Source organism: Bacillus sp. NPDC060175, assembly GCF_042728695.1.
Lineage (GTDB): Bacteria > Bacillota > Bacilli > Bacillales > Bacillaceae_G > Bacillus_A.
The window spans coordinates 56,190-171,208 of sequence record NZ_JBHWYR010000001.1 but is presented as its reverse complement, the minus strand read 5'-3'; the positions used below and the strand labels follow the sequence as shown (position 1 = coordinate 171,208).

At 36.6% G+C, this 115,019-nt stretch carries 121 protein-coding genes, 1 tRNA gene, 2 pseudogenes and 3 other annotated features; of the genes and pseudogenes, 98 read left to right on the top strand and 26 right to left on the bottom strand.

Annotated elements, in window-relative coordinates; all coding sequences use genetic code 11:
* Window positions 1-44: 44 nt before the first annotated feature.
* On the top strand, window positions 45-812 hold the full coding sequence (locus ACFWDE_RS00955) for a tRNA threonylcarbamoyladenosine dehydratase (RefSeq protein ID WP_000903181.1): 768 nt from the start codon (window positions 45-47) through the stop codon (window positions 810-812).
* 158 nt (window positions 813-970) lie between these two features.
* On the opposite strand, the gene ACFWDE_RS00950 is transcribed toward ACFWDE_RS00955, so the two are convergent.
* Window positions 971-1,612: an RsfA family transcriptional regulator gene (locus ACFWDE_RS00950; RefSeq protein WP_016106217.1), complete on the bottom strand. Its 642-nt coding sequence runs from the start codon at window positions 1,610-1,612 to the stop codon at window positions 971-973.
* 37 nt (window positions 1,613-1,649) lie between these two features.
* The gene (locus ACFWDE_RS00945) at window positions 1,650-2,936 is read right to left on the bottom strand and encodes a replication-associated recombination protein A (protein ID WP_002111985.1); all 1,287 of its coding nucleotides are present in this window, start codon (window positions 2,934-2,936) and stop codon (window positions 1,650-1,652) included.
* 396 nt (window positions 2,937-3,332) lie between these two features.
* On the opposite strand from ACFWDE_RS00945, the gene cymR reads away from it, so the two are divergent.
* The 7 genes from cymR to ACFWDE_RS00910 all read left to right on the top strand — a co-directional run bounded on the left by cymR (window position 3,333) and on the right by ACFWDE_RS00910 (window position 9,739).
* Window positions 3,333-3,749 carry a cysteine metabolism transcriptional regulator CymR gene (gene cymR, locus ACFWDE_RS00940; protein ID WP_000704117.1) on the top strand — a complete coding sequence of 139 codons (417 nt, stop codon included), beginning with the start codon at window positions 3,333-3,335 and terminating at the stop codon, window positions 3,747-3,749.
* Window positions 3,750-3,784: 35 nt separating this feature from the next.
* Entirely contained in the window at window positions 3,785-4,930 is a 1,146-nt protein-coding gene (locus ACFWDE_RS00935; protein ID WP_002199286.1) for a cysteine desulfurase family protein, read from the top strand.
* A gap of 16 nt (window positions 4,931-4,946) precedes the next feature.
* Window positions 4,947-6,062, top strand: coding sequence for a tRNA 2-thiouridine(34) synthase MnmA (mnmA, locus tag ACFWDE_RS00930; RefSeq protein WP_002160392.1), 1,116 nt, complete (start codon window positions 4,947-4,949; stop codon window positions 6,060-6,062).
* Window positions 6,063-6,172: 110 nt separating this feature from the next.
* Complete coding sequence (locus tag ACFWDE_RS00925) at window positions 6,173-6,832, top strand: tetratricopeptide repeat protein (protein ID WP_002160393.1); 660 nt, start codon at window positions 6,173-6,175, stop codon at window positions 6,830-6,832.
* Between the two features lie 107 nt (window positions 6,833-6,939).
* On the top strand, window positions 6,940-9,276 hold the full coding sequence (recD2, locus tag ACFWDE_RS00920) for an SF1B family DNA helicase RecD2 (RefSeq protein ID WP_002111980.1): 2,337 nt from the start codon (window positions 6,940-6,942) through the stop codon (window positions 9,274-9,276).
* Window positions 9,277-9,403: 127 nt separating this feature from the next.
* Window positions 9,404-9,592, top strand: coding sequence for a hypothetical protein (locus ACFWDE_RS00915; protein ID WP_377889409.1), 189 nt, complete (start codon window positions 9,404-9,406; stop codon window positions 9,590-9,592).
* A gap of 18 nt (window positions 9,593-9,610) precedes the next feature.
* Complete coding sequence (locus tag ACFWDE_RS00910; RefSeq protein ID WP_002015286.1) at window positions 9,611-9,739, top strand: YrzQ family protein; 129 nt, start codon at window positions 9,611-9,613, stop codon at window positions 9,737-9,739.
* Window positions 9,740-9,775: 36 nt separating this feature from the next.
* On the opposite strand, the gene ACFWDE_RS00905 is transcribed toward ACFWDE_RS00910, so the two are convergent.
* Window positions 9,776-9,988 carry a hypothetical protein gene (locus tag ACFWDE_RS00905; RefSeq protein ID WP_002015285.1) on the bottom strand — a complete coding sequence of 71 codons (213 nt, stop codon included), beginning with the start codon at window positions 9,986-9,988 and terminating at the stop codon, window positions 9,776-9,778.
* Between the two features lie 176 nt (window positions 9,989-10,164).
* On the opposite strand from ACFWDE_RS00905, the gene ACFWDE_RS00900 reads away from it, so the two are divergent.
* Window positions 10,165-11,232, top strand: a complete 1,068-nt coding sequence (locus tag ACFWDE_RS00900) for an AI-2E family transporter (RefSeq protein WP_002138436.1) — start codon at window positions 10,165-10,167, stop codon at window positions 11,230-11,232.
* A 40-nt stretch (window positions 11,233-11,272) separates the two neighbouring features.
* Here the strand turns inward: ACFWDE_RS00900 and ACFWDE_RS00895 are convergent, their stop codons facing one another.
* Window positions 11,273-11,617, bottom strand: coding sequence for a PH domain-containing protein (locus tag ACFWDE_RS00895; RefSeq protein ID WP_377889406.1), 345 nt, complete (start codon window positions 11,615-11,617; stop codon window positions 11,273-11,275).
* Window positions 11,618-11,854: 237 nt separating this feature from the next.
* Window positions 11,855-12,073, top strand: a binding site (T-box leader).
* A gap of 41 nt (window positions 12,074-12,114) precedes the next feature.
* On the opposite strand from ACFWDE_RS00895, the gene alaS reads away from it, so the two are divergent.
* The 12 genes from alaS to ACFWDE_RS00835 all read left to right on the top strand — a co-directional run bounded on the left by alaS (window position 12,115) and on the right by ACFWDE_RS00835 (window position 24,233).
* The gene (gene alaS / locus ACFWDE_RS00890) at window positions 12,115-14,757 is read left to right on the top strand and encodes an alanine--tRNA ligase (RefSeq protein ID WP_002145639.1); all 2,643 of its coding nucleotides are present in this window, start codon (window positions 12,115-12,117) and stop codon (window positions 14,755-14,757) included.
* A gap of 78 nt (window positions 14,758-14,835) precedes the next feature.
* Window positions 14,836-15,102: an IreB family regulatory phosphoprotein gene (locus ACFWDE_RS00885; protein ID WP_377889404.1), complete on the top strand. Its 267-nt coding sequence runs from the start codon at window positions 14,836-14,838 to the stop codon at window positions 15,100-15,102.
* A gap of 3 nt (window positions 15,103-15,105) precedes the next feature.
* The gene (gene ruvX, locus ACFWDE_RS00880; protein ID WP_001221205.1) at window positions 15,106-15,519 is read left to right on the top strand and encodes a Holliday junction resolvase RuvX; all 414 of its coding nucleotides are present in this window, start codon (window positions 15,106-15,108) and stop codon (window positions 15,517-15,519) included.
* A 12-nt stretch (window positions 15,520-15,531) separates the two neighbouring features.
* Window positions 15,532-15,810 (top strand): DUF1292 domain-containing protein, encoded by a 279-nt coding sequence (locus tag ACFWDE_RS00875; RefSeq protein WP_002111975.1) that lies wholly within the window; start codon window positions 15,532-15,534, stop codon window positions 15,808-15,810.
* 241 nt (window positions 15,811-16,051) lie between these two features.
* Complete coding sequence (mltG, locus tag ACFWDE_RS00870; RefSeq protein WP_377889401.1) at window positions 16,052-17,122, top strand: endolytic transglycosylase MltG; 1,071 nt, start codon at window positions 16,052-16,054, stop codon at window positions 17,120-17,122.
* 215 nt (window positions 17,123-17,337) lie between these two features.
* The gene (locus ACFWDE_RS00865; protein WP_002122686.1) at window positions 17,338-17,979 is read left to right on the top strand and encodes an O-methyltransferase; all 642 of its coding nucleotides are present in this window, start codon (window positions 17,338-17,340) and stop codon (window positions 17,977-17,979) included.
* A gap of 7 nt (window positions 17,980-17,986) precedes the next feature.
* The gene (locus tag ACFWDE_RS00860; RefSeq protein ID WP_377889399.1) at window positions 17,987-18,916 is read left to right on the top strand and encodes a peptidase U32 family protein; all 930 of its coding nucleotides are present in this window, start codon (window positions 17,987-17,989) and stop codon (window positions 18,914-18,916) included.
* Between the two features lie 18 nt (window positions 18,917-18,934).
* Window positions 18,935-20,215 carry a peptidase U32 family protein gene (locus tag ACFWDE_RS00855; RefSeq protein ID WP_264539204.1) on the top strand — a complete coding sequence of 427 codons (1,281 nt, stop codon included), beginning with the start codon at window positions 18,935-18,937 and terminating at the stop codon, window positions 20,213-20,215.
* Between the two features lie 17 nt (window positions 20,216-20,232).
* Entirely contained in the window at window positions 20,233-20,871 is a 639-nt protein-coding gene (udk, locus tag ACFWDE_RS00850) for a uridine kinase (RefSeq protein WP_375369585.1), read from the top strand.
* A 278-nt stretch (window positions 20,872-21,149) separates the two neighbouring features.
* Window positions 21,150-21,626 carry a transcription elongation factor GreA gene (greA, locus tag ACFWDE_RS00845; RefSeq protein WP_131232081.1) on the top strand — a complete coding sequence of 159 codons (477 nt, stop codon included), beginning with the start codon at window positions 21,150-21,152 and terminating at the stop codon, window positions 21,624-21,626.
* Window positions 21,627-21,717: 91 nt separating this feature from the next.
* The gene (locus ACFWDE_RS00840) at window positions 21,718-23,469 is read left to right on the top strand and encodes a peptidoglycan D,D-transpeptidase FtsI family protein (protein WP_377889396.1); all 1,752 of its coding nucleotides are present in this window, start codon (window positions 21,718-21,720) and stop codon (window positions 23,467-23,469) included.
* 116 nt (window positions 23,470-23,585) lie between these two features.
* Window positions 23,586-24,233: a YrrS family protein gene (locus ACFWDE_RS00835; protein ID WP_377889394.1), complete on the top strand. Its 648-nt coding sequence runs from the start codon at window positions 23,586-23,588 to the stop codon at window positions 24,231-24,233.
* A 34-nt stretch (window positions 24,234-24,267) separates the two neighbouring features.
* On the opposite strand, the gene ACFWDE_RS00830 is transcribed toward ACFWDE_RS00835, so the two are convergent.
* The gene (locus ACFWDE_RS00830) at window positions 24,268-24,483 is read right to left on the bottom strand and encodes a YrzA family protein (protein WP_002145646.1); all 216 of its coding nucleotides are present in this window, start codon (window positions 24,481-24,483) and stop codon (window positions 24,268-24,270) included.
* A gap of 136 nt (window positions 24,484-24,619) precedes the next feature.
* Here ACFWDE_RS00830 and ACFWDE_RS00825 point away from each other — a divergent pair, with 136 nt between their 5' ends.
* The 13 genes from ACFWDE_RS00825 to ACFWDE_RS00765 all read left to right on the top strand — a co-directional run bounded on the left by ACFWDE_RS00825 (window position 24,620) and on the right by ACFWDE_RS00765 (window position 36,458).
* Window positions 24,620-25,258, top strand: coding sequence for a class I SAM-dependent methyltransferase (locus ACFWDE_RS00825; protein WP_002145647.1), 639 nt, complete (start codon window positions 24,620-24,622; stop codon window positions 25,256-25,258).
* A gap of 14 nt (window positions 25,259-25,272) precedes the next feature.
* A complete protein-coding gene (mtnN, locus tag ACFWDE_RS00820) occupies window positions 25,273-25,968 on the top strand; it encodes a 5'-methylthioadenosine/S-adenosylhomocysteine nucleosidase (RefSeq protein WP_002088741.1) in 696 nt (231 codons plus the stop codon).
* Between the two features lie 82 nt (window positions 25,969-26,050).
* Entirely contained in the window at window positions 26,051-26,974 is a 924-nt protein-coding gene (locus ACFWDE_RS00815; RefSeq protein ID WP_377889386.1) for an O-acetylserine dependent cystathionine beta-synthase, read from the top strand.
* A gap of 3 nt (window positions 26,975-26,977) precedes the next feature.
* The gene (locus tag ACFWDE_RS00810; protein ID WP_377889384.1) at window positions 26,978-28,111 is read left to right on the top strand and encodes a bifunctional cystathionine gamma-lyase/homocysteine desulfhydrase; all 1,134 of its coding nucleotides are present in this window, start codon (window positions 26,978-26,980) and stop codon (window positions 28,109-28,111) included.
* 260 nt (window positions 28,112-28,371) lie between these two features.
* A complete protein-coding gene (gene adhE, locus ACFWDE_RS00805; RefSeq protein ID WP_377889382.1) occupies window positions 28,372-30,975 on the top strand; it encodes a bifunctional acetaldehyde-CoA/alcohol dehydrogenase in 2,604 nt (867 codons plus the stop codon).
* 126 nt (window positions 30,976-31,101) lie between these two features.
* On the top strand, window positions 31,102-31,338 hold the full coding sequence (locus tag ACFWDE_RS00800; protein WP_002145652.1) for a YrhC family protein: 237 nt from the start codon (window positions 31,102-31,104) through the stop codon (window positions 31,336-31,338).
* A 147-nt stretch (window positions 31,339-31,485) separates the two neighbouring features.
* The gene (locus ACFWDE_RS00795) at window positions 31,486-32,433 is read left to right on the top strand and encodes an ABC transporter substrate-binding protein (RefSeq protein ID WP_002145654.1); all 948 of its coding nucleotides are present in this window, start codon (window positions 31,486-31,488) and stop codon (window positions 32,431-32,433) included.
* Between the two features lie 5 nt (window positions 32,434-32,438).
* Window positions 32,439-33,467, top strand: coding sequence for a FecCD family ABC transporter permease (locus ACFWDE_RS00790; RefSeq protein ID WP_377889379.1), 1,029 nt, complete (start codon window positions 32,439-32,441; stop codon window positions 33,465-33,467).
* Window positions 33,454-34,272 carry an ABC transporter ATP-binding protein gene (locus ACFWDE_RS00785; RefSeq protein WP_377889377.1) on the top strand — a complete coding sequence of 273 codons (819 nt, stop codon included), beginning with the start codon at window positions 33,454-33,456 and terminating at the stop codon, window positions 34,270-34,272. The genes ACFWDE_RS00790 and ACFWDE_RS00785 overlap by 14 nt, the downstream gene beginning before the upstream one ends.
* Entirely contained in the window at window positions 34,239-34,634 is a 396-nt protein-coding gene (locus tag ACFWDE_RS00780) for an ankyrin repeat domain-containing protein (protein ID WP_377889375.1), read from the top strand. Before ACFWDE_RS00785 ends, ACFWDE_RS00780 begins: the two co-directional genes overlap by 34 nt.
* Before the next feature lie 292 nt (window positions 34,635-34,926).
* Complete coding sequence (locus tag ACFWDE_RS00775; RefSeq protein WP_002015253.1) at window positions 34,927-35,454, top strand: GNAT family N-acetyltransferase; 528 nt, start codon at window positions 34,927-34,929, stop codon at window positions 35,452-35,454.
* Between the two features lie 57 nt (window positions 35,455-35,511).
* The gene (locus tag ACFWDE_RS00770) at window positions 35,512-35,970 is read left to right on the top strand and encodes a GNAT family N-acetyltransferase (protein WP_002160411.1); all 459 of its coding nucleotides are present in this window, start codon (window positions 35,512-35,514) and stop codon (window positions 35,968-35,970) included.
* Window positions 35,971-36,080: 110 nt separating this feature from the next.
* Entirely contained in the window at window positions 36,081-36,458 is a 378-nt protein-coding gene (locus ACFWDE_RS00765; protein ID WP_002160412.1) for a hotdog family protein, read from the top strand.
* Window positions 36,459-36,497: 39 nt separating this feature from the next.
* Here ACFWDE_RS00765 and ACFWDE_RS00760 read toward each other — a convergent pair whose 3' ends face one another.
* On the bottom strand, window positions 36,498-37,043 hold the full coding sequence (locus tag ACFWDE_RS00760; protein WP_088099534.1) for a helix-turn-helix domain-containing protein: 546 nt from the start codon (window positions 37,041-37,043) through the stop codon (window positions 36,498-36,500).
* Between the two features lie 156 nt (window positions 37,044-37,199).
* Here ACFWDE_RS00760 and ACFWDE_RS00755 point away from each other — a divergent pair, with 156 nt between their 5' ends.
* Both ACFWDE_RS00755 and ACFWDE_RS00750 read left to right on the top strand, forming a co-directional pair.
* On the top strand, window positions 37,200-37,604 hold the full coding sequence (locus ACFWDE_RS00755; RefSeq protein ID WP_377889372.1) for a DoxX family protein: 405 nt from the start codon (window positions 37,200-37,202) through the stop codon (window positions 37,602-37,604).
* Between the two features lie 21 nt (window positions 37,605-37,625).
* Window positions 37,626-38,483: a VOC family protein gene (locus ACFWDE_RS00750; RefSeq protein WP_377889370.1), complete on the top strand. Its 858-nt coding sequence runs from the start codon at window positions 37,626-37,628 to the stop codon at window positions 38,481-38,483.
* 15 nt (window positions 38,484-38,498) lie between these two features.
* Here ACFWDE_RS00750 and ACFWDE_RS00745 read toward each other — a convergent pair whose 3' ends face one another.
* The 3 genes and pseudogenes from ACFWDE_RS00745 to ACFWDE_RS00735 all read right to left on the bottom strand — a co-directional run bounded on the left by ACFWDE_RS00745 (window position 38,499) and on the right by ACFWDE_RS00735 (window position 44,039).
* Window positions 38,499-38,813, bottom strand: coding sequence for a 4a-hydroxytetrahydrobiopterin dehydratase (locus ACFWDE_RS00745; protein ID WP_002167644.1), 315 nt, complete (start codon window positions 38,811-38,813; stop codon window positions 38,499-38,501).
* Window positions 38,794-40,548, bottom strand: a complete 1,755-nt coding sequence (locus ACFWDE_RS00740; RefSeq protein ID WP_016096088.1) for an aromatic amino acid hydroxylase — start codon at window positions 40,546-40,548, stop codon at window positions 38,794-38,796. Before ACFWDE_RS00740 ends, ACFWDE_RS00745 begins: the two co-directional genes overlap by 20 nt.
* Window positions 40,549-40,710: 162 nt before the next feature.
* Window positions 40,711-40,939 (bottom strand) — a binding site (T-box leader).
* A 52-nt stretch (window positions 40,940-40,991) separates the two neighbouring features.
* Window positions 40,992-41,221 (bottom strand) — a binding site (T-box leader).
* A 70-nt stretch (window positions 41,222-41,291) separates the two neighbouring features.
* Window positions 41,292-44,039: pseudogene (locus ACFWDE_RS00735) on the bottom strand (S8 family serine peptidase).
* A 228-nt stretch (window positions 44,040-44,267) separates the two neighbouring features.
* Between ACFWDE_RS00735 and ACFWDE_RS00730 the strand changes: the two are divergent.
* The gene (locus tag ACFWDE_RS00730) at window positions 44,268-45,506 is read left to right on the top strand and encodes a TolB family protein (RefSeq protein WP_377889367.1); all 1,239 of its coding nucleotides are present in this window, start codon (window positions 44,268-44,270) and stop codon (window positions 45,504-45,506) included.
* 43 nt (window positions 45,507-45,549) lie between these two features.
* Here ACFWDE_RS00730 and ACFWDE_RS00725 read toward each other — a convergent pair whose 3' ends face one another.
* The 3 genes from ACFWDE_RS00725 to ACFWDE_RS00715 all read right to left on the bottom strand — a co-directional run bounded on the left by ACFWDE_RS00725 (window position 45,550) and on the right by ACFWDE_RS00715 (window position 47,649).
* Window positions 45,550-45,672, bottom strand: coding sequence for a DUF4023 domain-containing protein (locus tag ACFWDE_RS00725; protein WP_000071861.1), 123 nt, complete (start codon window positions 45,670-45,672; stop codon window positions 45,550-45,552).
* A gap of 273 nt (window positions 45,673-45,945) precedes the next feature.
* Entirely contained in the window at window positions 45,946-47,025 is a 1,080-nt protein-coding gene (locus ACFWDE_RS00720) for an RNA-guided endonuclease TnpB family protein (protein WP_377889365.1), read from the bottom strand.
* A gap of 285 nt (window positions 47,026-47,310) precedes the next feature.
* Window positions 47,311-47,649 carry a phosphoglycerate mutase gene (locus ACFWDE_RS00715; RefSeq protein ID WP_377889363.1) on the bottom strand — a complete coding sequence of 113 codons (339 nt, stop codon included), beginning with the start codon at window positions 47,647-47,649 and terminating at the stop codon, window positions 47,311-47,313.
* 167 nt (window positions 47,650-47,816) lie between these two features.
* On the opposite strand from ACFWDE_RS00715, the gene ACFWDE_RS00710 reads away from it, so the two are divergent.
* The 3 genes and pseudogenes from ACFWDE_RS00710 to ACFWDE_RS00700 all read left to right on the top strand — a co-directional run bounded on the left by ACFWDE_RS00710 (window position 47,817) and on the right by ACFWDE_RS00700 (window position 49,500).
* Window positions 47,817-48,392 (top strand): histidine phosphatase family protein, encoded by a 576-nt coding sequence (locus ACFWDE_RS00710; RefSeq protein ID WP_377889361.1) that lies wholly within the window; start codon window positions 47,817-47,819, stop codon window positions 48,390-48,392.
* A gap of 8 nt (window positions 48,393-48,400) precedes the next feature.
* Window positions 48,401-48,735 (top strand): annotated as a pseudogene (locus tag ACFWDE_RS00705) (delta-aminolevulinic acid dehydratase); the annotation flags it as partial.
* A gap of 264 nt (window positions 48,736-48,999) precedes the next feature.
* Window positions 49,000-49,500, top strand: a complete 501-nt coding sequence (locus ACFWDE_RS00700) for a DoxX family protein (RefSeq protein WP_002145675.1) — start codon at window positions 49,000-49,002, stop codon at window positions 49,498-49,500.
* A 36-nt stretch (window positions 49,501-49,536) separates the two neighbouring features.
* On the opposite strand, the gene ACFWDE_RS00695 is transcribed toward ACFWDE_RS00700, so the two are convergent.
* Window positions 49,537-50,421, bottom strand: a complete 885-nt coding sequence (locus tag ACFWDE_RS00695) for an alpha/beta fold hydrolase (RefSeq protein WP_377889359.1) — start codon at window positions 50,419-50,421, stop codon at window positions 49,537-49,539.
* Window positions 50,422-50,436: 15 nt separating this feature from the next.
* Window positions 50,437-51,276, bottom strand: coding sequence for a GNAT family N-acetyltransferase (locus ACFWDE_RS00690; protein ID WP_016096092.1), 840 nt, complete (start codon window positions 51,274-51,276; stop codon window positions 50,437-50,439).
* A 269-nt stretch (window positions 51,277-51,545) separates the two neighbouring features.
* Here ACFWDE_RS00690 and ACFWDE_RS00685 point away from each other — a divergent pair, with 269 nt between their 5' ends.
* Complete coding sequence (locus ACFWDE_RS00685) at window positions 51,546-52,931, top strand: alkaline phosphatase (protein WP_002067306.1); 1,386 nt, start codon at window positions 51,546-51,548, stop codon at window positions 52,929-52,931.
* 54 nt (window positions 52,932-52,985) lie between these two features.
* Window positions 52,986-53,450: a hypothetical protein gene (locus tag ACFWDE_RS00680; RefSeq protein WP_016096093.1), complete on the top strand. Its 465-nt coding sequence runs from the start codon at window positions 52,986-52,988 to the stop codon at window positions 53,448-53,450.
* A gap of 28 nt (window positions 53,451-53,478) precedes the next feature.
* Here the strand turns inward: ACFWDE_RS00680 and ACFWDE_RS00675 are convergent, their stop codons facing one another.
* Window positions 53,479-54,129 (bottom strand): GTP pyrophosphokinase, encoded by a 651-nt coding sequence (locus ACFWDE_RS00675; RefSeq protein ID WP_002067312.1) that lies wholly within the window; start codon window positions 54,127-54,129, stop codon window positions 53,479-53,481.
* Window positions 54,130-54,433: 304 nt separating this feature from the next.
* Here ACFWDE_RS00675 and ACFWDE_RS00670 point away from each other — a divergent pair, with 304 nt between their 5' ends.
* On the top strand, window positions 54,434-55,930 hold the full coding sequence (locus ACFWDE_RS00670; RefSeq protein WP_377889356.1) for a YcdB/YcdC domain-containing protein: 1,497 nt from the start codon (window positions 54,434-54,436) through the stop codon (window positions 55,928-55,930).
* 54 nt (window positions 55,931-55,984) lie between these two features.
* On the opposite strand, the gene ACFWDE_RS00665 is transcribed toward ACFWDE_RS00670, so the two are convergent.
* Complete coding sequence (locus ACFWDE_RS00665; RefSeq protein WP_377889354.1) at window positions 55,985-56,215, bottom strand: hypothetical protein; 231 nt, start codon at window positions 56,213-56,215, stop codon at window positions 55,985-55,987.
* 258 nt (window positions 56,216-56,473) lie between these two features.
* Here ACFWDE_RS00665 and sigK point away from each other — a divergent pair, with 258 nt between their 5' ends.
* Both sigK and ACFWDE_RS00655 read left to right on the top strand, forming a co-directional pair.
* The gene (sigK, locus tag ACFWDE_RS00660) at window positions 56,474-57,187 is read left to right on the top strand and encodes an RNA polymerase sporulation sigma factor SigK (RefSeq protein WP_000051382.1); all 714 of its coding nucleotides are present in this window, start codon (window positions 56,474-56,476) and stop codon (window positions 57,185-57,187) included.
* 291 nt (window positions 57,188-57,478) lie between these two features.
* Window positions 57,479-58,267 (top strand): phosphatidylserine decarboxylase, encoded by a 789-nt coding sequence (locus ACFWDE_RS00655; RefSeq protein ID WP_002145683.1) that lies wholly within the window; start codon window positions 57,479-57,481, stop codon window positions 58,265-58,267.
* Between the two features lie 152 nt (window positions 58,268-58,419).
* Here ACFWDE_RS00655 and sda read toward each other — a convergent pair whose 3' ends face one another.
* Window positions 58,420-58,575, bottom strand: coding sequence for a sporulation histidine kinase inhibitor Sda (gene sda, locus ACFWDE_RS00650; RefSeq protein ID WP_002015226.1), 156 nt, complete (start codon window positions 58,573-58,575; stop codon window positions 58,420-58,422).
* Between the two features lie 246 nt (window positions 58,576-58,821).
* Here sda and ACFWDE_RS00645 point away from each other — a divergent pair, with 246 nt between their 5' ends.
* The 8 genes from ACFWDE_RS00645 (at window position 58,822) to ACFWDE_RS00610 (ending at window position 63,954) form a co-directional block, all read left to right on the top strand.
* Entirely contained in the window at window positions 58,822-59,334 is a 513-nt protein-coding gene (locus tag ACFWDE_RS00645) for a YqeG family HAD IIIA-type phosphatase (protein ID WP_002145684.1), read from the top strand.
* A 3-nt stretch (window positions 59,335-59,337) separates the two neighbouring features.
* Window positions 59,338-60,444: a ribosome biogenesis GTPase YqeH gene (yqeH, locus tag ACFWDE_RS00640; protein WP_377889351.1), complete on the top strand. Its 1,107-nt coding sequence runs from the start codon at window positions 59,338-59,340 to the stop codon at window positions 60,442-60,444.
* A gap of 15 nt (window positions 60,445-60,459) precedes the next feature.
* Window positions 60,460-61,293 (top strand): shikimate dehydrogenase, encoded by an 834-nt coding sequence (gene aroE, locus ACFWDE_RS00635; protein WP_377889349.1) that lies wholly within the window; start codon window positions 60,460-60,462, stop codon window positions 61,291-61,293.
* Window positions 61,294-61,297: 4 nt separating this feature from the next.
* Entirely contained in the window at window positions 61,298-61,591 is a 294-nt protein-coding gene (gene yhbY, locus ACFWDE_RS00630) for a ribosome assembly RNA-binding protein YhbY (RefSeq protein WP_002145686.1), read from the top strand.
* Between the two features lie 135 nt (window positions 61,592-61,726).
* The gene (locus ACFWDE_RS00625; protein WP_002145687.1) at window positions 61,727-62,296 is read left to right on the top strand and encodes a nicotinate-nucleotide adenylyltransferase; all 570 of its coding nucleotides are present in this window, start codon (window positions 61,727-61,729) and stop codon (window positions 62,294-62,296) included.
* Window positions 62,286-62,855, top strand: coding sequence for a bis(5'-nucleosyl)-tetraphosphatase (symmetrical) YqeK (yqeK, locus tag ACFWDE_RS00620; RefSeq protein ID WP_002145688.1), 570 nt, complete (start codon window positions 62,286-62,288; stop codon window positions 62,853-62,855). The genes ACFWDE_RS00625 and yqeK overlap by 11 nt, the downstream gene beginning before the upstream one ends.
* Window positions 62,852-63,208, top strand: coding sequence for a ribosome silencing factor (gene rsfS, locus ACFWDE_RS00615; protein ID WP_000653209.1), 357 nt, complete (start codon window positions 62,852-62,854; stop codon window positions 63,206-63,208). Before yqeK ends, rsfS begins: the two co-directional genes overlap by 4 nt.
* A complete protein-coding gene (locus ACFWDE_RS00610) occupies window positions 63,205-63,954 on the top strand; it encodes a class I SAM-dependent DNA methyltransferase (protein WP_002111917.1) in 750 nt (249 codons plus the stop codon). Before rsfS ends, ACFWDE_RS00610 begins: the two co-directional genes overlap by 4 nt.
* A gap of 172 nt (window positions 63,955-64,126) precedes the next feature.
* Here the strand turns inward: ACFWDE_RS00610 and comER are convergent, their stop codons facing one another.
* The gene (gene comER / locus ACFWDE_RS00605) at window positions 64,127-64,954 is read right to left on the bottom strand and encodes a late competence protein ComER (protein ID WP_002160436.1); all 828 of its coding nucleotides are present in this window, start codon (window positions 64,952-64,954) and stop codon (window positions 64,127-64,129) included.
* Window positions 64,955-65,031: 77 nt separating this feature from the next.
* Here comER and ACFWDE_RS00600 point away from each other — a divergent pair, with 77 nt between their 5' ends.
* From ACFWDE_RS00600 to ACFWDE_RS00590, 3 genes are all read left to right on the top strand, one after another.
* A complete protein-coding gene (locus tag ACFWDE_RS00600) occupies window positions 65,032-65,631 on the top strand; it encodes a helix-hairpin-helix domain-containing protein (RefSeq protein ID WP_377889345.1) in 600 nt (199 codons plus the stop codon).
* 63 nt (window positions 65,632-65,694) lie between these two features.
* On the top strand, window positions 65,695-66,252 hold the full coding sequence (locus ACFWDE_RS00595) for a ComE operon protein 2 (protein WP_002145691.1): 558 nt from the start codon (window positions 65,695-65,697) through the stop codon (window positions 66,250-66,252).
* A gap of 14 nt (window positions 66,253-66,266) precedes the next feature.
* Window positions 66,267-68,588, top strand: a complete 2,322-nt coding sequence (locus tag ACFWDE_RS00590) for a DNA internalization-related competence protein ComEC/Rec2 (RefSeq protein ID WP_377889343.1) — start codon at window positions 66,267-66,269, stop codon at window positions 68,586-68,588.
* A 31-nt stretch (window positions 68,589-68,619) separates the two neighbouring features.
* On the opposite strand, the gene ACFWDE_RS00585 is transcribed toward ACFWDE_RS00590, so the two are convergent.
* Window positions 68,620-68,754: a YqzM family protein gene (locus tag ACFWDE_RS00585; RefSeq protein ID WP_000997609.1), complete on the bottom strand. Its 135-nt coding sequence runs from the start codon at window positions 68,752-68,754 to the stop codon at window positions 68,620-68,622.
* Between the two features lie 348 nt (window positions 68,755-69,102).
* Between ACFWDE_RS00585 and holA the strand changes: the two genes are divergently transcribed.
* On the top strand, window positions 69,103-70,113 hold the full coding sequence (holA, locus tag ACFWDE_RS00580; protein ID WP_002034073.1) for a DNA polymerase III subunit delta: 1,011 nt from the start codon (window positions 69,103-69,105) through the stop codon (window positions 70,111-70,113).
* Between the two features lie 84 nt (window positions 70,114-70,197).
* On the opposite strand, the gene rpsT is transcribed toward holA, so the two are convergent.
* Window positions 70,198-70,455, bottom strand: coding sequence for a 30S ribosomal protein S20 (gene rpsT / locus ACFWDE_RS00575; RefSeq protein ID WP_002088694.1), 258 nt, complete (start codon window positions 70,453-70,455; stop codon window positions 70,198-70,200).
* 180 nt (window positions 70,456-70,635) lie between these two features.
* On the opposite strand from rpsT, the gene gpr reads away from it, so the two are divergent.
* From gpr to ACFWDE_RS00415, 32 genes are all read left to right on the top strand, one after another.
* Window positions 70,636-71,739 (top strand): GPR endopeptidase, encoded by a 1,104-nt coding sequence (gpr, locus tag ACFWDE_RS00570; protein ID WP_377889339.1) that lies wholly within the window; start codon window positions 70,636-70,638, stop codon window positions 71,737-71,739.
* Window positions 71,739-72,101, top strand: coding sequence for a YqxA family protein (locus tag ACFWDE_RS00565; protein WP_377889337.1), 363 nt, complete (start codon window positions 71,739-71,741; stop codon window positions 72,099-72,101). The genes gpr and ACFWDE_RS00565 overlap by 1 nt, the downstream gene beginning before the upstream one ends.
* Before the next feature lie 210 nt (window positions 72,102-72,311).
* Entirely contained in the window at window positions 72,312-74,135 is a 1,824-nt protein-coding gene (lepA, locus tag ACFWDE_RS00560) for an elongation factor 4 (protein ID WP_002145694.1), read from the top strand.
* Between the two features lie 189 nt (window positions 74,136-74,324).
* Window positions 74,325-74,699, top strand: a complete 375-nt coding sequence (locus ACFWDE_RS00555; protein WP_002015203.1) for a winged helix-turn-helix transcriptional regulator — start codon at window positions 74,325-74,327, stop codon at window positions 74,697-74,699.
* 51 nt (window positions 74,700-74,750) lie between these two features.
* Window positions 74,751-75,890: a radical SAM family heme chaperone HemW gene (gene hemW / locus ACFWDE_RS00550; RefSeq protein ID WP_377889334.1), complete on the top strand. Its 1,140-nt coding sequence runs from the start codon at window positions 74,751-74,753 to the stop codon at window positions 75,888-75,890.
* A 133-nt stretch (window positions 75,891-76,023) separates the two neighbouring features.
* Window positions 76,024-77,040 (top strand): heat-inducible transcriptional repressor HrcA, encoded by a 1,017-nt coding sequence (gene hrcA, locus ACFWDE_RS00545; protein WP_002067157.1) that lies wholly within the window; start codon window positions 76,024-76,026, stop codon window positions 77,038-77,040.
* A 114-nt stretch (window positions 77,041-77,154) separates the two neighbouring features.
* Entirely contained in the window at window positions 77,155-77,721 is a 567-nt protein-coding gene (gene grpE, locus ACFWDE_RS00540; protein ID WP_377889332.1) for a nucleotide exchange factor GrpE, read from the top strand.
* Window positions 77,722-77,747: 26 nt separating this feature from the next.
* The gene (gene dnaK / locus ACFWDE_RS00535; RefSeq protein ID WP_377889330.1) at window positions 77,748-79,583 is read left to right on the top strand and encodes a chaperone protein DnaK; all 1,836 of its coding nucleotides are present in this window, start codon (window positions 77,748-77,750) and stop codon (window positions 79,581-79,583) included.
* A gap of 202 nt (window positions 79,584-79,785) precedes the next feature.
* On the top strand, window positions 79,786-80,889 hold the full coding sequence (dnaJ, locus tag ACFWDE_RS00530) for a chaperone protein DnaJ (protein WP_002145699.1): 1,104 nt from the start codon (window positions 79,786-79,788) through the stop codon (window positions 80,887-80,889).
* A gap of 28 nt (window positions 80,890-80,917) precedes the next feature.
* Window positions 80,918-81,856 carry a 50S ribosomal protein L11 methyltransferase gene (prmA, locus tag ACFWDE_RS00525; RefSeq protein WP_002145700.1) on the top strand — a complete coding sequence of 313 codons (939 nt, stop codon included), beginning with the start codon at window positions 80,918-80,920 and terminating at the stop codon, window positions 81,854-81,856.
* Between the two features lie 145 nt (window positions 81,857-82,001).
* Complete coding sequence (locus ACFWDE_RS00520) at window positions 82,002-82,751, top strand: 16S rRNA (uracil(1498)-N(3))-methyltransferase (RefSeq protein ID WP_002111902.1); 750 nt, start codon at window positions 82,002-82,004, stop codon at window positions 82,749-82,751.
* Window positions 82,752-82,757: 6 nt separating this feature from the next.
* Window positions 82,758-84,110, top strand: coding sequence for a tRNA (N(6)-L-threonylcarbamoyladenosine(37)-C(2))-methylthiotransferase MtaB (gene mtaB, locus ACFWDE_RS00515; RefSeq protein ID WP_377889327.1), 1,353 nt, complete (start codon window positions 82,758-82,760; stop codon window positions 84,108-84,110).
* Between the two features lie 502 nt (window positions 84,111-84,612).
* Window positions 84,613-84,786 (top strand): 30S ribosomal protein S21, encoded by a 174-nt coding sequence (gene rpsU / locus ACFWDE_RS00510; protein ID WP_002088683.1) that lies wholly within the window; start codon window positions 84,613-84,615, stop codon window positions 84,784-84,786.
* A gap of 15 nt (window positions 84,787-84,801) precedes the next feature.
* Window positions 84,802-85,245 (top strand): GatB/YqeY domain-containing protein, encoded by a 444-nt coding sequence (locus ACFWDE_RS00505; protein WP_377889325.1) that lies wholly within the window; start codon window positions 84,802-84,804, stop codon window positions 85,243-85,245.
* 107 nt (window positions 85,246-85,352) lie between these two features.
* On the top strand, window positions 85,353-85,646 hold the full coding sequence (yqfC, locus tag ACFWDE_RS00500) for a sporulation protein YqfC (protein ID WP_002088680.1): 294 nt from the start codon (window positions 85,353-85,355) through the stop codon (window positions 85,644-85,646).
* A 243-nt stretch (window positions 85,647-85,889) separates the two neighbouring features.
* Window positions 85,890-87,089 (top strand): sporulation protein YqfD, encoded by a 1,200-nt coding sequence (gene yqfD / locus ACFWDE_RS00495; RefSeq protein ID WP_377889323.1) that lies wholly within the window; start codon window positions 85,890-85,892, stop codon window positions 87,087-87,089.
* A gap of 3 nt (window positions 87,090-87,092) precedes the next feature.
* A complete protein-coding gene (locus tag ACFWDE_RS00490) occupies window positions 87,093-88,052 on the top strand; it encodes a PhoH family protein (RefSeq protein ID WP_002160446.1) in 960 nt (319 codons plus the stop codon).
* A 188-nt stretch (window positions 88,053-88,240) separates the two neighbouring features.
* A complete protein-coding gene (locus ACFWDE_RS00485) occupies window positions 88,241-90,385 on the top strand; it encodes an HD family phosphohydrolase (protein ID WP_377889320.1) in 2,145 nt (714 codons plus the stop codon).
* On the top strand, window positions 90,382-90,852 hold the full coding sequence (ybeY, locus tag ACFWDE_RS00480; RefSeq protein WP_002088675.1) for an rRNA maturation RNase YbeY: 471 nt from the start codon (window positions 90,382-90,384) through the stop codon (window positions 90,850-90,852). Before ACFWDE_RS00485 ends, ybeY begins: the two co-directional genes overlap by 4 nt.
* The gene (locus ACFWDE_RS00475; RefSeq protein ID WP_377889318.1) at window positions 90,849-91,202 is read left to right on the top strand and encodes a diacylglycerol kinase family protein; all 354 of its coding nucleotides are present in this window, start codon (window positions 90,849-90,851) and stop codon (window positions 91,200-91,202) included. The genes ybeY and ACFWDE_RS00475 overlap by 4 nt, the downstream gene beginning before the upstream one ends.
* A 99-nt stretch (window positions 91,203-91,301) precedes the next feature.
* Window positions 91,302-91,700 (top strand): cytidine deaminase, encoded by a 399-nt coding sequence (locus ACFWDE_RS00470; protein WP_002111886.1) that lies wholly within the window; start codon window positions 91,302-91,304, stop codon window positions 91,698-91,700.
* Entirely contained in the window at window positions 91,693-92,598 is a 906-nt protein-coding gene (era, locus tag ACFWDE_RS00465) for a GTPase Era (protein WP_002160449.1), read from the top strand. Before ACFWDE_RS00470 ends, era begins: the two co-directional genes overlap by 8 nt.
* Before the next feature lie 176 nt (window positions 92,599-92,774).
* A complete protein-coding gene (locus tag ACFWDE_RS00460; RefSeq protein ID WP_000883924.1) occupies window positions 92,775-92,918 on the top strand; it encodes a YqzL family protein in 144 nt (47 codons plus the stop codon).
* Between the two features lie 33 nt (window positions 92,919-92,951).
* The gene (gene recO, locus ACFWDE_RS00455) at window positions 92,952-93,698 is read left to right on the top strand and encodes a DNA repair protein RecO (protein WP_377889315.1); all 747 of its coding nucleotides are present in this window, start codon (window positions 92,952-92,954) and stop codon (window positions 93,696-93,698) included.
* 106 nt (window positions 93,699-93,804) lie between these two features.
* Complete coding sequence (gene ccpN, locus ACFWDE_RS00450) at window positions 93,805-94,437, top strand: transcriptional regulator CcpN (protein WP_002015181.1); 633 nt, start codon at window positions 93,805-93,807, stop codon at window positions 94,435-94,437.
* A gap of 29 nt (window positions 94,438-94,466) precedes the next feature.
* Window positions 94,467-95,279, top strand: a complete 813-nt coding sequence (locus ACFWDE_RS00445; RefSeq protein ID WP_070144890.1) for a pyruvate, water dikinase regulatory protein — start codon at window positions 94,467-94,469, stop codon at window positions 95,277-95,279.
* 664 nt (window positions 95,280-95,943) lie between these two features.
* Entirely contained in the window at window positions 95,944-96,087 is a 144-nt protein-coding gene (locus ACFWDE_RS00440; RefSeq protein ID WP_377889313.1) for a hypothetical protein, read from the top strand.
* An 81-nt stretch (window positions 96,088-96,168) separates the two neighbouring features.
* The gene (gene dnaG, locus ACFWDE_RS00435; protein ID WP_098777165.1) at window positions 96,169-97,971 is read left to right on the top strand and encodes a DNA primase; all 1,803 of its coding nucleotides are present in this window, start codon (window positions 96,169-96,171) and stop codon (window positions 97,969-97,971) included.
* 59 nt (window positions 97,972-98,030) lie between these two features.
* Window positions 98,031-99,158 (top strand): RNA polymerase sigma factor RpoD, encoded by a 1,128-nt coding sequence (gene rpoD, locus ACFWDE_RS00430; protein WP_000764062.1) that lies wholly within the window; start codon window positions 98,031-98,033, stop codon window positions 99,156-99,158.
* A gap of 385 nt (window positions 99,159-99,543) precedes the next feature.
* Window positions 99,544-99,900, top strand: coding sequence for a cytochrome c550 (cccA, locus tag ACFWDE_RS00425; protein WP_002015178.1), 357 nt, complete (start codon window positions 99,544-99,546; stop codon window positions 99,898-99,900).
* 167 nt (window positions 99,901-100,067) lie between these two features.
* Window positions 100,068-100,775: a tRNA (adenine(22)-N(1))-methyltransferase gene (locus ACFWDE_RS00420; protein ID WP_002145708.1), complete on the top strand. Its 708-nt coding sequence runs from the start codon at window positions 100,068-100,070 to the stop codon at window positions 100,773-100,775.
* Window positions 100,772-101,893 carry a Nif3-like dinuclear metal center hexameric protein gene (locus ACFWDE_RS00415; RefSeq protein WP_377889310.1) on the top strand — a complete coding sequence of 374 codons (1,122 nt, stop codon included), beginning with the start codon at window positions 100,772-100,774 and terminating at the stop codon, window positions 101,891-101,893. The genes ACFWDE_RS00420 and ACFWDE_RS00415 overlap by 4 nt, the downstream gene beginning before the upstream one ends.
* Before the next feature lie 40 nt (window positions 101,894-101,933).
* On the opposite strand, the gene ACFWDE_RS00410 is transcribed toward ACFWDE_RS00415, so the two are convergent.
* Both ACFWDE_RS00410 and vrrA read right to left on the bottom strand, forming a co-directional pair.
* Window positions 101,934-102,884 carry a 4-hydroxy-3-methylbut-2-enyl diphosphate reductase gene (locus ACFWDE_RS00410; protein WP_128280925.1) on the bottom strand — a complete coding sequence of 317 codons (951 nt, stop codon included), beginning with the start codon at window positions 102,882-102,884 and terminating at the stop codon, window positions 101,934-101,936.
* Between the two features lie 89 nt (window positions 102,885-102,973).
* Window positions 102,974-103,717, bottom strand: a complete 744-nt coding sequence (vrrA, locus tag ACFWDE_RS00405; protein WP_377889308.1) for a VrrA/YqfQ family protein — start codon at window positions 103,715-103,717, stop codon at window positions 102,974-102,976.
* Window positions 103,718-103,896: 179 nt separating this feature from the next.
* Between vrrA and ACFWDE_RS00400 the strand changes: the two genes are divergently transcribed.
* Together ACFWDE_RS00400 and ACFWDE_RS00395 are read left to right on the top strand one after the other, a co-directional pair.
* A complete protein-coding gene (locus tag ACFWDE_RS00400; RefSeq protein WP_377889306.1) occupies window positions 103,897-105,207 on the top strand; it encodes a DEAD/DEAH box helicase in 1,311 nt (436 codons plus the stop codon).
* 250 nt (window positions 105,208-105,457) lie between these two features.
* A complete protein-coding gene (locus ACFWDE_RS00395) occupies window positions 105,458-106,354 on the top strand; it encodes a deoxyribonuclease IV (RefSeq protein WP_377889304.1) in 897 nt (298 codons plus the stop codon).
* Between the two features lie 19 nt (window positions 106,355-106,373).
* On the opposite strand, the gene ACFWDE_RS00390 is transcribed toward ACFWDE_RS00395, so the two are convergent.
* Window positions 106,374-106,628: a DUF2624 domain-containing protein gene (locus ACFWDE_RS00390; protein WP_377889302.1), complete on the bottom strand. Its 255-nt coding sequence runs from the start codon at window positions 106,626-106,628 to the stop codon at window positions 106,374-106,376.
* A gap of 151 nt (window positions 106,629-106,779) precedes the next feature.
* On the opposite strand from ACFWDE_RS00390, the gene ACFWDE_RS00385 reads away from it, so the two are divergent.
* The 4 genes from ACFWDE_RS00385 (at window position 106,780) to ACFWDE_RS00370 (ending at window position 109,869) form a co-directional block, all read left to right on the top strand.
* A complete protein-coding gene (locus tag ACFWDE_RS00385) occupies window positions 106,780-107,658 on the top strand; it encodes a YitT family protein (RefSeq protein WP_219920251.1) in 879 nt (292 codons plus the stop codon).
* 180 nt (window positions 107,659-107,838) lie between these two features.
* Window positions 107,839-108,609 (top strand): metal ABC transporter ATP-binding protein, encoded by a 771-nt coding sequence (locus ACFWDE_RS00380; protein ID WP_377889300.1) that lies wholly within the window; start codon window positions 107,839-107,841, stop codon window positions 108,607-108,609.
* Window positions 108,609-109,442: a metal ABC transporter permease gene (locus ACFWDE_RS00375; RefSeq protein ID WP_002160460.1), complete on the top strand. Its 834-nt coding sequence runs from the start codon at window positions 108,609-108,611 to the stop codon at window positions 109,440-109,442. Before ACFWDE_RS00380 ends, ACFWDE_RS00375 begins: the two co-directional genes overlap by 1 nt.
* Before the next feature lie 13 nt (window positions 109,443-109,455).
* The gene (locus ACFWDE_RS00370; protein WP_002067192.1) at window positions 109,456-109,869 is read left to right on the top strand and encodes a Fur family transcriptional regulator; all 414 of its coding nucleotides are present in this window, start codon (window positions 109,456-109,458) and stop codon (window positions 109,867-109,869) included.
* A gap of 83 nt (window positions 109,870-109,952) precedes the next feature.
* Here the strand turns inward: ACFWDE_RS00370 and ispG are convergent, their stop codons facing one another.
* The 3 genes from ispG to yqgB all read right to left on the bottom strand — a co-directional run bounded on the left by ispG (window position 109,953) and on the right by yqgB (window position 112,420).
* Window positions 109,953-111,056, bottom strand: coding sequence for a flavodoxin-dependent (E)-4-hydroxy-3-methylbut-2-enyl-diphosphate synthase (gene ispG, locus ACFWDE_RS00365; RefSeq protein ID WP_161793976.1), 1,104 nt, complete (start codon window positions 111,054-111,056; stop codon window positions 109,953-109,955).
* A gap of 165 nt (window positions 111,057-111,221) precedes the next feature.
* The gene (locus ACFWDE_RS00360; protein WP_340778319.1) at window positions 111,222-111,587 is read right to left on the bottom strand and encodes a hypothetical protein; all 366 of its coding nucleotides are present in this window, start codon (window positions 111,585-111,587) and stop codon (window positions 111,222-111,224) included.
* 65 nt (window positions 111,588-111,652) lie between these two features.
* On the bottom strand, window positions 111,653-112,420 hold the full coding sequence (gene yqgB / locus ACFWDE_RS00355) for a protein YqgB (RefSeq protein WP_002034056.1): 768 nt from the start codon (window positions 112,418-112,420) through the stop codon (window positions 111,653-111,655).
* Window positions 112,421-112,659: 239 nt separating this feature from the next.
* Between yqgB and ACFWDE_RS00350 the strand changes: the two genes are divergently transcribed.
* The 3 genes from ACFWDE_RS00350 (at window position 112,660) to ACFWDE_RS00340 (ending at window position 114,967) form a co-directional block, all read left to right on the top strand.
* Window positions 112,660-112,733: transfer RNA gene (locus ACFWDE_RS00350), tRNA-Ile, on the top strand.
* Window positions 112,734-112,957: 224 nt separating this feature from the next.
* Window positions 112,958-113,569 (top strand): superoxide dismutase [Mn], encoded by a 612-nt coding sequence (gene sodA / locus ACFWDE_RS00345; protein WP_377889296.1) that lies wholly within the window; start codon window positions 112,958-112,960, stop codon window positions 113,567-113,569.
* Window positions 113,570-113,689: 120 nt separating this feature from the next.
* Window positions 113,690-114,967 carry an MFS transporter gene (locus ACFWDE_RS00340; RefSeq protein WP_377889294.1) on the top strand — a complete coding sequence of 426 codons (1,278 nt, stop codon included), beginning with the start codon at window positions 113,690-113,692 and terminating at the stop codon, window positions 114,965-114,967.
* Window positions 114,968-115,019 lie beyond the last annotated feature (52 nt).

Below are 115,019 nucleotides of genomic sequence, written 5' to 3'. Positions count from 1 at the left end.
AGAATACATGGTAGACCATTTTTGTAATAGGAGTGTAGAGCTGAATGTTACATCAATTTTCACGTAATGAATTAGCCTTCGGAAAAGAAGGCCTTGAAATATTAAAAAATAGTACAGTCGGTATTTTAGGAATTGGCGGCGTAGGGTCATTTTCGGCAGAAGCGCTAGCACGTTCTGGCGTAGGACGTCTTGTATTAGTTGATAAAGACGTTGTAGATATTACAAACGTAAACCGTCAAATTCACGCGTTAGTATCTACTGTAGGACGTTCAAAAGTAGAATTAATGAAAGAGCGTATTGCGGACATTAATCCGGAATGTGAAGTAATTGGACTAGAGATGTTTTATACAGATGAAACATATGAAGAGTTCTTTAAACACGGTTTAGATTTCGTAGTAGATGCATCTGATACGATTACGTTCAAAATTCATTTAATTAAACAATGTTTACGTCGTAAAATTAAAATTATCTCATGTATGGGTGCGGCAAATAAAATGGACCCAACTCGTTTCCGTATTGCGGACATTTCAAAAACACATACAGATCCAATTGCGAAAGTAATTCGTACGAAGCTTCGTAAAGATGGTATTAAAAAAGGTGTAAAAGTTGTCTTCTCTGACGAAAACCCAATCGTAATTCGTGAGGAAGTACGTAAAGAAATCGTACCAGACGAAAATGCAAAAATTCGTAAAGCGAAATTACCACCTTCTTCAAATGCATTCGTACCATCTGTGGCAGGCTTAATTATGGCAAGTCACGTTGTACGTGAACGTATTAAAAACGTAGAAGTGAAGCGTGTAGGGCAAGAATAAAAAGGAAGCATATATCCGCCTAGGGTATATGCTTTTTGTATGTTTTAAAGAAATATTGATGTCGAATTGTTAATATAATTTCATTTACTGTGGTGCTGTTTCACCAAGGGGAAAATAAACAGGGATGTCACTAAGTTGAAAAAGTGACATCCCTGTTTTTAGTTTTCTGCAGAATATATAATATCTAAATTTCCATTTTGGTCGGTTTTGAAAATCGGAGCAATTTGCTCTTCTTGTTCTTCGACCGAAACAAGTTTTCGAGCACGATCCATAATTCTAACAAGCATTGCATAATCTTCTTCGATTGCTTGTTGTTTTTTTGTGAGAACAGCTAATTTTGCTTCAAGTTCATTATTCGTTTTTTGCAGGGAAGTGAGCTGATCTTGTAATACGTCATTTTCAGTTTGTAACTTTGCGAGTGAAGGGTTATTGTGCTCCAAGTTTTGCAAAAATGAGATGACATTTTGCATTGTAAGATCTTGTTTATTTGGGGCAATATCTTCTGAAAACTCGGCATCGATTACGAGCTGCCGAGTTTGTGTGAACTGCTCTTTTTCTATTTTAGCTTCCGAACGCTTTAATTCTTTACGTTGTTTTTTTGCAATTTGCACCGCATCTTCATAATATGGTCTTACTTCAGCATTCCATCTAAAGCCACAAGCTGCTGAAGTTCGGTTTAATGTATCACCAACTTCATCGAATGCTTTTATTTGTGTACTTCCGCTGCGAATATGTCGTAAAACAGTTTCTGCTAAAAGGAGATCGTCTTCTTTTGTCCATGCATCTTGACGTGTTTTCATAAGCGAAGCCTCCGTAATGGTGACGTTTTCGCTTATATTACCCTTTATTCTTCATTTTATGCGAACTTTGTAATCTTTCATAAACAGTAGAAAGTGCTTGTTCAAATTTCCCTGTCGTTTTCGGTTTGTAATATTGCTTGTTTTTAATTTTATCAGGTAAGTATTGTTGTTGTACCCACCCGTTTGGATGATCGTGTGGATATAAGTATCCGATGCCTCTTCCTAACGATTCGGCTCCTTTATAATGACTATCTTTTAAATGACTTGGAATATCGCCTGTTTGGCCATTACGTAAATCGTGTAGTGCGGCATCGAGTGCTTTATAGGCCGAATTTGATTTCGGTGATAGACAAAGTTCAATAACAGCATTTGCAAGTGGTATGCGTGCCTCTGGGAAGCCGACCCGTTCAGCTGATTCAATCGCTGCAAGTGTACGTTGTCCAGCTTGTGGGCTAGCAAGTCCGATATCTTCATATGCCATAATAAGCAGACGTCTACCGATGCTTTGTAAGTCACCAGCTTCAATAAGACGTGCTAAATAATGAAGTGCGGCGTTCACATCACTTCCACGTACTGATTTTTGAAAAGCAGATAAAACGTCATAGTGAGCATCGCCACCTTTGTCGTGAACGAAACTCTTTTTCTGTAAGCATTCTTCTGCGATTTCAAGTGTAATTTCCGCGGCTTTGTCGTCAGTTGTAAAGCTAGATAAAACAGCTAGTTCAAGTGCATTATAAGCTGAGCGCATATCTCCGCCTGACGCATTTGCAAAGTGATGTAATGCTTCATCCGTAACAGTTACATCATATTCCCCAAGCCCTTTTTCTTTATCTTCAAGCGCTCGTTTTAAGCCAATTAAAATATCATCTTCTGTTAATGCGTGTAATTCGAAGATTTGACAACGACTTCGAATAGCAGAATTGATAGCATGGAACGGATTGCTTGTCGTTGCACCAATTAAAGTAAGAAGTCCGCTTTCTAAATGGGGTAATAGAAAGTCTTGCTTTGCTTTGTCTAGCCTATGAACTTCATCCAAAATTAAAACGAGGTGCCGATGCATCTTCGCTTCTTGTACGACAACTTCCATATCTTTTTTATTATGAGTAACAGCGTTTAAGAGGCGAAACGGGGTTCCAGTGCTTCCTGCAATTGCGCTAGCGATTGATGTTTTTCCTGTGCCTGGAGGACCATATAAAATCATTGATTGAAAATGATTTGCTTGGACCATTCGCCATAAAATCTTGCCTTCACCAACTAAATGCTGTTGTCCGATAATTTCTTGAATATTTGTAGGGCGCATTCGATGTGCGAGTGGTTGTTTCATTTGACCCTCTCCCTTAATGTATAATCTCATTCTATCGTATCATTTTTTTTTTTATGAAATTTGAAATAGGATGCTGTTTTGTGGGAAAAATGAATATTAATATTTTCATTTTTCTTTCAATTGTAATAATTTCCGAGTTTTTCAATGTGATTTTATGTTATCATTTTGATACACAAGTTGAAATTTCTTATAATACTATATTATGCTATAATTTCATAGGATTTTAAATTGTGTTTTTTTATAAAGTGAAACTTTAATCAGTGGGGGTTTTGTTCATCCCCCACCTAACTTCTTTGCTCCAGCCGAATTTTGAGGTGGGAGTTTTACTGCCCGCAAATAGCGGGATAAATAAGATATAACCAATAGAAGTGAAAATTTGAAATGAGGTGCAAATAGATGAAGATTTCAACGAAAGGCCGCTACGGCTTAACAATTATGATCGACCTTGCAAAAAAGTTTGGTGAAGGCCCAATTTCATTAAAATCAATTGCGCAGGCACATGACCTATCTGAGCATTATTTAGAGCAATTAATTTCACCACTTCGTAACGCTCGTCTTGTAAAGAGTACGCGCGGGGCATATGGCGGATATGTATTATCTGATCAGCCAGTCAACATTACAGCTGGAGATGTAATCCGTGTACTAGAGGGTCCAATTAGTGTTGTAGAAATGATAGAAGAAGAAGAACCAGCACAACGCCAATTATGGATGCGTGTTCGTGATGCGGTGCAAGAAGTATTAGATAGTACAACTTTAGAAGATTTAGTACGTTATGAGGAAGAAAATCACGGGGGCTATATGTTTTACATTTAATTCCTTGTGAAACGATTTGGAAAGAAGGAGATTTAATGGAACGCATTTACTTAGATCATGCTGCGACATCTCCGACTCACCCAGAAGTGGTCGAAAAGATGATTCCATATATGACAGAAACATTTGGAAACCCGTCTAGTATTCACTTTTATGGGCGTCAAACGCGCCATGCGGTAGATGAGGCGAGACGTGTGTGTGCACGTAGCATTCACGCGAGTCCAAATGAAATTATATTCACGAGCGGTGGTACAGAAGCTGATAATTTAGCACTTATAGGTGTAGCGCGCGCGAATCGTCACAAAGGCAACCACATTATTACAACGCAAATTGAACATCATGCGATTTTGCATACGTGTGAATTGTTAGAGCGTGAAGGATTTGAAGTGACGTATTTACCTGTTGATGAAACAGGGCGTGTTCAAGTTTCTGACATACAAAAGGCACTAACGGAAGAGACGATTCTTGTATCTATTATGTTCGGGAATAATGAAGTAGGGACAATGCAACCAATTGCGGAAATAGGTAAGCTGTTAAAAGAACATCAAGCTTATTTCCACACAGATGCTGTACAAGCCTACGGTTTATTATCGATTGATGTGAAAGAATTTGGAATTGATTTATTATCAATTTCAGCTCACAAAATTAACGGACCAAAAGGTGTCGGGTTCCTATATGCTGGTGCAAATGTGAAGTTTGAACCGTTATTAATAGGCGGAGAGCAAGAAAGAAAACGCCGTGCTGGTACTGAAAATGTACCTAGTATTGCCGGACTTCAGCAAGCAATTTTGCTAGCTGAACAAACTCGTGAGCAAAAAAATGCCCAATATGAAGAGTTTAAAGATATAATGGTATCTGTCTTCAAAAATGAAGACATTACTTTCGAGGTAAACGGAAACTTGGAATATCGCTTACCACATGTGTTGAATGTAAGTTTTACAGGAATGAATATTGAACCATTTCTTGTAAACTTAGACTTAGCTGGCATTGCAGTATCAAGTGGTTCTGCTTGTACAGCTGGTTCGATTGATCCATCACATGTATTAGTGGCGATGTTCGGAAAAGACTCCGATCAAATACGTTCATCCGTACGCTTTAGTTTCGGTCTTGGAAATACGAAAGAGCAAATTGAAAAAGCGGCGTACGAAACAGTGAAAATCGTGAAGCGATTAACACAAAATTAGCATGGGAGGTGACATGATGAACAAACTACCTCACGAAACACGCGTTGTCATCGGGATGTCCGGTGGCGTCGATTCATCTGTAGCAGCTCTTTTATTAAAAGAGCAAGGTTATGATGTAATCGGAATTTTTATGAAAAACTGGGATGATACAGATGCAAATGGTGTCTGCACAGCAACAGAAGATTACAATGATGTAATTGAAGTGTGTAACCAAATCGGCATTCCGTATTATGCAGTAAACTTTGAAAAACAATACTGGGATAAAGTATTTACGTACTTTTTAGATGAGTACCGAGCTGGTCGTACACCAAACCCAGATGTAATGTGTAACAAAGAAATTAAATTTAAAGCATTTTTAGAGCATGCAATTGCACTTGGTGCTGATTATGTAGCAACAGGTCATTATGCACGCGTTGCTTATATGGACGGCGAATATAAAATGCTTCGCGGCGTTGATGACAATAAAGATCAAACATATTTCTTAAATCAATTAAGCCAAGAGCAACTATCAAAAACAATGTTCCCATTAGGTGAATTAAAGAAACCACAAATTCGCGAAATGGCGACAGAAGCTGGTTTAGCGACAGCGGCGAAGAAAGATAGTACTGGTATTTGCTTCATCGGTGAGCGTAACTTTAAAGATTTCTTAAGTAACTATTTACCGGCGCAACCAGGTGTGATGCAAACATTATCTGGTGAAGTGAAAGGGAAACATGATGGTTTAATGTACTATACAATTGGACAACGTCATGGCCTTGGTATTGGTGGTAATGGTGATCCATGGTTTGCTGTTGGGAAAAACTTGAAAGAAAACATTTTATATGTTGACCAAGGATTCCATAACGAACTTCTGTATGGTGATGAAGTTATTGCTACGAATGTAGGCTGGGTAAGTAATAAAGCGAAGGAAAAAGAATTTACGTGTACAGCGAAATTCCGTTATCGTCAAGCAGACAATAAAGTAACGGTTCAAATCGTTGATGAAAATACAGTTCGTATTCTTTGTGATGAGCCAATTCGTGCGATTACGCCAGGCCAAGCAGTTGTTTTCTATGATGGAGATGAGTGCTTAGGCGGCGCTACAATTGATGAAGTATATCACAGTGGTAAGAAATTAGATTATTTAGGATAACACGAGAAGCCTCTGCCGATTAGCGGTTAGAGGTTTCTTTTACATAAAGCGAATTTTTGTTCGCTTGGAAAATACATTCTTTGTTATAATTTGTTGTAGAGGTGAAGGATATGTCAAACAAACTTGAAACAGGTATTAAATATATGCAAGAAGGAAACTGGGAAGAAGCAGCTGAAAATTTCACAGAAGCAATCGAAGAAAATCCGAAAGATGCGCTTGGATACATTAACTTTGCGAATTTATTAGATGTATTAGGTGATAGTGAGCGAGCAATTTTATTTTATAAACGTGCAGTAGAATTAGATGGTAAATCTGCGGCTGCTTATTATGGATTAGGAAATGTATATTACGGTCAAGAGCAATTTGCAGAGGCAAAGGCTGTATTTGAACAAGCGATGCAAGCGGGATTACAATCAGCTGACGTAACATTTATGTTAGGTATCACACATGTACAACTTGGAAATGATCGTCTTGCACTTCCATTTTTACAAAGAGCAACTGAATTAGATGAAAATGATGTAGAAGCTGTTTTCCAATGCGGACTTTGCTTCGCGCGACTAGAACATATTCAAGAGGCAAAACCTTATTTTGAAAAGGTATTAGAAATGGATGAAGAGCATGCAGATGCGTATTATAATTTAGGTGTTGCGTACGTATTCGAAGAAAATAACGAGAAAGCTCTTACTTTATTTAAGAAAGCGACTGAAATTCAAGCAGACCACTTTTTAGCTGGTAATGGTATTCGTTTATTAGAGCAAGAGGCTGAATAAAGTGAAATTATAGTTTAATGCGCAGTTACCCCTCATCTAAAGATTGTGAAAGAGGTGGGGGATGTACTGCTCATTAAAGTGAAAAGAACTCGGAAAGGAGAGGAAATATGGGAAATCAACATGCAATGGATTTGTTTGAGGAAGAGAAAAAATTTATAAAAGCGCAAGTTCTTCATACCATTTTCCACAACGAAGAAAACCTCTATTCCGTTGTCAGTATGAAAGTCATTGAAACGAATGAAACATACGATGAAAAAAAAGTAATGATAAACGGTCATTTTCCCCGTATGCATGAAGATGAAGTGTTTACATTAACAGGTCACTTTAAAGACCACCCAAAGTATGGAAAACAATATTTAGTTGAAACGTTTAAAAAAGAACTGCCACAAACAAAAGCAGGTATGGTGCAATATTTAGCGAGCGATTTATTTAAAGGGATTGGAAAGCGTACAGCCGAAAAAATCGTGGACCATCTCGGTGAGCATGCGATTTCTAAAATTATGGATGATCCTGATGCGCTAAATGGTGTTGTAAACAAGCAAAAAGCGCAGGAAATATATGAGACGATTATTGAGCATCAAGGGCTCGAGAAAGTGATGAGTTTTTTAAATGGTTACGGTTTTGGAACAAAACTTTCTATTAAAATTTATCAGCAATATAAAGAGATGACATTAGAAGTGATTCGTAATAATCCGTATAAACTTATTGAAGAAGTGGACGGAATTGGATTTGGAAGAGCAGATGATATAGGGCGTGCAATCGGAATAACGGGCAATCACGACGACCGTGTACGTGCAGGGTGTTTTTATACGTTAGAGAATATTTCATTACAACTCGGTCACGTGTATATGGAAAAAGGTCAGCTTGTAAGAGAAACGATGTCACTTTTAAATAATCAAGAAGGCAGAGTGACTGAGGAAGATATTGTAGGCTGCGTTGAAATGATGCAAAGCGAAGGGAAAGTCATTATAGAAGAAGAGCGAGTGTATTTAGCTTCTTTATTCTATTCTGAGAAAGGCGTTGTAAAGTCAATTCGTCGTCTTATGAATCAAGAAGAAACCCCTGCATTCCCTGAAGCAGAAGTGTTAAAAACATTAGGAGAAATTGAAGAACAGCTAAAGGTGCAGTATGCGCCGCTTCAGCAAGAAGCAGTTCAAACTGCACTTCATAAGCCGATGATGCTATTAACAGGTGGACCAGGAACGGGGAAAACAACAGTTATTAAAGGGATTGTTGAAATGTATGCATCACTTCACGGAGTATCATTAAATCCGAATGAATATAGTGATGATAATCCATTTCCGATTTTATTAACGGCTCCAACTGGAAGAGCAGCGAAGCGAATGAGTGAATCGACGGGGCTTCCGGCGTGCACAATTCATCGTCTACTCGGTTGGACGCCAGAAGGGTCTTTCCAGCGTAATGAAACCGATCCAGTACAAGGAAAGTTACTCATTATTGATGAGTTTTCAATGGTTGACATTTGGCTTGCAAATCAGCTGTTTAAGTCGCTTCCGACAAATATTCAAGTTATCGTTGTAGGTGATGAAGATCAGTTGCCATCTGTAGGACCTGGACAAGTGCTAAAAGACTTATTGAATGCAGGTGCAGTTCCAACGGTCAAGCTTACAGAAATTTATCGTCAAGCGGAAGGGTCATCTGTTATTCAGCTTGCCCATGCGATAAAAGGTGGTGCGCTTCCGCCAGATTTAGCACAAAATAAAAAGGATCGTTCCTTTATTTCTTGTACAGGCGCTCAAATCGTTGAAGTTGTAAAAAAAGTATGTGAAAATGCCAAGACAAAAGGATTTAGCGCAAGAGATGTACAAGTGTTGGCACCTATGTACCGCGGACCAGCAGGTATTAATGTGTTAAATGAAGCTCTCCAAGAAGTGTTTAATCCGAAAAGGGAAAAAAGTAAAGAAATTGCCTACGGTGACGTTGTATACCGCAGAGGAGATAAAGTACTGCAACTCGTCAATCAGCCGGAAAGCCAAGTGTTTAATGGTGATATCGGAGAAATCGTTTCGGTGTTTTATGCGAAAGAAAACGTTGAGCAACAAGATATGATTATCGTTTCATTTGACGGGATTGAAGTAACGTATACAAAGCCAGATTTAAATCAAATTACACATGCATATTGCTGCTCGATTCATAAATCACAAGGTAGTGAATTTCCGATTGTTATTATGCCGATTGTAAAAAGCTATAACCGTATGTTACGTCGTAATTTAATTTACACGGGTATTACAAGGAGTAAGAAATTCCTTATTATTTGCGGGGAGGAAGCAGCTTTTCAATCCGGTGTAAATCGCCTTGATGATGCAATGCGTCAAACGACTTTAGCTGGTCGATTGCAAGAATCACAAGGCGAAGTGCAAATGGTGACGGTTAATGGTGAAGAAATGGATGTGGAAAACATTTCACCGTATGATTTCATGTAACAAGGTGAAATTATATAGTGAAACTTTCAAACGTATAACGTTGAAAGGCTCTAGCAATGTATAAATGAATGCAGTTTGGACATAATGGCGAATAGAATCTGGGAGACTGTAAGGAGATGAAAGCCATATGTTCAGTTGTCCAAATTGCAAAGGGAAAGACATCGGAAAAATAGGTGTCAACCAATTTTATTGCTGGAGTTGTTATATCGAATTATCGGTTTCAAAGGGGAAAATCCATACACATCAAGTAGAGGAAGATGGTTCATTAAGCTCTCTTGATGATTTATTTGATGATAATGAAAGAACGATCGGATAACGAAAAGGGGGATTTACTTTGAATCTACGCAATTCATTAATCGCATTAGGTGTTGGAGCTGCAGCATATCAATATGCTCGCAAACAAGATGTATTCTCAAAACGCAATGTAAAAAAAGCACGTAAGATGATTAAGTCTTATTTATAAGGCGTAAAAAACTCCCTTCATGATAAGGGAGTTTTTTTATGCGCTTGTATGCAAATATAAAAGTCCGATTTCAGAGAAGAGATAAGATAAACCGTAACATCCAACGCCAAGCATTCCATAATGCCATAAGTGCTTCGCTCTTTCTTTTCGCGAGGAACGAATAAAGAAGCCTTTCCAAATACCAAACCCGATACAAATCCATTCAAGAAGCATAAAAAGTGCGGATAATGCAAGCATAAATAAGATCATTATGAGCCCTCCTGATTATATTTTGACATTTTGTATTTTCAGGGGTGGTTGTCCTTATTATGTTAAATATATGTACGTCTTTAAAAAACAGTATGGTCTGTATAAAAAGATTTTAAAACTTTTGCACATAACCTAACCTATTTATTTTCAAAATAAAGGTGGAGGAGGTTTTTCGTGTGAAGAATCTTAAAATCATTTGGATATATCGTTTAGGATTATTGTTACTCGTTTTTCTTTGTTTGCTCGTCTTTTTGAAAATTAAGCCACTATGGGCACCGATTATTTTTGTATTTAAAGTGGCGATCACACCGTTCCTTATTGCTTGTTTTATTGCTTATTTATTACACCCTTTAATTGAAAAAATCCATAAGGAAGGAATGCCACGCACACTTGCTATTTTGCTCATTTATATTCTTTTCTTTGGCGGAATTGGCTATGGGATTTATAAAGGAACGCCAGTTGTTATTAAACAGTTACAAGAAATTAATGAACAATTTCCGCAGTTTACAAAAATGTACGATTCTTGGATGGATGGAGTTACAGAACAAACAGCGAATTTCCCATCATTTATTCATGAAAAGGTAAAGCAAATTTTTGTTGGTGTAGAAATGAAGATACAAACGCTTTTAAATAAAGTTATGAGCACAGCACGTGGTGTACTGGATTCATTGCTCATTATTTTCTTAATTCCGTTCATTGTATTTTACATATTAAAAGATTACGGTGAGTTTTATCATATTTTTTGGAAACTAGTTCCGAGTAAGTGGCGTAGTACGGGTCAAATGCTTGCGAAAGAAATTGATAAGTCACTCGGAAGTTATATTCGAGGACAGTTATTTGTTTGCTTAGTATTAGGGGGAGTATCTGTTCTTTCTTTTTGGTTTATCGGTATGAAATATCCGTTATTACTCGGTATTATTATTGGGGTAACGGATATAATCCCTTACTTTGGTCCTATTTTAGGGGCGATCCCGACGTTGATGATTGCGGCAACGGTATCAACGAGTTTACTCATTAAGGCGGGGATTACGATTGCTATTTTGCAATTTTTGGAAAGTAACATTTTATCGCCTTACATCGTTGGTAAGTCGCTTCGTATGCACCCTGTGATCATTATGTTTGCGTTACTAGTAGGGGGAGAAGTTGCGGGGATTGTAGGATTACTAATATCGGTTCCTATTTTAGCGGTCATTCGGACAGTGGTCGTTCATGTGAGGCCTCTTTGGAAAAGAGAAGATATTTAATATGAAGCCCTCTATTTATGATAGAGGGCTAATAATATGGTTATTTAGGGAGTTGTTCTTTTATTTGCTGAACAATCCCGCTCACATCATTTGTTTGAATATGTTTTATTCTTTTCCATTCCGTATCATACATGAATACAATTTGATTATTGAAAAGGCGTTTTTGTTCTTTGAGATTAGAAATTTTTGCGAAAGAGTACTCTTCAAATATTGGGTTTTTGCTTAAATCTGGCCCGAAAAAGAAGAGCCTTTTATTTGTTAAGATTAGCAGGCCTGGTCTTGCGACGGAACGATATATAAATATATCTAATGAACACGCTGTGTAAAACAATATAGTTTCGTCCGTAGTTAACATGCTTTTAGCTTCGTTCAATAAGGTTGTCATTGTGATCGCTCCTTTATTATTAATAATTTAATTATAACAAAAAATGTAATATTCAGAAACTTGTATAAGGTGTTTTTTATGAGGAGATTCCTATTTGGTAATAAATGCATAATATATGAAAAGGCTGTTAAGAATGAATAGTAGAATAACTATGATTAATAGGCAATTGATACAATATAAATGATTATCTACATTGACAAACTTAAGAGAATTCTATTATATTTAGTCATATAATACATTAAATCAATGACGGAATAAGTATGTTACAGTCCATTTATAGAGAGAAGCTTCCAATGGCTGAAAGAAGCTTTAAATGAAGGGTAACAGAAAGCTAATCCTGAGAGCAGCTAATCACTGCCGTCTTGCCACGTTACGGCACCATGAGGTGATGAATTGATTGTTATAATAATCAATTCATAATTAGGGTGGTATCGCGAGTTAACTCTCGTCCCTTTTATTAGGGGCGGGAGTTTTTTATATTTAAGGAGGAAAATACAATGAAACAACTAACAGGCGCACAAATTCGTCAAATGTTTTTAGACTTTTTCCAAGAAAAAGGACATGCAGTAGAACCAAGTGCATCACTAGTTCCGCACGAGGATCCATCTCTTCTATGGATTAATAGTGGTGTAGCGACATTAAAGAAATATTTTGACGGACGTGTAATCCCGCAAAACCCACGTATTACAAATGCACAAAAATCAATTCGTACAAACGATATTGAAAACGTTGGGAAAACGGCTCGTCACCATACATTCTTTGAAATGTTAGGGAACTTCTCAATCGGTGATTACTTCAAAGAAGAAGCAATTACTTGGGCTTGGGAATTTCTAACGAGTGACAAGTGGATCGGATTCGATAAAGAATTACTATCTGTTACAATTCATCCGGAAGATGAAGAAGCATTCACAATTTGGAATGAGAAAATGGGTGTTCCAAAAGAACGCATCATCCGTTTAGAAGAAAACTTCTGGGATATCGGTGAAGGACCAAGTGGACCGAATACAGAGATTTTCTATGACCGCGGTGAAGCTTACGGTAATGACTTTAGTGACCCAGAATTATATCCGGGCGGAGAAAACGAGCGTTACTTAGAAGTATGGAACCTTGTATTCTCTCAATTTAACCATAACCCAGACGGTTCATATACGCCGCTTCCTAAGAAAAACATCGATACAGGGATGGGTCTAGAGCGTATGACATCTATCGTTCAGGATGTACCTACGAATTTTGATACAGACCTATTCATGCCGATGATTGGGGCGACAGAATCAATTTCTGGCGAGAAGTATCGTAATGGTGACTTAGAAAAAGATATGGCATTTAAAGTAATTGCTGACCATATTCGCACAGTAACATTTGCGGTTGGTGATGGAGCACTTCCTTCTAACGAAGGCCGTGGTTATGTATTACGTCGTTTATTACGCCGCGCTGTTCGTTACTCGAAAAAATTAAATATCAACCGTCCATTCATGTTTGAATTAGTACCGGTTGTTGGAGAAGTAATGAAAGACTTCTATCCAGAAGTACTTGAAAAGAAAGATTTCATCGCAAAAGTTGTGAAGAATGAAGAAGAGCGTTTCCATGAAACACTTCATGATGGTGAATCAATTTTAGCTGAAGTAATTGCAAAAGCGAAAGAAGAAAAAATAACTGTTATTTCTGGCGTAGATGCTTTCCGTCTATACGACACGTACGGTTTCCCGATTGAATTAACAGAAGAATATGCAGAAGAAGCTGGTATGACAGTTGATCAAGCAGGCTTTGAGAATGAAATGGAGAAACAACGTGAGCGTGCACGTGCTGCTCGTCAAGACGTTGATTCTATGCAAGTTCAAGGCGGTGTACTTGGTGAAGTTAAAGTAGCGAGCGAATTCGTTGGTTACGGTACAGTTGCAACAGAAAGTAACGTTGTTGCACTTGTGAAAAATGGTGAGTACACAGATAGCCTACAAGCAGGTGAAGAAGGACAATTAATGCTTGATGTAACGCCATTCTACGCTGAGAGCGGTGGGCAAATTGCAGACCGTGGTTATCTTCTTGCTGACGGCGTGAAAGTTCTTGTAAAAGACGTACAAAAAGCACCAAATGGTCAAAACTTACACAAAGTTGTTGTTGAAGAAGGTACATTGACGAAAGAAGCGGCTGTAAAAGCTCTTATCGATACGAAAAACCGTAGTAGCGTTGTGAAAAACCATACAGCAACTCACTTACTGCACCAAGCATTAAAAGATGTACTTGGAACGCATGTTAACCAAGCGGGTTCTCTTGTAACATCTGAACGTTTACGTTTTGACTTCTCTCACTTCGGTCAAGTACAAGCTGACGAATTAGAAAAAATTGAGCGTATCGTAAACGAAAAAATTTGGCAAAGTATTGATGTTGCGATTTCTCAAAAAGCAATCGAAGAAGCGAAAGAAATGGGTGCAATGGCATTATTCGGTGAAAAATACGGTGATGTTGTACGCGTTGTACAAGTAGGCGATTACAGCTTAGAGCTTTGCGGTGGTTGTCACGTTGATAACACAGCTTCTATCGGTATTTTCAAAATCGTTGCTGAATCTGGTATCGGTGCAGGAACACGTCGTATTGAGGCGGTAACTGGTAAATCTGCATACGAATTAATGAACGATCAAGTAGGTTTATTAAAAGAAGCAGCAGGAAAAATGAAAACAAATCCGAAAGATATTTTAACAAGAGTTGATGGTTTATTTGCTGAAGTAAAACAACTTCAAAAAGAAAACGAATCTCTTGCTGCGAAATTAAGCAATATCGAAGCTGGAAACTTAACTGATTCAGTAATGACAGTTGATGGTGTGAACGTATTAGCGGCGAAAGTAAATGTTGCAGATATGAACAATTTACGTACAATGATGGATGACCTTAAAAATAAATTAGAGTCTGCAGTTGTTGTATTAGTGTCTGTAAATGACGATAAAGTAAATATTTTAGCTGGCGTAACGAAAGATTTAATTAGTCAAGGTTACCATGCGGGTAAACTTGTGAAAGAAGTAGCTTCTCGTTGTGGAGGCGGTGGTGGTGGCCGTCCTGACATGGCTCAAGCAGGTGGTAAAAACCCAGCGCAAGTTGAGGAAGCTTTAGCATTTGTACAAGAGTACGTTAAATCTGTTTCAAAATAAAGAGATAGTAGTGTACAATGGTAGGGAGAGGAGAAGTTCTTCTCCCTATACTTACTACTTACAAGTGAGGTGCTTGAAATGGACGGTTTTGATAAAACAATGAAGTTTAGCATTCAAGATGAAAAGCAGAGTGTCCATGTAAATGATGTACTTTTAACTGTGTATAATGCACTTCAAGAAAAAGGTTATAATCCGATTAACCAAATCGTCGGTTATTTATTAAGTGGAGATCCAGCATACATACCTCGCCATAAAGATGCACGAAGCGTCATTCGCAAGCTTGAACGTGATGAGTTAATTGAAGAACTTGTGAAGTCTTACTTGAAACATCATCGTGAGGAGTAGTTTATGCGGATATTAGGTTTAGATGTTGGTACTAAAACAGTCGGTGTTGCAATGAGCGATGAAATGGGCTGGACAGCACAAGGACTGGAAACAATCAGGATTAACGAAGAACGAGGCTACTTTGGTTTTGACCGTATTTCTGAGTTGGTAAAACAGTACAATGTGGACAAAATAGTAGTAGGTTTACCTAAAAATATGAATGGTACAATTGGCCCGCGTGGTGAAGCGTGCCAACAATTTGCAGAAAACCTGCGAAATCTGTTACAATTAGAAGTTGTAATGTGGGACGAGCGTTTGTCGACGATGGCAGCGGAACGTCTGCTCATTTCAGCTGATGTGAGCCGTAAGAAGCGAAAGCAAGTAATCGATAAGATGGCTGCAGTCGTAATCTTACAAGGATTTCTAGATAGTAAATAAGAGGTGACCAAAATGGAAGAAAATCAAATTACAATTGTAGACGAAAAAGGAAACGAACATTTATGTGAAATTATTTTCACTTTTGATGCTGAAAAATTCGGCAAAAAATCTTACGTAGTCTTCTCTCCAATCGGTGAAGTAGACGAAGATGGAGACCAAATCTTCGATGCAATGGCATACGAGCAAAGTGAAGAAGAGGGCGGAACATTACTTTCAATTGAATCTGAAGAAGAGTGGGAAATGGTACAAGAAATGTTTAACACTCTTGCTGATGAGCAAGACGAAGAGTAGTAATGTATAAAAAGGCGGACTGTGTACACAGTTCGCCTTTTTTGTATTCATATGCAAAATGACAGATTTTTTGTCGAAACTACTTAATTGTTTATAGTATAATAAGACGGGTTGTATGAAATGAGGCTTTAAATGAGTAGCTGTCACCAATTATTTAGAAATGGTTGGTTTTGCTTTATGTTTGTAGGGCATTGTATAGAGGAAGTGTATAGGGTCTACAATTAAATAAGGAGGAAGAATTTTGGTAGAGAATCAAGTGAAGAAGAAGCGTAGACGCATCTTTTTATTTTCGATTATCGCACTGCTTTTAGTTTGTGGATCAGTCTATGCGTATATTTCATCTGCATTAGGACCAGTTGATAGTGGAAATAAAAAAGAGATTGAAGTAGAGATTCCAAAGGGGTCATCTACAAGTAAAATCGGTGAGATTTTAGAAGAAAAAGGTGCTGTGAACAGCGGTACAGTTTTTAGTTTTTATACGAAAGTTAAATCGAAAAGCTTACAAGCAGGTACATATTTATTAAATCCTTCGATGAATGCTAACGATGTCATTGAACAAATGTCAACTGGCAACGTACATCGTCCGGCTCTTTATAAAGTGACGATTAAAGAAGGAGCGCAAGTAACTGAAATTGCTGAAGTGATTGCGACAGAATTAAAGTGGAATAAAGATGATGTTGTGCGTCAATTAAACGATAAAGCATTTATTCAAAAAATGCAGCAAAAGTATCCGAAGCTATTAACGGATAAAATTTTTGATAGTAATATTAAATATCCATTAGAAGGTTATTTATATCCTGCGACGTATTCGTTCTATAAGAAAGATACGACATTAGAAGAAATCGTAATTCCGATGCTTGAGAAAACGAATGCAATCATTGTTCAAAATGAGGCGAAAATGAAAGCGAAGAACTGGGATGTTCATCAACTTCTCACGTTGTCTTCACTTATTGAAGAAGAGGCCACTGGCTTTACAGATCGCCAGAAAATCTCTAGTGTTTTCTATAATCGTTTAGCGAAAGGTATGCCGCTTCAAACGGATCCGACGGTACTATACGCGCTTGGAAAGCATAAACAACGTGTATTATACGAAGACTTGAAAGTAAACTCACCGTACAATACGTATGTTGTGAAAGGGTTGCCAGTTGGACCGATTGCAAACTCTGGTAAACATTCAGTGGAAGCAGCGTTAGATCCTGCGCAAACAGATTATTATTATTTCTTAGCTGCACCAAGTGGTGAAGTGTATTATGCGAAAACATTAGAAGAACATAATGCATTAAAGCAAAAATACATTACGAAAAAACAATGAAATCGGGAGGGGTAGCGAAAAAGGTCGCACATCCCTCTTTTTTGTGGTAAAATGTATCGGGTTAAAAACTGGCAGAAGAATCGTTTTTAATATCAAAACGGGACGTACAAGCTAAGGGTGAAACTGGCTTGTATTTTTATTGCATTCTATGTGTGAAAAGACAAAGATTGGCGCGTCATAGAGGCACTTCTCCATGTAAATAAGGAGGACCAATTATGGAGGATGCAGTTAACGAGTACCTATTATCATTTATTGATCCAAAAGATAAATTAATTCTTGAAATGGAAGAGTATGCAACTGAAAACCATGTGCCGATTATGGATCGACTTGGAATGGAGTTTATGCTGCAATTTTTACGTTTAATTGGACCGGAAAGTATTTTAGAACTTGGAACAGCAATCGGTTATTCTAGTATTCGTATGATGCAAGCTATTCCGAACTCTCGTATTGTGACAGTAGAGCGCAATCGTGAACGATATGAAAAGGCACTTGAATATATAGAATGTTCCCCAGTAACAGACCGTATTTCTGTTATTTACGGTGATGCTTTAGAAACGGGCGAACAAGTGAAAGAACATGGAACATTTGATGTTATTTTTATTGATGCAGCGAAAGGGCAGTATCGTCGCTTTTTTGACTTATACGAACCGTTATTAAATCCTGGTGGCGTTATTATTTCAGATAACGTTATGTACCATGGTCTTGTGACGACAAAAGAGAAAATTGAAAATAGACGTACGCGTGGTTTGATTCGTCGTATTAAGACGTACAATGAATGGCTTATGAACCATGAAGGATATGATACAACGATTTTCCCAATTGGTGATGGAGTGGCTGTAAGTAAAAAGAGAGGGTGACAAAAGTATGAAGAAACCTGAATTGTTAGTAACGCCTAGAGCGGTGGCGGATATTGAACCTCTTGTGAAAGCAGGGGCAGATGCAGTAATGGTTGGTGAACAAAAGTTTGGTTTACGTTTGGCAGGAGAGTTTTCACGTGAAGATGTGAAACAAGCTGTAAACATTGCACATGAAAATGGTGTGAAAGTATACGTTGCAATGAATGCGATGTTCCACAATGATAAAGTGGAAGAATTAACGGACTACGTTGCCTTTTTAAATGAGGTAAATGTAGATGCGATTGTTTTCGGAGATCCAGCGGTATTAATGGCTGTTCGTGAAGTTGCACCAAACATGCAACTTCACTGGAATACAGAAACGACAGCGACAAACTGGTTTACTTGTAACTATTGGGGGCAAAGAGGCGCGAAACGCGCTGTATTAGCTCGTGAGCTTAGCTTAGATGAAATTGCTGAATTAAAAGAAAATGCTGAAGTGGAACTTGAAGTACAAATTCACGGTATGACTTGTATGTTCCAATCGAAGCGTTCACTAGTAGGAAACTACTTTGAGTATCAAGGGCGTAATCTCGACATCGAAAAGAAAAAGTATGAAGAGAATATGTTCTTATACGACCCAGAACGTAATAACAAATATCCAATTTATGAAGATGAAAACGGTACTCACATTATGAGTCCAAATGATATTTGTTTCATCGATGAGTTAGAGGAACTAATCGATGCTGAAGTCGATAGCTTAAAAATTGATGGTGTCCTAAAAAGTTCTGAATACATTATTGAGGTAACGAAGAAATATCGTAAAGCGATTGATTTATGTGTAGAAGATCGTGATGCGTATTATGACGTGAAAGATGATTTATTGAAAGAGATAGAAGAAATGCAACCAGTAAATCGTCCGTTAGATACAGGATTCTTCTTTAAAGAAACGGTTTACTAAACGAGGAGGGTGTAGGAAATGGCTGTACAAGAAATTTCACGAGTGATCGATGGCAAACGCGTTATTGTGAAAAAACCTGAACTGTTAATCCCCGCGGGTAACTTAGAAAAATTAAAAGTAGCTATCCATTATGGGGCAGATGCTGTATATTTAGGTGGACAAGAATTTGGTCTTCGTTCTAATGCAGGTAACTTTACGCTGGAAGACATGGCAGAAGGCGTTGAATTTGCAAAGAAATATGGAGCAAAAATATACGTAACAACAAATATTTTTGCACATAATGAAAATATGGATGGGCTAGAGGAATATTTAAAAGGGATTGAAAAAGCTGGCGTAACGGGAATTATCGTTGCCGATCCGCTTATTATTGAGACATGTAAACGTGTAGCGCCTTCTGTTGAGGTGCATTTAAGTACACAACAATCACTATCCAACTGGAAAGCAGCACAGTATTGGAAAGAAGAAGGTTTACATCGTCTTGTATTAGCTCGTGAAGCAAGCTATGAAGAAATGAAAGAAATTAAAGAAAAAGTTGATATTGAAATTGAAGCATTCGTCCATGGTGCAATGTGTATCGCGTATTCAGGGAGATGTACATTAAGTAACCATATGACAGCGCGTGACTCTAACCGTGGTGGTTGTTGTCAATCTTGCCGCTGGGATTATGATTTAGTTCAAACGGTATCACAACATAAAGATGCAAAAGAGCTTCCTCTATTCCAAGAAGAAGATGCTCACTTTGCGATGAGCCCAAAAGATTTAAATTTAATCTTATCAATTCCGAAAATGATTGAAATTGGAATTGATAGCTTAAAAGTTGAAGGACGTATGAAATCTATCCATTACGTAGCGACTGTAGCAACTGTATATCGTAAAGTAATTGATGCGTATTGTGCGGATCCGGATAACTTTGAGTTTAAACAAGAATGGTTAGATGAGCTTGATAAATGTGCAAATCGTGATACAGCTCCTGCATTCTTTGAAGGGGTTCCAGGACATCAAGAGCAAATGTTTGGAAATCATAGTAAGAAAACAACGTATGATTTTGCTGGTTTAGTGTTAGATTATAATGAAGAAACGGGCATTGTAACGCTTGAGCAACGTAATCACTTCAAACCAGGACATGAAGTGGAGTTCTTTGGACCAGAAATAGAAAACTTTACGCAAACGGTGGAGAAAATTTGGGATGAGGATGGAAACGAATTAGATGCAGCGAGACATCCGTTGCAAATCGTGAAATTCAAAGTGGATCAACCAGTGTATGTGAATAATATGATGCGCAAAAACATACTTCAATAAGAAAGAGTGGTAGTCGAATGGGGACGAATAAGCCTGTTGTAATTGGAATCGCTGGTGGTTCAGGATCAGGAAAAACAAGTGTAACGAAAGCGATTTTTGACCATTTTAAAGGTCATTCCATTTTAATCTTGGAGCAAGATTATTATTACAAAGATCAAAGCCATTTACCAATGGAAGAACGTTTAAAAACGAATTACGATCATCCGTTAGCGTTTGATAATGATTTGTTAATTGAACATTTGCATCAGTTACTTGCATATGAGCAAGTGGAAAAGCCTATATATGACTATACATTGCATACGCGCTCAGAAAAAATTATTCCAGTTGAGCCGAAAGATGTAATCATTTTAGAAGGAATTCTTATTTTAGAAGACCCGCGTCTTTGTGAGTTAATGGATATTAAGTTGTTTGTTGATACAGATGCAGACCTTCGTATTTTACGCCGCATGCAGCGCGATATTGAAGAGCGCGGTCGTACAATGGATTCAGTTATTGACCAATACGTAAACGTTGTACGTCCAATGCATAATCAATTTATTGAGCCTTCTAAGAAATTCGCGGATATTATTATCCCTGAAGGTGGACAAAATCATGTTGCAATTGATATTATGGTGACAAAAATTGCAACAATTCTTGAACAAAAAGTAAATTTGTAATAGCATAGTAAAAGATATACGATAGGAAGGGATTTTTTCCCTTCTTATCGAATACAATGAAACATGAAACCTCACCTACCAATAGGTGAGGGCATATTTATATCAACTTTCCATACATACCTTCTTTATATAAGGAAGAATTGGAGAATAAGGGGTTGTATGTGACAACTCCACTAGTGCCACGTGTGCTAGAAACCTCCGCTATATATAAGCGGAGGAGTTTTCATATGGAACTCCTCTTTTTTTCGGGGGATTGGTATATAAAAGGAGTGGAAAACATGGCAACAGAAAAAACATACCCTATGACGCAAGAGGGTAAGCAAAAACTAGAGAACGAAGTTGAACAGTTAAAAACAGTAAGACGTAAAGAAGTTGTAGAGCGTATTAAGATCGCACGTAGCTTCGGAGATCTTTCTGAGAACTCTGAGTATGATGCAGCGAAAGATGAGCAAGCATTCGTAGAAGGACGCATTACACAACTTGAAAACATGATCCGTAATGCGGTTATCATTCAAGACAATGGTGAAGAGTCTACAGTTGTAACATTAGGTAAAACAGTAACATTTAAAGAGTTACCAGGTGGAGACGAAGAAGCGTACACAATTGTAGGTAGCGCAGAAGCCGATCCATTTGAAGGAAGAATTTCTAACGATTCTCCAATCGCAAAAAGCTTATTAGGTAAGCAAATTGGTGAGAAGGTAGCAATCCAAACACCGGGCGGAGAAATGCAAGTAGAGATTATCTCTGTAAAATAACGTAAAAATCACTCGTGTTAAAACGAGTGATTTTTTATTTGTATAAAAGGTGAAACACCTCGTCTAAACTACAATAGACGAGGTGTTTTTTATGAAAATGAAACGGAGAATTATAATTGTTTTAATTTGTTTTATGGGTGTGATTTTTTTATTACTTTGTCGTTTAATCCAAATACAGATTATAGATACGGAATCATTTACTGATCGAAATATCAATTTGATTGAAAAAAGTGTTACGCAACGAACCCAATCACTTACAGTAGATAATGGAAGAGGGCATTTTACAGATCGAAATGGTAAGGAAATTGGAGAAGAGAAATATCCAGTCTTAATTGTTTTTCCATTTTTACAAATAAAAAATGACATGTTAGAGAAAATTGCGCATATCATTGGTGTGTCGAGACAAGAGATAAGACTGCAAATGAAAAATAAGAATCAAGCATTTATATTACGAAGGGGGAATATCCCATTTCAATTAACGCTCGAGCAAATGGAGAAGGTAAATCAATTAGATATTTTAGGTATTGTAGCAGCAGAAGTTCGACTGAAGCAAACGGGAGAGGCAAATCATTTAATTGGTGATGTGGGAGAGAATGAACAGGAATTTCAAAAGCGTTATGGAGAAATGAAAAAAACTTCGAAACAAACGCCAATTGGTATTTCGGGATTGCAACAATCATTTGATGAATTTTTACTGACTGATGGAGAAGCGAAAGTACTATATCAAGTGGATCGACAAGGAGAACCGATTTTCGGGAAACAGGCGAAATACACTTCACCAGGAAATCCATTTTATCCAGTTACTATTCAAACAACAATACATAAAACGTTGCAACGACGAGCAGAGAGGATTATAGATGAAAATGGAATAAAAAAAGGTGGGTTAGTATTACTAGACATAAAGAATAGTGAAGTTTTAGCAATGGTAAGTAAGCCTTCCTTACAGATGAATGATAAGAGGATATATAAAGCTACACTTGAAAATCAAATGTTAACTCCTCATTTTCCGGGGTCTGTTTTTAAAACAGTAGTTGCAGCAGCAGTAATTGATGAGAATTTGGTGCGGTTTAATCGTACATTTAACTGTAATACGGATTTATACGGTGAAAATCTTCCACAAGTTATGATGGGGTCATTAAACTTCAAGGAAAGCTTTGCTAGAAGCTGTAATCGAACGTTTGCCACATTAGGTGATGAACTAATGCAAAAGGATAGGGGAGTGTTAGAAACGTATTTAGAGGCCTTAGGGGCAAGTAAGAAGGTAGGGTGGAAAGGTTCGGTATTTCATACACCGGAATTTGAGCAATTGCCAGAAGAAAAGGGTGCTATTATTTGGGGGAGCGAAGAAAATAAAGATAGTAGAAAAGCGATTGCTCAAACGATGGTCGGACAAAAAGATGTACGTGTGTCACCTCTAGCTATAGCGAATATGATGGCGACAATTGCTAGAGGTGGAGAGAAGATGGAAGTGAAAGCTGTGAAAAAAATAGTGTATAAAAATGGAACCGACTTTTTTACATTTGAAAATCATAAATTAAATGGGAAACAGCTTTCTTATGAAACGATGAAAAAATTACAACAGTTGTTAAGAAGCGTTGTAACGATGGAAAAAGGAACGGGAACCGCATTCCGTTCGTTGCCACTAACTATCGCTGGAAAATCTGGGACGGCACAAACAGGAAAAGGAGAGAAGGTAAATCGCTGGTTTGCAGGTTATTTTCCATATGAAAACCCAAGATATGCTTTAGTTGTAGTTGATATAGAAACAGATAACGTAAATGTAGTTACACCAGCTTTTGCAGAAATGGTAGAAGCAATTCATCAATTAGAAGTTGAAAAGTAATCTTGCAATTATTTATGAAATGTTTTCATTTCGTGAAAATATTATTGTAAATGTTCAACCTTTCTAGATTTAATGTTACAATAGCAAGTATGAAAAACTGCATGGAGGTTTGAAGAATGGCAGGAGGATCTAGATTCCAACAGAAACAACAAAAACGTCGTCAAAACGGTGTTTTAAATATTGCAATTGCAATTGTATTAATATTAGTAGCTATTGTATCATATCAATTGTTTGTTCCTGAAAGAAAAGAGCAAGCGTCTTCTAGTGATAAAAAAGTAACTCAGCAACCAACAAAAGAGAATAAAGCTGAGAAAGCTAAAGGTAAAGAAGAGACGAAGAAGAACGAGCAAGAGAAAGCAGAGGCTAAGAAGAAGGAAGAAGAGAAGCTAAAGGCCGAAGAAGAAAAGAAAAAAGCTGAAGAGGAAGCGAAAGCTACCGAGAAAAAACCAGCTGAAAAAACACAGCCAAAGGCAACAGATGCGTATACGAAATCCTCTTGGAAGCCAGTAGGTACGCAGCAAGGTGCAACACCTGCGATGACGTTTAAAAAAGGTTCAGCAGATTGGAATGAAATGAATCAAGCGATTTCCACTGCAATTGACGTTCCAGTAGAGCAATTAGTTATTCATAGAATCGGAAATAACGGTAAAAATAAAGCGTACGGTAATGTCCAAGATAAGCAATCAGGTAAAAAATATTATGTAAATATTGATTGGGTAGACAATGAGGGCTGGAAACCAGTACTTGTTCAAACTCTAAACTAAAAAAGAGAGGCTCTTATGAGCTTCTCTTTTTTAGTTAGCGTAATTTCTTTAATTTAAAATGAACAACCGCACTATAATAAGGTCTTTTGCTTTCAGGATCCATAACCATTTGATGCGAGATGTGATGTACTTCGAGCATAAGTGCTTTATTATTGTCAATTTGCTCACTAATTTTTCTTTCTAAAGAAGCTAAGTCTGCCGCTTCAAAAAACTCTACTTTATCTTCTAACATTTCAAAGGTAAATGACACGAAGACGACCCCTCTCCTATGTAATCACCTATAGTGTAACAAAGAAAAGGAGGAAATACTACGTACATTTCAATTGACATTTTTAGAAAGAGGGAATATCATACTGATAAAACCGATAAGAAAAAGGGGAATTTTTATGGGAACAGAATTTAATGGTTTATTTGATGAATGGGCTCATACGTACGACTCATTTGTACAAGGCGAAGATATACAATATAAAGAAGTTTTCGCCCATTATGAGGACATTTTAGAGGATGTAGTTAACAAGTCATTTGGCAACGTATTAGAATTCGGTGTTGGTACTGGCAATTTAACAAATAAATTATTACTTGCCGGCCATACAGTTTACGGTATAGAACCGTCACGCGAAATGCGTACTATTGCAAAAGAGAAATTACCAAAAGAGTTTTCAATTACAGAGGGTGATTTTCTTTCATTTGAAGTCCCAAATTCAATCGATACTATTGTGAGCACTTACGCATTTCATCATTTAATAGATGAAGAAAAAGACGTAGCAATTGCGAAGTATAGTCAATTGCTAAACAAAGGTGGTAAAATAGTGTTTGCTGATACGATATTTGCAGATCAAGATGCATATGATAAAACTGTCGAAGTAGCAAAACAAAGAGGTTTTCATCAGTTAGCAAACGATTTGCAAACAGAATACTATACACGTATTCCGATCATGCAATCTATTTTTGAAAACAATGGCTTCCACGTAACGTTTACGAGATTAAATCATTTCGTTTGGGTAATGGAGGCAACTAAGCAATAGAAAGAGGGATTAGATTGAGAATTGCTGTAATTGGAGCAATGGAAGAAGAAGTACGTATTTTACGTGACAAACTAGAACAAGCAGAAACAGAAACTGTTGCAGGTTGTGAATTTACGAAAGGGCTATTGGCAGGGCATGAAGTAATCTTGCTAAAGTCTGGTATTGGTAAAGTAAATGCAGCGATGTCAACGACAATTTTATTAGAAAGATATAAACCTGAAAAAGTAATCAACACTGGTTCAGCTGGTGGATTCCATCATTCTTTAAATGTTGGAGATGTGGTTATTTCAACAGAAGTTCGTCACCATGACGTAGATGTAACAGCATTTAACTACGAATATGGTCAAGTGCCAGGAATGCCACCTGGATTTAAAGCTGATGAGGCATTAGTTGCATTAGCTGAGAAATGTATGCAGGCAGAAGAAAATATTCAAGTTGTAAAAGGTATGATTGCAACAGGCGATTCATTTATGAGTGATCCGAACCGTGTTGCAGCAATTCGTGATAAATTTGAAGATCTTTATGCAGTAGAAATGGAAGCAGCAGCTGTTGCACAAGTATGCCACCAATATGAAGTTCCGTTTGTTATTATTCGTGCACTTTCTGATATTGCTGGTAAAGAATCAAATGTTTCATTTGATCAATTTTTAGATCAAGCAGCTCTTCATTCTACAAACTTTATCGTAAAAGTACTAGAAGAGTTAAAGTAATGTAACAAAAAGGCAACTGTCTCATATAAAGAAAATACATACAGTTGCCTTTTCTTTATTGGCAAATAAGGGGGAGAACACGATGAATGTATATCGTGGCGTTCATGAATTGATTGGTCATACACCAATTATAGAAATTACTCGTTTTTCACTTCCAGAAGGAGTCCGTTTATTTGCAAAGCTTGAATTTTACAACCCAGGCGGAAGCGTTAAGGATCGTTTAGGAAGAGAATTAATCGAAGATGCGTTAGAAAAAGGGCTTGTTACCCAGGGCGGAACAATTATTGAACCGACGGCTGGAAATACTGGCATTGGACTGGCACTTGCAGCGTTACAACATGATTTACGCGTCATCGTTTGTGTACCAGAGAAATTTAGTATTGAAAAGCAAGAATTAATGAAAGCGCTAGGTGCAAAGGTCGTGCATACACCGACTGAGCAAGGAATGACCGGCGCAATTGCAAAAGCGAAAGAGTTAGTAAATGAAATACCGAATTCATACTCTCCAAGTCAGTTTGCGAATGAAGCAAACCCTCGCGCTTATTTTAAAACGCTAGGACCTGAACTTTGGTCGGCACTGAATGGAGAGATTAACATATTTGTTGCAGGGGCAGGAACTGGCGGTACGTTTATGGGAACTGCATCTTATTTGAAAGAGAAAAATATTGATATTAAAACGGTTATTGTAGAACCAGAAGGCTCTATTTTAAATGGTGGTAAAGCTGGTTCACATGAAACAGAAGGTATTGGTCTTGAATTCATTCCACCATTTTTGAAAACATCTTATTTTGATGAAATTCATACGATTTCTGATCGACATGCATTTTTACGAGTGAAAGAATTAGCGCAAAAAGAAGGACTTCTCGTTGGAAGCTCTTCAGGAGCGGCATTCCATGCAAGCTTGCTTGAGGCTGAGAAAGCAACACCAGGTACAAATATTGTAACGATTTTTCCTGATAGTAGTGAGCGCTATTTAAGCAAAGACATATACAAAGGATGGGAATAAAAAATGAGAGCAAAGACAAAGTTAATTCATGGTATTCGCATAGGAGAACCATCAACTGGATCTGTAAACGTGCCGATATATCAAACGAGTACGTACAAACAAGAAGCAGTTGGTAAGCACCAAGGATATGAATATTCTAGAACTGGTAATCCAACTCGTTCAGCTTTAGAAGAAATGATTGCAGTGTTAGAAAATGGCCATGCAGGATTTGCATTTGGTTCAGGGATGGCAGCTATTACAGCAACTATTATGCTATTCTCAAAAGGAGATCACGTCATTTTAACAGATGATGTTTATGGCGGGACGTATCGTATTATCACGAAAGTATTAAATCGTTTCGGTATTGAGCATACTTTTGTAGACACAACAAACTTGGAGGAAGTTGTAGAAGCAATTCGTCCAAATACGAAAGCGATTTATGTGGAAACACCAACGAATCCATTACTGAAAATTACTGATATTAAGAAAATATCCACTCTTGCTAAAGAAAACGATTTATTAACAATTATTGATAACACATTCATGACGCCATATTGGCAGTCGCCAATTTCTTTAGGAGCAGACATTGTACTTCATAGTGCAACGAAATATTTAGGTGGGCATAGTGATGTAGTTGCAGGCCTAGTAGTTGTAAATAGCCCGCAACTAGCAGAAGACCTTCATTTCGTACAAAACTCAACAGGAGGTATTCTTGGACCACAAGATAGCTTCTTACTACTTCGCGGTTTAAAAACATTAGGAATTCGTATGGAAGAGCATGAAATAAATTCACGCGCAATTGCTGAGTTTTTAAATAACCATCCAAAAGTAAATAAAGTATATTATCCAGGTCTTGAATCACATCAAAATCACGAATTAGCAACAGAACAAGCAAACGGGTTTGGTGCTATCATCTCATTTGATGTAGATAGTGAGGAAACGTTAAATAAAGTACTTGAGAAACTGCAATATTTTACACTTGCTGAAAGCTTAGGAGCAGTAGAAAGTTTAATTTCTATCCCATCTCAAATGACACATGCATCCATCCCAGCAGATCGCCGCAAAGAATTAGGAATTACAGATACATTAATTCGCATCTCTGTTGGTATTGAAGATGGTGAAGATTTAATTGAAGATTTAGCACAAGCGCTAGCATAATAAAAATGCACTGCTCTATATGAGCAGTGCATTTTTATTATATTAATTTGTGAAATGTTTCACAAATTAGACATACACAAACGAAATGATTTCATGTATATTGAATTCATGAAATATTATTCACGAATGAACTTGTGAAACGTTTCACAAATGATAGGATTCATGTAGGAAGGTAACTCTATTTTTTTACGCTAATCGGGACTTTTTATGACCTATAGGGACTTATAAAGTCCAAGATAGCAGAATAGGAGGAAATTTACATGGTAGTCAAAGAGAAAGTTGTAAATGAAATGCAAGAGGTAAAAGAGATGATTGATACGTTAGTAGATAACGGTCAAAAAGCTTTACAAGCATTAGAAGGTTTTACACAAGAGCAAATTGACAACATTGTTCATGAAATGGCGCTTGCAGGTGTTGATCAACATATGCCACTTGCGAAGTTGGCTGTTGAAGAAACGGGTCGTGGTGTATATGAAGATAAATGCATTAAAAATATTTTTGCCACTGAATATATTTGGCATAGTATAAAGAAAGACAAGACGGTAGGAATTATTCATGAAGATCCTCATGAAGAAGTAATAGAAATTGCGGAACCGGTTGGTGTAGTAGCTGGAGTAACGCCAGTAACCAACCCAACGTCGACAACGATGTTTAAAGCATTAATCGCGATAAAAACGAGAAATCCAATTATTTTCGCTTTCCATCCTTCTGCACAAAAATGTTCTATTGCAGCAGCGAAAACAGTATACGATGCTGCAGTGAAGGCTGGTGCACCAAAGCACTGCATTCAATGGATTGACAGACCTTCTGTTGAAGCAACGAAACAATTAATGAATCATGAAGGTGTTGCGCTCGTTCTAGCAACTGGAGGAGCTGGTATGGTGAAATCGGCGTATTCTACTGGCAAACCAGCGTTAGGTGTAGGTCCAGGTAATGTACCCTGTTATATAGAGAAATCGGCACATGTAAAACGTGCTGTTAATGATTTGATTTTATCGAAAACATTTGATAACGGTATGATTTGTGCGTCAGAACAAGCTATCATTGTAGATAAGGAAATTTATAATGATGTTAAAACAGAAATGATTGCAAATAATTGTTATTTTGTAACAGAAGAAGAGAGAAAAAACTTAGAAAAGCTTGTTATTAATGAAAATACATGTGCAGTAAATAGTGATATTGTTGGGAAATCAGCACAGTACATTGCCGAATTAGTAGGGATTACTGTACCTGAAGATACAAAAATGCTTGTAGCTGAAATTAAAGGGATTGGATCGGCGTATCCACTATCTCGTGAAAAACTGAGTCCAGTATTAGCTTGTGTAAAAGCAAATTCATTAGAAGAAGGATTTACATATTGCGAAGAAATGCTAGACCTTGGCGGTTTAGGGCATTCAGCAGTCATCCATTCTACAAATAAAGAATTACAAAAACAATTTGGAATGCGTATGAAAGCTTGCCGTCTCATTGTAAATGCGCCTTCATCACAAGGGGGAATTGGTGATATATATAACGGATTTATTCCATCCCTTACGCTTGGATGTGGTTCCTACGGAAAAAACTCAGTTTCCCAAAATGTAACAGCTACTCATTTACTAAATATAAAAAGGTTGGCAAATAGAAAAAAGAATATGCAGTGGTTCAAATTACCACCAAAAATTTATTTTGAAAAACATGCTACAGCATATTTAGCGAACATGCCTAATATTTCACGTGCATTTATTGTAACGGATCCAGGAATGGTTGAGCATGGATATGTAGATACGGTCACGCACTATTTACGTAAACATGCAAATGATGTGAAAGTCGAGGTTTTCTTCGAGGTCGAGCCAGATCCATCAGATGAAACTGTTTTTAAAGGTGCGGAAATGATGAGAAGCTTTAAGCCAGATGTAATCATCGCACTTGGTGGCGGTTCAGCTATGGATGCAGCAAAAGGGATGTGGCTTTTCTATGAGCACCCAGAAACGACATTCTATGGAATTAAACAGAAGTTTTTAGATATAAGAAAACGTACATGTAAGTATCCGAACTTGGGAAATAAAGCGCAATTTGTTGCCATTCCAACAACATCAGGGACGGGATCAGAAGTGACGCCATTTGCGGTTATTACAGATAAGAAAAATAATATAAAATATCCGCTTGCGGATTATGAATTAACACCAGATGTAGCAATTGTTGATCCACAATTTGTAATGACAGTACCACCTCATGTAACAGCAGATACCGGCATGGACGTATTAACGCATGCAATTGAGGCATATGTGTCTGTTATGGCAAATGACTATACGGACGGTTTAGCGTTAAAAGCAATTGATCTCGTATTTAAATATTTACCGAGAGCATATAAAGATGGAAATGATGAAGAGGCGCGAGAAAAAATGCATAACGCTTCTGCGATTGCAGGGATGGCATTTGCTAATGCTTTCCTTGGTATTAATCACAGTTTAGCACATAAACTTGGACCAGAATTCCATATTCCACATGGACGTGCAAATGCAATTCTTATGCCACATGTAGTTCGCTATAACGCTATTAAGCCAAGGAAACACGCATTGTTCCCAAAATATGAGCATTTTGTGGCAGATGAACGCTATGCACATATTGCGAGGATGCTCGGGCTTCCAGCGAGTTCAACAGAAGAGGGTGTGGAATCACTTATCAAATCAATTATTGCGCTTGGAAAAAAATTGAATATTAATATGAGTATCGCAGGACAAGGAGTCGCTAAAGAACAATTTGAGGCGGTTGTTGGAATATTAGCAGAAAGAGCGTTTGAAGATCAGTGTACAACAGCTAATCCAAAATTGCCGCTCATTTCAGAGCTAAAAGAAGTCTATATGGAAGCGTATAAAGGCGTATAATAGATAAAAAAGAGCTGCATTTAAGCGGCTCTTTTTTACTTTGGAAAACATCTCCCAGTTTGGTTCTATTTACTTGTCTTTAAGCTTAATAGAATGTGATAAAGTGAGGATGGGAGTGATAAAGAGATGAAAGAATTACAAGAAAAAATAGCAGATTATACCCGTTTCGGACAAGTGCTTCTCGCAGTAAGTACATTTTTGATGGTTGGTTTATTAATTCCGAATGGAGCAAAAGAGACGGTACAAACTTTTGTTATGATGGGGAGTGTCATTGTATTTTTATGTTTTTCTTTTTTCTTCTTTAAGCGTGTGAAAGCGATGCGTGATCAACTAGAGGAGAGCGAATATGAAGAAAATTGTTAAATAGGACGCTACGAAAAGAAGAAATCTTTTTGTAGCGTTTTTTCATTTTTGTAGAAAATGTATGCGTTTCATATTGACAATGATAATCCTTATCAATTAAAGTAGAATAGTAGTTAATGATTATCATTATCATCTAGGAGTGAAAGTATGAAAAAATCCATTACGCTGTTCACAGCGATCTTATCTATTTTTTTCTTATTAATAGGTTGCAGTGCAAAAGAAAACGAAAAAGCATCCGCAACAAAAACAGACAAAGGAACAGACAAAATCGAAATTACCGACTTCTCAGACAGAAAGGTAACATTTGATAAAGTTCCTGAAAGTTTTGCGACGCTAAGTATGGGGGATATGAATATTATCCATGCTTTAGGAGGGAAAATCGTCGGTCGTCCAGATGCAAAAATTCCCCTTCCAGAAGATTTGCAAAAAACACAGGTAATTGGAAATGCACATCAGCCAAACTTTGAACAAATTGCTAGTTTAAAGCCAGACGTACTTATTGCTAATAATGGGTTTCAAAAAAATATTCCAACGGTTGAAGGGCAAGGAACAAAAGTAATCATTTCTTCAGCAAACTCTGTAAAAGATATTCAAAAGAGTATTGAAATGTATGGAACAGTAATGAAGAAAGAAGATAAAGCAAAAGAGCTTAACCAAAAAATTAATGATCAAATGAAGAAATATGAGAAAAAGAGCGATATTAAAGCATTGCTAGTTTATGGAGCACCAGGCACTTATTTAGCAGCATTACCAACATCTCTATCAGGGGATATTTTAGAAAAAACGGGCGGGAAAAATATCGCAGCTGGTTTTCCAGAAATGAAAGAGTATCCGCAATATGCACAGCTAAGTGTAGAACGTATTATTGAAGCAAATCCAGATGTGATTTATTTAATTACACATGGAGATCCCAATAGTGTGAAAAAAGCATTTGAAGGCGAAATGATGAAAAATGAAGCATGGAAAAATTTAGATGCAGTAAAACGAAATCGTGTTGTTATTTTACCACCAGATTTATTTGGATCAAATCCTGGGACAAAAGTAACAGAAGCGATGGACTTTATGTATAAAAGTATACAAGATGTAAGGAAATGATAAGTATGGAGAGTAGTGAAATAGTAAGAGAAAAGGAACATCCTTTTGCGAGAAAAAGATGGATAATAGCAGTTACTTTAGTCGTATTAACATTTCTAAGCCTTTTTTACGGTCTTTTCGCAGGAAGTTTATCTTTTTCTTTACGAGACATTCTAACAGGGATACAAGATGAAAGTTCGACAGTTCATCGAATTGTATGGGATCTTCGCATACCGAGAGTGCTCGTTGGGTTTATAGTAGGAACGTGTTTAGCTACATCTGGAGCATTACTGCAAGGGGTTATGAGAAACCCTCTTGCAGACCCTGGAATTATCGGGGTTTCATCTGGAGCGGGTCTTGTAGCAATTGTAATTATGATTCTATTTCCTCAGCACATGGCTTTTTTACCGCTAGGAGCGTTTTTAGGAGCTTTCATAACAGCGATGGTCATTTATGCTTTATCATGGCAAAAAGGGGCACCGCCTTCAAGAATCGTCTTAGTAGGTGTGTCAATCAATGCATTAATTGGTGCAGCAACGTCAGCATTAATGTTATTACATAGTGACAAAGTACAATCCGTGTTACCATGGTTAGCTGGCGGTATTGGTGGTGTGAGCTGGGCACATTTAAATATGATTATTTACTATGCAATATTCGCTATTATATTAGCTTTCTTCGGTATTAAACACATTCGAGTATTAATGCTTGGGGATGAAATGGCGAAATTATTAGGGCATAACGTGGAAAGAAGTCGGTTTTATTTAATAGTAGTAAGTACAATGTTAGCTGGAATTGCGGTTAGTGTTGCTGGTCTAATTGGATTTGTAGGTCTTGTCGTACCGCATATGTTACGTTTATTAGTTGGAAATGACTATAAATATTTACTGCCATTATCATGCCTTGGCGGAGGGATATTACTTGTTTTCGCGGATGCGATAGCTCGAAGTTGGTTCGATCCAATCGAATTGCCTGTTGGTATTTTATTGTCCTTCTTAGGTGGTCCGTTCTTCTTATATTTAATTCATAGAGGAGGAAAACAACGTGATTTCCGTTAACAAAGTGTTTTACGCACATTCTGAAAGATTTCAAATGCAAAATATGAATGTACATATTAAAGCTGGAGAAATCGTTAGTTTAATCGGTCCGAATGGATCCGGGAAATCTACTTTGCTGCGTTTAATAGCACGGCTACTTAAACAAAGCGAAGGAAATATCATTTTAGATGGGACAAATATTCATACGATGAAGAGTGCGGATGTAGCGAAGCAATTAGCGATGTTACCACAAATGCATGATCATCAATTAGATTTAACAGTGAAAGAACTAATACAGTTCGGAAGAGGTCCCCATAAATCATGGAGTAGTCGCTCAAATAAAGAAGATGAAGAAATTGTTGATTGGGCATTGTCTGTTACAAATCTTGAAGGGTATGAATATCGTCTTTTACAGTCTTTGTCAGGAGGAGAAAGACAACGTGCTTGGATTGCGATGACGCTAGCACAACGTACAAATGTCTTATTATTAGATGAACCAACAACCTTTTTGGATATTGTTCACCAGTTGGAAGTAATGGAACTTGTGAAACGATTAAACGAGGAGTTTGGTATGACAATTATAATGGTCTTACATGACATTAACCAAGCGGCTCAATATAGTGATCGTTTACTCGTATTAAAGCGAGGAAAGATTCAGTATGACGGTGTACCAGAAGAAGTATTATGTCAACAAATGTTTCAACATGTATTTGGCATAGAAGTAGATATTTTTCAAGGAAGCGACAAGCCATTTTTTACACCGAAACGAATTTCTAAAAAAGGAGCAGAGCGATGCAAACAGAAGAGCGTATTACCACTGAATTAGTAAGAGAATTTGTTATGGCAGCTCACGGAGATTTAGAAAAAGTACAGGAACTATTGGCAGAATCGCCAAGCTTACTTCACGCTTCTTATAATTGGGGCGGCTCAGATTGGGAAAGTGCCTTAGGAGCAGCGGCCCATGTAGGACGTAAAGATATTGCTCTTTATTTACTGGAAAAGGGAGCTCGGATGGATATTTTTGCAGCAGCTATGCTTGGTGAACTTGAAGTCGTACAAGCCATTTTAGTAGCACAACCAGAAGCATTACGTGCATCTGGCCCACATGGCATCTCTCTTCTTCAACATGCACGAATGGGTGGAGAAAAAGCTCAGCGTGTATTTGAGTACTTAACAGTGCTTTCTTAATGACCGCAAAGTTCTTATGGGCGGTAAACTTTCCACTCAAAAGATTGGAAAGTTTACCGCCCGTTAGAACGGGATAAGTATCTAGTATATTTGAAAATCCTACACCCCCTCAATTGTAGTTTTCTTTATACTAGTAATGATATGGATGCAGTAGACACTCTTTTGTCTACTGCTTTTTTTTGATATAATACATTTTTGTAAGACTGAATTTTCTTTCTTTTTTAGCTTTCTTGATAAAAATTATTTAACACTTAAGTAGTTTGAAATATATAGTTATGTAATGATGTTCAAAATGATGGGAGTGAATAAAAGAGTGTTCCATACAGATCGCTTACAATTTCGCAAATATACAATGGATGATTTACCGTTTTATGCTTCTTTATGGGGGGATGAGAAGGTAATGCGCTATATTGGAAATGGAACGTTAAAAACATTTATGCAATGTAAAAAAAGTTTGGAGGAGAGGGTACTTCCAAATTATAAAAATGGTCTCGGTTTATTTGTAATGATTGAAAAGGAAACAGGGATACGAATTGGTCATGCAGGACTTGTCAAGCAGAAGGTAGATGGAAAAGAGGAAATTGAGATTGGCTATTGGCTACTTCCTAAGTATTGGGGGAAAGGGTATGCGAAAGAGGCTGCGGCAGCATTTCGAGACTATGGTTTTCAAGCATTACAAATGAATAAATTAATTTCACTTATTAATCCGAACCACCCAGCTTCAATATTTGTTGCTAGAAAAACAGGGCTTAGTTATGAGAAAACAACTTCATTTCATGAGATGGATGTTCTCGTTTATTCCATTAAGCGGGTTGGATGAAAAAAGGTGAATTGCGTCTTTTGGAGAATGGTATATAAAAAATAAAGGGGGGATTACATGTATATTTACCATAATGGACTTATTATTCGTGAGGGAACGAACGGTGTACCAGCATATGCAATTAAAACTTTATTCGAAGATGCCGGTTGGAGTAATGATAATATCCCTTCTTGGCAAATTGAAAAATTTACGATAGCATTTGAAAATTCCACATGGGCTTTCACAATTTGGGATGAAGAAGAAATGGTCGCGATGGTTAGAGTGATTTCTGATCAAATTATGGTTGCTAACATAGTAAATTTAGTTGTGAAGTGTGAGTATAGGGGAAAAGGGTTAGGTAAGAAACTTGTAGCTCTTTGTTTACAAAAGCTTCCGCATGGCGATTGGTTTGCGCATACATCCGCTAGTAATTTTGATTTTTATAGAAGTTGTGGTTTTGAAGTAAGAGAGTTATCAAGAAATGGAACATGTGCGTATTATGGGTATCAAGTGGCAAAAAAGGATGGACATCGATAAAATTATAAGGTAGTGAAGAAAAAAATCGCTATTTTAATAATATAAACTGAACTGAGACTTATTTTGTGATAAAATCAAAGAAAATTCAGTTTATTAAACGGAGGATAAAAATGAATGTAAAAGTTGGGGATGTATTTAAATACGAAAGAAGGTTTACTGAGGAAGAAGTTTTTGAATTTGCAAATATTACAGGCGATAAAGGTAGACATCATATGGAATATGATGAGAATGGACGATTAATGGTTCATGGTCTATTGACTGCTAGCATTGGTACGAAAGTAGGAGAAGAGTTACATTACATAGCGAGGGAATTAGTAAGTGAGTTCATTAGACCAGTTTTTACAGGTGATACGATTACTTGTGAATTAACATTAACAAATATTGAGCAAATGGAAGGATATAAAAAAGTTTCAATTGAGTCAGTTTATCGCAATCAACATGAAAAGACCGTACTAGTTGGGACAAGTTATGGAATTATAAGGGAATAAAAAAGAAGCCTGTTACGAAACAGGCTTCTTTTTTATCAATTAGTAAACTCGTTTTCGATTTTCCGCATGACTAGAGATAAGTAATAATGCAGATTCTTCACCTATATTACGAACAATATGGGGAACGCATGCATTCCAGGAGAAAGAATCACCTTCTTCTACAATTGCAATATCTTCACCATGTTGAACTTCCAGTTTTCCGCGTAATACAAGATGACACTCTTCGCCTTCATGAGCATTTGGCGAGTTTTCTTTCGGGAATCCGGCAGAAATTTCTACAAGATTTAGGCGAAGGCCACCTTGCTCCGCAACATGCTCAATTCTTTGTTCATCTTTTCCATACACACTGTATTTACGCTCTTCTTTTTTTATAATTTTCAAACGATCTTTTTGTTCTAACAATAAATATGGAAGGGGAACATTTAAAAAATTAGCAATCATTTCTAAAGTTGAGATAGATGGTGATGTTTTATTGTTTTCAACCTGACTCATAAAGCCTTTAGAAAGACCTGTTCCTTCACAAATTTGGGCAATCGTAATTCCTCTACGTTGACGAATTTCACGAATCGCAGAACCGATATTCATAAAATCATGCTCCTTTTTGTAAACAACTATTTGTATCATAGCAAAAAAAAAATATTTTTTCTCATGAAAAATGAATTGACGAATAAAAATAATTAGTGTATGTTTTGTAATGTAAATAAAAGTTTTGTATAAGAAAACTATAAAGGAGAGAAAGAAATGAATCAACATATTGGCAACTTAATTATTCGTATCGTGTTAGGGGTAACGTTCTTTATGCACGGTTTAACAAAATTCCAATCAGGAATTGACAATATTGCAGGGTGGTTTACAAGCATTGGTTTACCAGGAGGACTTGCATACGGTGTAGCAACATTTGAATTAGTTGGAGGTCTATTGTTAATTCTAGGTTTAGGTGTAAGATATATTGGCTTATTATTTGCACTTGTTATGGTTGGAGCGATTGTGAAAGTAAAATGGTCAGCTGGCTTGTTAGGAGACGGGAAAAATCCTGGGTTTGAGTTAGAACTTGCATTATTAGCGATGGGTGCATACTTATTTGTTGCGAAAGCTGATGGTTTTGTAGATAATTTCTTAAAAGAGAAAATGTTCAAGAAGAATTAATTAAAATGGGGGTATAACAAAATGGGCTTTCCACTTCATCCCGAAACAACACTTGAGGTTGTTCATTTATATGTATCAAATTTAAAGAAATCGCTAGAGTTTTATACAGAAGTATTGCGTATGAAGGTACTGGAAGAAAAAAGTACAATCGTTACGTTTGGTAATGAGGAAAATGAGCCACTTCTCATAATAGAAGAAAAGGAAGATGCTCTTCCGAAGCAAAGAGGTCGAACTGGTTTATATCACTATGCAATTTTATTACCAAACAGACAAGACTTAGCAAATATTCTTCGTCATTTTGTTGAGAGAGTACACCCATTACATGGTGGGGCTGACCATTTCTTTAGTGAAGCTCTTTATTTAGCTGATCCAGATGGAAACGGGATTGAAATTTATCATGATCGCCAAAAAGAAGTTTGGCATGATGAAAATGGAGAGCTACCATTTGTTAGTAACCCGTTAGACGGCGAAGGATTATTACAGCAAGGAAGTACATGGAATGGATTCCCGGCTGGTACTGTGATGGGGCATATTCATTTACATGTAGCTGACTTAGAAGAAGCGAAACGTTTCTATGTTGATGGTCTTGGTTTTGATGTAACAATTCCAGCTCGTAATGGAGCATTGTTCGTATCAGCAGGTGGTTATCATCATCATATCGGTTTAAATACATGGCAAGGTGAGGATATACCACCACAAATGCCAAATTCCGTCGGCTTGAAATATTTCACCATTGTACTAGCAGATGAAAAACAAAAAGAGCAAGTATGTGAAAGCTTAAAATATATTGGCGTGGTTGCTACGTATAAAGATGGAATATTACAGGCCAAGGATCCGTTTGGACATTGTATACATTTTAAAGTAAAAGGAGAAGCCTAAAAAAGGCTTCTCTTTTTACTTTCTTATAATAGCTTTTTCATTTTGTAAAAATAGTTCATCAAATTGCTTTGCAAGGTCAAAATCTAGTTTCGTTAAACCTTTTGCATTCCATGATGACAAAGTAATAATGACTGCTTTATACTGGATAAGGATAAATGGGTGGTGATTATGTTCTTCTGATAGTTTGGCGGCTTCAGAGACAAATTCGACTCCTTTTAAGTAGTCGGAAAACATATATTTTCTTTCAATCCATTTTTCATCTTTCACTGTCCATTTATCCAGCTTTGTTAATTCCTCTTGTACTTCTTCATTAGTTAATCGTAGCATCATTTTTCACATCCTTTACCTGCAGTAACGCAAGACCATTGTTAATAAGACGTGTTACAGATTCTTCAGTTGTGAAAGTAGAAAGTTGTTGTAATAATGCTGCTGATGCTTCGTGACCTTTGTTATGTTCTAAAAGCAATTCTAAAATTTCAAGACGAAGCAACCATTCTTTCGGATGAAATTTATTTAATACTTCTTGAATAGCTATTAATTGATCAGTATGAGTATCGTGTAAAATACTATCGTTACGTATATCTCGAACTGTTTGATACATACGTTCAAGCTCATTCAGTACAAGTGGATCAGGAGTTTCTTGTACTTCTTCATTCATCGGGAAAAATGCAGCCGCATCTGCCGCTCCTGGGAATACAGAAGTGATTTGTGAGCCGACAGCCATATCAAATGCTCCCCATGAAGGATCAAATAATAAGCGATCTTTATGAGTAACTGCACAATTTATAAAGGAGATAAGAGCAATTTTTTTATCATTTCTTACAATGTCTGTTACTGTTCCTTTTACATGAATGCCGCTTGCAAAAGTAAACTCTGCGCTATTTCCAATTGTAATGCCTAATGATTGTAATTGTTCTTCTGTACAATTTTCTAATGCAATATCACCATCTAGTAATCCGATTGGTGTCCCGAATCCATCGCTGTGCACAGATGTAGAATGATTTGCTAGTTGTTTATTATGAATTGCTAATGCAGTTGGTGAGCTTGTTCGTGTGTAAATAACTTCACCAGTATCATTTTTAATTGTCTCTGTAAATGTACCCGTAATTTGTAATCCACTACTTAGCTCAGTTGTAGCATGATTTTCGGAGCGGATTGCTTTTTCTAATCCTTCTGTGCCACCTGTTTTAAATGCCATCGTTGTAGAGAACTGCTCAAGTGCCTCAGTCAACTCTTCAAATGATTCACAAACAAATAGCTGTGGCTGCATTTTTGTTACGTCATAAGTTGTCCCGGTGCAAGCTTCAATTGAGAATGGAACTTTCTTTACAGCATCTGTTAAACAATGCTTACTTTCACCGACAGAGGAAAGGAGACCAGCACCGTAAATTTTGGGGTCATCTATATTACCGATTAGGCCGTATTCCACTGTCCACCAGAATAGACGTGAAATTTGTTCTGCTTCTGATAAACCAGAAACTAAGTTTTGTTTTTCGATTACCGCATTTTCAGCAGCTGCAACTTCATCAGGAGTAGAAGTCGGGCTTTCTTTTACAATCGTTAATGTACGAACAGCTTCAAAAGCCTCATGTTCTTCTTTTGTTGAGAAAGCTTTCGCTCCAATTTGTCCAAAGCGCTTCACATATTTTGCATATGTAGAATCAAGTAAAATCGGTGCGTGTCCTGCTGCTTCATGAACGATATCAGGAGCCGGTGTATACTCGATATTTTCTACTTTACGAATATCTGTTGCGATTGGTAGTAATCCGTGCCCCTGAAAATCGAAGAATGCTACGCCGGGAATAAGTCCGTCAATCGTTACAGCTCCCCAGCCGCTTGGTGCTAAGCATTCATTCATTTCTTCTACTTTTGGAATTGCATCTATATTAATACCAGATGATTGTAGTCCGTTAACATAGGATGGATGAGCAACATCTTTTAAAAAGCTATGGTTTTGTCTCATAATGTAACGCCAAACAGCGTGATTCACCGGTGTGTATTGATCATAATGCTGTGTAGATACGAATGGTTTTAAATGTGATGGAATTTCTGTTTTCTTTGTCATTTAGACATCCTCCTTTTTCTCTATAAAAATGAATACCTGTTTCGTATAGATTGCACCACCTCCTTTTATAATTGTAAGCGCTTATAAAATTTTATCATAAGATTCGGAATTATTTAATATTTGTTTGTGTGATAAATAGAAAAAGCCCCTATCGGAAAATCCGATAGGGGCGAAAAAATCGCGGTACCACCCTATTTGTAAGCGGAAAATATACTTACATCTCAAATACTGATAACGGAAAAAATCCGTCTTTTCCTTCATGCATAAAAGCACTACGAAAAAGAAGCTCCAGAATTGTAATTCGCACTTATATATGTGCTGATTCACACTCACCATCAGCTCTCTGTAACAGGGATATAAGATACTACTGCGATTCTTTCAACGCGTAATATATGAATTTATTTAAAAGGGAAAGGCGCAAAAAAGCCCCTATCGGAAAATCCGATAGGGACGATAAAAATCGCGGTACCACCCTATTTGTAAACAGAAAAATTGTTTACCACTCACTTTAAGATAACGGAAAGATCCGTCTTTCTCTTCATGCATAAAAAGCATTACGGGAAAGAAGCTCCAGAATTGTAATTCACGCTTGTATATGTACTGATTCACACCAACCATCAGTTCTCTGAGACAGGGATATAAGTCGCTACTAGTATTCCTTCAAAGCCGATATATAATTCGTTCAACTAAACTATGTTTTGTATTATAAAACTATATTTAAAAGCTTGTCAACAATAATTTTATTATTTCACTTCTAAATCAACGTTTAAATTAGTTGTATTTCCAGCTGCATCAGTTGCTACAATGTGGATTGTATTTTTCCCTTGTTGTAATTGATTACGATCGAAATAAATTTCAAAGTTTTTTTCCCAAGGGTTCAGGAATGCATTTTCCCATACGCCATTTTCATTAATTTCATACTGTATCGTTACGGGATGTCCTGGAGCAACCCAACCAGATTCTGTCATCCAATCTAATAGTATATCGTTTACTTTCCCTCTAATGACAAGATTTTCTTGATCAATTTCGTATGTTAACTGAGGCGCAGTACGGTCAATAAACACAGCTCCTGTTTGTTTCGTTTCTCCTCCAGAATTAGAAGCAACAGCTTCGATTTGGTATAAGCCATCAGGTAGAGGGGATCCATCAGTTTTTGTACCATTCCATTTGAAAGATTTATAACCAGGTGTTTCGTTTTTACCTTGATACACCATACCTTGATATGTTACTCGGTCTTTCGTAATTAAATTAGCATGAAACGTTACATCCTCAACTGGTGTAACTAAATAGTAATTGATAAGGTTGTCATCTAGTATTCGGTCATTATTTGGACTGAAAGTAGAATTAACAATTTCAAGGCCATCAATACGTTTGTATTCTTTCGGATCAATGCTAAATGTAAATGGAATACGCATTTCTTCAGTCTTCCCTTGCTCTTTTACATATAGATTTCCTGTATATACACCTTGTGGTAAGGAGCTATCTACAGTAATTGTAAAAGGCTTTTCGATGTTACTATTAGGTTTTACGCTAACAGAAGAAGAGAAAGAAGTTTGAACTTTCGTTTTTGTATCTAATAGTTCAATACGAGTTGAAAAGTTTTTCTTTTTGCTAGAAAGATTTTGCAATGTAATATTTTGTGTTAATTTTACTTTTCCGCTATTCGGTTTAATTAGACCGAAACTTACATTGTTTGGTGTAACTAATGCATCCGCTTTTACTGCTTTTGGAATATTAATTAAACCGGATCCTTGTGCCATCACAGGATATGTATTTTCATTTACGTCTTTTAATGTTTTTGCTGTATTGGCAAGAGATGATTTTAATTGTTCTGTCGTCCAATCAGGATGCATTTGACGTAATAGAGCAACTGCCCCCGTTACTTGCGGTGCAGCCATACTTGTCCCATTGTGAGATTCATAGCCACCTCTTGGTACTGTACTTGTAATTTGCACGCCAGGTGCAACAACATCAGGCTTTATAAGCCAACTTCCTTGCGATGGTCCCCTTGAACTAAAGTTCCCAATAAGTTCTGTTTGGTTTGGTTGTCCAATTTTTATATTTTTCTTGCGCTTTGTAATTAAATTTTTCAACTCTTCACCATTCGTATTGGATAGTTGCATAACTGGAAGAGCTACTTCTTCACGTCCAAAATATTCAGGCATAATATTAATTTCTTTTTCGTTAGAAATTAGTAGCACGCCGAGAGCGCCAGCTTGTTTTGCTTGTTCTGCTTTTACTAACGTGCTCGAAGTTCCTTGCAAGACAAGAGCGAACTTACCTTTGACATCTTGTTTAGCGTAATCACTTGGATTACCGTATCCAACATATACAAGTTGGGCATCGTTTCCTACTTGGAAATCCGATTTTGATAAAGGTAATCCTTGGTAAGATTTATTGGAACCAGCTACTTGGAATGTTGGAAACGGAATAGAAACTGTAGATGCTCCAACAGAGATGACACTACTTGCATTACCAGGAGCGTCAACAGACCAAGGTTTTGGTCCATCATTTCCATTTGAGACGACCGCAGTAACACCAAGTTTTGCTGCGCGTTCTAACGTCATTGTTACAGGTTGATTAGGTACATTCAAATCTTGACCAAGAGATAGATTTAAAACATCGGCACCATCTTAAATAGCGTGCTCAATACCTTGAATAATATCATCGGTCGTACCAGTACCACCATCATTCATGACACGGTAAGCGAGTATAGAAGCATTCGGAGCGATCCCCTTTATTTTTCCGTTACCAGCAATAATTCCAGCAACATGGGTACCGTGGACGTTTCCATCCATCGGATCATTATCTTCATCGACTGTATCATAGCCACCGATATAATTTGCTTGTAAATCAGGGTGGGTATAGTCTACACCTGAATCGATAATAGCGACTTTCATTCCTTTTCCATCAAGGGGTTTGCCAGTTGGATCTTTTAAATTCCAAGCTTCAGGTGCACCAACTGTAGGGCCCCCAACGTTTGGTGTTGCTTGATCTGCTGGGTTTTTTGATGTTTCATGTAACTTATATGTTAAGTTCGGATAAATTGCTTTTACTTCAGGTAAAGAAGCTAAAGCAGCAATTTGATCTCCTGGGATAGAAATAGAAAATCCAGAAAATAATGTACTATATGTTTCTTTTATCGTTGCCTTCGGTGCTTTTTCTTTAATTTTCTTTGTTGTATCCTCTTGTGCCTTTTTTAGTTGCGCATGGTATGATTGCACATTGCTATTTTTTAAATCTGGAGCATGCTGAATGTTACTTTGTGAAGCGAGTGGAGCATGTTGCAATTCTACAATGACTGAAATTTCTTTTGATGTTTTTGTTTCAACATTTTGCGCGATTTTATTTTCTCCCCATTGCTCAATATTCGCTTTTAACTGTGGACTAAATTGCTTCTCTTTTTGCAGTGACTCAGCATGGGCGCTTAAAGCTCCAAAACTCGAAAAGACGAGCGCCATACTTAATAGTGTAGATGTAGTTTTTTTCATTGAAATTCCCCCTAATAAAAAGTGCCAATATTCCGAAAAATTATCTTACATTTTTGTCGTTAAATATAAAAATGAATGTTGGATAAACTATAATTTCGACATAATTCATACCAATCCTCTTTGAATTGAAAATTTCTCGGGAAATTTTCGGAGACTATGTCGAATGGATATTTTTCACATATTGTAGGTGGAAAGTGAGGAATGCTATGAGGGAAATGGGGGTGCTATATGAAAAGGTTTATAGTAAGTGGAATCGTGATTCTGTGCCTTTTTTTCTGTTTAACTTCTATTACTAGCGCAGAAAATAATGGAGTGAAAGTTGCTTTTATTCGTAATCATAATCTATGGGTTAAAATCGGTGAGAAAGAAAAACAAATTACAAAAGGAGAGTACATAACAGGGCCGAAATGGTCACATAATGGAGAATGGCTTGCATATGCAAAAGGAAAGAAGCGAAATCATTTGGAACTGTATCGGCTGAAAGATGGAAAGAAAGTTACACCATCTCAATCAGAAGCATCGAATTATCAATGGTCACCAACAGAGAATATAATTGCCTTTGTATTTGCACGTACATTAAATATATTTGATGCTGAAAAAAAGAAAGCAGATTTTGAAAATGTAGCCAATGGTGTAGGTGACTATGCATGGTATCCTGATGGTAAGAAGTTTCTTGTATCATCAGAAGCGTACTTGCTTCCAACAGGATGGACAGGTGCTCAGTTATATGAAATACAAAAGGATGCAAATATGAATCCTCATAAGATGAAACATTTATATGCACTACCGAATGAGCATGATGACTTTTTAGCATTAGTTGGAAGTGGATTTAAGTGGTCGCCAGATCAAAAATGGATTTCGTTTTTGGCAGTACCAACAGCTTCTTTGTCAGCGGATAGTAATACACTTTGCTTAATTCGATCAGACGGCAATCGTTTTGAAACAGTAGATCAAATGTTATTAAACACACAATGGTTCAAATGGGCGCCATCAAAAAATACATTAGCCTATATTGAAGGCAGCGGGAGAGTTGCTTTAGAGAATAAGCATTTAAAAATAAAAGAATTGCCGGCTCTCCAGCAAAATACATTTACTCCAAAAGGCTATGTTGATTGGGATTTCACATGGAAGAACGATAATGTAATTATCGTTTCAAGGGCAAAGGAAGCAGAGCTATCGGTCCCTCTAGAAAAAAGACCACTACCATCTTTATATGCAGTAAATAGTATAAACGATGAACAAAATCAAATTACAAAGCCATCAAATAGCCAAGGCGATTATAACCCTATTTTTATTAAGAAGAGCAACCAATTAATGTGGCTCCGTTCAAATCGTAAGAAAGCTGATGTATGGCTTGCTCATAGCGATGGGAAATATGAAAAGAAGTGGATTGAAAATATAGATGTGCCAGAGTGGTATTATGAGAAATGGAATTGGGAAGATGTCGTTTCGGCTAAAGACGAGTAAAAAAACCTGCCTAAAATATAATTTTTAGGCAGGTTTTTCAATGTTATTTATGTGTTTTATTTGGCTTTTTTTTCGCGGGGTTCCCGTTTCCTTGGCGCTTTCTATTTTGTTCATCTTTTGCTTGTTTTTCATGTAATGTATCTAAAAAATCATTTGAGTTACTCATTTTTATATCTCTCCTTTTTTCATTGCGTCCTAGTTACTATAACCATTTAGGAGGAAAATCATGAGATAAAAGTTAAGCGCTTAGTTTTCTTCGGTAGTATAAGTAAAATAGTCCATACTTGAGACTCCCACGACTAAAGTCGCAAGCCCGAATCCTTACGGATTTACGGGTGGGATTCTTGAATGACTAAGCGTTCGCAATCCATTTCTGCTTTGAACAGCCTTCAAGATAAGGGCATCTCATTGCCCCTCCTAAACCAGACCATAAAGGTGCTTAGGCTGATTGACTGTTACCATCAATCACAGTTGCGCAGCGAATATTCATCGCTCCAACGATATCACGATGTGTCTTAAACCCACATGGACACTTATATTTTCTATCTTGAGCCTTATTCTTTTTAGCACATTTCGGACAACTTTGACTTGTATAAGCTGGATTCACATATTCAATCTGAATACCAGCTATCATTGCTTTATACGAAATAAATTGTGACAAACGATAGAATGACCAAGTGTGTAGGTTTTTTTCGTTTTTACGGCTTGTTCTTGCCGTCTGTCTTATATTCGTTAGTTGTTCTAATCGAATGACAGAAATATGATTTGCAATCGCAAAATTAATAATCTCACGACTTATTTTGTGATCTTTATCTTGCATCCATCTTTGCTCTTTATCATCCATTCGCCGAATGGCTTTCACCTTTTTGTCTTTTCCTAACTTCTTACGAACACTACGAAACTTACGCTTCTTATATTTATTGTGCCTACCACTCCCAAAGAAACGAACCTTATCATCATCTGTGATTGCTACCGCGGGGACCTTGAGACCTAAGTCTACGCCTAAAATTTTCGTTCCTGTCCTTTTATTGATAGGAAGTGTGACAGATATTTGGGCTATCCATTTATTCGATTTCTTTGTGATGCGAAGTGTACCTAATTTATGTTTTAACAGATTCAGATTACGATTGTTTTTATCACTTAATAAAGCCCGGATTTTTACACGAGTCGACTTTCCATTTACCTTAAATGGGATTGAAATATAAGTAGGTTCAAATGAATAATTTTGATTGTTCCATACACAAACAGGTCTCTTTAGAATTGGGATGATTTTATAATGGCTTTTCTTTACTTTTGTAGCAAACAAACTTTTCGCATCTTTAATCGCTTGATTTTTCACTGCACTTGGGATATTTGCTTCAATATTTTTTGTGCTTTTTTTCGTACTTTTCTTTGCTTCCACCATTTCCGATACAAGTGTATTTATAACTTTTATATATTCTTGACTGCTTTGTTCCAATAAACAGATTTGTCCTTTTGTTGGAATCAATTTCACTTTCACTGTTAGGGTCTGTGACATACGTTTCATCCCCTTGTTTTTTTGATTTTCAACATCGTGTTCATCTGATACATTTCTAGCAATCATAACAAAATCAGAACGTGTTTATAAACTTTACAACTGCATGAAACGAGGAGATCTTCCTCTCAAACACTTTGAAATATTCTTCTATCATCATTTATTCTAGTTATATCATTTATTTTCGAAAGATTCCAATAAAACTCCGAAGAAACCACCTATACTTTGGATACTTAAAGTACCACGAACCTTGCGATTTTTAGTGGTACTCCGTATCCAACCTCACTTTCATCCCATGCCTAAAGGCGATGGGCTTTCTTGTTCGGGAAAAGCTGTAATGAATAATATAAGTAAAACTTGTAACTCTACATTTTCTTTTAAAATAGTTGCGACAGAATATGGTAAGTAAGGTGATGTATCGCTCGTTCCTAAACCTAACCATTTGTTTAAGAGGTTAATGATACAAAATATGAAAACACCAGACCAGCTTGCGATAATTGCTTTTTGCTTAATTTTTGTTTCACGCTCATCATCTGTAATCCAAGGATTAGCAGTTTTATCACTATTAAGAAAGCCATTTATGTATCCCCATATGATCATGCCGATAAAGAGGATAATCCATTTCATATTTGTAATCCTCCTCTTCTTGTAAAAAGTATTTTATATATAATCGTAATGTTTTCCAAATATTGATGGCAAATACTTTTTACATCCTGCTTTTTAAAATAGCAGGAGTAAAGAAAAAAATAGGGAAGAAATATGTGAGACTATTTCCTAGTGAGAGGAAGAGGAGAATGAAACTTGTCTTTGTTCGGCATGGTGAAGGTGAGCATACGAAAGATGTACCATTAAGTTTACAAGCGGTGAATCCGCAATTGACGGGCGTGGGAAAGAAGCAGGCTAAATTGCTTCAGTGCGATATACCATTACAAGAAAAGGATATATTAATCGCTAGTCCTACACGTCGAACTTTACAAACTGCAACAATATGGGGTGCGGAAGTTGCTTGTCAAAAAATTGTTCACCCATATATATCCCCGCGTATTTTTCCTTATCGGGAATCCGCCAAAACATTGCCGTGCGATCAATTGTTAGATCGAAAGATAATAAAAAAATTATTTCCGCATTTTTTGTTAGAAGAAAGTACAAATGAATTGTTATGGAATGAGGGAGTCAATATCATCTCGGAGATGGAATTTCAACAAATAGTAGATGAATTTCTGCACTGGTGCTATCAGTTAAAAACAGAAAAAATTTGTATCGTTTCACATGATGGAACAATTACAGCGTATAGGCAATATTTACATAAAGTCGCTTTAACTAGAGCTGATTTTTTGAAAGAAACGGGTATATATGAAATGGACTTATAGGAGTAGGATTTGTAATGGAAGAGTTAGGAGAAGATGTGTATGACTTAAATGAGCAGAGAGTATACTTTAACGTAGCGAAAATTAAGTAATATGCAAAATTGCATATTACACATATTTTAAATGGTTGGTGTAAGTTTGGGGAGTTGAAACTAGTAGAATTCATTTTACATAATGATGCAAAATCGCATGTTAGATAGATAGATTATGTAGATGGAAATGTAGCACTTATATTTACAATACGCTTATTTTACGGGTTTATTAACCATAAAAAACGTTAGAAGAGGCTTTTCAAGAAGCAAGAGTAATCGATGAGGAGACGCATACATTTCGATTATATAAATAGCATGAAACACATTTGTTCTATATTCGAATAAATGTGTTTCACATTTAACTCACAGTTTTTTTACATTTTATTCAATGAAAATGATTATCACCTGTGGTATGATATGTTCAAGTTTTTACAGGTAATAAAAGTTACTATATAAACGTTAGTTTTTAATGTTTAATATGTATGTCACAAATTATTCATAATTAACGTTTGAAAAATAAGTTACTAATGTTATTATATTATCTGTAACTGACTTAATTACACCTTTAGGAGGAAGATATGGTTATTCAATTTTTAAGAGAAAACAAAGCAGTTTCTTTTGTATTAGCAGTAATTCGAGTATATCTTGGTTACACATGGTTAATGGCTGGAATCGGTAAACTACAAGGAAAAGGATTCGATGCAACGGGTTATTTACAAGGTGCAATTGAAAAATCTAAAGGAGCACAACCGGCTGTTCAATCTTGGTGGGCATCATTTTTACAAGAATTTGCAATTCCAAATGTAGATCTGTTTAATACACTTGTAACATGGGGAGAAATTTTAGTTGGAATTGGTTTAATTGTAGGCTGTTTAACAAAAACAGCGGTCTTTTTTGGTCTTTTAATGAACTTTTCTTATATGTTTAGTGGGTCAATTGGTGTGAACCCTGAGATGGTTATCTTATCTATGTTCGTTCTTGTTTCCGGTATGAATGCTGGGAAATTTGGAATGGATGGTTTCGTTATCCCGAAAGTATTGGGATCAAAAACTCAAAATCGTCAAAAGCAAGCTGCTTAATATATGAAAACGGGTATCTCAAAATGAGATACCCGTTTATTTTTCAGCATTTATAGGATTTTTCTCGAAGAAATCTTTTACATACCCTACAAATTCTTGTGGCTCTTGACGAAATGGAGCATGATAACCTTTTTCAATAATATGGAAAGTGCTATTTTTTAAGAATTGATGATAAGTTTCTCCCTCTTTCCAAGAAACGCTACTATCATTTTTTCCCCATATAATTAAAGTTGGTTGTTTTATTTCATTTGCATTGATTTGAAGACGTCTAGGCCACAACTTCATTTTATTATAATGTTCCTCATCATTGCGCTTGAATTTAACTTTGCTCTCATCATAATCTGCAATAGAAGAAATGGCACTTAAATCAGTCGACAACGTTGGTTTTGGTGAACCTTGTTTATTAACGAACGTATGAGGGCCGCCTGTAGCATCAGTTAAAATAAGGTGGGTAACCGCTTCAGGGTATAAATATGTTAAATTAAGAGAAATTTCTCCGCCCATCGAATGTCCCAGTATTGCGAATGAGTCATACCCTAGTTTTTTCATTAACTTATAATACAAATTTGCATGAGTTGGGAAAGAATAATAAAAATCCATCGGCTTAGAGGAACGTCCGAACCCTAAAACATCAACAGAAATAATTGTATGATCTTTTGCTAAATCTGAGTAAATCTTTTGAAAACCATCGGATGATCCTCCAAATCCATGGATCATAAGTAAAGGTGGTTTTTCATCACCAATCTTTTTAAAGTAAATCGTTTGACCATCTATCTCTACCATTTTTTCCTCGGTAGCTAGTTTCGCTGTAATTGTATTTTTAACTTGTTTTACTTGTTCTACTGGCTTTTCTGCTGCACTACATCCTACTAATAGTGTAAGAGTAAGACAACCTACCATAAAATAGCTAAATCGCTTCAATTAGGTGTCTCCTTTCTAACATAACGCTGCATCTATCATAGCAAATAGCATATTACGATTTCCAGGAAGTTGATTACCATTCTTTATCATAAGAGGTGAAAGGAGCGTTTCCTGGAAATTTGCTGTTTGAAGAAATTGGCGGAAAATGAATTGTGAATGCGGAACATCAATGCGTATTGTCCCATTCCACGATTTACAAATCATTTCTAATAACTGAATAGAGTCTTTTTCTTTTTTTGAAATAAGTGGAGTGATGCATAGTACATCTCCTTTTTGTATGCATAAAGCAAAAGCATCTATTTGATTATCCCGTTCTATTTTAAAGGAGTAAGTTGCTCTCGATAGTAGTGATGAATAAAGCTTAGAACGATATGCACCAGTCGTAGTTTCATCAAGAGAAATTAGAGATTGAACATCCGTCTGCTGAATTTGTTTTATGGGAACAAAATTTGTATTTTTGTAAGTCGCTTGTTTTTCGAAACGATGAATGGTTGTTATTGATTGAAATCCATAAGATTCATATAAGGATTCACCAGCTTTTGTTGCAATGAGCGTAATAGGGAGCGATGGATGAGTTACTTTTAAGCTATTGTTTAACAAAATACGGCCAATTCCTTTTCTTTGAAAATCAGGATGCACGATTAACATACCGATAGAAGAAAATCCAGGGGCAAATGAAAAGACGCCGCCCGCTGCAATAAGTTTATTCTCATGTACATAGCCAAAAATTGTGCCAATGGAAAGGTACATATGGAATTGCTCTTTCATAAAAATCTCATGCTGTAACCACCCGACTGATTTGCAAAGAGAGAGTAAATCTGGAATGGAAGATTCGTCTAGTTTTACTGTTTTCATAAAGTTCACCATATTTCTATTTAAATTAGAAAAAATAAGAATAATATTACGAAATGTAAAATAATAGGTTCGTATTAAAAGAAATCCAACATGTTTATATTTTTCTTTGTAAAGGGGAGTATGCTTGATATGAAAAGACAAACTTATACAAATTATAACTGAAATTTACATAAGTTAACAAAAAATTTACATATAACTCATTTTCTCTTAACAGTCTTCTATTAAATTTGATAGTGGGAAATGAATAACCTAATTAGGGGGACAAGACAGTGAAAAAGTTTGTAAAAAAAGCATGGCCATTTGCAGTTGTGGCGTCGTTAGCAGTTACTTCGGTAGCAACATGGAATTTTACGCGTTCTAGTGAGGTTAATGCGGATGAGAACGGAAACAATGCAAAAATTAAAAATGTCATTGTATTAATTGGGGATGGTATGGGGCCTTCATATATGACAGCTCATCGTTATATGAAAGATAATCCAAAAACATTTGAGATGGAATCTACAGAATTTGATAAGCATCTTGTAGGAACACAAAAAACATATCCAGAAGATGAACATGAAAATATTACAGACTCTGCATCGGCAGCTACTGCGATGTCAGCAGGTATAAAAACATATAATGCAGCTATTGCAGTAGATAATGATAAAGCTGAAGTGAAAACAGTATTGGAGCAAGCGAAAGAAAAAGGGAAGTCAACGGGACTCGTTGCAACTTCTGAAATTACGCATGCAACACCAGCTGCATTCGGTGCACATGATATTAGTCGTAAAAATATGGATGCAATTGCAAATGATTACTTTGATGAGAAAATTAAAGATAAGCATAAAATAGATGTTATGCTTGGCGGTGGCGTAAATAACTTTGTTAGAAAAGACCGAAATCTTACAGAAGAATTTAAGAAGTCTGGTTATAGTTATGTAACAGATCGTAATCAATTATTAAATGATAAAAGCGATCAAGTTCTTGGTTTATTTGCACCAGGTGGTTTAGATAAAATGATTGATCGTACTGACAAAACACCTTCATTAGAAGAGATGACAAATGCAGCGATTGAGCGCTTGAACAAAAATAAAAATGGTTTCTTCTTAATGGTCGAAGGTAGTCAAATTGATTGGGCTGGACATGATAATGATATTGTCGGTGCAATGAGTGAAATGGAAGACTTCGAAAAAGCGTTTAAAGCAGCAATTGAGTTTGCGAAAAAAGATAAGAACACATTAGTTGTTGCAACTGCAGACCATGCTACTGGCGGATTATCTTTAGGTGCGAATGGTGAGTATAATTTTAAAGTAGATCCGATTAAAGCTGCGAAACGTACGCCAGACTTTATGGCAAATGAGATTGTAAAAGGTGCAAATGTAGAAGAAACATTGAAAAAGTATATTGATCTACAATTAACACCAGAAGAAATTAAAGCTGTAAATGATATAGCTCCATCAAAAGATGTAACAAAGATTGATAATGCAATTGAAGATATCTTCAATAAGCGTTCGGTTACAGGTTGGACAACGGGTGGACATACAGGTGAAGATGTGAACGTATATGCATTCGGACCAGGTAAATACTTATTCTCTGGCGTTCAAGAGAATACAAATATAGCTAAACGTGTCTTTGACATTGTTGGCGGCGGCGACCCGAATAAAGGAAGACGCTAATTATAAATGAAAGTGAGGCGAAATGCCTCACTTTTCTTTTTAGGAGATGGAAAGATGAGATTTTTTTTAGGGAAATTAAGATTCCTTCTAGTATTTGTATTATTGCTAGTTGGGTGTCAATCTCAAGAGAATAATATAGAACAAAAATCTGCTGAAAAAACTGAGGAAAAGGTACATATAACGAAAGAAGAAGAGAAATCCATTCAAGATGTTATTGAGGCATTTGTACGGACGACGAATGAAAAAAATCTTGCTGAACATATGGAGTTATTTTCAAAGAAGATGCCTAGTGCTGAAGACTTAAAAACACAAAAGGAAGCGGCATTTCAGAAGGGAAATAAGAAAATAGAATTAGAACATATGAATATGAAAGCTCGTAAAGGTGGGCTTGTTATTGTTGAAACGGCGGAAAAAGAAGTAGATGGAGGGGTTACTCTTCAGAAGAAAATGCAGTACGCACTTGGAAAAGAAGAAGAAGGGTGGAAGATTGAAGAGGTTCGTACGATAGAGAAGAAATAAAAAAAGGTTCTCATAGGAGAGAACCTTTTTATAGTGGTAATAAAATTTGATTTGAACATGCTTCAATGTCATCAATATCTTGACGGATTGTTGCCATCTTATTATCGAGGTCTTCAGCTTTCATAGCAGCGTCATGTAGTTCATCTTTCAAATAGTCAGGTATATTTCCTTCATATTTGTAGTAAAGTTTATGTTCTAAACTTGCCCAAAAGTCCATGGCAAGTGTACGTAATTGAATTTCTGCAAAGACATCTTTCGTACCAGAATTTAGTGACAATGGATATTTTATTATCATATGCAAACTTTTATAGCCATTTCCTTTTGGATTAGCAATATAATCTTTTACTTCTACAATTTCCATGTCTCCACGATTTTCAATAACTTTTTTTAAATGATAAATATCTTCTACAAAGCAACATGTAATACGGATGCCAATAATATCTTGTAATTGTGTTTGAGCATTTTCAACTGTTGGTGATAAGTTTTTACGCTCAAGCTTTCTAATGATACTTTCGGGTTGTTTAAGTCTTGTTTTTATATGTTCAAACGGGTTGTAGTCTTCTAAAAATTGAGCTTCCCGGTTCATAATTTCAAATTTAGTTTTTAACTCTTCTAAAGCGAATGTATAAGGTAATACAAAAGCTTTCCAGTAGTTAACGGTTGATTGATTATATTCCATTTATATACACACCTTTTCTTATTTACAAGTGAAGTTGTTACTATACTAAACACCAAATCATGTAGGCGCAAGCAGCAAATGATGAGATCATAAAGCGATATTTAGTTTTCATCTTTTCAACCCCTTTCAAATGAAATTATATATGAATAAACGTCATGGTTAGTAATTTCATTATGTACAATTCTTATAGTAATAGATTCATGTGAAATTCGTATGAACTAATTGTTGCAGCTTTTTGTCTTTTTGCTAATGACTTTTGGTTTTGTTTGTTATAATTACCTTAAATTGTAATGAGGGAGAGGGTATGATGAATCCAAAAGATAAAGAAAGAAAAGAGCAAGTGGCTCATATTATTGAAATTCCAGATGAATATAGGCTTGTTGTAGATGATCAAGAAGGAGTGGATGATCCTCATCATTTATTATGGTGGGGGCATAAAGAGGATGAGGAGAAACAGATACAAATTTCATTAAATAGGCATACAGGTAATCTATTTGAATTCAGGATAGATGATGAAAATTATTTTTCGAGTGATAAAGAAGTGATAGAGGAAAATAAGGCAAGAGAGATTGCAAATGTATTTATAAAAAAATATGTGGAAGAAAGATTAGAATTTTATACATATGTGTCAATTAAGGATGACTGGCGTGGTTGGAAAGAAATAAATTATATGCAGGAAGTGAATGGATATCCATTGCCGGATAAAGGATGTGTTGTGCGAGTTCATCCTTCAGGTAATGTTGTGAATTTCCGTTATAACGGAGGGAAAAGTATACAGGAAAAACCGTTATGGCCAATTGAAATTGTTGATGAGAGCACAGTTTTAGATAACCTCAAGGCTAGACAAGATATAAGACTTGTATTTGCTGATTTAACATACTCCTCATGTGAATATGAAAGTGGAGAAGAAGTAAAAGGGTACCATCTTGTGTATGAGCCAGAACCTAGTCATACGTTTATTGATGCAAGTACAGGTAAAGATTTGTTTGGCCGAGATCATTATAAATTGCCTCCAACTGTAGCTGTTGAAAAACCGAAAAAAGGTAGCAGGCAAGATGATATATTCGATTTATTTGACTGGGATAAAGAAAGTTTTACAAAAGTAGCTGAGACGGAAAATGAAGATGGAATAAGGATGAAATTTGTTCCGAAAGAGGAATTACAAAAACAGAAAGAAGAAAAGAATCCATATTTAATGAATGAATTCTTTAAAAAGCATTTACCGATGTTAAAATATAATAATTTAGTTGGCATTACGATTGATAAATCAACCAATGAATTAATTGGTTTTATAAAACTGACAGACGATAAAGAAGTAAAACAAATACTGTCTAGAGAGGAATGTTTACAAAAAGTACTTCAATTTCTAGAACGAGTTATTCCAGATATCACACAATATCTTCGTCTTTGGGAAGAACGTGAAGAAGCAGAAGATGGGATTGAAAGATTTACCTTTTCCGTATATGTGAATGGTATTCCAGCAGAGTATAACCAATTTAGGGTTAATATCAATACAGAAAATGGTGCTGTGATGCACTATTCAGGAGAATCTAGCAACATTATAAAAGAATTACTTGCATATGAAACAACACCAAAAGTAACAAAAGAAAAAGTGTTAGAAATATATAGAGGGGCCATCCGAGTTAAATTAGAATGGTTTATAGATCATGATGCAGAGGAAACGAAATACGAACTACTGTATAAACAAACGACGGATGAAAATCATAAAGAACCCTTCGACTGTAGTCGAGAAATTCGTTATATTGATGCCCACACTGGGGAAAAGATTTGGAGGAAATAAGTCTTTAAATAGGGAAAAAGGTCTTCGAGAGAAGACCTTTTTTAGAAAGAACGATTATTCTTCGCATGTATCAATTTTGTATAACCACTTCTGTACACTAGCAGGTGGTCCTTCTGTTCTCCACTTTGTTGTACACATTCCGCAAGAACAGTGAACTTTCCCTTTTGCAAAAATACCGACAATTTCAGGAGTATATCCCCATGCGTGTTTTGCAATATTCATCTTTCGGCGCATTGTACGCTGACATTGGTGTCTTGTATAAGCACGTGTTCTTTCAAATTTCATATTTGTAATCCCTCCTTGTAGTACAAGCAGCTTGCAAGAGCGTACAAGGAGTTCATCTCTTACAAGCTACTCGGGTACAAGAAGGTAATAAAATGTTTCACATTTTACCCTCCTATCTTTTGTTTAAGTATACGTAACGAAGCTTTGTGCGACAAATATCATGCTTAAAAACATGTTGGAATGATATCGTACAGACACAAACAACCTCATGCCCACATACACATAGTAAAGACCACTATTTTGGCGGAGGTGAAAGGTTTGAGTCTATTCGCCGCAATTGGATATATGGTTCGAGAAGTGTTTGTATTTGTTTCTTATGTGAAGAACAATGCGTTCCCGCAGCCGTTATCATCAGATGATGAGAGAAAGTACTTAGAGTTAATGGAGCAAGGTGATGCTCAAGCGAGAAATCTTTTAATTGAACATAATTTACGGCTTGTAGCTCATATTGTTAAGAAATTCGAAAACACCGGTGAAGATGCAGAAGATTTAATTTCAATTGGTACCATTGGGCTTATTAAAGCGATTGAAAGCTATTCAGCAGGGAAAGGAACTAAGCTTGCAACATATGCAGCGCGCTGTATCGAAAATGAAATTTTGATGCATTTACGTGTACTGAAGAAAACGAAAAAAGACGTTTCACTTCATGATCCAATCGGGCAAGATAAAGAGGGTAATGAAATATCGCTTATTGATATATTAAAATCAGAATCTGAAGATGTAATTGATATGATTCAGCTTAGTATGGAGTTAGAAAAAATTAAAGAGTATATCGATATTTTAGACGAACGAGAGAAAGAAGTAATTGTGAAGCGTTTTGGACTTGGGCTTGATAAAGAGAAAACACAGAGGGAGATTGCGAAGGCACTCGGTATTTCAAGAAGCTACGTATCGCGAATTGAAAAGCGTGCTTTAATGAAAATGTTCCACGAATTTGTGCGGGCTGAGAAAGAGAAAAAAGCAAAAGAATAATGTATATTGTAGGCAGCTACACTTTAAAAGTGGCTGCTTTTCTTTCGGGAAAACGGAAAGAAAACGAGCTGCTCTCAGAAGAAATACATGTTCACTGTTGAAAATGGCGGGTTCTATCTGTAATATTAGAAGGTGCTAAACAATTTAAGAATAAAAATTATACTTAGTTTTTCTTCGTGTATAACGAGACGGCTCCATTCTATATGTGGGAATAAGAACCAATTTTACATATGATATAGAGAGAAAAGAAGGGGAAACTAAAGTTATAGGCTGATTAGGAGGTTTCGTAATTTGCGACGGACATTATATCGACTTATGATCGAACTTACAAATGGTCGTTTTACTTCTTATATATTACGTAAATTTGCACAATCTCGTTTGAGCTCTATCATTATTCCATCGTATGCGAAAGTTTTTCAAATTAATCAAGATGAGATGGAAAAGGGTTTGAAGGAATATCGAACATTGCATGATTTATTTACACGTAGGCTAAAAGAAGGAAAGCGTAGTATTGATACTGATGCATCGAGTATCGTTAGTCCTGTTGATGGTGTTTTTGCTGATCAAGGTCCTATTGAGGATACAAAAACATTCGATATAAAAGGAAAGCGTTATTCAATTGTGGATATGCTAGGTAATGAAGAGCGTGCAAAGCGATATGCAGGCGGTACATATATGGTAATTTATTTGAGTCCAAGTCATTATCATCGTATTCATAGTCCGCTCTCTGGCTCTGTGACTGAAAGATTTGTACTCGGCAGAAAATCATATCCGGTAAATGCAGCGGGTATGGAGTATGGGAAAGAACCATTGTCAAAAAATTATCGCTCTGTTACAGAAGTAAATAGTGAAGGCGAACATATGGCGCTTGTAAAAGTAGGTGCTATGTTTGTTAATAGTATCGAGCTCCTTCATGAAAGAAGTACTGTTCAAAAAGGTGAAGAGATGGCATACTTTACATTTGGCTCAACAGTTGTTTTATTATTTGAAAAAGATATGATTGAAGCAGTGCAGGAATTGACAAGTGGGCAAGAGCTGCGTCTTGGTGAAAAAATTGCAACCCGAGTATCTCATAAGTAAAGAAAAGATTTTATAATATACTTATAAAGCTCTAATTAAGAAATGTGGACAAAGATGCTTGATGAAGAAATCCCCTAGATGGGAGTACTTGTTTATTCGAGAGCCATCGCAGGATGGCTCTTTTTACAGGTCAATCAGCAATCTATATGTACTCAAGAAGATTTGACGAGCTTGTCCTCTAACGAGCGTCTAATAATTTCTTGTTTTATAAGTAAAATGAAGTCGGGATTTAATTTTAGTTCTTTTGCTTTATAATAAGACTCAGTGAGTAAATCAGTAGATAGCTGTTCCATATGTTTTGTTTTCAAGGTGAGTCACCTCCTAATAATATAAGGATTGATTCGTTGTTGCATTTAATGTACCAAAAAAATATGACAGTCACAAACAAGAGGTTATCCACATACCTCAGTGGATAAAATGTGTATAGAATGTTAGTAAATTCCGAATTGACTGAAAAGTTAATGTGGAAAGTGTGTACAAGTTTATCCACAGGTTATTTATCGAAAAATGCTGTCGAAAAATTTTATGAAAAATCCTCAAAGAGGTGAAAGAAATTGAAGTTATTTTTACCAAATGAATATGTGAAAAATGTATATCATGTTCAACCAGAAGATTTGAAAAAACGTGGAATTAAAGGAGTTATTACTGATTTAGATAACACTTTAATTGAATGGGATCGTCCAAACGCAACACCACAGCTTGAAGAGTGGTTTTTGAAAATGAAAGAAAATGATATTCAAGTAACGGTCGTTTCAAATAATAATGAGCAACGCGTTAAAGACTTCGCTGACCCATTAGGTATTCCGTTTATTCATAGTGCGCGCAAACCGTTTGTTCGCGCATTTAAGCGTGCGATACACGAGATGCACCTGCAGCCAGACGAAGTTGTAGTAATTGGAGATCAGTTACTAACGGATGTGCTCGGCGGGAATCGTGTGGGACTTCATACAATTTTAGTTGTACCGGTAGCGCAAACGGACGGATTGGTGACACGCTTTAATCGAAAAATTGAACGAAGAATTATGAGAAACATGAAGAAAAAAGGCTTAATTAATTGGGAGGAATAAAGTTTGACTGAAATAATTAAATGTATTGGTTGCGGTGTAGAAATTCAAACAGAAAATAAAAATGAAATAGGATACGCTCCTGTATCATCTTTAGAGAAGGAACAAGTAATTTGTCAACGTTGTTTTCGTTTGAAACATTATAACGAAATTCAAGATGTATCTTTAACAGACGATGATTTCCTTCGTATTTTAAACGGAATTGGACAATCGGAAGCATTAGTGGTCAAAATCGTAGACATTTTCGATTTCAATGGTAGCTGGTTACCGGGCTTACATCGTTTTGTAGGGAATAATAAAGTATTACTTGTTGGGAATAAAGCTGACTTAATTCCAAAGTCAGTTAAGCATGATAAAGTAAAACATTGGATGCGCTACAGTGCAAAGCAACTTGGTTTAAAACCAGAAGATGTCTTTTTAATTAGTGCAGCTAAAGGACAAGGAATCGCTGAACTTGCTGATGCAATTGAGCATTACCGTGAAGGTAAAGATGTTTATGTTGTTGGATGTACGAATGTTGGTAAATCAACATTTATTAATCGTATGATTAAAGAATTTAGTGATGAGACTGAGAATGTAATTACAACATCACATTTCCCAGGAACAACACTTGATTTAATTGATATTCCATTAGATGAAACATCCTCTTTATACGATACACCAGGTATTATTAATCATCATCAAATGGCGCATTATGTTGGGAAACAAAGCTTAAAGCTTATTACACCGACTACAGAAGTTAAGCCAATGGTATTCCAATTAAATGAAGAACAAACATTATTCTTTGGTGGATTAGCACGATTTGATTATGTAAGTGGAGGCCGTCGTGCATTTACTTGTCATTTCTCAAACCGTTTAACAATCCATCGTACAAAGCTTGAAAAGGCTAATGAATTGTACGAAAGACACGCTGGAGAATTATTGAATCCACCGACACCAGAAGAATTAGAAAATATGCCTGAGTTTGTGAAATATGAATTTAATATTCGTGAGCCAAAAACGGATGTTGTATTCTCTGGATTGGGCTGGGTTACTGTAAATGAATCAGGAGCGAAAATTGTTGCTCATGTACCAAAGGGAGTAAGTGTTTCATTACGTAAATCTTTAATTTAATATGGAGAGGGATTTATGAAACAATTATATGGTGTAATCGGAAATCCAATTGGACATTCATTATCACCCGTTATGCATAACGATGCATTTGAACACTTGAATATGGATGCCCATTACCATGCGTTTCTTGTAGAAGAAGAAGCGCTAGGGGAAGCAGTAAAAGGTTTGAAAGCATTAGGTATTTCAGGATTTAATGTAACGACTCCACATAAAGTTGCAATTATGGAGTACTTGGATGAGGTTGCCCCGTTAGCAAGGCAAATCGGTGCGGTAAATACAGTAGTTCATCGAGATGGAAAATTGATTGGGTATAATACAGATGGAATTGGTTTTGTTCGTGCCCTGCAGTCAATTAGTGAAGATCCACTTCGAGAGAAACGTATTTTATTAATCGGTGCAGGTGGTGCTAGTCGAGCTATTTACTTCTCACTTGCAGATGTAGGTGTGAAAGAAATTGATATTGCTAATCGTACGAGAGATAAGGCGGAAAATCTTATCGCTGGGAGCATGGCAAATGTTAATTCACATGCTCTATCGTTAGAATGTGCAGCAGAAAATCAAGGGGAATATGATATTATCATCCAAACAACAACGATAGGTATGCATCCACATGTTGCGTATACGCCGCTGGAAATTCGTTCATTGAAACAAGGAACGATTGTTTCTGATATTATTTATAATCCATTTGAGACGAAAATTTTAGGCGATGCGAAAGAACAAGGTGCAATAATTCAAAATGGAATCGATATGTTCGTTTATCAAGGTGCACTTGCATTTGAAATGTGGACAGGGTGTGTGCCGAATATTGATAGAATGAAACAATTAGTAATGAGAGAGCTTGGAGGCTAATTATATGTTAACAGGAAAACAAAAAAGATTTTTACGTGCAAAGGCACATCATTTAACACCGATTTTTCAAGTTGGAAAAGGTGGCGTGAATGAAAATATGGTGAAACAAATTGGAGAAGCATTAGAAGTTCGTGAACTATTTAAAGTGAGCGTATTACAAAACTGTGAATTTGATCGTAGTGAAGTTGCAGAAGAGCTTGCACAAGGTGCACGAGCTGAAATCGTTCAAGTAATCGGAAGCACAATTGTTTTATACAAAGAATCAAGAGAAAATAAGCAGATTAGGCTTCCTCGATAAAAGATATACGTGAGTTATTTCGTAGTGAACGCTTGATATGTAGAAAGCGAAACCAATTGAACTTTTATTAACAGTGGGCTCTCTTCGAATATGTATGGGGAGAGTTGCTGTATGTAAAAGGAAGGAGCGTTTCTTTTGAGAAAAATTGGCATTATTGGTGGCACGTTTGATCCGCCTCATAATGGGCATTTGTTAATTGCAAATGAAGTGTATCATGCTTTAGGGTTGGAAGAGGTATGGTTTTTGCCGAATCAAATTCCACCGCACAAGCAAGGACGTAACATTACGAGTGTGAAAAGTCGATTAAACATGCTGCAAATAGCGACTGAGGAAGAAGCATACTTTTCAATTTGTTTAGAAGAGCTAGACAGAGAAGGCCCATCTTATACATACGACACTATGGTACAATTAACGGAGAAGTATCTGGATGTGCAGTTTCACTTTATTATTGGCGGAGACATGGTTGAGTACTTGCCGAAGTGGTATAACATTGAAAAGTTACTTAAGCTTGTGACTTTCGTTGGAGTTGCAAGACCAGGTTATACATTACATACGCCTTATGATATCGTAAAAGTGGAAATTCCGGAGTTTGCAGTTTCTTCTTCTCTGTTACGTGAGAGATATATGACGAAGAAAACGTGCAAATATTTACTCCCTGAAAAAGTACAGGTATATATCGAGAGGAATGGGTTGTATGATTCGTGAGGAAGCACTTAGTATTGTCAAACAACAAATGCATGAAAAACGTTATATACACACGATTGGTGTAATGGAAACAGCGATTGAACTTGCCCGGTTATATGGTGTAGATGAGAAAAAGGCAGAGACGGCTGCTATATTTCACGATTATGCAAAATGTAGAGCGATTCCAGAAATGGAAGAGATTATTAAGAGAGAAGCTTTGCCGAAGGATCTACTGCACTATAACAAAGAGTTATGGCATGCACCTGTTGGGGCATACTTAGTAGAAAAAGAAGTAGGCATTACTGATCTTGAAATTCTACAAGCTATTACATATCATACAAGTGGTCATGAAAAAATGACAATGTTAGATAAAGTTATTTATGTAGCAGATTACATTGAACCAGGACGTAAGTTTCCTGGTGTGGAAGAAGCGAGGAAACTCGCATATAAAGATATAAATCAAGCTTTACTGTTTGCTTTAAAGCGAACAATTCAATTTTTAATGGAAAAAGATCAAACGATTTATCCATTAACATTCCAAACATATAATGCAGTTATCAAGGAGGAAATTAATAAATGAAAGATAAAGAGTTATTAGTATTAGCGGCAAAAGCAGCTGATGATAAGAGAGCAGAAGATATGGTTGTACTAAATATGCAAGGTATTTCACCGATTGCAGACTATTTTATTATTTGTCACGGAAATTCAGATAAGCAAGTACAAGCAATTGCACGTGAAATTAAAGCGAAGGCACATGAGTTCGAAATTAACGTACAACGTATGGAAGGCTTTGATGAAGCGCGTTGGGTTTTAGTAGACCTTGGTGATGTGGTTGCTCATGTATTCCATAAAGATGAGCGTAATCACTATAATTTAGAGCGTCTATGGGGCGATGTGCCGCGTGAAGATATTGCAGATGAGCTAGATCAATGAAATACGAACAATTTGCTTTGCTGTATGACGAACTGATGAATGATGTCCCTTATGATAAATGGGTGGAATTCACAGAGGAAAGTTTGCAACAGGCATCTATGAAAGAGGCAAAAATTCTTGACGTAGCATGTGGAACTGGTAACGTAACACTTCCGCTTGTACGAAAAGGTTATGATTTAATTGGTGTAGATCTTTCGGAAGAAATGTTAACTGTCGCACAGCAAAAATTGGGGGGAGAAGGTTATTTTATTCCTTTTTACCAACAAGACATGAGAGAGCTCGATGTTCCTGGTGAATTTGATTGTGTGACAATCTTTTGTGACTCATTAAATTACGTATTGCAAGAAGATGGGGTGCAAGAAACATTTAGAAGAGTTTTCCACCATTTACGTCAGGATGGCTTGTTTTTATTCGATGTACACTCTTTATATAAAATACATCACGTATTTCAAAATGAAACATATACAGTGAACGGCGAAGAAATATCACTTATTTGGAACTGCTTCCCAGGAGAAGAATCAGATAGTGTGGAACATGATTTGACATTCTTTGTACAAGATTCAGAAGAAGATGTGTACCATCGTTTTGACGAATGTCACGTGCAGCGTGCATATTCGGTTGAAGTGTTAACAAAATGGCTTGAAGAAGCTGGATTTACAGTACTTCGCGTCACAGGTGACTTTGAACGAATCGAAGTGACAGAACAAACAGAGCGCATCTTTTTTATGGCGAAGAAGAATGGATAAAAGAAAAGCAACCGATAAGGTTGCTTTTGTTTTATAGAAAAGATGTAGTTTTAGTTCTAGAAAAATAAAAAGATGATATGTGTAAAGTGTAAAAATGCTAGTTTTAGTGAAAATGTAGCATGAAAAAGATAAGTATTAATAAAAAGGGTTTGGGATTACGATGGCGTATTTATTATGTGTGTTTATTGAATTGCTGCTCAACGCATTTTAAATCTTCATCAAATTTCTCATGTGTCCGTTCGATTAATTTATGAAACATATCCCCAACGTGCTCTTCTAAAATACGAATACCTTCTCCTGTAACACCGCCTTTAACGCATACCTTTTCTTGTAAAGTAGGTAATGTGAAAATTTCTTTTTCAAGTAATTTCCCCATTCCAATGACCATTTCACTTACTAAAGTAGTGGCTTCTTCATGTGTAATATTTGTTTTATCTACAGCAGCGTTAATGAAACATTGTAATAAATAACTAAAAAAAGCAGGGCCGCAGCTTGCTATATCAGATGAAACGCGCGTTATATCTTCTTCTATAACAAGGGGAGTAGAAATGTTTTTGAATAGACGAAATAGTTTTTGTTGCCATTCTTCAGAGCAGTTATTTCCAAATGTAAATAGTGATGCGCCGGACAAGGCGCGGTTTGTGATGCTTGGAATGATACGAGCGACGTGGCAAGGTATAAGTGTTTCTAATTGTGATGGAGATATGGGGCTTGTGATAGAAACTAAGCAATCTTCGTCTGAAAAATGGTCAGCGTATTTTTTTAGAATAGGGTATATATCTATCGGTTTTACGCAAATGAAAATAAGCTGGGATTGTTCGATTACCTCTTGGATTGTTTTGGCTATATGAACAGAAGGGTATTTTTCTTTTATATGATATGCTTTGGCAGGCGTCCGATTAATAATAGTAAGGCACGAAGGTTTGACAGCACGGGTTTCTAAAAATGCATCGATTAGTATATTCCCCATGTTCCCGGTCCCTATAATTCCTATGTTCAATGTTTCATCCCTCCTTCGTAACAGCTTTCTCCTAAACAATATGAATGATGTTATAAATTTATGATTAGAGGTGTAAAATGATGTGGGATTTTCCGAAAAAATGGTTGGGATTAATGGTTATTATTGGCACTTTGATTTTTCTTTTTTTCTGGAAAACGAATCAGCAAACGGAGCAATCGCTCATTACAACGGAAGTTCAAGCGAAAGATGTGGAGAAAAAAAGTAAACCGAAAGTATTGGATGCAAAGGAACAGAAAAAAATAATTATAATTGATGTGAAAGGGGCGGTTGTAAGAGAAGGTGTGTATGAAATGAAAGAGGGGGACCGAGCGAAGGATGCCGTTGAAAAGGCGGGTGGTTTTTTACTAGAAGCAGATGTGAAGAAGGTGAATTTAGCGCAAATTGTACAAGACCAAATGATCCTTTATGTACCGAATAAAAATGAGCAAGTACAAGAGGTGGCCACTTTTTCAAAGGGCGAGGCAAAGATTCAAATAAACGCAGCTTCTAAAGAGCAACTTGAAAAAATTACAGGCATTGGTTCTCGGAAGGCAGAAAGTATTTTGAAATACCGAGAAGAACACGGTCCGTTTCAGAAAATAGAAGATTTATTAGAAATTGATGGGATTGGGGCGAAGTCTTTAGAGAAAATAAAAGATCAAATTATTATTCCGTAAAAGATTGACGAAGTTTTTCTTTTTTCGCTACACTACAAGTAGACAAAAAAGAAGGTGAAAAATATGGAACGAATTTCATGGGATCAATATTTTATGACGCAAAGCCATCTACTATCTTTACGTAGTACATGTACAAGGCTTGCAGTAGGAGCGACAATCGTTCGTGATAAACGAATTATTGCTGGTGGATATAACGGTTCAATTAAAGGTGGTGTACATTGTATAGACGATGGTTGCTATGTCATTGATAATCATTGCGTTCGTACAATTCATGCGGAAATGAATGCTTTATTGCAATGTGCGAAGTTTGGTGCAAAAACAGAGGAAGCGGAAATTTATGTCACACATTTCCCTTGTTTGCAGTGCTGTAAGGCGATTATTCAAAGTGGTGTTACAGCAGTTTATTATGCACAGGATTATAAAAATCATCCGTATGCCATAGAGTTATTTGAACAAGCGAGTGTAACAGTAAAGCACGTTCCGCTAGAATATGATATTACATCGCTAGAGGAACAAGAGCGTCATTTGCAGCTAAAGGAACTATTTGCATCCTTAGAAAAAGATAATTTATCAATGGAAGAATTACAGCGTGTATTCACTAAAGCGAAAATGATGCTATAAGGAGTGAGTATGAGTTGAATGGACAATGGGGCTATGTTGCAATCTCGTTTATAATTGGGATTGCAATTACCTTTTCCACATCGCATTTGTTGACCGCTTGTTGTTTCGTTTGTTATGTTTTATTTTGTTTATATCGTACTTCGCGTAAAACCTTCATTTTTTGTATAATAGCGTGTTTTAGTGGCGCTATGTACACCGCATATGTTCAGAGTCTAAATAAGTCGCTAGGGGAGCCCTACGAAGTTACACGGGGGGTCGTGCAAAATACACCTCTAATTAATGGAGATCGTCTCTCTTTTCAAATTGAGGATCAGAATAAAAACTTAGTGCAGTTAAATTATAAAATACAATCTGCTTCGGAAAAGAAGCAGTTGCAACAATTACATGCAGGTATATCGTGTACATTTAAAGGGGAGGTGAAAGAACCGCAAACTGCCCGGAATTTTCATGTTTTTGATTATCGTAATTATTTATATCAGCAAAAAATACATTTTATATTTGATGTGACATACATTTCTGAATGTCAAAAAACATCATTGTCACTCGTGCAATGGATTTTCCTTCTCAGGCAACAAACAATCTCGAAAGTTACAGAAATGTTCCCGGAACAATCAGGTGCATTTATGAACGCATTATTATTTGGAGATCGACAACAAATGACGTTTGAAGTAGAAGAGCAATATCAACAATTTGGTCTTATACATTTGTTAGCAATTTCAGGATCACATATCGTATTATTAATGGTTATAATGTATTTTGTTTTGCTAAGAAGTGGTGTGACGAAAGAGACAGCAACAGTATGCCTTATAGTTTGCATTCCTCTGTATATGATTATAGCGGGGGCGTCGCCATCTGTTGTGAGGGCTTCTATAACAGGAGTTTTATTGTTGGTAGCTTTCATGTGCTCGGTTCGCTTATCTAGTCTAGACGCCTTAAGTATGACAGCTATATGTATGCTTATATACGATCCGTATCTTATTTTCAACATTGGATTTCAATTCTCATTTGTAGGTAGTTTTTCTTTACTACTATCTGCGCCGATATTATTAGGGCGTAGTAATGGAGTAGTTCGAAATTCTATTTACATTTCTATAATTTCACAGCTCGCTAGTACCCCCATCTTGTTATATCATTTTGGTTATTTTTCTCCTTATAGCATTTTCCTCAATCTTATATATGTTCCTTTTCTATCCATTATTGTATTGCCGTGTAGCATTATTATTCTTATATGTATGCCGGTTATTCCATTGTTCGCAAAAGGAATTGCATATGTACTTTCATTATGTTTAACCATTTCTAATGACTTTCTAAGTTACTGTGAAAGTTTCCCTTTCATCCGACTTACTTTTGGTCAAACTCCTTTATTTCTTGTGGCTATATATTGTTTTAGTATCGTTAGTATATTTGTGATTTGGGAAAGAGTAATAACGAAAAAAAATTTGTGTATAGTTGTGGGTGTGTTTCTTTTTATTAGTACTTGTCATTATGTATATCCATATTTTCACGAAAGTGGGAGTGTTACATTTCTTGATGTTGGACAGGGAGATGCAATATTAATTCGTCTTCCGTACGATAAAGAGGTTTATCTTATTGATACAGGAGGATCCCTTCCTGTCAAGAAGGAAGCGTGGCAACAGAAAAAGCATGAATTTTCTGTTGGGCATGATATTCTTGTTCCTTTTTTACAAAAAGAAGGTATAAAAACGATTGATAAATTAATTGTAACGCATGGAGATGCGGATCATATAGGTGCTGCGCTGGATTTGCTGTCATCTATTATTGTAAAAGAAGTTGTATTTGGGAGAAAGGAACAAGATGCTGTATTGGAAAAAGTGGTGAAGAAAAAGGCGTTAGAAAAGAGCATGAAGATAAGTGTAGTAGGAGAAGGGGAAGGTTGGAGGGTAAATGAAGCGGAATTTTTCATATTAGCTCCAAAGGGGAATGAAAAGGGAGAAAATGACTCTTCGATTGTACTATGGGCCAGACTAGGGGGACTAACATGGCTATTTACGGGTGATTTAGAAGAAGAAGGAGAAAAGTTTATAGTATCGACATATCCTGATTTGCGGGCTAATATTTTAAAAGTTGCTCACCATGGGAGTAAAACATCGTCTACAGATCCTTTTTTAAGCCTTGTACAGCCTAGTGTAGCGATTATTTCTGTGGGAGAGCGTAATAGGTATGGGCACCCGCATAAGGAAGTTATAGAGCGTTTTAAGAAGATGGGTATTGATATATGGCGTACGGATAAGCAAGGTGCTATTTCCTATGTTTTTAATGGAGAAAAAGGAACCTTTCAAAGTAAAATCACATATGATGGAACACATAGAAGATGAAAAAAAGAAGACTGCCGTTAAGCAGCAGCCTTTAAGAACCGATGAATTTAATAACAGTTGCAATAATGAAAAGTGTTGCGAAAAAACCAAATGAGACGATAAATCCTACCCCTGAATCAATAGCGTCATTGCGTTTACTTTGAACGTTTTGTTCAAAATCATTCATTTAGAATCCCTCCCCAACATTCCATTTTAGTATAAAATATTGTCAGAAAAAAATCTACAATTTCCATATGAAGCGAAATAGAGTATTTGTACACTTTTTCTAGTTAGTTAAGTAGCATGAATTTTTCATTTCCAATCATGTTAACAGTTGGCACTTATACTAAGATTATTATTGTAAATAATAAAGGGAAGGTGATTACCGCACACCAATAAGAAATCCGGGGCTTATTGCGTGGCGTTTTATATAAATAAAGGGGCGGATTATAAAGCCCGTCCCTTTGTACTTGTAAAACAAAAGCTAGGGCATTAGTATAAATATATATTGCCAAGTTAGGGAGTAGGAAAAAATATGAGTGATATACATAAGAAGATTAAAAAGAAACAGTTCGCTCCGTTGTATGTACTGTATGGAACGGAAGCCTATTTTATAAATGAAACGATAAAGCTTATTACAACGGAAGCGCTTGAAGAGGAAGATCGAGAGTTTAATGTTGTGACATACGATTTGGAAGAAGCGTATTTAGAAGATGTAGTTGAGGATGCGCATACGCTTCCTTTTTTTGGGGAGCGTAAAGTTATATTAATAAAATCACCATTATTTTTAACGGCACAAAAAGAAAAATTAGAACAAAATATAAAAATTTTAGAAGAATATATTGGGGAGCCATCTCCTTTTTCTATTCTTGTTTTTGTTGCGCCTTATGAAAAATTAGACGAACGAAAAAAAATTACAAAACTATTAAAGAAAACAGCGGATGTAATAGAAGCAAATGCGATGCAAGTGCAGGATGTTCAGAAGTGGATTGTTTCTCGTGCGGATGAGGTGCATGTGCATATTGATAATGCAGCTGTTAGTTTGTTGTTAGAGCTTGTGGGAAGTAATGTAACAATGTTGGCGAAGGAAATGGACAAGTTAACGTTATATGTCGGTATGGGCGGAGAAATTACGCCAAAACTTGTCACGGAACTTGTGCCGAAATCTGTTGAGCAAAATGTTTTTGCTTTAACAGAAAAAGTGGTAAAAAAAGATATCGCTGGTGCGATGCAAATTTTAGACGGATTATTTACACAGCAGGAAGAACCAATTAAATTGCTCGCGTTATTAGTAAGTCAGTTCCGCTTGCTCCATCAAGTGAAAGAGTTGCAACAGCGTGGTTACGGACAAAATCAAATTGCTTCCCATATTGGTGTGCACCCGTACCGGGTAAAGTTGGCGATGAATCAAACGAAGTTTTTCTCTTTTGAAGAATTAAAAAAAGTTATTATAGAATTAGCGGAAGCTGATTATAGTATGAAGACTGGAAAGATGGATAAGAAACTTGTGCTTGAGTTTTTCTTAATGCGGTTAAATCATATGTAGTAACACAAAAAAGTTCACGTACTTAGTACGTGAACTTTTTTGTGTATATAAAAAACGATCCGAATGGATCGTTTTTTAAACGCCTTACGCGTTTACTTGTTTCGCTAAGCGAGATTTTTGACGAGCTGCAGCGTTTTGGTGGATAAGACCTTTACGAGCTGCTTTGTCAAGTTTTTTAGAAGCAGTTTTGAAAGCTTCTTTAGCATTTTCAAGATCGTTATTAGTAACTAAAGTTTCTACAGTTTTAACAGCAGTACGCATGTCAGACTTGATAGAAGCGTTATGTGAACGACGCTCTTCGCTAAGTTTAGCGCGTTTGATAGCAGATTTGATGTTTGCCATACTTTTCACCTCCCTGGTGCAATCGAATGACTCGATTCTTACATAGAACAAGTGATATTTTATCAAACGGTGAAGAGAATTGCAATAGTATATCAATGAAATTTCACGTAAAGGAAAGAATGACCTAATATAACTTGGGGAAATCTAACGATATTTACTATGAATTACGGAGGAGATACGATGAAAGAACCATTAGATTTAAGTAAATATAGTGTTAGAACTGACCTTGCTGTAGAGGCGCACCAAATGCTGCAAGAGCGCCAAGAAGAACAAAAAGGGATACAGGGAGTTATTGTAAAAGAGAGGGAAGAAGAGGGAGTTACAATTACAAAAGTAACTATTGATGAAATTGCATCTGAGTCGATGGGGAAAAAACCTGGGAATTATTTAACTCTTGAGGTGCAAGGTATACGACAACAAGATACGGAACTTCAGCAAAAAGTAGAGCGTATTTTTGCAAAAGAATTTTCTTATTTCTTAGAAGAGGTTGGTGTTTCAAAAGAAGCGAGTTGTTTAATCGTCGGGCTTGGGAATTGGAATGTAACGCCGGATGCACTCGGACCAATAGTTGTAGAGAACGTACTGGTGACGAGGCATTTATTTAAATTACAGCCTGAAAGTGTGGAAGAAGGGTTTAGACCTGTTAGTGCCATTCGTCCAGGGGTAATGGGGATTACAGGAATCGAAACGAGCGATGTCATTTACGGAATTATTGAAAAGACAAAACCAGACTTTGTCATCGCAATTGATGCATTAGCTGCGCGTTCTATTGAACGAGTAAACAGTACGATACAAATTTCTGATACAGGAATTCATCCAGGATCTGGTGTTGGGAATAAGCGTAAGGAACTAAGTGAAGAAACATTAGGTATTCCTGTTATTGCAATTGGTGTGCCAACTGTGGTAGATGCCGTTTCGATTACGAGTGATACAATTGATTTTATTTTGAAACATTTTGGTCGGGAATTGAAAGAAGGAAACAAACCGTCACGCTCTTTATTGCCAGCAGGTTTTACATTTGGAGAAAAGAAAAAATTAACAGAAGAAGATATGCCAGATGAAAAGAGTCGAAATATGTTTTTAGGGGCTATTGGTACGTTAGAAGAAGAAGAAAAGAGAAAGTTGATTTATGAAGTGTTATCTCCTCTTGGTCATAATTTAATGGTAACCCCAAAAGAAGTAGATGCGTTTATTGAGGATATGGCAAATGTAATAGCAAGTGGTTTAAATGCAGCACTGCATCATCAGATTGATCAAGATAACACAGGGGCCTATACACATTGATGGAAAGAGGCAGAAATAGTTTGAGTCGATTTACGCTGTTATGTATATGCGGTACAGTCTTATGCTTGCTTATGATGATAGCTGGAGTGGGACTCGCTAATCATGGTCTGAAAAGTATGAAGGGGTATCGTCAGCTGTCATATGAACAAATTGCTCATATGACAGGAACAGAAGGCGCTGGGGCTGAATCAGAAATTTCGGGAGAGACGTTTTCGGCTATTGAAAAACAAAAACAGTTAGAAAGCTTAAGAAGTTTTAATGTTGTAGAAGGTATCGGTATGGCGATAGCAAGTGTTACTCGTGATATGACAAAGTTTGGAACGGATATAGTGGTTGGGGCAATAAAAGGGATTTTTAGTTAAGGATAGCGGGAAGGACGGTTGTCTTATTGGTTTGTAAGAGAGCTGTTCTTTAATTTGAAAAAGGTTTGTCTCTTATGGTTTGTTCGCATAAGATATAGATAGAGTGATTTGTATTGTAAGCAGCACGAGTTTTCATTGAATCTTTGCTGCTCTATTGATATAATCAGTGCTAGTGTATATTGGCGAGACTATTAGGAGTTGAGAACATAGATGAATAAAGAAGAAAGAGCAAAAAGACAGTCCAAAATTCGTAACTTCTCCATCATTGCTCACATTGACCATGGGAAATCAACGTTGGCAGACCGTATTTTGGAGAAAACAAACGCGTTGGCACAGCGCGAAATGAAGGCGCAATTGCTTGACTCTATGGAGTTGGAGCGTGAGCGTGGTATTACAATTAAATTAAATGCAGTACAACTAACGTATAAAGCGAAAGACGGTGAAGAGTATATTCTTCACTTAATCGATACTCCAGGACACGTCGACTTTACGTACGAAGTATCTCGTAGTTTAGCGGCTTGTGAAGGTGCAATTCTTGTTGTGGATGCAGCGCAAGGAATTGAGGCGCAAACATTAGCGAACGTATATTTAGCGCTTGATAATAATTTAGAAATCTTACCAGTTATTAATAAAATCGACTTACCAAGTGCAGACCCAGAACGCGTACGTCAAGAGGTAGAAGATGTAATTGGTTTAGATGCATCGGAAGCTGTACTTGCTTCAGCGAAAGCTGGCATTGGTATTGAAGATATTTTAGAACAAATCGTTGAAAAGGTACCAGCTCCAACAGGTGATTCAGAAGAGCCGTTACAATGTATGATTTTCGATTCTTTATATGATCCGTACCGTGGTGTAATTGCATATATCCGTGTTGTAAATGGAACGGTAAAAGTTGGCGATAAAGTACGTATGATGGCAACTGGAAAAGAATTTGAAGTAACAGAAGTAGGTGTGTTTACACCAAAAACAACGCAACGTGACGAGTTAACAGTAGGTGATGTAGGTTTCTTAGCAGCATCTATTAAAAACGTAGGCGATACACGTGTTGGTGATACGATTACACATGCGAAACGTCAGGCTGTAGAGCCGTTAAAAGGGTATCGTAAATTAAATCCAATGGTATTCTGTGGTTTATATCCAATCGATTCTGCACGTTATAACGACTTACGTGATGCGTTAGAAAAACTAGAATTGAATGATTCTGCTCTTGAATTTGAGCCTGAAACATCTCAAGCTTTAGGTTTTGGTTTCCGTTGTGGTTTCTTAGGGCTGCTTCACATGGAGATTATTCAAGAACGTATTGAACGTGAATTCAAGATTGACTTAATTACAACAGCGCCAAGCGTTATTTATAAAGTGTATTTAACAAACGGTGAAGATCTTATTGTTGATAATCCATCTAATATGCCAGATCCACAGGCTATCGATCGTGTAGAAGAGCCGTTTGTGAAGGCTGCAATTATGGTTCCGAATGACTATGTTGGAGCTGTAATGGAAATTTGCCAAGGGAAACGTGGAACGTTTATTGATATGCAATATTTAGATGAAACACGTGTTACATTGACATATGAAATCCCGTTATCAGAAATCGTATATGATTTCTTCGATCAATTGAAATCAAATACGAAAGGATATGCATCATTTGACTACGAGTTAATTGGTTATAAACCATCTAAACTTGTGAAAATGGATATTCTTTTAAATAATGAACAAGTGGATGCTTTATCATTTATTGTACATCGTGATTCAGCGTATGACCGTGGTAAAGTAATTGTAGAGAAATTAAAGAAATTAATTCCAAGACAACAGTTTGAAGTGCCAATTCAGGCGACTATCGGAAATAAAGTTGTATCTCGTTCTACAATTAAGGCGATGCGTAAAAACGTACTTGCAAAATGTTACGGTGGTGACATTTCTCGTAAGCGTAAACTTCTTGATAAGCAAAAAGAAGGTAAAAAACGTATGAAGTCTGTTGGTTCTGTAGAAGTGCCGCAAGAAGCATTCATGGCTGTACTGAAAATGGATGATAACTAATAGAGTGAACTATAATTAGTGGGGATTTTTCTATTCTTCGCTAATTATTAGCCCGCACCAATCGTGATAAAAGTAGAAGCCGTTCGTTCGGCTTCTTTTTTATATGCTACTTTTTAGACATCTTAGCATCTCTCATTTACAATAGTGAGAGAGCTTTTTAGTGATTGATATAGAGTTAGGAGACTATTAATGTCCGAAAATATTCGAAAAGATATTCGAGAGAAAATACAAAAAGGTAATTTTAATTGCGAAAAGGAACTGACGCTTTCTATTATTAGTGGGAAGTGGAAAGTTGTGATATTGTGGCACTTAGGTGTGGAAGGTCCGCATCGTTTTAGTGAATTGCAACGTCTGTTCCCGAGCATTTCTCATAAAGTGTTGTCAAATCAATTGAAAGAGTTAATGGAGGACGGGATTGTTGATCGAACAGTATACCCGGAAATTCCTCCGCGTGTTGAGTACTATATGACGGAATTAGGTATGTCGCTTTTACCGATCGTTGAAATGATGTATGATTGGGGAAAAATGCGAATGGAACAAATCCGTAATACAGTAGAGAAGTAAAGAATCCTCCGGAGTGCGGAGGTTTTCTTTTTAGAAAGGTAGGAGTTATATTTGGTACAAGCTGCATATATTCATATTCCATTTTGTCAGCATATTTGTCACTATTGTGATTTTAATAAAGTATTTATTGAACGCCAACCGGTTGATCAATACTTACAATATTTAGAGAAAGAAATAATAAATACGGTTCAAAAAGTACCGTTTGAAAGTATGAAAACGATTTTTGTTGGCGGAGGAACTCCGACAGCTTTAAATATGGAGCAAACAAAAAAACTACTCGACATCATTAACCGTCGTTTGCGTCCATTTGCGCCGAATTGTGAATTAACATTTGAAGCGAATCCAGGTGATTTACCGAAAGAGAAGTTGAACGTATTGCTAGAAGGTGGAGTAAACCGAATTAGTTTTGGTGTGCAAACGTTTCGTGATGAGCTACTTGAGAAGATTGGACGCAGGCATACGAAAGAAGATGCATTCGTAGCAATTCGGGAAGCGCAGGAAGTCGGTTTTACAAATATTAATGTAGATTTAATTTATGCTCTGCCAGGACAGACGATAGAAGATGTAAAAGAAACATTAGACATTGCCTTTACGCTTGGTGTACAACATTTCTCGGCATATTCATTAATTGTGGAACCGAAAACAGTCTTTTATAACTTAATGAATAAAGGGAAATTAAGACTACCAGGTGAAGATCATGAAGCGAAAATGTACGAAATGGTAATGGATGAAATGGAAAAACATGGCTATAACCAGTATGAAATTAGCAATTTCTCAAAAGGTGATAATGAAAGTAGACATAATCTCACATACTGGAATAATGAAGAATATTATGGATTTGGAGCTGGAGCGCATAGTTATGTGAACGGAGAACGAATTCAAAATGTAGGTCCGCTTAAGCAATATTTCACTAAAATTGATGAAACTGGATTTCCATATTTAGACGTTCACGCAGTGACGGAGAAAGAAAAAATGGAAGAAGAGTTGTTCTTAGGGCTTAGAAAAACAAAAGGTGTTTCTAAGTTAGAATTCCAAAAGAAATTTAATGTGGAGATGGACCATGTTTTTGCAAAGCAGTTACAAAGTAATCAAGAACAAGGATTACTTGAAAACAGAGATGGACATGTTTGTTTAACGAGGAAAGGGAAACTATTAGGGAATGAAGTATTCCAGTCATTTTTGATTGATTAATTAAATGTGCCATAAGCGTGAAAAAGTTTCGTTATTTCGTGACGTTTCCGTTGACAATTGAATGTCAATTTTGGTAAGTTATTAATAGATTTAGCACTCGAAGACAAAGAGTGCTAACAGAGGTGATGATGAGATGCTTACGGAACGTCAGCTCTTAATTTTACAAACAATTGTTGATGACTTTATTGGATCAGCGCAACCAGTTGGGTCGAGGACGTTGGCTAAGAAAGATGAAATTACGTTTAGTTCAGCTACTATTCGAAATGAAATGGCTGATTTAGAAGAACTAGGATTTATTGAAAAAACGCATAGTTCTTCTGGGCGTGTTCCTTCTGAAAAAGGGTATCGTTTTTATGTAGACCATCTTTTAGCGCCGCAAAACTTACCGACCGATGAAATTGTACAAATTAAAGATTTATTTGCTGAAAGAATTTTTGAAGCAGAAAAAATTGCACAACAATCAGCTCAAATTTTATCAGAGCTTACGAATTATACGGCCATTGTTCTTGGTCCGAAATTGAGCACAAATAAACTTAAAAATGTACAGATTGTACCGCTTGATCGTCAAACAGCAGTCGCTATTATTGTAACAGATACAGGGCATGTGCAAAGTAAAACGATTACCGTTCCGGAATCTGTTGATTTATCAGATTTAGAAAAAATGGTTAATATTTTAAATGAAAAGCTATCTGGGATACCTATGGCAGAACTTCATAATAAAATCTTTAAAGAGATTGTTACAGTCTTGCGTGGGTATGTTCATAATTACGATAGTGCAATAAAAATGTTGGATGGTACATTTCAAGTTCCTTTATCGGAAAAGATATACTTTGGAGGAAAAGCAAATATGCTTTCGCAGCCAGAGTTCCATGACATTCAAAAAGTAAGATCCTTGCTGACGATGATTGATAACGAAGCTGAGTTTTATGATATTTTGCGTCATAAACAAGTAGGTATTCAAGTGAAAATTGGCAGGGAAAATTCTTCGATAGCTATGGAAGATTGTAGTTTAATTTCTGCAACGTATTCGATTGGAGAAGAGCAACTTGGAACAATTGCGATTTTAGGTCCAACGAGAATGCAATACTCTCGTGTAATTAGTTTGTTGCAGTTATTTACAAGGCAATTTACTGATGGACTTAAAAAATAAATGAGAGTAATACATTCGCTCAAGTGATGGAAATTTCATTGCTGTGTGTAATATATAATGCTTAGGTAATCGTGCTAAGCGTGATACCTAATACCTTTTAAGGAGGTGAAAATTGTGGAAGAGCGTAACGAACAAGTGGTAGAAGAAGTGAAAGAAGCGCAAGTTGAAGAAGCTGTCACTCCAGACAACAGTGAAGAAGCTGTAGAAGAAAAAAGTGAAGCTGCTCTTTTACAAGAAACAGTAGATGAGTTACAAGCGAAACTAACGGAAACGGAAGGTCGCACACTACGTCTACAAGCTGATTTTGAAAATCATAAGCGCCGCGTTCAAATGGAGAAACAGGCAGCTGAAAAATATAGAGCACAAAGTCTTGTGTCAGATATTCTGCCAGCTCTTGATAATTTTGAAAGAGCAATGCAAGTGGAAGCAACTGATGATCAAATGAAGTCCTTATTACAAGGTATGGAAATGGTGCATCGTCAATTGTTAGAAGCGCTGACTAAAGAAGGTGTTGAAGCGATTGAAGCTGTTGGTAAACAGTTCGATCCTCATGAGCACCAAGCTGTTATGCAAGTAGAAGACAGTGAGTTTGAATCAAACGCGGTTGTAGAGGAATTCCAAAAAGGTTATAAACTAAAAGACCGTGTGATTCGCCCATCAATGGTAAAAGTAAATCAATAATTTACATAAATGTAGGAGGATTCGCTATGAGTAAAATTATCGGTATTGACTTAGGTACAACAAACTCTTGTGTAGCTGTTATGGAAGGTGGAGAACCAAAGGTTATCCCAAATCCAGAAGGAAACCGTACAACACCTTCTGTTGTAGCTTTCAAAAATGAAGAGCGTCAAGTTGGGGAAGTTGCGAAACGTCAAGCAATTACAAACCCAAATACAATCATGTCTGTTAAACGTCATATGGGTACAGACTATAAAGTAGAAGTTGAAGGTAAAGATTATACACCTCAAGAAATTTCTGCAATCATTTTACAAAACTTAAAAGCTTCTGCTGAAGCGTACTTAGGTGAAACAGTGACGAAAGCTGTTATTACAGTACCAGCATACTTCAACGATGCAGAACGCCAAGCGACAAAAGATGCTGGTCGTATTGCTGGTTTAGAAGTAGAGCGTATCATTAACGAACCAACAGCAGCAGCACTTGCTTACGGTTTAGAAAAACAAGATGAAGAACAAAAAATTCTAGTATATGACTTAGGTGGCGGTACATTTGACGTATCTATCCTTGAGTTAGCAGATGGAACATTTGAAGTTATTTCAACTGCTGGTGACAACCGTCTTGGTGGAGATGACTTTGACCAAGTTATCATCGATCATTTAGTAGCTGAATTCAAAAAAGAAAATAACATTGATTTAAGCCAAGATAAAATGGCACTTCAACGTCTGAAAGATGCAGCTGAAAAAGCGAAGAAAGATCTTTCTGGTGTAACACAAACACAAATTTCATTACCATTCATTAGTGCTGGAGCTGCTGGTCCATTACACTTAGAATTAACGTTAACAAGAGCTAAATTCGAAGAAATTTCAGCTGGTCTTGTTGAAAGAACATTAGAGCCAACTCGTCGTGCATTAAAAGACGCTGGTTTTTCTCCAAGCGAATTAGATAAAGTTATCCTTGTTGGTGGTTCTACTCGTATCCCAGCTGTACAAGAAGCAATTAAACGTGAAACTGGTAAAGAGCCATACAAAGGTGTAAACCCAGATGAAGTTGTAGCATTAGGTGCTGCAGTTCAAGGTGGCGTACTTACTGGTGATGTAGAGGGCGTTCTATTATTAGACGTAACTCCACTTTCTTTAGGTATCGAAACTATGGGTGGTGTGTTCACGAAATTAATCGAGCGTAACACTACAATTCCAACAAGTAAGTCACAAGTATTCTCAACAGCTGCTGATAACCAACCAGCGGTAGACATTCACGTACTACAAGGTGAACGTCCAATGTCAGCTGACAACAAAACATTAGGTCGTTTCCAATTAACAGACCTTCCGCCAGCACCACGTGGAATTCCACAAATCGAAGTAACATTCGATATTGATGCGAACGGTATCGTTAATGTACGTGCAAAAGACTTGGGAACAAGTAAAGAGCAAACTATTACAATCCAATCTTCTTCAGGTCTTTCTGATGAAGAAGTAGATCGTATGGTACAAGAAGCGGAATCAAATGCTGACGCTGACCAAAAACGTAAGGAAGAAGTTGAACTTCGTAACGAAGCTGACCAACTTGTATTCCAAACAGACAAAGTTGTAAAAGACTTAGAAGGTAAAGTAGATGCAGCTGAAGTAGCGAAAGCAACGGAAGCGAAAGAAGCATTACAAGCGGCAATCGAGAAAAATGAACTTGAAGAAATCCGTGTGAAAAAAGATGCTCTTCAAGAAATCGTACAACAATTAACTGTTAAATTATACGAGCAAGCTCAAGCAGCTGCAGGGCAAGCAGAAGGTGCACAAGGAGCACAAGACGCTGGCGCGAAAAAAGATAATGTAGTAGACGCTGAGTTTGAAGAAGTAAAAGAAGACAAGTAATACAGTGAAATAAAATAAGTAAGATGACAAAAAGTCAAAGTCAAGCGTGCCTTGGCTTTGGCTTTTTTCACGAATAAGAAGAAATGTGTGAGGAGCTTAAGTTTTTTATTTTGCATACTGTAAGTGAGGAAACTTTGTTGCAAAGCACTTTCTTTCGGTGTTAAAATTACGTTTATGTGAAAGATTCGGGGGTTGCAAATTTATGAATAAACGAGACTATTATGAGGTCCTTGGACTTAGCAAGGGTGCTTCTAAAGATGAAATAAAAAAAGCGTATCGTCGTTTGGCTAAAAAGTACCATCCAGACGTAAGTAAAGAAGAAAATGCAATTGAAAAGTTTAAAGAAGTACAAGAAGCATACGAAGTATTAAGTGACGATCAAAAACGCGCGCAGTATGATCAGTTTGGTCACGCGGGTCCGAATCAAGGTTTCGGTGGAGGCGACTTCGGCGGTGGCTTCGGATTTGAAGATATCTTCAGTTCATTCTTTGGTGGCGGTGGCGGCAGACGTCGTGATCCGAATGCTCCGCGTCAAGGTGCTGATTTACAATATCAAGTTACTTTAGAGTTTGAAGAAGCTATTTTTGGTAAAGAATTAAATGTTGAGATTCCAGTGGAGGATCCATGTGATACTTGTAAGGGTAGTGGAGCAAAACCAGGGACTTCAAAAGAAACATGTAAACATTGTTCAGGATCAGGGCAAGTAAGTGTAGAACAAAATACACCATTTGGGCGTATTGTAAACCGTCAAGCTTGTGGGCATTGTTCAGGAACAGGTCAAATGATTAAAGAGAAATGTACGACATGCCATGGTTCTGGTAAAGTTCGTAAACGCAAAAAAATCAATGTTAAAATTCCAGCGGGTATCGATAATGGTCAACAAATTCGTGTATCTGGAAAAGGTGAAGCAGGCGTAAATGGCGGACCGGCAGGTGACTTATATGTTGTTGTTCATGTGAGAAATCATGAATTCTTTGAGCGCGAAGGGGATCACATTATTTGCGAAATGCCATTAACATTTGCGCAAATGGCACTTGGTGCGGAAGTAGAAGTTCCTACCGTTCATGGCAAAGTGAAGCTGAAAATTCCAGCAGGAACACAAACAGGAACAGAATTCCGCTTAAAAGGAAAAGGTGCTCCGAACGTACGTGGATATGGTCAAGGAGATCAATATGTAGTCGTTCGTGTTGTTGTGCCGACGAAATTAACTTCACATCAAAAAGATTTATTGCGTGAATTTGCAGGGCAAGAAGAGCAGGATGATAGCTTATTCAGAAAGCTTAAACGTGCTTTTAAAGGGGAATAATGGAAATAAAAAATGGAGTTGGTAAATTGTGAAATGGTCAGAAATTAGTATTCATACAACAGAAGAAGCAGTAGAAGCTGTCTCTCATATTTTGCATGAAGCAGGCGCTAGCGGGGTTGCGATTGAGGACCCAGCGGAGTTGACGAAAGAGCGCGAGCAACAATACGGTGAGATTTATGCACTTAACCCAGATGAATATCCAAGTGAGGGTGTTTTGGTAAAAGCATATTTCCCACAAACGGATTCTTTACACGAAACGGTTGCAGGTGTAAAATCATCTATTGATGCACTACCATCTTTCGACATCGAAATTGGTACAGGAAATATTACAATTAATGAAGTCGATGAGGAAGATTGGGCTACTGCTTGGAAGAAGTATTATCATCCAGTTCAAATTTCTGATACATTCACAATTGTGCCGACGTGGGAAGAGTATACACCGTCTTCTCCAGATGAAAAAATTATTGAATTAGATCCAGGTATGGCGTTTGGTACAGGGACACACCCAACAACAACGATGTGTATTCGTGCGTTAGAAAAAACGGTTCAGCCAGGTGATACTGTTATTGATGTGGGGACAGGTTCGGGGGTACTTAGTATTGCTGCGGCAAAATTAGGTGCGGCTTCTGTTCAAGCGTATGATTTAGACCCAGTTGCAGTTGAAAGTGCAGAAATGAATGTGCGCTTAAATAAAACAGATGACATTGTCAATGTTGGACAGAATAGTCTATTAGAAGGTATTGAAGGTCCAGTTGATTTAATCGTAGCAAATTTACTAGCGGAAATTATTCTTCTATTCCCTGAAGATGCAGCGAGAGTTGTGAAGCCAGGTGGATTATTTATTACATCTGGTATTATTGGGGCGAAAGAAAAAGTAATTTCTGAAGCGTTAGAAAAAGCTGGATTTACAATTGAAGAAGTGCTTCGAATGGAAGATTGGGTAGCAATTATTGCACGAAATGCGTAATATAGATTTTAGTCTATAAAGAACAGGGGAGTCTCTCACCGTATAAGGTGAGGGACTTGCCGTTTGTTATATGAAAATGATAACGTTTCGTTCTTTTCGTAAGTGTTGACTTACGAAAGGAACGAAACTCTACTAAGGTGATTATATGCAACGTTATTTTGTAGAAGAGAAATATGTAAATGAGACAAGTATTCGTATAATGGGTGATGATGTTCATCACATCGCAAGAGTGATGCGTATGTCAGCTGGTGACCACATTTATTGCTGTGTAAATGGTAAAACAGCAGAGTGTTCAATTGCTGAAATTACCAGTGAATTTGTGGATACCACTATTGTAGAATGGGTAGAGGCGTCAAGCGAACTTCCTGTGTTCGTGACGATTGCAAGTGGACTGCCGAAAGGAGACAAGCTAGAGTTAATTTTTCAAAAAGGAACTGAGCTTGGGGCAGCTGCATTTTTACCATTTCAAGCATCTCGATCTATTGTAAAGTGGGATGCGAAAAAAGCAGATAAAAAAGTTGAGCGTTTGAAAAAAATTGTAAAAGAAGCTGCGGAACAATCGCATAGAAGTGAAATTCCAGAAGTACACGTTCCCTCATCATTTAAACAACTGCTGTCGATGAGTAGCGAGTATGATGTTTGTCTTGTTGCGTATGAAGAAGAAGCGAAACAAGGTGAGAAATCTAATTTTGCGAAAGCTTTATCGACGATTAAACCAGGCCAAAAGCTGCTGATTGTATTTGGACCAGAAGGCGGCTTAGCGGAGGAAGAGATAACCGCACTTCGTGAACATAAATTTGTACCATGTAGTTTAGGACCAAGAATTTTAAGAACAGAAACGGCTCCGCTTTATGCGTTAAGTGCCGCTTCTTATCATTTTGAATTGATGGGGTGATAATCAATGGCAACTGTTGCGTTCCACACGTTAGGTTGTAAAGTAAACCACTATGAAACAGAAGCGATTTGGCAATTGTTTAAACAAGGTGGTTATGAAAGAACTGAATATGAAAAAAAATCTGATGTATATGTTATTAACACATGTACAGTAACAAATACTGGAGATAAAAAAAGCCGTCAAGTAATTAGACGTGCTGTACGTCAAAATCCAGATGCGGTAATTTGTGTAACTGGATGTTATGCACAAACATCTCCAGCAGAAATTATGGCAATTCCAGGTGTAGATATTGTTGTTGGTACGCAAGATCGTGAGAAGATGTTAGGATACATCGAAGAATTCCGTAAAGAGCGTCAACCAATTAATGCTGTCCGCAATATTATGAAAACACGTGTATATGAAGAGCTCGATGTACCATATTTCACGGACCGTACACGTGCATCTTTAAAAATACAAGAAGGTTGCAATAACTTCTGTACATTTTGCATCATTCCTTGGGCGCGTGGTTTAATGCGTTCTCGTGATGGAAAAGAAGTTATTAAACAAGCGCAGCAATTAGTAGATGCGGGCTATAAAGAAATCGTATTAACAGGTATTCATACAGGTGGGTACGGTGAAGATATAAAAGAGTATAACTTAGCGGGATTACTGCGCGATATGGAAGCGAAAGTAGGCGGATTGAAACGTCTTCGTATTTCTTCTATTGAGGCGAGTCAAATTTCTGATGAAGTAATTGAAGTGTTAGATAAATCAGAAGTAGTTGTACGTCACTTGCATATTCCATTACAGTCAGGATCTAATACTGTATTGAAACGTATGCGCCGTAAGTATACGATGGAATTTTTCCAAGAGCGTTTAGATCGTTTGAAAGAAGCGTTACCAGGTCTTGCGATTACATCAGACGTAATTGTTGGATTCCCAGGTGAAACAGAAGAAGAATTCATGGAAACGTACAATTTCATTAAAGAGAATCGTTTCTCTGAATTACACGTTTTCCCTTATTCCAAACGTACAGGTACTCCAGCAGCACGTATGGAAGATCAAGTTCCTGAAGACGTGAAGAACGATCGTGTTCACCGTCTAATTGAGCTATCAAATCAATTAGCGAAAGAGTATGCTTCTGGATTTGAAGGTGAAGTACTTGAAATCATTCCGGAAGAGATATTTAAAGATGGTGACCGTGAAGGTTTATATGTAGGTTATACAGATAACTACTTAAAAATTGTGTTTGAAGGATCTGAAGAATTGATTGGTAAGCTAGTAAAAGTAAAAATTACAAAAGCTGGTTATCCATATAACGAAGCGCAGTTTGTTCGTGTTCTTGAAGATGATGTAAAAAAAGAATCAGCAAGCGCATAATAAAGTGAAACTTTAATCAGTGGGGGGTTTTGTTCATCCCCCACTGATTATTAGCCCTCACCAATCGGGCGTTTACGGGCAGCCCGACTCCCACCTAACCTCTTTGCTCCAGCCGAATTTTGAGGTGGGAGTTTTACTGCCCACAAATAGCGGGATAAAAAGCATGCAAACGACAAGGGTTTGCATGCTTTTTCATTCATGGAGAAGTTAAGTATTGGAAGAAGATGCAGTGGGTTGTTTGTTAAATGATTGATTTTTGAGCGTATCTTTGTATAAAAAAGATCCAGTGATAAAAAAATATTTATTTCTAGAGGAAGAGATAACGGCTATCAACATAGTTTTTGAAAAAGGAAGAGCATCAATTCTTCTTTTATTCTGTCACAAATAGTTGACCTGAAGTGATAAAATGTATTATAATCGTAAAAGACATGCTGAAGAAGTGTTTCTTTTTGCATGCTGAACTTAGTATGTAAGTGTGATGTTTCGGAGGGAGGGAAAGAGAATGTCAAAAACAGTCGTTCGTAAAAACGAGTCTTTGGAGGATGCACTTCGCCGTTTTAAAAAGTCGGTTTCTAAAACTGGTACACTTGCTGAAGCAAGAAAGCGCGAGTTTTATGAAAAGCCAAGTGTAAAACGTAAGAAGAAGTCTGAAGCGGCAAGAAAGCGTAAGTTCTAAGAGAGGGTGTAAGTTATGAGTCTTCTCGGTCGTTTAAACGATGATATGAAACAAGCGATGAAGAATAAACAAAAAGAAAAATTAACCGTTATTCGTATGGTTAAGGCTGCTTTACAAAATGAAGGTATTAAACTGCAACATACTCTTACTGAAGAAGAGGAATTAACAGTTTTAGCTCGTGAAGTAAAACAGTATAAGGACTCCCTCCTTGAATTTAAAAAAGCTGGTCGTGAAGACCTTGTTGATAAACTGCAAAGTGAAATTCAGATTTTAAACGCATATTTGCCGGAGCAATTAACAGAAGAAGAACTAGCAGGTATAATTAAGCAAGTTATTTCTGAAGTTGGTGCTACATCTAAAGCAGATATGGGTAAAGTGATGACTGCTGTTATGCCGAAAGTAAAAGGTAAAACAGACGGATCACTTGTGAATAAGCTGGTTATACAGCTATTAGCATAAAAAAGCGTCTCATTTCGTATGAGACGTTTTTTTATGCTTTTTTCAGTTTGGACGTGATATTACAAGCTCTTTTTTCATACATATGGGATGAGAGGGGGTCTTTTGAGATGAAGAAATTAGAACAAATGAAGAATTGGTTAACGAAGCAAATAGACCTGCCAGTGGATGTGTTAATGGATCTACCTCGGATCACGCTTGTTGGGCAAGTACATATCTATATAGAAAATCATCGAGGATTATTAGTGTTTTCAGATAAAGAGGTAAGATTGCTATTGAAACATGGTCAATTATTAATTAAAGGTCAATCCTTTGTTATTAAAACAATCCTTCCAGAAGAACTGTTGCTTGAAGGGATTATTGAACAAGTGACGTTTTTAGAAAATGAAAAGAAAGAGGAGTGAAGAGGAACTTCCGTTTGTGAAGTTTTTCTTCGTTACCTTGTATTAACAGGTGATAACGTTCTGGCCTCAATATTCGGTTCGTACAAAGAGGATAGGTGGGAATTGAGTTCCGCGTAAAAAAACTGGCTCGTGAAGGTTAATAATTAGTGAGGGTCAAGGAATCTGCTAATTTAGTACGAGCTAGTTTGATAATCGAATTGAAAAGTAGTGTATCTACTTTTAGAAAGGTAGTGGAGATAGTCGATGAAAAATAAATGGTTTATAAAATGGCTTGGGTATGTAAAGGTGCGAATTGAAGGTAGAGGAGCGGAACGCTTTGTTAACGAGTGTGTGCGGAGGAAATTACTCGTTTGGGATGTAAAGAAGATAGCTGATGAAACGTTGGTTTTTTGTATGTTATTACGAGATGTGAAAAAGATAAAACCAATTTATAGAAAAAATGAATGTAAATTATATTTTATTGGACGTTACGGTTTTCCGTTTTGGAATAAGCGTTTAATTAAAAATAGTGGATTTTTAATTGGGTTTTTAATATTTTTTTTCGGAATGATCGCATTGTCAAATATGGTGTGGAAAATTGAAATTACAGGAGCAAAACCTGAAACGGAATATATCTTGATGAAAGAATTGGACAAAATGGGTATAAAAAAAGGGAAATTACAGTTCCAAATGCCGAGTGTAGAAGATGTTCAACGTCATTTGACAGACAATATTAATGCGATTACTTGGGCGGGATTAGAAATAAGAGGGACAACATATCATTTTAAGATTGTTGAAAAAAATGAACCGAAAAAAGAAAGTGAACAACAGCCACAAAACTTAGTGGCGAAAAAAGAAGGGATTATTACAAAAACATTTGTGGAAGTTGGGAAGCCTGTTGTCATGAAAAATGACCATGTAGAAAAGGGGCAACTTCTCGTCTCGGGGATGTATGGTAATGAGGAGAATCCGACAATTGTTTCGGCTAAAGGGATTGTATATGGAGAAACGTGGTACAAATCTGAGGTGGATGTTCCGTTAAAGACGCAATTTCAAGTGTATACTGGTAATTCGTATAATGAATATTTTCTTAAATTTGGGAGTGCTAAAATAAAAATATGGGGATTTCAACAGGATAAGTATAAACGCTCTCGTACTGAAAGTGTAAAACATGATGTGAAATTATTTGGATTTACATTACCAGTTGCATACGAGAAAGATATTGTACGAGAAGAGGAAGAAGCGAACCGAGAATATACCGAAAAACAAGCAATGAAAGTAGCGAAAGAGATGGCAGAAAAAGAACTGAAGAAAAAATTGGATGAACATGCTATGATTGTAAGTGATAACATTTTGAGTAAAGAGGTTGAGGTGGATCACCTAAAGGTCACATTACATTATACAGTGATTGAAAATATTGCAGAGCCACAACCAATATCTGAATTCGATATTCAAGGAGACTGAGTAATGGCAGAACAATTAGTAGAAATGAACCAACAATTGGAAAACCCTAACGAAGCAATCGCTCTTTTTGGGGTAAATGATGCTCATTTAAAAGTAATTGAACGAGAACTTAGTGTATCGATTGTGACTAGAGGAGAATCTGTTCGTGTATCTGGGGCAGATGAAACTGTGGTGCTCGTAGAAAAAATCTTACAACAGTTACTTGTTGTTATCCGTAAAGGTGTATCAATTTCGGAAAGAGATGTTGCGTATGCGATTCAGCTTGGGCAACAAGGGAAAATTGCTCAATTCGAAGAGTTATATGAAGAGGAAATTTTTAAAACGGCAAAAGGTAAATCCATTCGTGTAAAAACGATGGGGCAAAGACGATATATTCATGCAATGAAAAAGAATGATATTGTATTTGGGATAGGGCCTGCTGGGACAGGAAAAACATACTTAGCCGTAGTAATGGCTGTGAGAGCTTTAAAGCAAGGGTATGTAAAGAAAATTATTTTAACAAGACCTGCTGTAGAAGCTGGAGAGAGCTTAGGGTTTTTACCAGGTGATTTGAAAGAAAAAGTAGATCCGTATTTACGTCCGCTATATGATGCGTTACATGATATTCTTGGACAAGAATATACACAACGTATGATGGAACGTGGTGTAATTGAAATTGCACCTCTTGCTTATATGAGAGGGCGTACACTTGATGATTCATTTGTTATATTAGATGAGGCGCAAAATACAACTGGTGTTCAAATAAAAATGTTTTTAACACGATTAGGTTTTAGTTCGAAAATGGTTATTACGGGAGATCCCTCACAGGTAGACTTGCCAAAAGGGGTAAAGTCAGGTCTTTCTATTGCTGCTAATATTTTATCTGGTGTATCAGGTCTTTCGTTCATTACATTGGAACAAACAGACGTTGTGAGACACCAGTTAGTGCAACGTATTATTGAGGCATATGATAAAATGGAATGATCCTATTTGTCAGGATCATTTCTTTTTGTATGATAAGGTTGGCGAAGGACATATTTTTTACTATCATTAAAGACGAGGGAAATAAACTATAGGTAATGGTCTATAAAAATATGGTCCGAAAAAGCATCGTTGGCTGGAAGAAATGAAATCTATAAATAGTTTCACGGAGAGGAGAAGGTATTGAAATCATGTCAAGATCTCAAGAAATTTCTAAGTGGTTTCGTAATTTACAACATTCGAAAAAACTAAGTTGGATTTCTTACGTTTTATTAGGAGCGGTACTGTTTTTTGCACTTATGAATAATGTGAAACCAGAGCAATTAGATGTTAAAGAGCTCGATATTGCTAAAAAAACAATTCACTCTCCTATTAAAATTGAAGATAAATCCGCAACAGCGAAAAAGAAAAAAGAAGCCGCTCAAAAGGTTGAGGATAAATATACATATAAAAGCGAATATAAGCAAAATAAAGTGGATATTGTAAATTCCGTCTTTGATGCGGTAAGTGAAGTAGAGGCGGAGGCTAAGTCGACTGGCCCAGACGAGTATAGAAAAATTTCTGATGTGGACAAATTGGACAAGTTAAAGAAGAAATTACCAACAGATTTAGCGAAAAGCTTAACAGATTCAATATTGTTGAAATTTATTAATGCTGATTCAAGTCAATTGTCATTGTCGAAGGATGCGGCTGTAACAGCGGTTAATAAAATTATGAGTGAACACATTAAGATGGATCAAGAAGAAGTTGCAAGAGAACGATTTGTTACTGAAATGAGTAGCGTAGGTATAAGCAGTGATTTAAAAGTTGCGGTGAATGCACTAGGGAAGTATGCGATTGCAGCGAACTATTTTTATGATTCAGCTGCGACGAAAGATAGTCAAAAAATAGCGGAAGATTCAGTTGCATCAGTTTTTATCCTTCAAGGGCAAGTTCTTGTGAAAGAAGGAGATACGATTTCACGAGAAGCATATGAGCAGTTGAAGTTAGCCGGATTGTTAGAGAAGGGCAATACCTTCCAACCTTATGTTGGTCTGGCTGTACTTATTTGTGTGTTATTGTACTTTATGCATAAGCAATTTGAAGTGTTTTTACAGCGAAAAAGAGAAGATAGGCCGTATGTTTTAGCGTATATCACAATTTTGTCTATCACGATTGTTCTAATGAAAATCATTAGTTTGTTTCAAAAGCTTGAATATGCAGGAATCGCGTATGTTGTTCCAGTTGCGATGGGGACAATACTTGTAAAATTAATGATTGGTGATCGATTTGTATTTTTAACGAGTATGATCTTTTCTGTGTGCGGAAGTATTATGTTTAATGAAGGTGTAACGAGTACACTAAATTATAGTGTGGGGATTTATGTTTTATTAAGTTCATTATCAGTTAGTATTTTCTTGAGAGAAAAAAATCGTCGTACGATGATTTTACAAGCTGGTATACTCGTTTCTGTATTAAATGTAGTCGTATTAGCGGCGTTGTTATTATTGCGAAATGGGAACTTTTCGCCTCTTGAAATTGGGATACAATTATTAATGGCTGCAGTTTCAGGGATTATCTCTTCTGTTCTAGCTATGGGAATTTTACCGTATTTAGAAAGTGGCCTTGGGATTGTATCGAGTATGAAGTTGATGGAACTTTCAAGTCCGAATCACCCGCTCTTGCGCAAAATTTTATTAGAAGCACCAGGTACATATCACCATAGTGTAATGGTAGCTAATCTTTCAGAAGCTGCATGTGAAGCAGTTGGAGCGAACGGAGTATTAGCGCGTGTAGGGGCGTATTATCATGATGTAGGGAAAACAGTACAACCACAGTTTTTTATTGAAAACCAGATGGGAATTGAAAACCCGCATGATAGATTAGACCCTGTAACGAGTAAAGATATTATAATTGCTCATGTAACCGATGGGGTGAGAATGCTAGAAGAACACCATATACCTCAAGAAATTATCGATATCGCTGGACAGCATCATGGTACAACGTTACTTAAATATTTTTACTATAAGGCGATTAAAGAAGATAAAGAGAAATATACTGAGGAAATGTTCCGCTATCCAGGATCAAAAGCAACTTCTAAAGAGTCGGCAATCGTTGGTATTGCTGATAGTGTAGAAGCGGCGGTACGTTCAATGAATCATCCAACGCCAGATCAAATCAATAATTTAGTGCAAAGTATCATTAGAGATCGTTTGCAAGATGGTCAATTTAGTGAATGTGATTTGACATTTAAGGAACTACAAATCGTTGGAAAAACGTTATGTGAAACGTTAAATGGTATTTTCCATTCCCGTATTACATATCCGGAACCGCCGGAAGAAAAGGAGCAAGAATGAGTTTATTAATTGATTTTATTGATGAAACAGAAGAAGTGAAAGATGAATATATAAGTTTGATTCGAGGGTTGGTAGAGAAAGCAGCCCAAATGGAGAACATAGAAGAAGGCGCAGAATTATCGGTTACATTTGTAGATAATGAACGTATTCGTGAAATAAACCGTGATTACCGAGATAAGGATCAGCCTACGGATGTTATTTCTTTCGCCATGGAAGAAATGGGAGAAGGCGAAATGGAAATTGTCGGTGCGGAGATGCCGCGTATGTTAGGAGATCTTATTATTTCTATTCCAAGAGCAAAAGAACAAGCTGAAGAATATGGACATTCTTTTGATCGAGAACTTGGGTTTTTAGCATTACATGGCTTTTTGCATTTGCTTGGTTATGATCATATGACAGAAGAAGATGAAAAAGAAATGTTTGGAAGACAAAAAGAAATTTTAGAGGCATTTGGATTAGGACGATGAAAAAAGGAAAACTTTTAGATAGTTTTGGATATGCTATAGCTGGTATATACTTTTGTCTTCGTCATGAACGAAATATGAAAATTCATTATTTAGCCGCAGTCATTGTTATGTGCTGCGGCTTTTATTTCCATATTACAACAACGGAATGGATTGTATTACTTATTGTGATAGGGATTGTAATGAGTTTAGAGATGGTGAATACGGCTATTGAAAAAACAGTAGATTTAGCAACCGCCGATATTCATCCGTTTGCAAAAATTGCAAAGGATGTTGCCGCGGGGGCAGTTTTATTGTTTGCAATTATAGCTGCTGTAATTGGTGCTATTATCTTTTTACCGTATATGGTATAGTTGCATTCCGAAGCTTTTATTGAGCTTTGGGAGCGCCGTGAAGGCCTTTAGTGAAAGAGTGTATCTATTCACATCTGTGAACGGAAAGGATGCGGGAATATGAATAGCAAACAATTAATTCAAGAAGCGACCGAAGCGCGTAAACGAGCGTACGTACCATATTCTAAATTTCAAGTAGGTGCAGCTTTACTAACTCAGGATGGAAAAATATATCGTGGATGTAATGTTGAAAATGCATCATATGGTTTATGCAACTGTGCAGAAAGAACAGCTTTATTTAAGGCGATTTCTGAAGGAGATAACGAGTTTGTAGCTATTGCAGTTGTAGCAGATACAAAGCGTCCGGTACCTCCTTGTGGAGCATGTCGACAAGTTATGGTAGAATTATGTAAACAGGATACGAAAGTATACCTATCAAACTTACATGGTGATGTTCAAGAGACAACAGTCGGAGAATTGTTACCAGGAGCATTTTTAGCGGAGGATTTACATGAATAGAAAAGGTTATAAATCAGGTTTTGTCTCTATTATTGGCAGACCGAATGTTGGGAAATCTACATTTTTAAATCGTATTATCGGCCAAAAAATTGCCATTATGAGCGATAAGCCACAAACAACTCGTAATAAAATTCAAGGTGTATATACAGAAAATGATTCACAAGTAGTTTTCATTGATACACCAGGAATACATAAACCTAAACATAAACTAGGCGATTTCATGGTGAAGATGGCTCAAACGACATTAAAAGAAGTTGATATTGTTCTGTTTATGGTCAATGCAACTGAAGGATATGGTCGTGGTGAGGAATTTATTATTGAGAAATTACAAGAAACGAAACAACCGGTATTTTTAGTAATTAATAAAATTGACCAAGTTCATCCAGAGCAATTATTAGCGTTAATTGATCAATACCGTAAACTATATGAGTTCGCGGAGATTGTGCCAATTTCTGCATTGGACGGTAATAACGTTGAAGCGTTAATCGGAGCAATTAAAAAGTATTTACCAGAAGGACCGCAATATTACCCGGATAATCAAGTAACGGATCATCCAGAGCGATTTATTATTTCAGAGCTTATTCGTGAAAAAGTATTACATTTAACACGTGAAGAAGTACCGCATTCTGTAGCGGTTGTTATTGATGCAATTCAAAAGCGTGAGGGCGGAGCGGTTTATATAAACGCAACGATTGTTGTTGAACGTGCATCACAAAAAGGAATTATTATAGGTAAGCAAGGGAAGATGTTAAAAGAAGTCGGTAAGCGAGCTCGCTTTGACATTGAAGCACTTCTTGGTTCTAAAGTATTTTTAGAAGTATGGGTGAAAGTGCAAAAAGATTGGCGTAATAAGATGTCACAGCTTCGTGACCTTGGTTTCCGTGAAGACGAGTATTAATATGAAGTAAAGTTGTGATCAGTGGGTGTTTTGTTCATCCACTGATTATTGGTTTTTATGAACCTTGATAAATTAGGAAAAATTTTTCTCACATGAAAATGAACAAAATGGGTCAATTTAATAACAACAAAAGAAATTGCTTTATAGGCTACGCTTATTGAGAAAGGTGGATTCTTATGCTAGATTTTACCTGGAAGTTTTTCTCCAAAACAGGAAGCATTGAAACGTATTTGCTTTTGAAAGAAATGGAAAAAGACGTAAACGATGAGATGGATCAACATGAAGAGGAGTTAGCGCATCTAGACTCTCCAATTTCTTGACCCGTTTTGTTCAAACCTTGGATGGTGACGAACATGTTTCAAAAAGTTGAGGGCATTGTCATCCGTACAACAGATTACGGAGAAACAAATAAGATTGTTACAATATACTCACGGGAATTTGGTAAGATAAGTGCAATGGCAAGAGGGGCGAAAAAACCGAAGAGTCGGTTAGCGGCTATTTCGCAACTTATGACACATGGTCATTTTCTTATTCAAATTGGATCTGGACTTGGAACTTTGCAACAAGGCGAGATTATTTCATCTATGAAAGAAATTCGCGAGGATATATTTTTAACTGCTTATGCATCATTTATTATCGAATTAACTGATAAAGCAACAGAAGATAAGAAGCATAATCCGTATTTATTTGAAATGTTATATCAAACGTTGCATTATATGTGTGAGGGTGTTGACCCAGAAGCATTATCATTAATTTATCAAACGAAAATGCTTCCGGTATTAGGGATGCACCCGTACTTTGATACATGTGCTATTTGTCATCAAGAAACAGATTTTGTCGCCTTCTCTGTCAGAGAAGGCGGTTTTCTGTGCTCGCGTCATGCGGAACAAGATCCGTATCGTATTCCGGTGGGAGAGGCTGTTCATAAATTATTACGTCTCTTTTTTCACTTTGATTTACACCGGCTCGGTAATGTATCGGTGAAGGATAGTACAAAAAAACAAATGCGCACAGTATTGAATACATATTATGATGAATATTGTGGGATTTATTTGAAAACAAGGCGTTTCTTGGAACAACTTGATAAGTTTCAAATATAAAAAGGGCCGTATACGGTCCTTTTTACATACTTTCTTTTTCGAATAGCATATTTAGTATATAATATTTAAGAGATAGTATAACTTTTTTCGTTGTGCATTAAAGGTGGTGATTATCATAGAGCTGAATAAACGGCAAGAGCATATCATTCAGATTGTAAAAGATCACGGTCCTATTACAGGGGAGTCAATTGCTGGGCAATTGGGTTTAACACGTGCAACGCTAAGACCAGACTTAGCAATTTTAACGATGGCTGGTTATTTAGAAGCGCGTCCACGTGTAGGTTATTTTTATACGGGTAAAACCGGGGGACAGCTATTATCTGAAGCTGTTAAGAAAATTAAAGTGCAAGATTATCAATCTAGACCGGCTGTAATTGATAAAAATGTATCAGTATACGATGCAATCTGTACTATGTTTCTAGAGGACGTTGGTACATTATTTGTTGTAGATCAAGCAACTTTATTAGTTGGCGTTGTATCTCGTAAAGATTTATTACGAGCTAGCTTAGGAAAGCAGGATTTAACCTCTCTTCCGGTTAATATTATCATGACAAGGATGCCAAACATTGCGATGTGTCGCAGGGAGGATTCTTTATATGATATTGCGATGGAATTAATAGAAAGACAGATTGATGCGATGCCGGTTGTGAAGGATACGAAACAAGGTTTAGAAGTGATTGGGCGAATTACAAAAACAAATATTACACGTGCGTTTGTGAATTTAGTAAATAACGAATAAGTGTAATTTGTTTAAAGTGAGGTAATGTAATGGATAATAAAATCGTATATGTCGTATCTGACTCTGTAGGAGAAACGGCTGATTTGGTTGTTAGAGCGGCAATGGGACAGTTCCCATTCGCTCCTGATATTAGACGTGTACCGTATGTAGAAGATACAGGGACATTAAAAGAAGTAATCTCGATTGCCAAGAGCAATCAAGCGCTTATTTGTTTTACGTTAGTAAAGCCTGATATGCGTCAATATTTATTGACAGAAGCGGCAAAAGAAGGAGTAGAGGCATACGATATTATCGGACCTCTTATCGATCAAATTGAAGGAATTACAGGGCAAGTACCAAGGTATGAGCCAGGTGTTGTTCGAAGATTAGATGAAGAGTACTTTAAAAAAATTGAAGCGATTGAATTTGCAGTTAAGTATGATGATGGTAGAGATGCACGTGGTATTTTAAAAGCTGATATCGTGTTGATTGGAATTTCACGTACATCAAAAACACCACTTTCACAATATTTAGCGCATAACAAACGTTTGAAAGTTGCTAATGTACCACTTGTACCGGAAGTGGATCCGCCTGAGGAATTATATCAAGTGGCAAAAGAAAAATGTTTCGGTTTGAAAATTATACCAGATAAGTTAAATCATATTCGAAAAGAACGATTGAAATCACTTGGATTAAGTGATGGAGCAACATATGCAAATATTAATCGTATTCAAGAAGAAATTGATCATTTTGAGGAAGTAATTAGTAAAATAAATTGTCAAGTGATTGATGTATCAAATAAGGCAATTGAAGAAACAGCAAATATTATTGTGAATGCAGTGCAAAACCAAAAAATGTTTTAGCACATTTACCAAAGGTGAATGTGCTTTTTTCGCTCGTGAGAAGGCGTTAGAGGAAGATGCGAAGTAGAGCATGAACTTTCGGCTTAGTAATAGAATATAGCGGAATGGTTATACTTATATTCTTCTGTTTTTTAATTATGCTAAAGGAACGATTTCGTTATCTTTAAGTGTAAGATGAAAATTAAAGGGATATGTAGCGTAGTTGAAGAAAATATATTATAATAAAAAATTGTGATAAAAACCTATATTTTACGTTTAGACTTTAATTTTTCAGAATAAACTAGGGATAGGATTTTCGAAAAAGACATGTATTTACGTTAAATCGACAAAATCTAGACAAGAAAACGCACATTATGGAAGGATTCACAGAAGGGATGTAGAATACAGAAATATGCAAAACATCAGATAAGATATTATTTGATGCAGATGCGTATCCCGTGAAGAATGCAATTGTGCAAGTTGGAACAAAATTTTATGTCGAAATTTTGTTTGTCGCATCCTATGCTCATCGTTCAAGAAAACAGCAAGGTAATTGGGTCTATGTAGATTCTGAGCAAGATGAAGTTGACTGTTATATTTATTAACATGCAACAGCTACAGATCTCATGATCATACAGGCTATAGTGCTTCTTGCTAGTCTTCTTGTGAAAAAGGAGTATATGTATTGTCTCCAAGAGATACATTTGTAACAGTTGAGCAAATGGATACAATTTTATATAGTAGTATGTATCTGCGAATTTACGCAGACTGGGGACTTATACGAAAGGTCCAAAATCGTTTACACAATGTGATCGACAGTACTTTCTAACAAATTTAGAAAAATATTGTCGAATTATAAAGGAATTTTTTAATTTATATCGAATACAAAATACGACACGGAGATGGAGTTATGGGGAACAGAATTCCTGAAGAAGTTGTTGAACAGATTCGGACATCATCCGATATTGTAGAAGTGATTGGTGAGTATGTTCAACTTAGAAAGCAGGGGCGTAACTATTTCGGCCTTTGTCCATTTCATGGTGAGAATTCCCCTTCATTCTCTGTTTCATCTGATAAGCAAATTTTTCATTGCTTCGGATGTGGAGAAGGTGGAAATGTATTTTCTTTTCTTATGAAAATGGAAGGACTTGCTTTCACAGAGGCTGTTCAAAAGCTTGGCGAAAGAAATGGAATTGCAGTTGCAGAATATACATCAGGGCAAGGACAACAACAACAAGAAGACATATCTGATGACACTGTCATCATGCAACAGGCTCATGAACTTTTGAAAAAGTATTATCATCATTTATTAGTAAATACAGAAGAAGGAAATGAAGCACTTTCATATTTATTAAAACGTGGTATTACAAAAGAGATGATTGAGAAATTTGAAATTGGTTATGCATCACAAGCTTGGGATGCAGCGACGAAAATTTTACAAAAAAGAGGTTTGTCGCTATCTAGTATGGAACAGGCTGGCCTTCTTGTAAGAAGTGAGAAGGATGGCAGTCATTATGACCGCTTCCGCGGAAGAGTTATGTTTCCGATTTATACTTTACAAGGTAAGGTGATAGCGTTTAGTGGAAGGGCATTAGGAGATGACACTCCGAAATATTTGAATAGTCCTGAAACACCGATTTTTTACAAAAGTAAGCTGTTGTATAATTTCCACCAAGCAAGGCCGTTTATTAGAAAACGTGGGCAGGTTGTCCTTTTTGAAGGTTATGCCGATGTACTAGCCGCGGTGAAAAGTGGTGTGGAAGAAGCTGTTGCGACAATGGGAACAGCTTTAACTGAAGAACAAGCGAAACTTCTGCGACGTAACGTTGAAACTGTTGTTCTTTGCTATGATGGTGATAAAGCAGGGCGAGAAGCGACGATGAAAGCAGGGCAATTACTATTGCAAGTTGGTTGCCAAGTGAAAGTTACACCCTTGCCAGATAAGCTTGACCCTGATGAATATGTGCAACAATATGGGACAACCGCTTTTGAAAATCTTGTGAAATCAAGTATAAGTTTTGTTGGTTTCAAAATAAATTATTTGCGCTTAGGGAAAAATTTGCAAGATGAGTCTGGCAAAGAAGAATATGTAAAAAGTGTTTTAAAAGAGTTATCATTGCTACAGGATGCGATGCAGGCGGAATCATATTTAAAATCATTATCGCAAGAATTTTCGTATTCAATGGAAACACTTTTGAATCAATTGCACCAATATCGCAAAGAACAAAAGGTACAGCAAAAACAAATAAAGCAGGTTTCTAAGCCATCTCAAATTGTTCAAACGAAACCGAAATTAACAGGTTTTGAAAGGGCAGAAAGAGAAATTATTTACCATATGTTGCAAAGTGCAGAAGTGACAGTACGTATGGAACCTCATATAGAAGATTTTTATACAGAAGAACATAAAGGGATTTTATATGAACTATACGCATATTATGAAAAGGGAAATGAACCTTCAGTCGGAACATTTTTAAGTTGGCTCTCTGATGAAAAGTTGAAAAATATTATTACTGATATTTCGACGGATGAATTTATTAATCCAGAGTACACAGAAGAAGCGTTACAAGGTCATTTGGAGGCGTTAAGACGCCATAAAGAAAAACTTGAAAAGATGGAAATTATCTTTAAAGTAAAACAAATGGAAAAAACAGATCCTGTAGAGGCTGCTAAATATTATGTGGCATATTTACAAAGTCAAAAAGCAAGAAAATAGCTTTTTCGATAAAATTTTAGTATAATGAATGTTTGTATCTCGCGTAAGGAGGGGAACAGATGGCTGATAAACCAGCTCGTTCTAAACAAATTGAAACTGAAATGACCCTTGAGCAAGTGAAAGAACAACTCACTGAGCTCGGAAAAAAACGTGGCGTTCTTACATATGAAGAGATTGCAGAACGCATGAATGGGTTTGAAATTGAATCCGATCAAATGGATGAATACTATGAATATTTAGGTGAACAAGGGATTGACTTAGTTGGTGACAATGACAACGACGAAGGTCCTAATAATCGCCAAATTACAAAAACGGAAGAAGAATTCGACCTCAATGATTTAAGTGTGCCACCAGGTGTGAAAATCAATGACCCTGTTCGTATGTACTTAAAAGAAATTGGTCGAGTTGACTTACTATCCGCTGAAGAAGAAATTCGACTTGCAACACGTATTGAAGAAGGCGATGAAGAAGCAAAACGCCGTCTTGCAGAAGCAAACTTACGTCTTGTAGTAAGTATTGCAAAGCGCTACGTGGGCCGTGGTATGCTGTTCTTAGACTTAATCCAAGAAGGAAATATGGGTCTAATTAAAGCGGTTGAAAAGTTCGATTATCGTAAAGGTTTCAAATTTAGTACGTATGCAACTTGGTGGATTCGCCAAGCGATTACACGTGCGATTGCAGACCAAGCGCGAACAATTCGTATTCCAGTTCATATGGTTGAAACGATTAATAAGTTAATTCGTGTACAACGTCAATTATTACAAGATTTAGGACGCGAACCATCTCCTGAAGAGATTGGTGAAGAAATGGATCTTGCTCCAGAAAAAGTACGCGAAATCTTAAAAATTGCACAGGAGCCAGTTTCTCTTGAAACACCAATTGGTGAAGAAGACGACTCCCATTTAGGTGACTTTATTGAAGACCAAGAAGCAACATCGCCTGCGGACCATGCAGCGTATGAGTTGCTAAAAGAACAATTAGAAGATGTGTTAGATACACTAACAGATCGTGAAGAAAATGTTCTACGTCTTCGTTTCGGTTTAGATGATGGACGAACTCGTACGCTTGAAGAAGTTGGGAAAGTATTCGGCGTAACGAGAGAACGTATTCGTCAAATTGAAGCAAAAGCACTTCGCAAATTAAGACATCCAAGCCGTAGTAAGCGTCTTAAGGATTTCTTAGAATAGGCTACCTTTAAGTTTACTTCACGATTGTGAAGTAAACTTTTTTATTTTGTTAATTTTTGTTAAAATTTAGCTGTCAGCAACGATTACAATTTCTTGTAATTTATTTTACAGAATTGTCTTTTGATTTGCAAATGCTCATTTTTCGATTTTTCGATTAATTTTGTTTATTCTATACAAAATAATATGTAGAAAAGTAAAAAATATGATGAGAAACGTTAGTAATTATCGAAATAATATGCGATATAATAGTGAAAATCAATAAAATGAATTTACGGAATATTTTTAACGAGTAGTAGTTTGCTCTTTTCTGATAGAGCGTTTTCAAGTACAATATAAATGACTGAATCATCTAACTATTTAGTGGTATAGAGGGGGGAGAAGAGATATGAAACGTAATCCGTTGATTCCGTTCGCTCTTATTGCAGCATTAGGTATTATCGTTATGTTTGTATTTTCATTTCAGGGGCTAAATAAATCTAAAGAGTTAGCTGATGCAAAAAATGGTGGGAAACCAGCACAAACAGCATCAAAGCCAGAGGATATTGTAAAGCAAAGCTGTACGAGCTGTCACGGTGATCAGTTACAAGGGGCGGTAGGACCTAATTTACAAAAAATTGGTGGGAAACTTTCGAAAGATGAAATTAAAGAAGTTCTTTCAAAAGGAAAAGGAAATATGCCAGCTAATTTAATTCCAGCTGATCAAGCAACGAAAGTAGCTGATTGGTTATCGAAGAAAAAATAAAGTTTCGTATTACAAGCCTTTTGCTTTTGTGCAAAAGGCTTGTTTTTCTATACTTTCTAAAATACGATTAGTAATAGAGAATTGAAGTGTTGTTATGGACTTGCAACAACTACTATAAATTCATTATCATGGAGACAGACTGACAAGAGAAGGAGTAATGGAAATACATGAATGAAGTAAAGCTTTCGAAACGATTAGAAGAAGTTGTGAGGGAGATTCCGGTAGGCTCTACAGTAGCTGATATTGGATCGGATCATGCGTATTTACCGTGTTATACAATTATAAATAATATTGCTACAAAAGCAGTTGCAGGAGAAGTTGTAGATGGACCGTTTCGCTCTGCACAAGCAACTGTAGCTGAAAGTGGCTTACAAGATAAAGTAGACGTTCGGAAAGGGAATGGATTAGCTGTTATTGCACCAGGAGAAGTAGATGTTATTACGATTGCTGGTATGGGTGGAGCGTTAATTCGTGACATTTTAGAAAGTGGTAAAGAAAAATTAGAAGGTGTAACACGTTTAATCTTACAGCCGAATATTGCAGCACACCATATTCGTGAATGGTTTATTGAAAATGGATGGGAGCTTATCCGTGAGAAAATTATAATAGAGGACGGAAAGATTTACGAGATTTTAGTCGGAGAGCGAGGAGATATAGCGGTACCTTACTCTGAAAATAAACAAACTGAATTGTTTATGGGTCCATTTCTAATAAAAGAAAAAAGTGAAGCTTTTGTTGAAAAATGGGAAGGGGAATTGAAAAACTTCCAAAATATTTTGAAACAGTTAGAGCGTGCAGCAGAGTCTGAAGAGAAGAAAGCGAAGCGTGCAGAAGTAGAAGCGAAAATGAAAATGATAGGAGAGGTTTTATCATGAGTAAAATTCCAAATGGCCATGAAATTATTTCTTTATTTGAAGGCATGTATCCGAAGCATTTAGCGATGGAAGGGGATAAGATTGGCTTACAGATTGGAGCGCTTAATAAACCTGTACAGCACGTATTAATCGCGTTAGATGTAACTGAGGAAGTTGTGGACGAGGCGATCCAATTAGGAGCGAATATCATTATAGCGCACCATCCTTTAATTTTTAATCCATTAAAAGCGATTCATACAGATAAGGCGTACGGAAGAATTATTGAAACGTGTATTAAAAATGATATTGCGGTGTATGCAGCGCATACAAATGTAGATATTGCTAAGGGTGGGGTAAATGATTTACTTGCTGATGCGTTAGGGTTACAAAATACAGAAGTATTAGCTCCTACATATGCAGAAGAAATGAAAAAAATTGTTGTATTTGTTCCAGTAACCCATGCAGAAGAAGTGCGCAAAGCTCTTGGAGATGCGGAGGCAGGTCATATCGGTAATTATAGCCACTGTACGTTCGGTAGCGAAGGGGTAGGTACGTTCATCCCTCAAGAAGGTACAAATCCTTATATCGGAGAAACTGGGCAGTTAGAACGTGTGGAAGAGATGCGTGTCGAAACGATTGTTCCAGCTTCATTACAAAGAAAAGTTATTAAAGCGATGTTGGCAGCCCATCCATATGAAGAAGTGGCATATGATGTATATCCGCTTGATAATAAAGGTGAAACATTAGGTCTTGGTAAAATAGGGTATTTACAAGAAGAAATGACGCTTGAGCAGTTTGCTTTACATGTGAAACAATCATTACATGTAAAGGGTGCAAGAGTTGTTGGAAAGTTAGATGATAAGGTGCGTAAAGTAGCTGTACTTGGTGGTGACGGTAATAAATATATAAACCAAGCGAAATTTAAAGGAGCAGATGTATATGTAACAGGTGATATGTATTATCATGTTGCTCACGATGCGATGATGATTGGTTTAAATATAGTCGATCCAGGACATAACGTTGAAAAAGTAATGAAGCAAGGTGTACAAAAACAATTGCAAGCCAAAGTAGATGAAAAGAATTTCAATGTACAAATTCATGCTTCACAGTTACATACGGATCCGTTCACATTTGTATAAGAAAAATAAAAACCGTTGCTCATGTAGGCAACGGTTTTTATTATTGTTCTTTTTTCACTTTTACACGAGGTAGTATCTTTTGAAGTGGTACTTTTCGAATTCTTTCCCATGTAGCTGGATTCATTGGGTCATATTGATCTAAGAAAGCAATAACTTCTTTTGTAATTGGCGTTGGAGTAGAAGCACCTGCTGTAACAGCTACGTTTTCTACACCTTGTAGCCATTCTAATTGGATTTCACTTACGTCTGCAACGCGGTATGCTGTCGTACCAGCGATTTCTTGTGATACTTGTGCTAAACGGTTTGAGTTGTTACTTTTCGGATCACCGACAACAATTGTTAAATCTGCAACATCAGCTTGTTTAGCGACAGCTTCTTGGCGAACTTGAGTTGCTAAACAAATTTCCTTGTGGAATTCTGCTGTTGGGAATTTTTTCTGAATGTCCTCCATTAAATGTTGAACATCCCATTGACTCATTGTTGTTTGATTCGTAACTAAAATTTTATCCGTTGGAATTTCTAGTGTTTTTAAATCATCAGCTCTTTCGATAAGATGAACGATATCAGGTGCGATGCCAACTGCGCCTTCTGGTTCTGGATGATTTTTTTTGCCGATATAAATGACATGGTATCCTTCAGCTTTCTTTGCTTCGATAAGGTCATGTGTTTTTGTAACATCTGGACAAGTTGCATCAATTGTCGTTAAACCTTTTTCTTTTGCACGTTGTTTAACTTCTGGAGAAACACCGTGTGCAGTGAAAATAACAGTACCAGAATCGATTTTATCTAAAATTTCTAATCGACTTGGACCGTCTAATGTAATGATGCCATCCTCTTCGAAAGCATCTGTTACATGCTTATTGTGAACAATCATACCTAAAATATAAATGGGTCTCGGTAATGATTTATCTAATGCGGCGTTACGTGCAATAACCATCGCGTCAACAACGCCGTAGCAATAACCACGAGGGGAAATTTTAACAATCTTCATGTGAGTAATCCTCTCCTTCTAAACAAGGGATACTTTTGTGCATAGTCCATTACATTATAAAGGAGGAGGAGATAGAAAACAAAGGATTGTTACACATATAGTTTTGGTTTTGTTGCTATTTGTTGAACAGGCTCTTCTGGTAATTCTTTTTCTACTACTGGTTCTATTACGATTTTTTTTCTTTTTCTCTTTTTTTGTGGAGGTGGTGGAGTAGCGACTTTAACCTCATTAACTTCGTCTGGTACGTTTTCATTTTGCTTTTCTTCCGTGCTTTTTCCAGAGGTGAGGATTTTAACAATGCTGGGTAGATTACGCATAATTGGACTGTATTGCTCAACGACAGGTCCTACAGATTGAACAACTTGTGATACTTTTTCGATATTATTTATCATATTAGTTGGATTCGCAATTAGGTTAGAAAAAAAACTTCCGATGCCACTGCTAGATGTCGCCGCAGCTGTAGTTGTTGCAGCGCCACGCGTTTCGTTTGCTTCATACATTTGAGGGGGTATCATTTGTTGGGGATATGGTTGCTGTGGTTGGTACGGTTGCTGGTACGGTTGTTGGTATGGTTGCTGTGATTGGTACGGTTGCTGGTATGATTGCCTTTGTTGGTACGGTTGCTGCTGGTGCATCATCGGTGGTCCTTCCATTTGTCGATAGGGAGGGACCATTTGCATGAAAGGCTCCGTAGGATCGTGTTTTTTAAAGAGTTTAGAAAGAAAACTTTTCTTTTTTTGTGCCATCGGTGGTAGTTGTGGAATTGGGTATGGTGTATAAGAATGATGTCCTTGATTAGGATACATTGGCCCTATTGGGGATTTCGGATACATATGAGGAATCCTCCTTTCTTCAGTTAGGTATATACACATACAATATGCAATGGAAGGAAAGAAGGTTAGTTTTTGAGATAAAAACCTAAACTAAAGATGGATTTTACTTGTAGATTTCGATATAATGTAGACTTGACTGATTTGTGCGCAGTAGAAATTTTAGAAAGAAGGTGTAACTTATGACACTACAAACTTTTACACAGTATGATTTTAAACCATTTTTAATAGATGCAGTTCGTGAACTACGCTTTTCAGAGCCGACAGGAATTCAAAAGAAAATTTTCCCGGTCGTGAAAAAAGGTGTGAGTATAATTGGACAATCCCAAACTGGTTCTGGGAAAACACATGCATACTTACTTCCTACATTAAACAGAATTGATGCAAGTCGTGAAGAAGTACAACTTGTTATTACAGCGCCTACTCGTGAGTTAGCACAACAAATTTATCAAGAAATTGTGAAACTAACAAAGTTCTGTGCAGAAGATCAAATGATTACAGCACGCTGTTTAATTGGTGGAACTGATAAACAACGATCAATTGAAAAGTTGAAAAAACAACCTCATATTGTAGTTGGAACGCCAGGACGTATTAAAGACTTAGTAGAAGAAAAGGCGCTATTTGTTTATAAAGCGGATACTATTATTGTCGATGAAGCGGACTTAATGCTTGATATGGGATTCATTCAAGATGTAGATAAAATTGCGGCACGTATGCCTAAAAACCTGCAAATGTTAGTTTTCTCTGCAACAATTCCTCAAAAACTAAAACCATTTTTGAAGAAATATATGGAGAATCCAGAACATATTCATATTAATCCGAAGCAAGTTGCAGCAGGAAATATTGATCATTACCTTGTGCCTTCAAGACACCGTAATAAAACTGAATTAGTGAAAAATATGCTACTTCAATTTAAACCATATTTAGCAATTGTCTTTACAAACACAAAGAAGAAGGCTGACGAAGTAGCCGATGGATTAGCAGAACGTGGGTTAAAAGTAGGACGTATACACGGTGATTTATCACCACGTGATCGTAGAAAAATGATGAAACAAGTTCGTGATTTAGAGTTCCAATACATTGTCGCAACAGATTTGGCGGCACGCGGTATTGATATTGAAGGAATTAGCCATGTTATTAACTATGAACTTCCATCAGATTTAGATTTCTTCGTTCACCGCGTTGGAAGAACTGCACGTGCGGGTCATTCAGGTATTGCAGTGACGATTTATGATCCAGCAAACGAAGAAGCATTAGATAGCTTAGAAAAACAACGTAATATTGAGTTTAAGCATGTAGATTTACGCGGAGATGAATGGGCGGATTTAGGTGACCGTCGTCGTCGTAAGAGCCGTAAAAAACCAAATGATGGACTAGATGTTATGGCAACAAAAGTTGTTAAAAAGCCGAAAAAAGTAAAACCAAACTATAAACGAAAACTTGCAACAGAACGTGACAAAGTGAAGAAAAAATATAGCAATAAAAAAAGATAAGGGATTTCCCTTATTTTTTTTTATCTCACTACTTGAGAGAAAGTCGATTAATGCAGACTAATAATTAGTGAGGGGTAGAAAAAACGTTGACTAAAGTTTCACTTTATTGGGTTAATTTAAGTATAGAGTGCAGACTGTTTAAATAGTCTGTTTAATTTATGTAGTGCCTTTTGTGTGAACAAACAATTCGCTACATATTTCTACAAATTATGCTATCATTATATCTATTGTATATTGAAGAGGTGATTGTATGTTAAAGATAGGATCTCATGTTTCAATGAGTGGTAAGAAGATGTTATTAGCAGCAAGTGAAGAGGCTGTTTCATACGGTGCAACAACGTTCATGATTTATACAGGTGCGCCACAAAATACACGAAGAAAACCAATTGAAGAATTGAATATAGAAGCAGGAAGAAAACATATGGAACTAAATGGTATTGAGGAAATTATCGTCCATGCTCCGTATATTATTAATGTTGGGAATACGACGAAACCTGAGACGTTCCAATTAGGTGTTGATTTTCTACGTATGGAAATTGAAAGAACGGCAGCATTAGGGGTAGCAACACAAATTGTTCTTCACCCAGGAGCTCACGTTGGTGCAGGAGCAGATGCTGGTATTCAACAAATTATTAAAGGGCTTAATGAAGTAATAACGCCAGAACAAACGGTTAATATTGCGCTAGAAACGATGGCAGGAAAGGGAACAGAATGCGGTCGTAGCTTTGAAGAAATTGCGAAAATTATTGATGGTGTGAAATATAATGAAAAACTATCTGTATGTTTTGATACGTGTCATACGCATGATGCAGGTTATGACCTTGTAAATGATTTTGACGGTGTGTTAAACGAATTTGATAAAATTGTTGGGATAAATCGTTTACAAGTACTTCATATTAACGATAGCAAAAATGTACGCGGAGCTGGAAAAGACCGTCATGAGAATATTGGTTTTGGTCATATTGGCTATAAGGCATTGCATCACATTGTGCATCACCCGCAACTACAGCAAGTACCAAAAATTCTTGAAACACCGTATGTAGGTGAAGATAAAAAAGATAAGAAGCCACCATATAAATTAGAAATCGAAATGCTGAAAAATGGTACTTTTGATGAAGGACTTCTTGAAAAAATTAAAGCACAATAAGGAGGGGATTTTCCCCTCCTTATTTTAATAGTTGCTGAAATAAAGTATTTACTTGTTGGGCAGTGGCAGGAGAAGTTACTTTAGCGATTTGTTTTAACAAATCTAGTCGCTCGGTATTATCGTAAATGTTAATATTTTTCCCTTTCATAAGTAAAACGATTTTATCAGCTTGTGCAGTTGTGATTGGAACTTCGTATTCTTTACTATATTTCAATAACTCTTTTGTAGAAATATGATTTAATTTTTTGTTCACAATTTGTTTAATGAGGTTCATCGTGTTGTCCTCCTTCACACGTTCTTCTATCGAAATATATGTAAGCATAGCTTGTACATATTCGTATCAAGGTGCATTTTTTCAATGGAGAAAAGGAGCTTATGTTATAATATAAGAACGAAACTATAGATAAAGAGTATAAGGAGGACTTATGGAGAAAAAGCAACATCGAAAAGAAAGTGTTATTCATCTTGTATATCGTTTAGTTATGATTGTCTTTGGGGCAGCGTGTGCAGCGGTAGCGATTGAACTGTTTTTAATGCCAAATAAAATTATTGATGGTGGAATTATTGGTATTTCTCTTATATTAGATTATCTTACTCCTAATATTTGGTGGCTAAGTTTTTCTACTTTAGTTGTTATCCTCAACATTCCTTTTATGTACTCCGGGTATAAGCAAATTGGAAAAACATTCATGTTATCTTCAGCATTTGGAATTGTAGCTTTAGCATTTATTGAATCAACGTTGCATGCTATCCCACCATTTACAACAGAGCCGATTTTAGCAACAGTTTTTGGTGGTCTTATTTTAGGGCTTGGTGTAGGACTTGTTATTCGTCATGGTGGATCGTTAGACGGGACAGAGATTATGGGGATTTTATTAACGAAAAAATTACCATTTTCTGTTGGTGAATTCGTAATGTTTGTGAACTTATTCATTTTTGCATGGGCAGCATTTGTGTTTGGTGTTGAACAAGCGATGTATTCTGTTATGACGTACTATATTGCATTCAAAACAATTGATACGGTAATTCAAGGATTGGACGAAACGAAAGCCGTTTTAATTGTATCGGATCAATATGAGGAAGTATCAAATGCAATTTTACACCGCCTTGGTCGTGGAACAACAAAACTTGTTGCTAAAGGTGGTTATACAGATAAAGAAAAAGAAGTTATTTATGCAGTTGTCACACGTCTTGAAGTAACAAAGTTAAAATCAATTGTGCACGAAATTGATGAAAATGCATTTGTTACCATTATGAATACGCAAGAGACAAATGGTGGTAAGTTTAAATCGGCAATTCATTAAAAAATGATTTGTAATATTTTTTAAAAGCAGAGAAAATTTCTCTGCTTTTTGTTATAATAATAAGGTTTCTAGAAATAAAGAATATATTTTGGGCAGATTGGTTTACAACTATAATAAGCTGTACTATAATTCAAATAGAGATAAATCGGAATCATTCTGAATTAAAATAGGTGAGATGCTATGAATAATATATTGGAAATAGAAGGATTAACGTTTCGATATGAAGATCGCAACGTATTAGAAGATATTAATTTGCAAGTTCCGAAGGGAGCTTTTTTAGGTTTAGTTGGACCGAATGGTTCAGGGAAATCGACTTTACTTAAATGTTTATTAGGTGTTTTAAAACCGAAGCAAGGAAGTATTAGATTGTTTGGCATTGATAGTAAGAAATTTAAAGAGTGGAATAAAGTTGGTTATGTATCCCAAAAGGCAAGCAGCTTTAACTCAGGTTTCCCGGCAACTGTTTTTGAGGTTGTTTCAATGGGGCTCGTTTCGAAAAAAGGGCTTTTTCGCTTTTTTACGAAAGCCGATAATGCGAAAGTAGAAAAAGCGATTGCTGATGTAGGTATGAGCGAGTTTCAAGGTCGCAACATTGGAGAACTTTCTGGTGGACAACAACAACGTGTATTTATTGCTCGTGCACTTGTAAGTGATCCGGAATTGCTTATTTTGGACGAGCCTACTGTTGGGATCGATGTGAAAAATGTGGCAAGTTTCTATGAGATACTAGAGGACTTAAACAAAAGATTAGGAATCACGTTAATTCTTGTTACGCACGATATGGGTGCTGTAACAGAGAAGGTGACGCATGTTGCATGTTTAAATCAGCATCTACATTTCCATGGGAATGTAGAGAAATTCCGAGAGTTAGAAGATGCAGAAATGTCGATTTTATATGGGCATCATGTTCATCGCTTAGAGCATGAACATGGGCATCACGGGAGGATATAATGATACAGGATTTTTTACAATATGATTTTTTACGTAATTCTTTATACGCTGGTGTTTTAATTGGGCTTGTCGGACCACTTATCGGCGTGTTCGTTGTAATTCGCCGCATGTCGCTTATTGCGGATGCATTAAGTCATGTGACGTTATCAGGAATTGCAGCCAGTTTATTACTTGAAAAGACAATCTTTACTGGAGGGTTTTTAAACCCTTTATATATGGGAATGTTTTTTTCAATCGGTGGAGCATTGCTAATTGAAAAATTACGTACTGTATATAAACATTATCAAGAGTTAGCAATTCCGATTATACTTTCAGCAGGGATGGGGATTGGAGTTATCTTCATTTCACTTGCTAATGGATTCAATACGGATTTATTTAGTTATTTATTTGGTAGTGTAAGTGCTGTGACAAGTGCAGATTTAATTATTATTGGTATAGTAGCAATTGTAGTTATTATAACAATTGTTTTATTATACAAAGAGTTGTTTTTACTATCATTTGATGAGGAATACGCTGTATCAACCGGTTTGAGTGCAAAGTGGATTCACTTTATTTTCATTATATTAGTTGCTCTTGTAATTGCGGTATCAATGCGTGTTGTAGGTGTTCTTCTCGTATCATCTTTAATGACGTTACCAGTTGCAGCAAGTATTCGTATTGCAAAAGGATTTAAACAAACAATTTTCTTTTCCATTTTATTTGGTGAAATTGCAGTAATTGGTGGAATGTTTGCTTCGTATCAACTTGATCTAGCACCAGGTGGTACAATTGTTATGATAGCGGTTCTTATTTTAATCGGTGCGATTTTATGGAAGAAGAAAAAAACTGCATAAAGTAGGGATAGGTATGAATCTAACAGAAGCTTTACGCCTAATGAAGGAAAAAGGATATAAACATACGGGGAAAAGGGAAGAGATGCTAAGATTATTCGCGGCGCATAATCGTTATTTAACCGCAAAAGATGTTTTAGAACATATGAAGGATGATTATCCAGGACTTAGTTTCGATACGATTTATCGTAACTTGACGGTTTTTGCTGAAATTGGTGTTTTAGAGCAAACGGAATTAAATGGTGAAAAACATTTTCGTTTTATGTGCTCTATTATGGAACATCATCACCATTTCATTTGTTTAGATTGTGGTGGTACGAAAGAAATCACTTCTTGCCCAATGGATTTTATGAATAAAGATTTTAAAGGTTATGAGGTAACGGGACATAAGTTCGAAATATATGGTCGTTGTCCAAAATGTGCAAAATAAGAGAACTCGTCGGTTATATAACTGACGAGTTTTTAATTTAAATGTAAAAAAGGTTGCTCACAAAAATTGTGGGCAACCTTTTTTTATTGTTCTTGTTTTTCTTTTTCTTTTTCTCGTTCGGCAGCCATTTCAGCAGCGATTACATCAATTTCTTTTTTCAGTTCTTCTACCATTGTTTCTTCTGGTACTTTACGAACGACTTGCCCTTTACGGAATAATAAACCTTCTCCGCGTGCACCAGCAATACCGATGTCGGCTTCACGAGCTTCACCAGGACCGTTTACGGCGCAGCCGAGTACTGCAACCTTAATTGGAACTTTAAGTGTAGAGATGTATTCTTCGACTTCATTAGCAATGCTAATTAGGTCGATTTCAATACGACCACAAGTTGGACAAGAAATAAGTGTTGCGGCATTAGATGCAAGACCGAATGACTTTAATAGTTCACGTGCAACCTTTACTTCTTCAACTGGATCAGCACTTAAAGAAATACGAAGTGTATTTCCGATACCTTTACTTAAAATTGCTCCAAGACCAGCGGCGCTTTTTACAGTTCCAGCAAACAATGTTCCTGATTCTGTAATACCTAAATGTAATGGATAATCAAAAGCGCGAGCAGCTTTTTCGTATGCTTCAATTGCTAAGTTAACATCAGAGGCTTTCATTGATACGATAATATCGTGGAAATCTAAGTCCTCTAAAATTTTAATATGGTGCAGTGCGCTCTCGACCATACCATCAGCAGTTGGATATCCATACTTTTCTAAAATATGACGTTCTAATGAACCGGCATTTACACCGATACGGATTGGAATGCCACGCTCTTTCGCTGCATTTACAACAGCTTCTACTTTATGGCGACGTCCAATGTTACCTGGATTGATACGTACTTTATCAATGCCACCTTCGATTGCTTTTAAAGCAAGGCGATAATCAAAATGAATATCAGCAACAAGTGGAATGTTGATTTGTTTTTTAATATCAGCAATAGCATTTGCTGCGCGTTCGTCTGGAACAGCAACACGAACAACTTGACAGCCAGCTTCTTCTAAACGTTTAATTTCAGCGACTGTAGCCTCAACATCATGTGTTTTTGTTGTCGTCATACTTTGTATAATTAATTCATTGTTACCGCCAATTGTTAAATTACCGACTTTAACTGGACGTGTTTTTGTGCGTTGAGTCATTTCATTCACGAATTGATCGCTCTCCTTATAAAAGAAGTTTCTTATTTTAGTCCCTTACATCAATGATAGTATGTGTGAGAAAGGGCTATGGAAACCAAAGTACTCGGTTTCACTTTTACTATTGTATCAGCGCCTTTATGTAATTGACAAGGATTAAGTGATTGCTTATTGATATAACGGGAATTTATAAGATTTTCCAACTTGGATTTTTGTAGCAGATGTATTTTTATTTAATTGCTTAAAATCATCAATTACTTTTTCAATAGAAGGGATTTTTTTCTTATTAATCGCTTCTGTAATAGAAAGAACTGTATCGCCAGTTTTTACTTCGATTGCTTTATAAGCTGTATCCGTTTCTTTTTCTGTTTCTTTCTCTTTATTTTGTTTTGTATCTGTATTTTCTTGTTTTATCGTTTGGGCAGCAGAGGTTTTTTTGTATGAACTTAACATCGGTAAAGTACCGATTTTTATGTCGTAATAAAATATATAACCGAGGACAAGCACGAATAAGAGTACACCTAATCTCTTCATATTCTTCACTCCTTTGCTAGGAATATATGCTTGTCCAAAAAAAAAATGCCTATTTAGGCATTTTTTTATAGTTCTTGTTTTTCTTTCGGTTTTGGAACTTCTTTAATTGTTAAGTATAGAACGATTAAAACAACTGCAATGTAAATGAATGTTGCGCCAGGTACGTTTATTTTGAATAAATCCATAATCATAAAGAAGATTGTTGGAATTGTGTAGCTGTAAGCAGTTAATGTCCAAACTTGTTTATAAGATAATTTGCGTTGACCGCTCATCGCAGAACCGATGAAGGCAAGCAATGTAACTCCTACAAAGGTAATAAATAATTGGAACAAGTACAGTAAGAACCCAATAACGAATAATAAGATTGGATAAATACTGTCAAATAACGAAATGAAATCTTGTAAATCTTTTTTCTCAAGAGATGCGCCTAATAAGTCATTATAGGAGTATGTTTGTGTTTGACCATTCCCCATGGAGACTACTTTATCTTTTAAAACAAATAAACCTGTTTTATTTTGATATTTTTCTAAGTCTGTTGAATTTGGATCAAATACGAAAAGGGCATTTCCGTCTTCTTTTTCGATAGGTTGATCAATATCAGCTGTTAGCTCGCCATTTTCAATTTTAAAATCAGGTAAATCTTTTTCGATTACTTTATTTACCATGTTAACACCATCTTGAATAACGCTACCGTACAAGAAAGTTCTTGGAATAGTAGTGATTAGGCAAAGAAGCATAATATACAAAATGGTTTTACCGATTTTTTGAAAACGGAAAAGCGCCATATCTTTAGGCGAATATACGCTTTTTGCTAGCTGTGTAAAAATGGACATAGATTCACTTCCTTTATGTATGTGTAAAATCATTGTAACGTACGAATCTAGAGAAGCTCAAGATATATTATATTTACATATAGTAGAAAGGACTAAATTTCTTTTCATTAATTTACTTCTTTTAGTAGAGAAAAATACAATTGACACTTTTCTTTTGTATATGGTAAATTTATCTTACATTTTTCAAACGATATATCCGATGGGAATTTAGTTGTTTTTAATGTTACATACATAATCGTGGACCCTTAGCTCAGCTGGTTAGAGCAGACGGCTCATAACCGTCCGGTCGTAGGTTCGAGTCCTACAGGGTCCATATCCATTTCAGATGTTTAGTATGCCAGCAGGAAGCTTCCTTGTAGAAGGAAGCTTTTTTTACGGAATATATGAGCATTTTAATTGAAAAGAAGTGGGAATTTTGCTACTTTAATGATAGCAAGACAAAGCGATTTATTTGTTTGCACCCTATGGCAATTAGGGTAGAATGAAGTTGTAGGTCACATATGTAGTGACAATACATAAACCGGGAGGAATATAACAATGGCAAAACACGAATTACCAAATTTACCTTATGCGTATGATGCTTTAGAACCTCACTTTGATAAAGAAACAATGAACATCCATCATACAAAACATCACAACACGTATATTACAAACTTAAACGCTGCTTTAGAAGGTCATGCAGAATTAGCAGACAAAAGCGTTGAAGAATTAGTTGCAAACTTAAACGAAGTACCTGAAGCAATCCGTACAGCAGTACGTAACAATGGTGGCGGACATGCTAACCATACATTCTTCTGGACAATCCTATCTCCAAACGGCGGGGGACAACCAGTAGGCGAACTTGCAACTGCGATTGAAGCGAAATTCGGTAGCTTCGATGCATTCAAAGAAGCATTCGCAAAAGCTGGCGCAACTCGCTTCGGTTCTGGTTGGGCTTGGTTAGTAGTAAATAATGGTGAGCTAGAAGTAACAAGCACTCCAAACCAAGATTCTCCTCTAACTGAAGGTAAAACTCCAGTTATCGGTTTAGATGTTTGGGAGCATGCTTACTACTTAAATTACCAAAACCGTCGTCCTGACTACATCGGTGCATTCTGGAACGTTGTAGATTGGAACGTTGCTGAAAAACTTTACCAAGAAGCAAAATAATTAAAGTTAATACAGCTAGAAAAAAGCTAGGAGTTTCTCCTAGCTTTTTTCTATGCTCTCCTTTTACATAATTGAGCTTGTCTTTGGAAGACTAGAACATGAAGTAAAGGAGAGTTGTGTATGAAGTGGAAACATGTAATTGGTGATGTTGAAGTGAATCGGGATTTAGTATTATTGCTCGTTATAGGAGGTTTATACACGCTCGCAATTTCTTTATCGAATACGTTTGTAAACATTTATTTATGGAAGCAAACACAAAATTATGTAAATCTGGGCTTGTATAATTTGGCCAGCGTTGTATTGCAGCCTCTAACATTTCTTGTGGGCGGGAAATTAGCGAAACGTATTGATCGCTCGATTTTATTGCGAATCGGTGTAGGCACGTTAGCTGCTTTTTTTATCGTCGTTTTAGTAGCGGGAAAAAGTGCATCTCACTATATTTTACTAATGGGAGCCCTTTTAGGAGTTGGTTATGGTTTCTATTGGCTCGCTTTTAACTTGTTGACATTTGAGATTACAGAACCAGAAACAAGAGATTTTTTTAACGGTTTTCTCGGACTTCTTACATCTTTCTCTGGAATGATTGGACCGATAGCTGCAGGATATACAATTTCACGTATGGAAAAATGGAGCGGTTATACTGTCGTTTTCTGCCTTTCGTTAATGCTATTTGCGGTTGCAGTCGTTCTAAGCTTTTTTTTATCGAAGAGGGAATGTGAAGGACGCTATGAAATTGTACAAGTATTGAAAGAGCGGCAAGTTGATGAAAACTGGGGAAGAATTACGCGTGCTCATTTCTTCCAAGGTTTAAGAGAGGGAACGTTTATTTTCGTTATTTCGGTATACGTCTATTTAGCATCTGGTAGCGAGTTAGCACTAGGGAAGTATAGTTTAGTGAATTCTGCAGTATCATTTGTATGCTATTATTTAGTTGCTCGTATGTTAAAGAAAGAATGGCGAAAAAAAGCAATTTTAATTGGTGGCATTATTTTATACGCGGTCGTATTTTTAGTTATTTTCAATGTTACATATACGAAATTACTTATTTATGCAGCATGTATTGCGGTTGCATATCCTATTTTACTCGTTCCGTACGGATCTATGACATACGATGTAATTGGTAGAGCAAAACAGGCGAGAGAATGGCGTGTAGAATATGTAGTTGTCAGGGAATTATGGTTAAATGCCGGAAGAATTTGTTCCATTTTAAGTTTTTTATGTGCTGTCATATTCTTTCCTCCTGAAAAAAGTTTACCGTTCTTACTATGTATTTTAGGAGCTGGACATTTTCTTATTTATTTTGCAGTTAAAAATGTCAAATATGATGAGGGAAATGTGAACAAAACCAGCGCTGTAGCGCAAGGAACCACGCAGAATCAAACTGAACCAGAAGGTTAACTTATCGTTTGTTTTATGCTAGAATAGAAAAAGATGTAAGACAGCAGTGAGG

Excerpts from the sequence above, each read along its gene's own strand:
- dnaJ (WP_002145699.1), top strand. The coding sequence starts at position 79,786 with ATGAATAAACGAGACTATTATGAGGTCCTTGGACTTAGCAAGGGTGCT.
- yqgB (WP_002034056.1), bottom strand. The coding sequence starts at position 112,420 with ATGTCCATTTTTACACAGCTAGCAAAAAGCGTATATTCGCCTAAAGAT.
- aroE (WP_377889349.1), top strand. The coding sequence starts at position 60,460 with ATGAAACAATTATATGGTGTAATCGGAAATCCAATTGGACATTCATTA.
- ACFWDE_RS00835 (WP_377889394.1), top strand. The coding sequence starts at position 23,586 with ATGGCAGGAGGATCTAGATTCCAACAGAAACAACAAAAACGTCGTCAA.
- ACFWDE_RS00905 (WP_002015285.1), bottom strand. The coding sequence starts at position 9,988 with ATGATCTTATTTATGCTTGCATTATCCGCACTTTTTATGCTTCTTGAA.
- ACFWDE_RS00840 (WP_377889396.1), top strand. The coding sequence starts at position 21,718 with ATGAAAATGAAACGGAGAATTATAATTGTTTTAATTTGTTTTATGGGT.
- ACFWDE_RS00395 (WP_377889304.1), top strand. The coding sequence starts at position 105,458 with ATGTTAAAGATAGGATCTCATGTTTCAATGAGTGGTAAGAAGATGTTA.
- ACFWDE_RS00855 (WP_264539204.1), top strand. The coding sequence starts at position 18,935 with ATGGCTGTACAAGAAATTTCACGAGTGATCGATGGCAAACGCGTTATT.
- ACFWDE_RS00725 (WP_000071861.1), bottom strand. The coding sequence starts at position 45,672 with ATGAGTAACTCAAATGATTTTTTAGATACATTACATGAAAAACAAGCA.
- ACFWDE_RS00445 (WP_070144890.1), top strand. The coding sequence starts at position 94,467 with ATGGATAATAAAATCGTATATGTCGTATCTGACTCTGTAGGAGAAACG.
- ACFWDE_RS00690 (WP_016096092.1), bottom strand. The coding sequence starts at position 51,276 with ATGAAAACAGTAAAACTAGACGAATCTTCCATTCCAGATTTACTCTCT.
- ACFWDE_RS00520 (WP_002111902.1), top strand. The coding sequence starts at position 82,002 with ATGCAACGTTATTTTGTAGAAGAGAAATATGTAAATGAGACAAGTATT.
- ACFWDE_RS00755 (WP_377889372.1), top strand. The coding sequence starts at position 37,200 with ATGAATCAACATATTGGCAACTTAATTATTCGTATCGTGTTAGGGGTA.
- ACFWDE_RS00460 (WP_000883924.1), top strand. The coding sequence starts at position 92,775 with ATGCTAGATTTTACCTGGAAGTTTTTCTCCAAAACAGGAAGCATTGAA.
- sodA (WP_377889296.1), top strand. The coding sequence starts at position 112,958 with ATGGCAAAACACGAATTACCAAATTTACCTTATGCGTATGATGCTTTA.
- vrrA (WP_377889308.1), bottom strand. The coding sequence starts at position 103,717 with ATGTATCCGAAATCCCCAATAGGGCCAATGTATCCTAATCAAGGACAT.
- ACFWDE_RS00825 (WP_002145647.1), top strand. The coding sequence starts at position 24,620 with ATGGGAACAGAATTTAATGGTTTATTTGATGAATGGGCTCATACGTAC.
- hrcA (WP_002067157.1), top strand. The coding sequence starts at position 76,024 with ATGCTTACGGAACGTCAGCTCTTAATTTTACAAACAATTGTTGATGAC.
- ACFWDE_RS00720 (WP_377889365.1), bottom strand. The coding sequence starts at position 47,025 with ATGTCACAGACCCTAACAGTGAAAGTGAAATTGATTCCAACAAAAGGA.
- ACFWDE_RS00585 (WP_000997609.1), bottom strand. The coding sequence starts at position 68,754 with ATGAATGATTTTGAACAAAACGTTCAAAGTAAACGCAATGACGCTATT.
- udk (WP_375369585.1), top strand. The coding sequence starts at position 20,233 with ATGGGGACGAATAAGCCTGTTGTAATTGGAATCGCTGGTGGTTCAGGA.
- dnaK (WP_377889330.1), top strand. The coding sequence starts at position 77,748 with ATGAGTAAAATTATCGGTATTGACTTAGGTACAACAAACTCTTGTGTA.
- ACFWDE_RS00790 (WP_377889379.1), top strand. The coding sequence starts at position 32,439 with ATGGAGAGTAGTGAAATAGTAAGAGAAAAGGAACATCCTTTTGCGAGA.
- lepA (WP_002145694.1), top strand. The coding sequence starts at position 72,312 with ATGAATAAAGAAGAAAGAGCAAAAAGACAGTCCAAAATTCGTAACTTC.
- ACFWDE_RS00380 (WP_377889300.1), top strand. The coding sequence starts at position 107,839 with ATGAATAATATATTGGAAATAGAAGGATTAACGTTTCGATATGAAGAT.
- ACFWDE_RS00370 (WP_002067192.1), top strand. The coding sequence starts at position 109,456 with ATGAATCTAACAGAAGCTTTACGCCTAATGAAGGAAAAAGGATATAAA.
- rpsU (WP_002088683.1), top strand. The coding sequence starts at position 84,613 with ATGTCAAAAACAGTCGTTCGTAAAAACGAGTCTTTGGAGGATGCACTT.
- rpoD (WP_000764062.1), top strand. The coding sequence starts at position 98,031 with ATGGCTGATAAACCAGCTCGTTCTAAACAAATTGAAACTGAAATGACC.
- ACFWDE_RS00915 (WP_377889409.1), top strand. The coding sequence starts at position 9,404 with ATGTTCAGTTGTCCAAATTGCAAAGGGAAAGACATCGGAAAAATAGGT.
- ACFWDE_RS00665 (WP_377889354.1), bottom strand. The coding sequence starts at position 56,215 with ATGAAATTTGAAAGAACACGTGCTTATACAAGACACCAATGTCAGCGT.
- ACFWDE_RS00415 (WP_377889310.1), top strand. The coding sequence starts at position 100,772 with ATGAGTAAAATTCCAAATGGCCATGAAATTATTTCTTTATTTGAAGGC.
- cymR (WP_000704117.1), top strand. The coding sequence starts at position 3,333 with ATGAAGATTTCAACGAAAGGCCGCTACGGCTTAACAATTATGATCGAC.
- ACFWDE_RS00935 (WP_002199286.1), top strand. The coding sequence starts at position 3,785 with ATGGAACGCATTTACTTAGATCATGCTGCGACATCTCCGACTCACCCA.
- ACFWDE_RS00860 (WP_377889399.1), top strand. The coding sequence starts at position 17,987 with ATGAAGAAACCTGAATTGTTAGTAACGCCTAGAGCGGTGGCGGATATT.
- ybeY (WP_002088675.1), top strand. The coding sequence starts at position 90,382 with ATGAGTTTATTAATTGATTTTATTGATGAAACAGAAGAAGTGAAAGAT.
- rsfS (WP_000653209.1), top strand. The coding sequence starts at position 62,852 with ATGAAAGATAAAGAGTTATTAGTATTAGCGGCAAAAGCAGCTGATGAT.
- ACFWDE_RS00375 (WP_002160460.1), top strand. The coding sequence starts at position 108,609 with ATGATACAGGATTTTTTACAATATGATTTTTTACGTAATTCTTTATAC.
- ACFWDE_RS00765 (WP_002160412.1), top strand. The coding sequence starts at position 36,081 with ATGAATGTAAAAGTTGGGGATGTATTTAAATACGAAAGAAGGTTTACT.
- ACFWDE_RS00360 (WP_340778319.1), bottom strand. The coding sequence starts at position 111,587 with ATGAAGAGATTAGGTGTACTCTTATTCGTGCTTGTCCTCGGTTATATA.
- ACFWDE_RS00385 (WP_219920251.1), top strand. The coding sequence starts at position 106,780 with ATGGAGAAAAAGCAACATCGAAAAGAAAGTGTTATTCATCTTGTATAT.
- ACFWDE_RS00555 (WP_002015203.1), top strand. The coding sequence starts at position 74,325 with ATGTCCGAAAATATTCGAAAAGATATTCGAGAGAAAATACAAAAAGGT.
- era (WP_002160449.1), top strand. The coding sequence starts at position 91,693 with ATGAATAGAAAAGGTTATAAATCAGGTTTTGTCTCTATTATTGGCAGA.
- ACFWDE_RS00750 (WP_377889370.1), top strand. The coding sequence starts at position 37,626 with ATGGGCTTTCCACTTCATCCCGAAACAACACTTGAGGTTGTTCATTTA.
- ACFWDE_RS00945 (WP_002111985.1), bottom strand. The coding sequence starts at position 2,936 with ATGAAACAACCACTCGCACATCGAATGCGCCCTACAAATATTCAAGAA.
- ACFWDE_RS00955 (WP_000903181.1), top strand. The coding sequence starts at position 45 with ATGTTACATCAATTTTCACGTAATGAATTAGCCTTCGGAAAAGAAGGC.
- ACFWDE_RS00485 (WP_377889320.1), top strand. The coding sequence starts at position 88,241 with ATGTCAAGATCTCAAGAAATTTCTAAGTGGTTTCGTAATTTACAACAT.
- ACFWDE_RS00775 (WP_002015253.1), top strand. The coding sequence starts at position 34,927 with ATGATGGGAGTGAATAAAAGAGTGTTCCATACAGATCGCTTACAATTT.
- ACFWDE_RS00400 (WP_377889306.1), top strand. The coding sequence starts at position 103,897 with ATGACACTACAAACTTTTACACAGTATGATTTTAAACCATTTTTAATA.
- ACFWDE_RS00700 (WP_002145675.1), top strand. The coding sequence starts at position 49,000 with ATGGTTATTCAATTTTTAAGAGAAAACAAAGCAGTTTCTTTTGTATTA.
- yqfD (WP_377889323.1), top strand. The coding sequence starts at position 85,890 with ATGAAAAATAAATGGTTTATAAAATGGCTTGGGTATGTAAAGGTGCGA.
- ACFWDE_RS00950 (WP_016106217.1), bottom strand. The coding sequence starts at position 1,612 with ATGAAAACACGTCAAGATGCATGGACAAAAGAAGACGATCTCCTTTTA.
- ACFWDE_RS00675 (WP_002067312.1), bottom strand. The coding sequence starts at position 54,129 with ATGGAATATAATCAATCAACCGTTAACTACTGGAAAGCTTTTGTATTA.
- dnaG (WP_098777165.1), top strand. The coding sequence starts at position 96,169 with ATGGGGAACAGAATTCCTGAAGAAGTTGTTGAACAGATTCGGACATCA.
- alaS (WP_002145639.1), top strand. The coding sequence starts at position 12,115 with ATGAAACAACTAACAGGCGCACAAATTCGTCAAATGTTTTTAGACTTT.
- greA (WP_131232081.1), top strand. The coding sequence starts at position 21,150 with ATGGCAACAGAAAAAACATACCCTATGACGCAAGAGGGTAAGCAAAAA.
- ACFWDE_RS00565 (WP_377889337.1), top strand. The coding sequence starts at position 71,739 with ATGGAAAGAGGCAGAAATAGTTTGAGTCGATTTACGCTGTTATGTATA.
- ACFWDE_RS00610 (WP_002111917.1), top strand. The coding sequence starts at position 63,205 with ATGAAATACGAACAATTTGCTTTGCTGTATGACGAACTGATGAATGAT.
- ACFWDE_RS00470 (WP_002111886.1), top strand. The coding sequence starts at position 91,302 with ATGAATAGCAAACAATTAATTCAAGAAGCGACCGAAGCGCGTAAACGA.
- ACFWDE_RS00815 (WP_377889386.1), top strand. The coding sequence starts at position 26,051 with ATGAATGTATATCGTGGCGTTCATGAATTGATTGGTCATACACCAATT.
- ACFWDE_RS00390 (WP_377889302.1), bottom strand. The coding sequence starts at position 106,628 with ATGAACCTCATTAAACAAATTGTGAACAAAAAATTAAATCATATTTCT.
- ACFWDE_RS00595 (WP_002145691.1), top strand. The coding sequence starts at position 65,695 with ATGGAACGAATTTCATGGGATCAATATTTTATGACGCAAAGCCATCTA.
- ACFWDE_RS00795 (WP_002145654.1), top strand. The coding sequence starts at position 31,486 with ATGAAAAAATCCATTACGCTGTTCACAGCGATCTTATCTATTTTTTTC.
- ACFWDE_RS00780 (WP_377889375.1), top strand. The coding sequence starts at position 34,239 with ATGCAAACAGAAGAGCGTATTACCACTGAATTAGTAAGAGAATTTGTT.
- ACFWDE_RS00715 (WP_377889363.1), bottom strand. The coding sequence starts at position 47,649 with ATGAAATGGATTATCCTCTTTATCGGCATGATCATATGGGGATACATA.
- ACFWDE_RS00800 (WP_002145652.1), top strand. The coding sequence starts at position 31,102 with ATGAAAGAATTACAAGAAAAAATAGCAGATTATACCCGTTTCGGACAA.
- ACFWDE_RS00410 (WP_128280925.1), bottom strand. The coding sequence starts at position 102,884 with ATGAAGATTGTTAAAATTTCCCCTCGTGGTTATTGCTACGGCGTTGTT.
- recO (WP_377889315.1), top strand. The coding sequence starts at position 92,952 with ATGTTTCAAAAAGTTGAGGGCATTGTCATCCGTACAACAGATTACGGA.
- ispG (WP_161793976.1), bottom strand. The coding sequence starts at position 111,056 with ATGACTCAACGCACAAAAACACGTCCAGTTAAAGTCGGTAATTTAACA.
- ACFWDE_RS00810 (WP_377889384.1), top strand. The coding sequence starts at position 26,978 with ATGAGAGCAAAGACAAAGTTAATTCATGGTATTCGCATAGGAGAACCA.
- gpr (WP_377889339.1), top strand. The coding sequence starts at position 70,636 with ATGAAAGAACCATTAGATTTAAGTAAATATAGTGTTAGAACTGACCTT.
- ACFWDE_RS00740 (WP_016096088.1), bottom strand. The coding sequence starts at position 40,548 with ATGACAAAGAAAACAGAAATTCCATCACATTTAAAACCATTCGTATCT.
- ACFWDE_RS00670 (WP_377889356.1), top strand. The coding sequence starts at position 54,434 with ATGATGAATCCAAAAGATAAAGAAAGAAAAGAGCAAGTGGCTCATATT.
- ACFWDE_RS00600 (WP_377889345.1), top strand. The coding sequence starts at position 65,032 with ATGATGTGGGATTTTCCGAAAAAATGGTTGGGATTAATGGTTATTATT.
- ACFWDE_RS00865 (WP_002122686.1), top strand. The coding sequence starts at position 17,338 with ATGGAGGATGCAGTTAACGAGTACCTATTATCATTTATTGATCCAAAA.
- cccA (WP_002015178.1), top strand. The coding sequence starts at position 99,544 with ATGAAACGTAATCCGTTGATTCCGTTCGCTCTTATTGCAGCATTAGGT.
- ACFWDE_RS00760 (WP_088099534.1), bottom strand. The coding sequence starts at position 37,043 with ATGAATATCGGTTCTGCGATTCGTGAAATTCGTCAACGTAGAGGAATT.
- ACFWDE_RS00730 (WP_377889367.1), top strand. The coding sequence starts at position 44,268 with ATGAAAAGGTTTATAGTAAGTGGAATCGTGATTCTGTGCCTTTTTTTC.
- ACFWDE_RS00710 (WP_377889361.1), top strand. The coding sequence starts at position 47,817 with ATGAAACTTGTCTTTGTTCGGCATGGTGAAGGTGAGCATACGAAAGAT.
- yhbY (WP_002145686.1), top strand. The coding sequence starts at position 61,298 with ATGTTAACAGGAAAACAAAAAAGATTTTTACGTGCAAAGGCACATCAT.
- ACFWDE_RS00895 (WP_377889406.1), bottom strand. The coding sequence starts at position 11,617 with ATGACAACCTTATTGAACGAAGCTAAAAGCATGTTAACTACGGACGAA.
- mnmA (WP_002160392.1), top strand. The coding sequence starts at position 4,947 with ATGAACAAACTACCTCACGAAACACGCGTTGTCATCGGGATGTCCGGT.
- ACFWDE_RS00925 (WP_002160393.1), top strand. The coding sequence starts at position 6,173 with ATGTCAAACAAACTTGAAACAGGTATTAAATATATGCAAGAAGGAAAC.
- adhE (WP_377889382.1), top strand. The coding sequence starts at position 28,372 with ATGGTAGTCAAAGAGAAAGTTGTAAATGAAATGCAAGAGGTAAAAGAG.
- rpsT (WP_002088694.1), bottom strand. The coding sequence starts at position 70,455 with ATGGCAAACATCAAATCTGCTATCAAACGCGCTAAACTTAGCGAAGAG.
- mtaB (WP_377889327.1), top strand. The coding sequence starts at position 82,758 with ATGGCAACTGTTGCGTTCCACACGTTAGGTTGTAAAGTAAACCACTAT.
- holA (WP_002034073.1), top strand. The coding sequence starts at position 69,103 with ATGAGTGATATACATAAGAAGATTAAAAAGAAACAGTTCGCTCCGTTG.
- ACFWDE_RS00745 (WP_002167644.1), bottom strand. The coding sequence starts at position 38,813 with ATGATGCTACGATTAACTAATGAAGAAGTACAAGAGGAATTAACAAAG.
- recD2 (WP_002111980.1), top strand. The coding sequence starts at position 6,940 with ATGGGAAATCAACATGCAATGGATTTGTTTGAGGAAGAGAAAAAATTT.
- ACFWDE_RS00885 (WP_377889404.1), top strand. The coding sequence starts at position 14,836 with ATGGACGGTTTTGATAAAACAATGAAGTTTAGCATTCAAGATGAAAAG.
- ACFWDE_RS00770 (WP_002160411.1), top strand. The coding sequence starts at position 35,512 with ATGTATATTTACCATAATGGACTTATTATTCGTGAGGGAACGAACGGT.
- ACFWDE_RS00505 (WP_377889325.1), top strand. The coding sequence starts at position 84,802 with ATGAGTCTTCTCGGTCGTTTAAACGATGATATGAAACAAGCGATGAAG.
- ruvX (WP_001221205.1), top strand. The coding sequence starts at position 15,106 with ATGCGGATATTAGGTTTAGATGTTGGTACTAAAACAGTCGGTGTTGCA.
- ACFWDE_RS00420 (WP_002145708.1), top strand. The coding sequence starts at position 100,068 with ATGAATGAAGTAAAGCTTTCGAAACGATTAGAAGAAGTTGTGAGGGAG.
- yqfC (WP_002088680.1), top strand. The coding sequence starts at position 85,353 with ATGAAGAAATTAGAACAAATGAAGAATTGGTTAACGAAGCAAATAGAC.
- ACFWDE_RS00490 (WP_002160446.1), top strand. The coding sequence starts at position 87,093 with ATGGCAGAACAATTAGTAGAAATGAACCAACAATTGGAAAACCCTAAC.
- ACFWDE_RS00475 (WP_377889318.1), top strand. The coding sequence starts at position 90,849 with ATGAAAAAAGGAAAACTTTTAGATAGTTTTGGATATGCTATAGCTGGT.
- ACFWDE_RS00340 (WP_377889294.1), top strand. The coding sequence starts at position 113,690 with ATGAAGTGGAAACATGTAATTGGTGATGTTGAAGTGAATCGGGATTTA.
- ACFWDE_RS00680 (WP_016096093.1), top strand. The coding sequence starts at position 52,986 with ATGAGATTTTTTTTAGGGAAATTAAGATTCCTTCTAGTATTTGTATTA.
- ACFWDE_RS00875 (WP_002111975.1), top strand. The coding sequence starts at position 15,532 with ATGGAAGAAAATCAAATTACAATTGTAGACGAAAAAGGAAACGAACAT.
- yqeK (WP_002145688.1), top strand. The coding sequence starts at position 62,286 with ATGATTCGTGAGGAAGCACTTAGTATTGTCAAACAACAAATGCATGAA.